The sequence below is a fragment of the Bradyrhizobium sp. 930_D9_N1_4 genome (assembly GCF_052076015.1).
GTDB lineage: Bacteria > Pseudomonadota > Alphaproteobacteria > Rhizobiales > Xanthobacteraceae > Bradyrhizobium.
On sequence record NZ_CP197236.1, the window covers coordinates 3,701,566 to 3,815,962 of the forward strand.

Sequence of the window (114,397 nt, forward strand, 5' to 3'; positions counted from 1 at the left end):
AAGGCGAGGGAGCGCGACATGGACGTGTGCTGGTATCTCGCCGAGATCGCAAAAGTGTTCTGGTACGACAGGCATCCGCGCTTGCGCAAAGGTAGGCCGTCGGTGCCGCAGGTACCGCCGCCCGCGCTCAAGTCCGACGAGGCGATGTGATCGTCCGTCGTGACGGCGTTCGTTTGCGTGCAAATGATTTGTTAAGAGATGCTCCGCGCCGATTTCTTCGAATCCGATTCGTTCTTCGAGAACGAAACGCAGGCGAAGCTGGAACAAAGAAGGTCGGCGATGCCCTGCGCAAACTCCTAACGAAAGTTTGCGCCGAACCCGATAACCCTATTCGGTTAGGTTAAAAGCCCAATCGCGTTGCGCTTGGTGCTGCGTGGAGTAGGTGTCTCGGCAAGCACAAGAACGACTTTGCCAAGAAGCAGCTTTCTCATGACACCTTTTTCAGAGCCGACCTTTTACCAGGGCGACCGCCACACCTACCGGCGCGTCGCCGTCGCCGGCACGCTGTTCTGTCTCGCCTTCGTGACGATCAGCTTCTCGCTGCGACCGCAACCCGAAGACACGCGCGTCGCGGTCAAGGCCGACAGGCTGGTGCGCACCGCAGGGCAGGCGCCGCGCGCGCATTAGTGCTCCTCACCGCAGATGCAGTCGGAATGGGCCGGGCCTGCGGCCCCGCGGCTCGCGAGCGCGACGAAGCCGGCATAGCCGGACAGATTGACCAGGATTTCGAGCCATACGGGCATGACGAACCTCTTGCCTTGCCTCTTCTCTCTTGAAGGCTAGGCAACGTGCGCACGCTGCGCATGTTCCCGCACCCGGCACATGCCACTCAGAGCGGCGAGGAGGGATCGATCCGCCGGCCGAGGGTCGCGACCGATTCCGTCGATGGCGTGTCCTTGAGAAACTCGGCGATAGCCCGCGCCAGCTCGCCGTCGCTCATCGGCGTCGGCGGCGTGCGCAGCGCGCCCACCCCGAAATTGCGGACAATCTCGTCGTAATGCCGGTCGCGCGATCTGGGGACGAGCTTCCTGATACGAGCCAGCAAAGCGGATAGCGGCACTGTCTCCTCCTCGATTGTCCGCCCCGTTGGCAGCCCTTGTTGTTTGCTGCCATTGACGCCCTGAAACCAAAAACCCCGCCAGCATCGCGGAGGATACTGACGGGGTCTTCGTGCTGTCGCCTCGACCGGATGGCGGAGGCTTCCGCACTTAGAGATGCAATTGGCGGAACGCGGTTTCGTTCCGTCGCCCACGGCTTTTTTTTGAGGCGTTCGGGTTCCGCGCTGCGCGCAACCATCGCATTCCCCCGGCGTTGTCATGGCGAGATGCGAAGGAGGAGAGTCATGAAGAAGACACTGGCAGTTCTGGCCACCGTTGCAGCAATCGGCGTGACCGCAATGGCAGCGCCCGCCGAGGCGCGCGGTCGCGGCATCGGCCCGGGCCTGGCATTCGGCCTCGCCGCGGGCGCGATCACCGCGGGTGCGGTCGCCGCGTCCCATCCCTACGGGTATGGCTACGGTCCCGGCTACGGTTACTATGGCCGCCCGGCCTATTATGGCGGCCCCGGCCCGTACGCCTATTACGGCGATGGACCGTACTACCCCCGTCGCCACCATTATTACCGTCACTGGTAATCGCCGACCAAACGAAAAGCCCGGAGCGATGCTCCGGGCTTTTTTCATGCGTGGCGATCAGGCGTATCTTATGGCCAGAGCGAGGGCCGTTCCACCTTGCGCGCATTGTCGAGTGTCGACACGAAATATTCGTCGCGCTCGCGCTTGAACTTTTCCTGCGTGGCACGGAAGGCGGCGACGCGGGCGGCAATCTCTTCGCGTTCGCGGATCTTGCGTTGTTCGTCTTCGGTCATGTCAAATCCCCTCTACCTGAGTATGTGTGCACATTTGAACTCAAGCACTGCCGCCGCAATCACGTTGAGTCGCGTCAACACATGCATTGGCGCTTCTGATTGGGGCGTCAATGGGGAGGCGGCATTGCAGGATTGTGATAAGCGGAGGTCGGAAAAAATTGCCGCCCTGACTCATCAGAGTCTTGCACGGTTCGCGCGCGGCGGTGGATAACAGCGTCAACAATCTTGTCGCTTGCGTGTGACGCAGCTAGCGCGACATTGAATCGGGAGGCCGCGATTGATTGCATCGGATCTTCGCAGCGGCGTTGAGCGGCTCGGCGACATGATCGCCGAAGCCAGGACGATCGTGCCGTTCACCGGCGCCGGCATCTCGACCGAATGCGGCATCCCCGACTTCCGCTCGCCGGGTGGAATTTGGACGCGCTACCGTCCGATCGAGTTCGGCGAGTTCGTCGCGAGCCAGGACGCGCGCGATGAATCCTGGCGCCGCCGCTTCGCGATGGACGAGGTGTTCGCGGCGGCAAGACCCGGTCGCGGCCATCGCGCGCTGGCCTCGCTCTACCGCGCCGGCAAGATCCCCGCGATCATCACCCAGAACATCGACAATCTGCACCAGGCCTCGGGCTTCGCGAGCGAGCACGTGATCGAACTTCACGGCAACACCACTTACGCGCGCTGCATCGGATGCGGGCAGGCCTTTCAACTCGACTGGGTGAAGCGCCGTTTCGACACGGACGGCGCGGCCCCCAATTGCACGAATTGCGACGAGCCGGTGAAGACGGCGACGATCTCGTTCGGCCAGATGATGCCCGAAGACGAAATGCAGCGGGCCACCGAGCTGTCGCAAGCGTGCGACCTCTTCATCGCGATTGGTTCCTCGCTCGTGGTCTGGCCGGCGGCGGGCTTTCCGATGATGGCGAAGAACGCGGGTGCATGTCTGGTGATCATCAATCGCGAGCCGACCGATCAGGACGACATCGCCGACCTCGTGATCCGCCACGACATCGGCGAGACTCTCGGTCCCTTTGTCGGAAATTGAGGCATCAATTTGATTCGCGGCTGTGCAAGCTGTTCATAGGTTCCGTCGAATCTCTTTTTTGTCTATGCGTCGCAACCGGGAGTGTTATCTTTTGAGTCGAAAGATTCGCGTCGCGTCGAGTTGAGAAGTTTCTCTTAAGACGCGTGATTCGAGCGCCGCCAATGTGGCGGGTTGCATGGGATGTGTGGGGTCCGGGGTTATGGGGTCGTCGGACGGATTTGAGTCCAAGAAGATGGGAGTTCCCGCGGCGGGCGAGCACGGCGGTGCCGGTCGCGACAGCGTGCTCAGCCCTTTCACCGGGTTAGGCGAGGCCAGCGCGAACCTCGTTGAGGTTCACGGCGTCATCAAATGGTTCGACGCCTCAAAGGGCTACGGCTTCATCGTTCCCGACAATGGCTGGCCCGACGTGCTCCTGCACGTTACCGTGCTTAGGCGCGACGGCTTCCAGACCGCCTACGAAGGCGCCCGCATCGTCGTCGAGTGCGTCCAGCGCGCCAAGGGCCACCAGGCCTTCCGGGTGGTCTCGATGGATGAGTCGACCGCGATCCATCCCGCGCAGATGCTGCCGCCGCGCACCCACGTCACGGTGACCGCGACCAGCGGGCTCGAGCGGGCCCAGGTCAAATGGTTCAACCGGCTGCGCGGCTTCGGCTTCCTGACCTGCGGTGAGGGCACGCCCGACATCTTCGTGCACATGGAGACGCTGCGCCGCTTCGGCATGACCGAACTGCGGCCCGGCCAGTATGTCCTGGTCCGCTTCGGGCCCGGCTCGAAGGGCATGATGGCGGCCGAGATCCATCCCGAGACGGGTTCGCCGGGATTGCAGTCGCACTAGCTTCCAGTTCCCGCAATCGTGAGCAGAGGCGCGCCGGGTGACCGGCGCGCCTCTGGCTTTTGCCACACGCGCCGCGTAAGGACTGGTCCAGTTCCACGCCCGGGTGCCATTCCATGAATTTTGATCGACAGGCCGTCTGGTCCATCGCGAAGGGCTGGCTGGCCGCCATCCTCGTCGCCACCTTCGCCGCCGCCGGCACACCGGCCGGCGCTGCCAGCTTCCAGCCGCTCGAGATCGTCACCAAGAACGGCGTACAGGTGTTCTCGGTGGAAATGGCGACGACCGAGGAGGAGAAGCAGACCGGCCTGATGTACCGCAAGGAACTGGCCGACGGCAAAGGCATGCTGTTCGACTTCAATCCCGAGCAGGAAATCTCGATGTGGATGAAGAACACCTATGTCTCGCTCGACATGATCTTCATCCGCGCCGACGGCCGCATCCTGCGCATCGCCGAAAACACCGAGCCGATGTCGACCAGGATCATCTCGTCCCGGGGGCCCGCCCGGGCGGTCCTTGAGGTTGTGGCGGGCACGGCCCAGAAATACGGCATCCGTCCCGGCGACCGCATCGGCCATCCGCTGTTCGGCACCAAATAGGGGGGCGAACGGGCAGGGCCAGCGCTCGCCTCATCGGCGGCCCTGGAAGCCTTGATGGAGCTCCGGGAAGCGTGTATCGACGGGGCTCGCCGGACATTCGGGGTATAGCGCAGCCTGGTAGCGCGGCAGTTTTGGGTACTGCAGGTCGTTGGTTCGAATCCAGCTGCCCCGACCAGTCCCGATGTTGATGCCTCAAGGCTGATACTAGAGGCCCTGGCGACCTAGCGTCGCATCAGAACAGCAGCCACTCTACAAGCCGCCAGGCGATCCAGGCGAGGGCGCAGATCCAGCCGAGCATGACGATCCCGGCGACGCCAAGTCCGCACAGCGCAAACAGCGAGCTTCCGGTTTCCGGCGCGCCCGAGAGCTTCTCGGTCGTATCAATCTGACTCACAGCATCCCCTTGAGCATCCCCGTGCCTTGCGGCCTGCTGTTCATTGGTCTCTGCTCGCTCGTGAAAATTCACCGGCCGCGCTCCAGCTCACACGGACGTGAGACAAGTGACTGTCCATTCACGAGAGGCGCGCAGGTACCTGCGACGTCCACCGGACAGGTGGGAAGAAGCTGCAACGCGTGGCGCGGGGATTGGTTGCTGATGCCGGTCCCGGGACCAGGCGCGCGGCTGCGATTTTCGCAAACGCTGCGCCTGCTTGGCGCCTCCGCCGCGTTGAAGGAGACAGCAGGGCGCGCCGTCGGCGCGGCACCCGAAATCTGCTTCAAGCTTTCCTTCAGGCGAGGTCTCCATGTCGATCAGTGCGATTGCTTCATCCGCCGTGACGGCCTCGACGTCCCAGTCGACTGCCGCGACGTCATCCTCCGCGGCCTCGGCGACGTCGTCGACCTCGGCCACGTCGGAGACATCAGCAACATCGTCGTCGCAATCGGCGGGCGGCAGCTCGGGCTCGGGAGGCGGCGGCGGTTCGGCCAAGTCCATCGTCAGCGAGGTCTCCACCACCATTGGCGGCATCACCACCACGACGATCACCTATTCCGACGGCACGACCGAAGTCTCGACCTCGGCGAGCGCGCAAGGCAGCCAAAGAGGCCAGGGCAATCAGGCGGGACAGACATACAACGCACAAGGCACGCTCAGCGCTAACGCCCAGAGCACGGCGAGCATGTGAGCCGGCGCGGTCGCGGGGCAGGCGGCCTATCGCGTCCACATGCGCGCGGATCGGGCCTGAACCTCTGTCGAATCCCGAACTGAACCCTTGGCGCTCATTCCTCGCCCAACGCGACTTCTGCGCGATTTTTCAAGGCATTGGAGCAGGGTCGTGGATGCAAATTCGAAAAATTGTATCGAACCTTTGGCTGTCGCCACAGACATAAGGGTGTTGGGGATTTCAGCGCCCAATACCTAAACGGACGCCGCCAAGCGATGATATTCCGCTTGCGCGGCGTTGCGCTTTTCCGGAGCGTTTTCGGGCGAAGCTCCAGCGTTCAGCTGGTCGCGTACCAGCCGAGCGGAAACGGGAGGTACGGCCAGATCAGCTGATTGTCGTTGGCGGCCTTCGGCGGCTCCGGGACAGATGTCTGGACGCGCGAAACAAGTGGCGTCGAGCGCAACGCCAGGCGCAGCCGAATGCATTGCAAATTCATTGTGGTCGCCCCCGGCCAGTCAATTCTCTTGAAAAATTCGCGTCAGTTCAAAATTGCAAGCGCGTGCCTAAAACGGCCCGCTCATTCTCAAATTGTGCACGTACTCTAGAAAAATTGGCGCCGGTTTTCAACCGGTCTGGCCCCCCATACATGAGAAGTAAGGTTGATCGGTTAGGTTAAGGGCGAGCGGTGGTTGCGGCCGCCTCGATGGCTGTGATCAGGTCCGCAAGGCGCGCAATGGGCTGCCTGCAATGGGTGCTCACACAGCAATCATGTTCATCGCGGCGCGCGTATCCTGCGAGTTTTGCGTCATGTCTTTCGATCGCAACGTCCGAACCGCTTATCCGCAGTCGAGCTGGACCGAAATCTGGCACCTCTGGACTGTGATCGTGCCGCGCCGCTCGATCAACGGGCAGCTCGTGCTCGGAAAGGTCTGGCGCCGCCACGACGGCCGCGACTGGATCTACAGGAAGTTCACCGAGTACGACAGCGAAGCGGCATGACGCCGCATCGCCGTCGTCCGTCTCAGGCGGCCTTTGCAGGCGGGGCGGCCGCGGGCTTGGCGGGCGGCTTCAGCGGCTTGTCCTGCTTCTTGGACCAGGAAATGTAATAGGCCACCGTCGTCATGATCGCGATGCCGGCGATGCTGACGAAGATCTGCGCGAACAGCGAGCCCGAGCTCATCGACAGCTCGAAATGGCCGACGAAGGACAGGAATACACCGACGCAGAACACCGCGAGCGACTGCTGGCCGCACACGATCAGCGGATCGAACACCTTCCACTCCAGGCCCGGCCATTCCTTCGGCACGAAGCGGATCACCAGGATCACGATCACGACGAAGTGGAGGAAGCGGTAGGGCGCGAGGTTGGTCTTGTCGTTGGGGTTGAAGGCCGAGAACAGCCATTCCGGGAACATGCCGCCCAGGGTCGGGAAGCGGCCGGCCATGGTCATGACCAGCGCGAACAGCATGTAACCGAGGCAGAGCCACAGCGTGATCGGCGAATTGATCAGCGTCATCGAGCGCCGGGCACCGCCCATCGCACACCAGGCGCCGAACACGAACAGCACCTGCCAGGCATACGGGTTGAAGTACCACTGGCCGGCCGGATAGGCGGTCAGGTTGAGGCCGTAATGGCGCGCGGCGAGCCATAGCACGATCGACAGCGCCATCGTCAGATCGGGCTTGCGCAGCATGAACCACAGCACCGGCGGAAACAGGCCCATCAGCACGATATAGAGCGGCAGCACGTCGAGATTGAGCGGCTTGAAGCGCAGGAATAGCCCTTGGCGCAGCGTCTCGGTGGCGTTGTCGACGAGACCGGCGACGTTGAATTCGTTGATCATCTCGGAATCGCCGAAGCGCAGCGCGAGATAGCTGATCGAGGCGATGTAGATCACGAACAGGATGATGTGGGCGACGTAAAGCTGCCAGACCCGCTTGGTCAACCGGGTGGCGCCGACGATGAAGCCGCGCTCCAGCATCATCCGCGCGTAGACGAAGGAGGCGGTGTAGCCGGAGATGAAGACGAACAGATCGGCGGCGTCGGAGAAGCCGTAATTGCGCGTCGTGATCCAGTTCACGACGTTGTCGGGGATGTGGTCGAGGAAGATCGCCCAGTTGGCGACGCCGCGGAACAGGTCGAGCCTGAGGTCGCGGCCTTTCTCGGGGAGCGTTGCGCTGACGTTCAGGAAGGCCATGCGAGGTGGGCTTTCGAAGTGGACGGACAGGCTGATGTTTGCGAGGCAGGGCCGGCGGGCGGGACCGCGGCGCGGAAGGCGGGTACGCAATTGTCACGGTGCAGCATAATGACTATACCCGTCAGCAGGGCACCCGGGCGGCCGGAATCACCGGCCAGTTCCCGAACGGTGTCTCTATACTATGCCCGCGGTTTGCACCAACTGCTACCGTGACGCATCGAAATCGAACGAAATGCCGCAAAGAGGCCCGGACCGACCATGACCGCACGCATTTTCAAGCCCGCCAAGAACGCGATGCAATCCGGCCGGTCGAAGACCAAGGAATGGCAGCTCGACTACGAGCCGGAGCAGCCGCGCGCGGTCGAGCCGCTGATGGGCTGGACCTCGTCCGGCGACATGAAGCAGCAGATCACCCTGCGCTTCCACAGCAAGGACGAGGCGGTCGCCTATTGCGAGCGCAAGGGCATCGCCTACCAGGTCATCGAGCCCCAGGATTCGATCCGCCGCCCGGTCGCGTATTCGGATAATTTCTCGTTCCGGCGCGGCGAGCCCTGGACGCACTAAAGGCCCTTGCCAACTGAAATGCCGTCATGCCCGGGCTCGTCCCGGGCATTTGCGTTCAGGAGCGGCGGGGTGACGGGACGAGCGCGGCCTCCATGGTTCGAGACGCCCGCCTCGCGGGCTCCTCACCATGAGGATTTGATATCTCGCTGCGAAAACGTGACCTCATCCTGAGGGCCCGCCGGAGGCGGGCGTCTCGAAGGATGGGCCGCGGGGCAAGTGCTCGCCACGCTTTTCTAACCCTCGGAAGCCCAAGGTGGTTGGCACCACTTCCCCCGCGTGCTTCGCTGCCTCGCATGACACGACCATGACGAGGGTGGGGGATGGCCGGGCGTGACCAGCTCGACGGCGTCGATCTGAAGATACTCTCCGAGCTGCAACAGGACGGGCGTATCCGCAACAACGAGCTGGCGCTGCGCGTCGGCGTGTCTGCGCCGAACTGTTTGCGCCGGCTGAAATCGCTGTTCAGCCGGGGGGTGATCCGGGCGGTGCGTGCCGTCATCGACGAGCGGCGGCTCGGCTATGAAGTGGTGTCGTTCGTCTCGATCCAGCTCGGCAGCCAGGCGCAGCCGGTGCTGGAGGCGTTCGAGAGTTCGATATCGGCGATCCCGCGGATCCAGCAATGCTGGCGGATTTCAGGCGATACCGACTATCTCCTGAAATGCGTCGCGCCGAGCGTCGAGAGCATGCGCCAGCAGTTGCTGCATTTCGCAGCGATGCCAAACGTGAAGAACGTTCGCAGCTTCCCGGTGCTGGGTGTTGCGAAGGACGTGCCGCTGCCGTTGCAGGAAGTGGTGGCGTCGGCAGGGTAGGCCATTTGCACTCGGTGACGGATCAGCACTCGCTCCGTCCGCGCCGTCATTGCGAGCGCAGCGAAGCAATCCAGAATCCCTCCGCGGACAGACTCTGGATTGCTTCGCTGCGCGCGCAATGACGGAGCCAGGCGCATGCTCGTCGTCCTCCGGCCCGCATCGTCAATCTCGGATACTTTACAAAAGCCGAATCGACAGGCGTCCTAAAAGCTTAGTAACTCACCTAACTGTGACATGTGATTTACGAAGCCCTGCAATGCGCGGCGCCGTGATTGCCGGCCTCCGTGCCCGGCCTACATGCGAGATGTGACCCTTGGCGTGCGTCGTATGCCGAGGCTGCTTTTGTGGGACCCTGAGCCAGGAAAAGACAACATGACCTCGACCTCGAAGACGTTCGTCGCCTCCGCCGCGACGCTGTTCGCCTCTGCGTTTCTCATGATGACCGCGCCGGCTGCGAAGGCCGACGATTTCTGCATCACCAACGGCGCCCAGGCCGCGCATGGCTGCGGTTATCCGACGATGGAAGCCTGCCGTCAGGCGGCCGGCGGCATCGGCGGCTCGTGCTCGCAGAGCGGCGGCGCGAAGACCAGCAACGATGCGTTGGCGTTCCAGCCGAAGCAGGCAAAACAGCCCAAGCTTCGTTCGGGCGCGCAGACCAATTCGAACTGACGCAAGAACACCAGCGCTCGCATTCGAGACCGGTTTCGAGATGTTGCGGCCTCCGAGAGTCATCTCGGGGGCCGTAAATTCGTGACGACCTGGTGACGGCGTTTCTCAGCGATACCGGCCGCGAAACTCGCGAGGGGAGGCGCCGGTCCAGGTGCGGAAGGCGCGCGAAAAGCTCTTCTCGTTGCGGAAGCCGGCGATCTCCGCGATCCGCTTGATCGGCGTGCGGCCGCGCATCAGCTCCTGTTTCGCCAGCTCGAACTTGGCCTCTTCCTTGAGATCGCGCAGCGAGGTCGCCTCCTCGCGCAGGCGGCGGTGCATGGTGCGGGTCGAAAGTGCCAGCTCGCTTGCGACATCCTCGGCGCCGAGACTGCGGCCGCGGGCATGGCGCAGCACGCGGCGGACGCGCTCGACCAGCAGCCGGTCGCGCCGGTAGGGCAGTACGGTCAGGCGCAGCGCGCCCTTGAGCATGTTGTCGAGATCGGCCGCGCTGCGGGTGAGCGGCAGCGAGAGATAGTGCTTGTCGAAGACGATACAGGCGTGGTCGGCCTCGAAGCGGATCGTCTTGCAAAAGATGGTCGGGTAGACCGAGAGATGGACGGGCTCGGGGTAAGGGAAGTCCGCCGTGCGGAGCGCGATCCTGGAATCGACCGCCCAGCAGGAGAAGCCGAGCGTGTAACGGAGCAGGGTGACCAGGCAGAATTCGCGTGACGGCCCGAGGTCGCGCAGTTCCCGGATCGACACGATCGCGGTCTCCTCTCCGACCTCGAGATCGAGCAGCACGTCCTCGGTGAGCAGGCGGTGATGCCGGCACCAGCGTTTGAGCGCGACTTCGAGCGTCGGCGCGGTGATCGAGGCGCGGCACAGCATGCCGTAGCTGCCGAAGGGCAGCCGGCGCGAGAACCAGCCGAGCGCCTCGTCGTCGAGCTCGCGCATGGCATGGCCCGCCAGGGCCTCGAACTGGGCGGCCGTGACCCGCCCGTCCGGAGAATTGACAAGGTCTGGCACTACCTGACCCCGGCCCAGCGCCTCAGTGGGATCGCGGCCGTATCGTTCATAGGCTGCAATGACACCGCGGACAAAGGCGGCGGGGGTCATTGCGCGGCGCGGGACAGCGGTTGCGGCTTGAAAAGGCATGGACATCCTCTGGGAAAATCCTCGCCAAGTTTGGCGGAAAATGCAACCTTTTCGACCGCAGAAGGGCCCTAATGCCGCTAGGTTCGGTCCCAAATTACGGAGGAATCGCCTTGAACATCCCGAGCATCGATTTCGATCTGGGCGAAGACATCAGCATGCTGCGCGACACCGTGCGCGCATTCGTGGAGGCGGAGATCGCCCCGCGCGCCGCCGAGGTCGAGAAGGCAAACCTTTTCCCGGCCGACCTCTGGAAGCGCTTCGGCGACCTCGGCCTGCTCGGCATGACCGCGCCGGAGCAATATGGCGGCTCCAACATGGGCTATCTCGCCCATGTCGTCGCCATGGAAGAGATTTCGCGCGGGTCCGCCGCTGTGGGGCTTTCCTACGGCGCCCATTCCAACCTCTGCGTCAACCAGATCCGCCGCAACGGCACCGATGCGCAGCGCGAGCGCTATCTGCCGAAGCTGATCTCCGGCGACTATGTCGGCGCGCTCGCGATGTCCGAGCCTGGCGCGGGATCGGACGTGGTCTCGATGAAGCTGCGCGCCGACAAGCGCGGCGACCGCTATGTGCTCAACGGCTCGAAAATGTGGATCACCAATGGCGGCGATGCCGACGTGCTGGTGGTCTATGCCAAGACCGATCCGGAGGCCGGCCCGCGCGGCATGACCGCGTTCCTGATCGAGAAGGACTTCAAGGGTTTCACCCACGGCCAGCATCTCGACAAGCTCGGCATGCGCGGCTCCAACACCTATCCGCTGTTCTTCGACGATTGCGAGGTGCCGGAGGAGAACGTGCTCGGCAAGGTGGGCGAGGGCGTCAAGGTGCTGATGTCCGGCCTCGACTATGAGCGCGCGGTGCTCTCGGGGGGCCCGCTCGGGATCATGGCGGCCTGCATGGACGCCGTGGTGCCCTACATGCACGAGCGCAAACAGTTCGGCCAGCCGATCGGCGACTTCCAGCTGATGCAGGGCAAGCTCGCCGATATGTATTCGACCTGGCAGGCCACGCGTGCCTATGTCTACGCCGTGGGGAAGGCCTGCGACCGCGCCGACCACGCGCGCAGCCTGCGCAAGGATTCGGCCGCCGCGATCCTCTATTCCGCGGAGAAGGCGACGTGGATGGCGGGCGAGGCGATCCAGGCGCTGGGCGGCGTCGGCTATACATCCGAGTTTCCGGTCGGCCGGCTCTGGCGCGACGCCAAGCTCTACGAGATCGGCGCGGGCACCTCGGAGGTGCGCCGCATGCTGATCGGCCGCGAGCTGATGTCCGAGACGGCTTAAAACCTTTCACCTCATTGGAATCAACATGCCGCTTCATTCCAGCATCGATACGTCTTCATCCGACTTTGCGCGCAATTCCGAGGCCATGCACGGGCTTGTCGCCGATCTGCGCGAAAAGCTCGCCCAGGTCGCCGGCGGCGGCGGCGAGGTCTCGCGCAACCGCCACACGTCGCGCGGCAAGATGCTGGCGCGCGAGCGCGTCGACCTGCTGGTCGATCCCGGCACCTCGTTCCTGGAGCTTTCGCCGCTGGCGGCCCACGGCCTCTATGGTGGCGACGTGCATTCGGCGAGCGTCGTCACCGGGGTCGGGCGCATCGCGGGCCGCGAATGTGTCATCGTCGCCAACGACGCCACCATCAAGGGCGGCACCTATTATCCGATGACGGTGAAGAAGCATCTGCGCGCGCAGGACGTGGCGCGGCAGAACAACCTGCCTTGCGTCTACATGGTCGATTCCGGCGGCGCCTTCCTGCCGCTGCAGGACGAGATCTTTCCGGACGAGCGGCATTTCGGCCGCATCTTCTACAACCAGGCGCAGATGTCCTCGCAGGGCATTCCGCAGATCGCGATCGTGATGGGCTCCTGCACCGCGGGCGGGGCCTATGTGCCCGCGATGTCGGACGAGAGCATCATCGTGCGCAACCAAGGCACCATCTTCCTCGGCGGACCACCGCTGGTGAAGGCCGCGACCGGCGAGGTCGTGACCGCCGAGGAGCTCGGCGGCGCCGACGTGCATTCCCGGCAGTCGGGCGTGACCGATCACTACGCCCAGAACGATGCGCACGCGATCGGCATCGCGCGCCGCATCGTCGGCACGCTGAAGCCGTCCACGCGGCCGAACCTCAACATGCATCCGCCGCGCGATCCGCTGTTTGCGGCGGAGGAGATTTACGGCGTGGTGCCGGTCGATGGCCGCAAGCCGTTCGACGTGCGCGACATCATCGCGCGCGTGGTGGACGGTTCCGAGTTCGACGAGTTCAAGAAACTCTACGGCACGACGCTGGTGTGCGGCTTTGCCCACATCTGGGGCTATCCTGTCGGCATCATCGCCAACAACGGCATCCTCTTCAGCGAAAGCTCGCTGAAGGGCGCGCATTTCATCGAGCTGTGCTGCCAGCGCGGCATTCCGCTGGTGTTCCTGCAGAACATCACGGGCTTCATGGTCGGCAAGAAATACGAGGCCGGCGGCATCGCGCGCGACGGCGCCAAGCTCGTGACCGCGGTTGCGACCGCCTCGGTGCCGAAATTCACCGTCGTGATCGGCGGCTCCTACGGCGCCGGCAATTACGGCATGTGCGGCCGCGCCTATTCACCGCGCTTCCTGTGGATGTGGCCGAATGCGCGCATCTCGGTGATGGGCGGCGAGCAGGCCTCGATGGTGCTGAGCCAGGTCCGGCGCGACAATATCGAAGCCAAGGGCGATAGCTGGTCGAAGGACGAGGAAGACAAGTTCCGCAAGCCGATCCGCGACCAATATGAGAGCCAGGGGCACCCGTACTACGCGACCGCGCGCTTGTGGGACGACGGCGTGATCGATCCGGCCGACACGCGCCTCGTGCTCGGCCTCGGCCTCTCGGCGGCGTCGAATGCGCCGATCGAGCCGACGAAATTCGGCCTGTTCAGGATGTGATGCGATGGACCGTTCAAAGCTCTACCGCCGTTTTCGCACGCTCCTGATCGCCAACCGCGGCGAGATCGCAGCCCGCGTCATCCGCACCGCCCGCGCCATGGGTCTGCGCACGGTTGCGGTCTATTCCGAGGCCGATCGCGACGCCATGCATGTTGCGCTCGCGGACGAGGCCGTGCTGCTTGGGCCCGCACGGGCCCGCGACAGCTATCTCAATGTCGAGCGGCTGATCGAAGCCGCACGCAAGACCGGCGCCGAGGCCGTGCACCCGGGCTACGGCTTCCTGTCGGAGAACGCCGAGTTCGCGCAGGCCTGTTACGACGCAGGGCTCGTCTTTGTCGGCCCGACCGCCGACATGATGAATGCGATGGGCTCGAAATCAGGTTCGAAGGCGCTGATGGAGAAAGCCGGCGTGCCCCTGGTGCCCGGCTATCACGGCGAGGCCCAGGACGATGCGACGCTGGCGAAGGCCGCGGACAAGGTCGGCTTTCCCATTCTGGTGAAAGCCTCGGCCGGCGGCGGCGGCCGCGGCATGCGTGTGGTGCGCTCCGCGGACGAACTTGGACCAGCGATCGTCAGTGCCAAGCGGGAAGCAAAAGCCGCGTTCGGCGACGACCGCATGCTGATCGAGAAATATGTCGACAATCCCCGGCATATCGAAGTGCAGATCGTCGGCGACAGCCACGGCAATCTGCTGTCGCTGTTCGAGCGCGAATGCACCTTGCAGCGCCGGCACCAGAAGGTGATCGAGGAAGCGCCGTCGCCGACGCTCAATCCTGCCCAGCGCGAGGCGGTTTGTGCTGCCGCGCGAAAGGCGGCGGGGGCGGTGAACTATGTCGGCGCCGGCACCATCGAGTTCGTCTCCGACGGCAAGGACGTGTTCTTCATCGAAATGAACACGCGCCTTCAGGTCGAGCACCCCGTGACCGAGTTGATCACCGGGATCGACCTGGTCGAATGGCAGCTCCGCGTCGCCTTCGGCGAGCTGCTGCCGCTGAAACAGGACGAGATCAAGCTCAACGGCCACGCCGTCGAGGCGCGCGTCTACGCCGAGAACCCGACCAAGAACTTCATGCCGTCGGTCGGCAGGATCTCGACCTGGCGGCTGCCGGCCGAGACCGGCGGCCTGCGCATCGACGCCGGTTATCGCGAGGGCGATACTGTTTCGCCGTACTACGACGCCATGCTGGCCAAGATGATCGCGTGGGCACCGACGCGGGATGTCGCGATCGAGCGGCTGAACCGCGGGCTGGAGGAGGCCGACGTTCGCGGCATCGTCACCAACATTCCGTTCCTGTCGGCGCTGATGACGCATCCGAAGGTGCGGACCAATGCGATCGACACCGGCTTCATCGAGCGCGAGCTGGCGGTGCTGACGCAGGCCTCGCCGGCGCCCGGCGAGCTCGAGCTCTGCGCAGCGGTCGCCGCTGTGATCCATGACGAGCGACAGGCCGCGCAAGGCGCTGCGAACTCGCCCTGGCAGACCTTCGGCTGGCAGCCGGTCGGCCGCCGCCAGCGCAGCTTTGCCTTCCGCGTCGGCCACGGGACGGAGCAGAAGGTCACGCTGAACTACGGCAGCGGACCGTCGACGCTTGTGATTGGCGACCGCGAGCTGGCGTTTGCGATCGTGCCGAAGGATGGTGGTTTCGATCTGACGCTGGACGGGGTCAAATCGTCCGTCGCGGCCGTGATCTCCGGCCATGAGCTTTACCTGCGCACGCGCAACGGACGCTTCGACCTGCATTGGGTCGATCCGTTCGGCGGCGAGAGCGAGGAGCAGACCGGCGCGGACAAGATCGCAGCCCCCTTGCCGGGTACGGTTGTCGCCGTGCTGGCCGAGGAAGGGGCAAAACTCGAGAAGGGCGCGCCGATCCTCACGCTGGAGGTGATGAAGATGGAGCAGACGCTGCGGGCACCTTATGCGGGCGTGCTGAAATCCATCAGGTGCAACGTCGGCGACATCGTGCAGGAGGGCGTCGAACTCGCCGTGGTCGAGGCTTCCGGAGAGTGATATGAGCGATCCCGTCCGCATCATCGAGATGGGGCCGCGCGACGGCCTCCAGAACGAGAAGACGCCCGTCACCGTCGAGGCCCGCATCGCCTTCATCGAGGCGCTGGTGGCGGCTGGCCTCGACACGGTCGAGGTCGGCGCCTTCGTCTCGCCCAAGGCGATCCCGCAGATGGCGAGCTCGGACGCCGTGCTGCGCGGCGTGAACCATATCAAGGGCGCCGAATTCCACGTGCTGGTGCCGAACGAGAAGGGCTACGATGCCGCGCGCGCGGCCGGCGCGAAAGTGGTCTCCGTGTTCGCGGCGGCCTCCGAAGGCTTCTCCCGCGCCAACATCAATTGCACGGTCGCGGAGTCCATCGAGCGGTTCAAGCCGGTGCTGGTGCGGGCCAAGGCCGACGGCATTCCGGTGCGCGGTTATATTTCCTGCGTGCTGGGTTGTCCGTTCGACGGCGAGATCAAGCCGAAGGCGGTCGCCGATCTCGCCAATACGCTATGGGAGCTCGGCTGCTACGAGATCTCGCTCGGCGACACCATCGGCGTCGGCACGCCTGACAAGGCGAAGGAGATGCTGCGCGCGGTCAGCGCCAACATCGCCCCCGCAAAACTCGCGATGCATTTCCACGACACCTACGGGCAGGCGCTCGCCAATCTCTATGCCGGCCTGGAGCAGGGCGTCCGCGTCATCGATGCCGCCGCGGGTGGGCTCGGCGGCTGTCCCTATGCCCCGGGCGCGACCGGCAATGTCGCGACCGAGGATGTCGTCTACATGCTCGAAGGCATGGGTGTCAGGACCGGGGTGGACATGGAAAAGCTGCTGGCTGCCACGAACGAGATGAGCGGCGTGCTGGGCAAGGCGCCCGTCAGTCGCGTGGCGTCCGCGTTGAATGCGAAGAAGAAGCGGGCGGGTTCGTCAACGTAGGGCGGGTTAGCGAAGCGTAACCCGCCACTGGCTTTGTCCGCGGCGACAGAAGAGGTGGATTACGCCTTCGGCTAATCCACCCTACGAGCCTTCGCTTAGGCCGCCTTCAGCCCGACGTCCGGCAGGCGCGGCCGGCTCTTCAGCGCCTTGGCCATCATGGCCTCGACCTCGGCCTTTTCTTGGGGCAGCAGCGCCAGGCGCGGCGGACGGGTCAGTGCGGTGCCGCGGCCCATGATGTGCTCGCACAGCTTGATGCACTGGACGAGGTCCGGGCGCGCGTCGAGGTGCAAGAGCGGCATGAACCATTCGTAAAGCGGCATGGCCTCGGCCAGGCGGCCGGCCTTGGCGAGGCGGAACAGCGTCTCGCCTTCGCGCGGGAACGCGTTCGACATGCCGGAGACCCAGCCGACGGCACCCATGGCGATGCTCTCGACGATGACGTCGTCGAGGCCCGCGAACAGCACGAAGCGGTCGCCGACCATGTTGCGGGTGTCGATGAAGCGTCTGGTGTCGCCTGAGGAGTCCTTGAAGCAGACCACGGTCTCGACGTCAGCCAGCGTGGCCAGGATATCAGGCGTCACGTCGTTCTTGTAGATCGGCGGATTGTTGTAGAGCATCACCGGCAGGTCGGTCGCGGTGGCAACCGCACGGAAATGCGCGGCGGTCTCGTGCGGCTTGGACGAATAGACCAGGGCCGGCATCACCATCACGCCGTCGATGCCGACGCGTGCGGCCTCCTTCGCCGTCTCGACCGCGAAGGCCGTGGTGAACTCGGCGATGCCGCACAGGACCGGCACGCGGCCTTTCGCGACGGACTTCGCCGTCTCCATGATCGCGACCTTCTCTTTGCGCTCGAGAGAGGTGTTCTCGCCGACCGAGCCGCAGACGATCAGGCCGGAGACGCCGTCGCGGATCAGTCCGTCCATGACTTTGGCGGTGGCGTCGATGTCGAGCGAGAGATCGTCGTGGAATTGCGTGGTGACGGCCGGGAAGACGCCTTCCCAGGAAACGCGGCGGCTCATGATGTGACTCCAAGTGAGATGGCCGGCGGGGGGCTGGATCCGCCGGTTGTTGTGAAGAGGATGGCGAAAGAGATCAGAGCGTCGCACCGACCTTGCGCAGCTCGGCGAGAACGGGTGCCTTGGGCAGCCAGATCTTGTCGAACTCGGCGATGACGGCTTCGGTGTCGCCGGCCGGGACCTGGCGGATCGGGATCGGTGCGTTCTTGAAGTTCTCGATCAGCGTGGGCTCGTTGGAGGCCAGCTCGTCGATCTGGGCGTCCAGCGTCGTCTTGATCGTCTTGGCGATCAGTTCGCGGTCGGCCGCGGGCAGCGTCTGCCAGACCCGGCCCGAGACCACCGCGGCCATCGGCATGAAGACGGCATTCATCTGGAGGATCACCTTCGACACCTTGTCGAAGCGCTGGTTCCAGGAGAATTCGAGATCGGCCTCGAGGCCGTCGACCTGGCCGTTGGCCATAGCGTCGAATACCTGCGGCGTCGGGATCGGCGTCGGCGCAGCACCCAGCGAGGAATAGAAATCGCGATAGACCGGCGTCGGATTGATGCGCAGCTTCATGCCCTTGATGTCGGCGAGGCTTGTCAGGTCCTTCGAAGAAAACACCGCGCGCATGCCGGTGATGCCCCAGCCGAGGCCGATGGTGCCGGTCTCCTGCGGCAGCACCTCGAACAGCTTCACCGCCGCCGGATGCCGCACGAACTTCGCGACCGCCGGCGTCGAGCGGACGATGTAGGGGGCGTTGATCGCGGCGATGTGCGGCACGCGCGAGCCGAGCTCGGCGGCCTGGATGAAGCCCATGTCGAGCGCGCCGGATTGCAATTGCTGCATCATCGCGGGCTCGTTGCCGAGCTGGCCGGAGTGGAACACGGTCAGGGTCAGGCGGCCGCTGGTAGCCGCCTTGAGGTCATCGCCGAACTTGATGGCGGCCTTGTTCCAGGAATGGCCGTTCGGCGTGATCAGACCGAGGCGGAATTCCTTGGCCTGGGCGAGCGCCAGCGACGGTGCGAACACCGAGGCGGCGGCACTGGCGGCGAGAAAGCGGCGGCGTGTAAGCGGCATGGTCGGGCTTCCTTCTGGATGGATCTATTTGATGAGGATCAGCGAGAGCGAGGGATAGAGCGAGAGCAGCACCAGCAGGACGCAGGAGATGACGAAGAAGGGCAGCGTCACCATGAACATCTTGCCGGGCTTGGCGCCGGTGACGGCGGCCGCGACGAAGAAGCAGAGCCCGACCGGCGGCGACAGCAGGCCGAGCACGAGGTTGATCACCACCACGACGCCGAAATGCCGGGGATCGATGTGATAGACCTCGGTCGCGATCGGCAGCAGGATCGGCACCGTCATGATCAGGCCGGGAATGCCGTCGATGACCGTGCCGATCACCAGCAGGATGACGTTGCAGATCAGCATGAAGCTGACCGGGTCCTTGGCGGCGGACTGGATCCAGCCGGCGGTTTCCTGCGGCACCTTGCCGAAGATCAAAACCCAGGAGAACACGGCTGCGGCCGCCACCAGGAAGAGCACGATCGCCGAATAGATCGCGCTGCGCAGCATCATCTGCGGCAGCTGCGAGAACTCGAATTCCCTGGTCCAGTACTTCCCGACGAGGGCCGCAGCGACGGCGCCGACGGCGGCGGACTCTGTCGCATTGGCAAGGCCGCTCAGAATCGTGCCGACGATGACGATCGGGATCAGCAGGGTTGGGGACGTCCGCAGGATCGTCATGACGCGCTGGCGCGGCGTCTGATAATCGGCGCGCGGATAATTGTAGACATAGCCCATCAGCGCGATGACGAGGCAGAACATCACGGTGAGGATGACGCCGGGCACGATGCCGGCGATCAGCATGTCGCTGACCGAGACCTGCGCCAGCACGCTGTAGACCACGAACATCACCGACGGCGGGATGATCGGGCCGAGCATGCCGCCATAGGCGGTGAGGCCCGCCGCAAAGGTCTTGTCGTAGCCCTTCTTCTCCATCTCCGGCACCATGATCTGGGCCATGATCGCGACCTGCGCGGTGGCTGATCCGAGGATCGAGGAGATGAACATGTTGGCGAGGATGTTGACGTAGGCGAGCCCGCCCCTGAGCGAGCCGACGAAGGCCATCGCCATATCGACGATGCGGCGCGTGATGCCGCCGCCGTTCATGATCTCGCCGATCAGGATGAAGAGCGGAATCGCGATCAGGCCGTAGCTGTCGACGCCGCCGAACAGCTGGAGCGGATAGGACTGGAACAGCACGGGATTGCCCGATGCCGCGATATAGACGAGGCCGGCGAGGCACAGGCAGAGGCCGATCGGCACGCCGACCAGCATGATCGCGACGAAGGCTGCCGACGTGATCATCAGTTGACCCCGTCGAGCTCGGAGAGCGCAAAGCCTTTCGGCGGCGTGCGCGGGACCAGTTCGAGATCTTCCAGCAGATTGGCGAGGCCGTGCACGGTCATCGACACAGCGAAGATCGGCAGCGTCAGATAGAGCACCCAGGTCGGCCAGTTCAGCGTCTGGGTGTGCTCGGTGTAGAGGAAGTTGAAGGTTTCGGCCGCGAGCTTGCGCCCGTCGAAGCCGGCGCGCGCAAGGCCAATCGGATCCATCCAGAGCACGCAGGTGATGATGAGCGCGACGCCGAACACGACGACGAGGCCGGTCGAGATCACCTTTGCGATCTTCTGGTGCCGTGCCGAAAGACGCTCGGTCAGCATGGTGACCGCGAAGTCGAGCCGCAGCCGCGTCATCGCGGACGCACCGACGAAGGTCAGCCAGACCACGCAATAGACCGCGGATTCATCGATCCAGTAGATGGGAAAGCGCGCGTAGCGGGTGACCACGTTCACCAGGATCAGGCCCGTGAGCAGGTACATCAGGCCCATCAGCGCGATGCGCTCGACGGCGAGCAGGGCGCTCGACGTGCGGATGACCAAGCGTCGGACGCTGAAAGTGCGCGTGGCCGGCATCGTCTGCTCGATCATGAAGGAGGCCCCACACCCCTGAAAATTGTCGTGCTATCGGCAAATGTATAATTTATACATTTTGGGTGTCAAACGGAGATTGCGGTCATTCCGGCGGCAGGACGCGCTTTTGCTGGGCACCGGCTTTGGCCGGGCCTCGCGCTTTTGCTGGCGCGCTCAACATGCAAGAGAGGGACCGCTCGGCCACATGAGTCGGGAAGGACAACAGAAGGTCAGATGAAACAGCCTCTGAAGCATCGCACGCTGTCGGCTGCGATCGTCGACCAGCTCCGGCAGGCGATCCTCGACGGCACCTATCCCGCAGGCTCGCAGTTGCGGCAGGATGCGCTCGGCGAGACTTATGGCGTCAGCCGTATTCCGGTGCGCGAGGCGCTATTCCAGCTTGAGGCCGAAGGGCTGGTGCGGATCGTGCCGCAGAAGGGCGCCATTGTTTCCGAACTGTCGCTGGACGAAATCAACGACGTGTTCGATCTGCGCCGCATCCTGGAGCCGCGGCTGCTGGTGCAATCGGCGCCGCGATTCACCGCCGACGATTTCGACGGGCTCGACGACATCCACAAGCAGTTCGAGAAGGCGATCAAGGCGCGCAATGTCAGCGAATGGGGCCAACTCAACGCCGATTTCCACATGGCGCTCTACGTCCACGCACCGCAGCCCCGCACCCGCGCGATCGTGCTGTCGTTGCTCCAGACCAGCGACCGCTACACGCGCTTGCAGCTCTCCAACACCAAGGCGATGGGGACCGCCGAGAAGGAGCATGCCCATCTGATCGCGCTGTGCCGCGCCGGGAAGGTCGAGGAGGCCTGCGGGTTTTTGGAGCGGCACATCGAGGCCGTGCGCAAGGATTTGTTGCAGGTCGTGGCAATTGCGCCGAAGAGGCGGCGGGAAAGCGAGCGGTAGCCGATGCGCTCGTAGGGTGGGCTAAGCGAAGCGTGCCCACGACTTTTACCTGGATCACGGAGAGATGGTGGGCACGGCGCTGCGCGCCTTTGCCCACCCTACGAGAGTTGCGCCAAGAGCGAAGGCGACGACGCTCAATATGGGAGCGGTGTGCTCTGCCAGAACCAGAACAGAAAAGCGCACTCGGACGAGAGAGCAATGACCGAGAGATAAACCACCGTCGAGTCTCTGAGCCACTTCCGGCGGTTCTTAAGATAGACGACGTAGATGTAGAAGACTGGGCCCATCAGCAGCCAGATCGGCCACGTGTAGAACAGGGCCAGCGCTAACCCGGCTAGGAACGTCAGCGGATGAGGGCCCAAGAACGCGAAGAAAACGGCGAACAGCAATGCTGGCGCGACGACGTAGGCCAGGGTCCCGAACATCACCGAGATCGGCAACACGGAAATCACCTGGGGCCGCCAGCCGCGACGCTTGATGAGCCGTGTAAACGCCGCGCCCGCCAATGACCCAGCGGCGAACGGCCCGAACAGGCCGACGGCGAGAATGAGACAGAGGCCGATCAGCGCCAACGGCTCCTCCCATCACCTGCTTCCGTCCGGCCCCATTACCAGATCCGGCAAGCCGGTCGAGATCTCCGGCACGAAGCACAGCAGCAGCACTGCGAGCATCATCAGCAGCACGAACGGCAGCGTGCCCCAGATCACCTCGCGCAGGGGAATGTCCGGCGCGACGTTGCGGATGACGAAGATGTTGAGGCCGACCGGCGGATGGATCAGGCCCATCTCCATCACGATGGTCATGACGACGCCGAACCAGATGATGTCGAAATTGGCGGCGCGGAGCGGCGGCAGGATGATCGGCGCGGTCATCAGGATGATCGAGACCGGCGGCAGGAAGAAGCCGAGCACGACGACCATGACGAGGATCGCGAACAGCAGCTCCCAGCGCGGCAGGTGCATCGCGACGATGGATTCGGCGACCGATTGCGAGATGTGCAGATAGCTCATCACGTAGGAATAGAGCAGCGACATGCCGATGATCATCATCAGCATGGTCGATTCCCGGATCGTCGATTTCATGATCGGCGCGAGGTCGCTCGGCCGCCACACGCTGTAGATCGCGGCGATCAGCGCCAGCGCCAGCAGGCCGCCGAGGCCGGCGGTTTCCGACGGCGTGGCGTAGCCGCCATAGAGTGCGATCATGACGCCGGTGAGCAGCAGCACGAAGGGGATCACGCGCGGCAGCACGCTGAAACGTTCGGCCAGCGTGTACTCGTCGCGGGCGAGGATCGCCGCTTCAGGTCCGCCGGCCTTGTAGACCGCTTCGGCTGCCGCATATTCCTGGCGGAAGCGGATCACGGCGTAGGCGCCGAACAGACTGACGAGAAGCAGGCCCGGCCCGATGCCTGCGAGGAACAAGCGGCCAAGGGATTTTTCCGCGGCGACCGCGAACAGGATCATGGTGATCGAGGGCGGCAGCAGGATGCCGAGCGTGCCGCCGGCGGCGATGATGCCGGCCGCGAAGCCGCCGGAATAGCCGCGCTTGCGCATCTCGGGGATGCCGGCCGAGCCGATCGCCGAGCAGGTCGCGGGCGAGGAGCCCGCCATCGCCGCGAACAGCGCGCAGGCGAAGACGTTGGCGACGCCCAAGCCGCCGGGCACGCGATGCAGCCAGGCGTGCAGGGCCGAATAGAGATCCTGGCCGGCGCGCGACTTGCCGATCGCAGCACCCTTCAGGATGAAGAGCGGGATCGACAGCAGCGTGATCGAGGCCATTTCCTCGTAGACATTCTGCGTCACCGTATCGAGCGAGGCTGAGGGCATGTAGATGCCCATGAACACGACCGCGACCGCGCCCAGCGCAAACGCGATGGGCATGCCCGAAAACATGATGACCAGCGTCGCGATGCCGTAGGCGATGCCGATACCGAGGACGCTCATGAACGCTTGGCTCCTGCAAAAGGCAGCGCAAGCTGCACGAGGATCTGGACGCAGAGCAGGCTCATCCCGAGCGCCATCAGCGAATAGGGAATGGTGAGCGGCGGCGACCACATCGAGTTCGAGACCTGGCCATCGACATAGGCCTCATGGGCCAATGTCCAGGACTTCCAGGTGAAGAAGGCGCAGAACAGGAACGTCACGGCGTCGACCAGCCAGAGCCGGATCCTGTTCGCGAGGGGCGAAAGCAGGCCGACGAAGGCTTCGATGCCGATATGGCCGCGGTTCTGCTGCACATAGGCCGCCGTCATGAAGGTGGCGCCGACCAGCAGGAACACGGCCGCCTCGTCCTGCCAGTAATTGGCGGCCTTGAACAAGGCCCGGCTGAGCACGCTGTAGCTCAGGATGGCGCAGGCCGCGATCAGCGCGATCGCGGCGAACACGACGATGATGCTGTTGATGATGGCGAGGCCGCGATCGATCGCCGCCGCAAGGCCGGTCCTTGCGGCAGCGTTCGTCTCGACATCACGATCCGGGAGTGGACCGTGGCTCATGCAGCGACGTCGGTCGCGAGCTTGAGCAGGTTTGCCGCGGTCGCGGTCTTGGCGCTGTAATCCTTCCACGCGGTGTCGCGGGCGATGTCGCGCCATTTGCCGACGGTCGCGGCGTCGAGCGCCGAGACCTTGGCGCCGGCCTTCTCGTAGACCTTGGCGACTTCGACGTCGTCGTCCTGCGCGCCCTTGCGGCCAAAGGCCTCGAGCTCGGTGCCGACCGAGAGCAGCACGTCCTGCTGGTTCTTCGGCAGCTTGTCGAAGATCGCCTTCGACATCATCAGCGGCTCGAGCATGAACCAGTAGGAGGCGCCGGCGCCTGATGTCAGCGACTTCGCGACCTCTTCGAGGCGGAACGAGATCAGGCTGGTCGAGGAGGTGATGCCGGCATCGCAGGCGCCGGTCTGCATCGCCGCGTAGATTTCGTTCGACGGCACCGACAGCACCGAAGCGCCGGCGGTCTGGAGCACCATGTCCATCTCGCGCGAGCCGCCGCGCACCTTCAAGCCCTTGGCGTCTTCCGGGGCGACGATCGCCTTGGAGCGGCTGGCGACGCCGCCGGCCTGCCAGACCCAGGTGAGCAGGATGATGCCCTTGTCGGCGAGGAAGTCCGTCAGCGCCTTGCCGACCGGCTCCTTCTTCCAGCGCATGCCCTGGTCGTAGGTGGTGACGAGGCCGGGCATCAGGCCGATATTGGTCTCCGGCAATTCGCCGCCGGCATAGGGCATCGGGTAGAGCGAGATGTCGAGCGCGCCCTTGCGCATCGCGGAGAACTGCGCGTTGGTCTTGATCAGCGAGGAGTTCGGATAGATCTCGGCGGCGATGTCGCCATTGCTGCGCTTGGCAACTTCAGCGGCGAACATGCGGCAAAGCCGGTCGCGGAAATCGCCCTTGTCGATGGTGCCGCCCGGAAATTGATGCGAGATCTTCAGCGTGGTTGCGGCATGCGCGGTGCCGGTGCCGAAGCGGAGGATGGCGGGTGCTGCGACGGCGGTCGCGATCAGGTGGCGGCGCGTAAGCATGGTGTGATCCCCTTGAACGGTTTCTTCGGACGGTTCTTGTTGGTGTGATCTGGATCGGGCCTTGGATCTAGCCTTGGAGGCCGGCGCTGTGGCCCATCCTAGCCGGTCTTTCAGCCAATGTTCTCTCATCTGATAGTTCGAGACCGAATGCCGCGGCAAGTGCTGATCATGCTGCGCTGCACACCGGAGATATCAGGCGCGGGCCTGAGACTCCTCCGAATGATCGATACCGGCCGGCCCGCCAAAATTTATCGGCGACGGCGTAACAACGTTCGCCTGCAATCCGTCGAGATCAGATAGCGGCGTCCGTCGCTGACAACATCATCTCGAAGGGAAGATTACCCATGACCATTCGCACCCGCATCGTGCTCGGCGTCTCGGCTGCCGCTCTCTCGCTCGGCCTCGCGCTGTCGCCGGCCGCCTTCGCCCAGGACAAGATGGGCAAGGACGACGGCATGATGAAGAAGGACACGATGTCCAAGGACGGCATGAAGAAAGACACCATGTCCAAGGACGACGGCATGAAGAAGGACTCGATGTCGAAGGACACCATGGCCAAGGACGGGATGAAGAAAGACGACGGAATGAAGAAGAACTGATCTTCTACGGTCATCACGTCGCGTTGGCGCAGGCGGGCGCAAATGTTCGGGGGCGGTCACGTGGACCGCCCCGGAAATGGCGCTTCAGCTCAAATTCAATTGAACGTTACTGGAGAACGCTACTTGCGCTTGGCCTTGCGGGCGGCGTAGCGGGCGTCGCGCTTGGCCTTTTGCTCGGCCTCCTGCTCAGCCAGCTTGGCAACCGACTCTTCCGCTTCGCGGGCGATCCGTGCGGCCTCGGCGGCTGCAGCTTCTTCCGCGAGACGCTTCTGCTCGGCCTTTTCGGCTTCGCGCGCAGCCTTGGCCTCGGTGCGCTTGGCCGCGAGGGCCTCGCGCTCGGCGCGACGCGCCGCCACCGCCGGATCGTCCAGACCCGGTTGCGACTTGAATTTGTTCAAAAGATTTTTGCGTGCTTCCTGCGCGGCTTTTTGCCGGTCGGAGAATCCTGGTTCCCTGAATCCACTCATCGAACGAACCTTGTCATCCTCGCTTTCAGTCCTACATAACTGCGTGTTGGTAAGTCGGCTGGGCATAGCGGGCACCACGCGACGCAGAAGCGTTTACATCGGCGCGCGTCGCGACGCCACCCAAATTGCAGCCGATCAGGTAGACGAAAATCGCCCCCCGACGATCTCTCGTAGGCCGGAAAAACTGCCGAATTGTGATGTCCCTCATAAGGGCGCACACGGAGCGGCGCCTAGCGTCCGCCCCGATACGAGACGGAGCACGGGCATGACAATCTCAAGATCGAGCCTGAAGCTGCTCGCCTTCGCCATCGCGGTGGCCGCCGTGACCGGCGTTGCGCTGCTGCTCGCCCGTCCTCAACCGATCGACAGCGCCGTTCTGGGCGCCGACTGGGAGTGCACCCAGACCGCGTTCGTGCTCACGACCTGCGCCCCGCGGGCGACGCCGGCGGTCGAGACGTCACGCAAGGATCTGCTCCGGCCGACCCGAGGGTGAACTTTCCGGGCGGGATGTGACGCCAGGTCGCAGAGGTGATAAAGCCGGCTCGCCTTTGTGATCGGTTCGTCATGTCCAAACCTGAGTTCAAGCCTGAATCCGAGCCCGCGCCGGGCAAGACGCTCAAATCCGCGCCAAAACCTCAATCGGGCGACAACCGCCGCGGCGCGGTCGCGGGGCTGATCATCGCTTTTCTGATCCTCGGCGTCGGCTGGTGGCTTGCCCGCGACCTCACCGCCGCCAGCAAGATGCAGGACTGCCTGATGTCGGGGCGGCGCAATTGCAACGTGATCGAGCCGGCCCGCTAGAACTGCTCCAGCGCGGTGCTCTTCCGCCTTTTGGAGCCGAAAAATTGCCGTGATCTTAAACATTTGTAACGCGACATAGCCGGCCGAAGCAGGTCTGTTATGTCAGCCGGCATCCACCGGGCGCGGTACGAATCGTCTATCGCGCAAGGCACCATGGCAAACGAGAGAGCAGGGGTTCAAGCACGCATGAGTGCGTCCAGCCGCATGAAGATCATCATTCCCTTGGTTTCGGCCGTGTCATTGCTCGCGCTGTCGGCGCAGGCGCAGGACTCACGGCCGCCAAGGCAGGACGGCCATCCGTCGCACGGGCAGGGCGCAGGCGCGCCGCCCCAGAACAATCAGAACATGCGCAAGGGCCCGCCGCCGCAGCAGGCGGCACGGCCGCAGGCTCAGCCGGGTGGTCCGCCTCAGGCGGGCGGTCCCGGCCGCGCCGGCCCCGGTTTCGATCGAGGTCCTCGCCCGCAAAATGCCGGCGGTCCGCCGCCCGGCCGTAACTATGCGCGCGGTCCTGCACCGGTGTCGCGCGATTGGGGCGGACACGCCTATCGCGGCAATCGTGCCTGGGACGGCGGGCGCTGGCGCCGCGAGGTCCGCAACGGCCGCTCCGGCTGGTGGTGGGACGTCGGCGGTGTCTGGTATTATTATCCGCAGCGGATGGCCGGCCCGCCCGCCTATATCTCGGACGACTATTACGACGACGTGCCGGTGGCCTATGCCCCGCCGGTTGCCTATGCACCGCCGCCCCCGCCGCCGGCTGATCCCGGCGCGAGCGCGCTTGGTGGCGCCATCGTCGGTGGCGTGCTCGGCGGCCTGATCTCGGGCAATGCCTCGGGTGCGGCCGCGGGCGCCGTGATCGGCGGCGCCACCGGCGCCATCGCCGGGGCTACCGCTGCCTCGCGTCCCGGCTACTATCTGGCCCAGGGCAATTGCTACTACCGCTATCCGAGCGGCCAATATGTGCAGGCCGATCCGCGCGCCTGCTACTGAGGTTAAGGCAAAATCCGAAGCTAAAAAGTGAAGCAAAGGGGCGGGCGCAGGTCCGCCTCTTTTTGTGGTGCAGGCCGATCGCCTCGCGCGTCACACCAGCCAGTTGAAGAACGCGATCGCGGCCCAGACCAGGCCTGCGATCCAGGCCAGCATCACGATACCGATCGTGACCAGAAACGTGGCGCTGAACAGGTCGGACCTTTCGCGTTGGGTCGGAACGTGAGCTGCTGCTTCCTGTGTCATGATGGACCACCTATGCCCTCTCGCATCGGTGCGAGCGGTTAAGGTGTTGTTTACCGGAGCCGCCAGGCGCTGGCTGTGACGCAATTCACAGATGGGGCCGGTGGGCGCGCGATCCGCATTAACCGAATTCGGCCCGCGATCACCCGTCGGAACGGCGCGAAAACCACCCCGCATTCATACGGGCGAAATTGCCATCCGCTTGTCCAGATCGACCGGCTAATGTTGGTCCCATGTGTACGAAGTACGACCCACAGCACGAGGCCGAGGCCGCGATGAAGCGGGCGGCGGCGTCCTCCGACGTCGACGACCGGCAAAGACTGATCCAACTGGCCCTGGCCTGGCATCAGCTCGCCCGCGACCGGCGCGACGAGCAGGCGGATTGATTTGTCACCGTGCGTCGCAATGCTTGCGGCGCTGCCGGGCATTGCCTGCCTCGCGCCTTTGCTTTTGCAGCGCGAGGGGGGCGCGGGCATGAGAAAGCCCCGTGCTCGGGGGACAAGCACGGGGCCCTTCAAAGCCGACCGGGGCTGACTGGTCGGCACCACTCTGTTTCGCTGCATCCAACGTGCGGACCGTGATCTCGTTCCGCGACGCTTTCGTATTTTGGTTTGTCTCTTGCGATCGACGACGCGGGTTGGGTTGGCGAAGTCCTGACGCAGGAACATTCGTTCCGCGCCGACGTTGGCCGGCCATGACAGACCCCCAGCTCCGCGCCCAGTCTTTCGAGATCGCCTGGACATATCTCGACCAGTCGGGCCTGCTCACGGGCGAGCACAGGGACTCCGCCCGCTTCATCCTCGGCAGGATCGACCGCATGATGCTGCGCGGCGAGCGGCGCAGGCTGTTGCTGTCGAACGCCGCGATCGATGCGTATCGCTTGCGGCCGGTGCTGGTGATGTTGAATGCGTGATGGATTCGGTTGAGCGAAACGCGTTGTTAAGAAGTGCGCTGCGTCGATTTTCGCGGTGACGATTCGTGCTTTGCGAACGAAGCGGAGTCGGAACGAGAACAAACGAAATGCAGGCTCGTCCGGCTAGACCCGCGCCAAAATCAGTCGATCGCCATGCAGTGTTCAACGGCCGGCTTCTCGTGGCTCCCTCGCGCCCACGCCTGAACCGCGAAAGCGAGTTGATGGTGGCTCGTCGCCGCGCCGACGATCGAGGCCTGCACCACCTCGATGCGCTTCGTGACTGCGTTGGTACTCACAAGCCCCGCGTCGACAGCTAGATACGACATCGCGACGATTGCCACCGCGGAAGCGATAGCCATTCTCGTCCACTCGGTTGGCAGCATGCGAGTCCTTGTCGGGCGCAATTCGCCCCGCGCTTAGATAAGGCGTCTCTGCGCGGTTCAAAGACCGGTGTATGGTTACCCACGCGTTCGTGATGGACGGTTGATTGGAGACTGAACGTCCGCCACGCTGATCAAGTTGGATCAAGAGCCTTGCGCAACTTCGAATCAGCTTGCCGTCATAATCATGAAGTCGCTCTCGCCCACGATTTTGATGTCTCGGCCCTTCGCGATGAGTTCTTCGGCCTTATGATGCTTCGTGCTCTTTTCCTGGTCTTTCGTCGCGCGAAGATCCTGATCTCCAACTACGGGAATCGTTGTGCGCTTGTTGACATGGTCGTCGACATCGGCGCCAGCAACGGAGGCTTGGGTTGCGGCCGGATTGACGAGGCATTGAGAGCCGCAATGATGCTTGGCGATCCCGGCAGGAATCGAACCTGCAACCCTCAGAGTAGAAATCTGATGCTCTATCCAGTTGAGCTACGGGACCGTCTTGGGCCATCCGATCGGGGAGGCTGGCCGTTCATCTACCATGCCAATATGAAAAATCTGGTGTTTAGCCAAGCCTGAAGCGAACCGTTTTCCCACCCGAAGCGACAAAGCGGAACGGTGGGGTGTCAGGGTGCCGGGTTGAGCGGCAGCGGACTGGACGATGGTTCACATCGCCGGGAACGCTGACCGGCTTCCGGGACATGGCCGCCGGTCGATTGGTCTGGTTTTGCTGCGCCCACGGACGGCGTGCGCGGCGATACCTTGATCGGTCTCCTCTGGGCTTGCCTTGTCATGGCGAATGCGACGATTTGCACCTTTGGTTCCATCGCCTTGAGTCCGTCACCTTTCCGCGCACTTCATGCGCCCGCGGCGTTCGCCGTGATTTCCGGGAGTCCCTCATGATCGGTCTGGTTCGCGCCGTCACAATCTGCGCCACGCTGGCGTTCGGCCTCAGTGCGGCGACCGCCGCCGACAAGGCGTTCAAGCGCGACGATCTCGCCGATTCCGCGATCAAGCTGGAGGCCCAGATCAAGAGCGAGGCGGGGCCGGTCGCCAAGACCAGCGCGACGCTGCGCACCGACGCCGACGCCGCCTTCCGCCGCAATGACTACCGCACCGGCCTGTCGGTGCTCGGCCAGATCGCGGCGACCACGCCTGAGGATACCGGCAACTGGCTGCGGCTCGCCAAGGTGATCTTCCAGATCTCTCCGAAGAGCTCAAGCGAGCAGACGTTCCTGCTGGAGCGCGCCTCGACCGCCGCCTACATCGCTTACCAGCGCGCCGGCAACCCGGGCGAGGAGGCGGATGCGCTCGCGGTGCTCGGCAAGTCGCTGTCCGAACGCAAGCTTTGGCGGCCGGCGCTCGATGCGCTGCGGCTGTCACTGGACATGCGCGAGGTCGCCGACGTCCGCGGGAGTTACGAGAAAATGCGCGACGAGCACGGCTTCCGGCTGCTCGACTACACCGTGGACTCGGATTCGGCGAGCCCGCGCGCCTGCTTCCAGTTCTCGGAGGAACTCGCCAAGCGCACTGACTTTGGCCCATTCCTCGCGCTGGCGGGGCAGGACAAGCCGGCGCTGTCGGCCGAGGGCAAGCAGCTCTGTGTCGACGGGCTGAAGCACGGCGAGCGCTACAACATCAATCTGCGCGCCGGCCTGCCATCAACCGTCAAGGAAGGCCTGCCGAAATCTGCCGAGTTCAACGTCTATGTGCGCGACCGCAAGCCGTTCGTGCGCTTCACCAGCCGCGCCTATGTGCTGCCAAAAACCGGCCAGCGCGGCATTCCCGTGGTCAGCGTCAACACGCCCGCGGTGAACGTCAACGTCTTCCGGATCGGCGACCGCAACCTGATCAACACGGTGGTGGACAGCGACTTCCAGAAGACGCTGTCGCGCTATCAGCTCTCCGATCTCGGCAGCGAGCGTGGCGTCAAGGTCTGGTCCGGCGAGCTTGCGACCGCGATGACGCTGAACCAGGACGTCACCACCGCATTCCCGGTCGACCAGGCGCTCGGCGAGCTCCAGCCGGGCGTCTACGTGATGACGGCCGCCGCGAAGGGCGCGGGCTCCGACGACGACAATCAGCTCGCCACGCAATGGTTCATCGTCTCCGATCTCGGGGTCACCGCCTATTCCGGCAATGACGGCATCCATGTCTTCGTGAACTCGCTTGCCTCGACCGATCCGGTCGGCAAGGCCGAAATCCGGCTCGTTGCCCGCAACAACGAGATTTTGGCGAGCCGCAAGACCGACGACAGCGGCCACGTGCTGTTCGAGGCGGGCCTTGCGCGCGGCGAGGGCGGCCTGTCGCCGGCCATGCTGACCGTGACCGGCGAGAAGGCCGACTATGCCTTCCTCAGCCTGAAGACCGGTGCATTCGATCTGTCCGATCGCGGTGTCGCGGGCCGCGTGGTGCCTGTCGGGGCCGACGCGTTCGTCTATGCCGAGCGCGGCGTCTACCGCTCCAGCGAGACCGTCTATCTCACCGCGCTGCTCCGTGACGGGCAGGGCAATGCCGTCACCGGCGGGCCGATGACGCTCGTGATCGAGCGCCCCGATGGCGTCGAATACCGCCGCGCCGTGCTGTCCGACCAGGGCGCTGGCGGCCGTACGCTCGCCGTGCCGCTCAACTCCGCCGTTCCGACCGGGACCTGGCGGGTGCGCGCCTTCACCGACCCGAAGGGCTCGTCGGTCGGCGAGACCTCTTTCCTGGTCGAGGACTACGTCCCCGATCGGATCGAATTCGACTTGTCCGCCAAGGACAAGCTGATCAAAGCTAACGCTCCAGTGGAGCTTAAGGCGGACGGTCATTTCCTCTACGGCGCGCCCGCGTCCGGCCTCCAGCTCGAAGGCGACATGCTGATCGCACCCGCGAGCGAGCGCCCGGGCTTCTCCGGATATCAGTTCGGCGTCGCCGACGAGGAGACCACCTCGAACGAGCGCACGCCGCTGGAGAATTTGCCGGAGGCCGACGCCAACGGCGTTGCGACCTTCCCGGTGACGCTGGACAAGCCGCCCACCTCGACGCGTCCGCAGGAGGCGCAGATCTTCGTCCGCATGGTCGAGACCGGCGGTCGCGCCGTCGAGCGCAAGCTCGTGCTGCCGGTCGCGCCCGCGACCGCGATGATCGGCATCAAGCCGCTGTTCGCGGACAAGAACCTGACCGAGGGCGACAAGGCAGAGTTCGAATTGGTGTTCGTCTCGCCCGAGGGCGAGAAGCTGCGCCGCGACGGCCTGCGCTACGAGCTGCTGAAGATGGAGTCGCGCTACCAGTGGTATCGTCAGAACAATTACTGGGAGTACGAGCCGGTCAAGTCGACCTCGCGCGTCGCCGACGGTGATGTGACCATTGCCGCCGACAAGCCGTCCCGGATCTCGCTGGCACCGCAGTCCGGCCGGTACCGTCTCGACGTGAAGTCGAACGACGCCGACGGCCCGGTCACGTCAGTGCAGTTCGACGTCGGCTGGTATTCCGACGGCAGCGCCGACACGCCGGACCTCCTGGAGACTTCGATCGACAAGCCGCAATATGCGTCGGGCGATACCATGACGGTGTCGGTCAACGTCCGCTCGGCCGGCAAGCTCACGGTCAACGTGCTCGGCGATCGCCTGCTGACGACGCAGACCATCGACGTCAAGGAAGGCACCGCGCAGGTCAAGCTTCCGGTCGGCAAGGATTGGGGCACCGGCGCCTATGTGGTGGCGACCTTGCGCCGTCCGCTCGATGCGGCCGCCCAGCGCATGCCGGGCCGTGCGATCGGACTGAAATGGTTCGGCATCGACAAGCAGGCCCGCACGCTCCAGGTCAAGCTGACGCCGCCGGCGCTGATCCGGCCGAATGCGACGCTGAAGATCCCGGTCAAGCTCGACGGGCTCAATCCGGGCGAGGACGCCAAAATTGTCATCGCCGCGGTCGATGTCGGTATCCTCAACCTCACCAATTACAAGCCGCCGGCGCCGGATGATTACTATCTCGGGCAGCGCCGCCTGAGCGCGGAGATCCGCGACCTCTATGGGCAACTGATCGACGGCATGTCGGGTACGCGCGGCCAGATCAAGTCCGGCGGCGACGCTGGAGCGGCCGACCTGCAGGGCTCACCGCCCGCGCAAAAGCCGCTGGCGCTCTATTCGGGCATCGTGACGGTTGCAGCTGACGGCACGGTGGAGGTGAGCTTCGATATTCCGGAGTTCGCCGGCACCGCCCGCGTGATGGCGGTGGCGTGGACCGCGACCAAGCTCGGCCGCGCCAATACCGACGTGGTGATCCGCGACCCCGTGGTGCTGACCACGACCCTGCCACGCTTCCTGCTCAATGGCGACCACGGCACGGTCAACCTCGAGATCGACAATGTCGAGGGCCAGGCTGGCGACTACGTCATCAACGTCAAGACCGGCGGGCCGGTGAAGATGACCGGCAATCCCGCCACCACGGTGAAGCTCGCCGCCAAGCAGCGCAACTCGTTCGTGCTCGCGATCGATGCGACCGCGGCGGGGCAGGCGACGCTCGACGTTGACATCAAGGGTCCGAACGGCCTGACGCTGGCGCGCCACTATGCGCTCGACGTTAAGGCGGCGACCCAGGTGCTGGCGCGGCGCTCGATCCGGACGCTGGCAAAGGGCGAGAGCCTGACGCTGACCTCGGACATGTTCGCCGATCTCGTGCCGGGCACCGGCAGCGTCTCGGTCTCGGCCAGCCTGTCGACCGCGCTCGATGCGGCGACGATCCTGAAAGCGCTGGATCGTTATCCCTATGGCTGCTCGGAACAGATCACGAGCCGTGCCATGCCGCTGCTCTATGTCAACGATCTCGCGGCCGGCGCGCATCTGGCCATGGACACTGAAGTCGACCAGCGCATTCGCGACGCCATCGAGCGGCTGTTGGCCCGTCAAGGCTCCAACGGCTCGTTCGGCCTGTGGTCGGCCGGCGGCGACGATGCCTGGCTCGACGCCTACGTGACGGACTTCCTCACCCGCGCCCGCGAGAAGGGCTTTGTGGTGCCTGATGTCCTGTTCAAGAACGCGCTGGATCGCATCCGCAACGCCGTCGTCAACGGCAATGAGCCGGAGAAAGACGGTGGGCGCGATCTCGCTTACGGCCTCTACGTGCTCGCCCGCAACGGCGCCGCCCCGATTGGCGACCTCCGCTATCTCGCCGACACCAAGCTCGCCAATCTCGCAACGCCGATCGCGAAGTCGCAGCTTGCGGCGGCGCTGGCGCTGGTCGGCGACCGCAACCGTGCGGAGCGCGTCTACGGTGCCGCGCTCGACAGCCTCGCGCCAAAGCCCGTGCTGGAGTTCGGCCGCACCGACTACGGCTCGCAGCTTCGCGATGCGGCGGCGCTCGTCTCGCTCGCGAGCGAGGGCAACGCGCCGAAGGCGACGCTGACGCAGGCGGTGTCACGGGTGGAAGTCGCGCGCGGGCTGACGCCCTACACCTCCACGCAGGAAAATGCGTGGCTGGTGCTGGCGGCACGCGCACTGGCCAAGGAAAACCTCTCGATCGAGGTCGACGGCCAGAGCGTCAAGACCGCGCTCTATCGCAGCTACAAGGCGGACACGCTGAGCGGCAAGCCGCTGAAGATCACTAACACCGGCGACGCGCCGATCCAGGCGGTGGTCTCGGTGTCGGGCTCGCCGGTGACGCCGGAGCCGCCCGCATCGAACGGCTTCAAGATCGAGCGCAGCTATTTCACGCTCGACGGCAAGCCCGCAGACATCAGCAAGGTCAAGCAGAACCAGCGTTTCGCGGTGGTGCTGAAGATCACCGAGGCCAAGCCGGAGTACGGCCACATCATGGTCTCCGACTATCTGCCGGCCGGCCTCGAGATCGACAATCCCAAGCTGGTGTCGTCGGGCGACAGCGGTACGCTGGACTGGATCGAGGACGGCGAGGAGCCCGAAGACACCGAGTTCCGCGACGACCGCTTCACGGCGGCCGTCGATCGGGCCTCGGATTCCAAGGCGGTGTTCACCGTCGCTTACGTCGTGCGCGCCGTCTCGCCCGGCAAATACGTGCTGCCGCAGGCCTATGTCGAGGATATGTACAATCCCTCGCGGTATGGGCGGACCGGGACCGGCAATGTCGAGGTGCGGGCGGCGAAGTGATGAGCGAAGTGGCGCCAAAAACTCAGTCGTCATGCCCGGGCTTGTCCCGGGCATCCACGGACTGTGGTGCTGCGAGCAAGAACGTGGATGGCCGGGACAAGCCCGGCCATGACGGAGCAAGGGGATACGCTGCTCGTATCCTCTCAATAGCCGCGTTCACACTCATCCTCGCCATCGCCGGCTTCGTCGGTTGGGTTTACGCCCTCGGCCCTCTTCCGCTCGACGAGTCGCGCGCGGTCTCCACCACCATCGTTGACCGCAACGGCAAGCTGCTGCGCGCGTATGCCATGACCGACGGCCGCTGGCGGCTGCCGGTCGATGCCAAGGCGAACGTCGATCCGACGTATCTCAAGCTGCTCCTCGCCTACGAAGACCAGCGCTTCTACGCCCATAACGGTCTCGACCCGCTCGCGCTCGGCCGCGCCGCGTTGCAGCTCACCACACGCGGCCACATCGTCTCGGGCGGCTCGACCATCTCGATGCAGCTTGCGCGGCTGATGGAGCCGCGGCGGCAGCGTTCGCTCTATGCAAAGCTGCGGCAGATCGTGCGGGCGATCGAGATCGAGCGCAGCATGACCAAGGAGCAGATTCTCGACCTCTATCTCGCGCTCGCGCCTTACGGCGGCAATCTCGAAGGCATCCGCTCGGCCTCGATCGCCTATCTCGGCAAGGAGCCGAAGCGGCTGTCGCTGGCGGAGGCTGCGCTGCTGGTGGCGCTGCCGCAATCGCCGGAGACGCGCCGGCTCGATCGCTATCCCGAGGCCGCGCGCAGGGCGCGCGACCGCGTGCTCGACCGCATGGTTTCGGAGCACGTCGTCAGCGCCGATGACGCCACGCAGGCCAAGGCGGTGCCGGTGCCGAAGCTGCGCAAGCCGATGCCGATCCTGGCGCCGCATGCCTCCGACACCGCGCTGTCGACGATCAAGGACACGCCGATCATCAAGCTGACGCTGGATGCGAATTTGCAGAAGGTGCTGGAGCCGCTGGCGCGCGACCGTGCCATTGCGCTGGGGCCGAACATCTCGGTCGGCATCATCGTGGTCGACAATGAGAGCGGCGACGTGCTCGCGCGTGTCGGGTCGGCCGATTATTTCGACGAGAGCCGGGCAGGGCAGGTCGATATGACCCGCGCCGTGCGCTCGCCGGGCTCGACGCTGAAGCCCTTCATCTATGGCCTCGCCTTCGAGGACGGGTTCGTTCATCCCGACAGCCTGATCGACGACCGCCCGGTCCGCTTCGGCTCCTATGCGCCGGAGAATTTCGACATGACGTTCCAGGGCACGGTGCCGGTGAAGAAGGCGTTGCAATTGTCCCTGAACGTGCCCGCCATCGTGCTGCTCGACCGCGTCGGCGCGAGCCGGCTGTCGTCGCGGCTGCGGCAGGCCGGCGGCAATCTGGTGCTGCCCAAGGACGAGGCGCCGGGTCTCGCCATGGGCCTCGGCGGTGTCGGCGTGACGCTTCAGGATCTTGCCCAGCTCTATACGGGGTTCGCCCGGCTCGGCACCACCAAACCGCTGCGCGAGATCATTGCTGACAAGGACGACCGCGAGCCGATGCGGTTGCTTGATCAGGCCGCGGCCTGGCAGGTCGGCAACGTGCTGCTGGGCACGCCGCCGCCGGAGAACGCCGCCCACAACCGCATCGCCTTCAAGACCGGGACGTCCTACGGCTATCGCGATGCCTGGTCGGTCGGGTTTGACGGCCGCATGACCATCGGCGTCTGGGTCGGCCGGCCCGACGGCGCGCCGGTTCCCGGCCTGATTGGGCGGGTCTCTGCCGCGCCGATTCTGTTCGACGCCTTCGCCCGGACCGGCAAGACGCTGACGCCGCTGCCGAAGCCGCCGAAGGGGACCCTGGTGGCCAGCAACGCGAAGTTGCCGTTGCCGCTCAAGCGCTTCCGCCCGGTCGGGGAACTGGTGCGGGCGGGTGGCGAGCAGGCGCTGCACATTCAGTTCCCGTTGAACGGCTCGCGGATCGATGTCGATCGGTCTGGCGGGGCGGAGGCCGCCGCCATGCCGGTGAAGGTCGCCGGCGGCGTCCTGCCCATGACCGTCATGGTTAACGGAACGTCGCTCGGCGAGATCGACGGGCGACGTCAGCGGCTGATCGATCCGCCGGGTCCGGGGTTTGCGCGGCTCACCGTGATCGATGCCACTGGCGCCGCGGACACAGTTGTCATTCGAATTCAATGACCTTGCCTTAACCGGTTGTCGGAATGACGGTTTCAGCGTAAGCGGAACCAATGGCCGAGACCTATCCAGCACCGCGTTTTGGAGCACCCCGCGAGCCGAAAGCGCCCGTGAATCCGGGCAGCCGGCTGGTGTCCATGCTCGACGTCGCCACGGCCAGCCACGCCCGTGCGGTCGGCTTCATCGTGCTGTGCGCGCTGCTGCTGTTCCTGCCGGGCTTCTTCACGATCCCGCCGGTCGACCGCGACGAGGCGCGCTTTGCGCAGGCCACCAAGCAGATGGTCGAGAGCGGCGACTATGTCGACATCCGCTTCCAGGAAGACGTCCGCTACAAGAAACCGGTCGGCATCTACTGGTTGCAATCGGCCGCGGTCGAAATCGCGTCCGCGCTCAAGCTGCCGAAGGCCGAGTTGCGGATCTGGGTCTACCGGCTGCCGTCGCTGATCGGCGCCATCGGCGCTGTGCTGATGACCTATTGGGCCGCGCTCGGCTTCGTCACGCGACGCGCCGCGGTGCTGGCTGCGCTCCTGATGTGCGCCTCGGTCTTGCTCGGCGTCGAGGCACGGCTCGCCAAGACCGATGCGATGCTGCTGTTCTGCGTGACCGCCGCCATGGGTGCGATGGCGCGCGCTTATCTCTCGTGGCAGCGCGCCGAGGACGAGACCCATCCGCCGTGGTCCTGGCCTGCGGTCTTCTGGACCGCGATCGCCGTCGGCATCCTCATCAAGGGCCCGCTGATCCTGATGTTTGCGGGGTTCACCATCGTCGTGCTCGCGGTCCAGGATCGCGATGCCTCCTGGTTATGGAAGCTGCGCCCGCTCTGGGGCCTGATGTGGACGCTGGTGCTGGTGCTGCCCTGGTTCATCGCGATCTTCTGGCGCGCGGGCGATGCCTTCTTCGCGGACTCCGTCGGCGGCGACATGCTGAGCAAGCTGGGCGCCCAGGAATCCCATGGCGCGCCGCCCGGCCTATATCTGGCGCTGTTCTGGATCACGTTCTGGCCGGGCGCGCCGCTCGCGGCGATGGCGGCGCCCGCGGTGTGGCGGGCGCGGCGCGAGCCCGGCGCGCAGTTCCTGCTGGCCTGGCTGATCCCGTCCTGGATCGTGTTCGAGGCGGTCCTGACCAAGCTGCCGCATTACGTGCTGCCGCTCTATCCCGCGATCGCGATCCTCACCGTTGGCGCGCTGGAGCGGAACGTGCTGTCGCGCTCGTGGCTCGCCCGCGGCTCGGCCTGGTGGTTCGCGATTCCTGCGGCCGGCTCGATCATTGCCGTGGTCGGCGCGGTGATGCTGACGCGGCAGCCGGCCTTCGTGGCCTGGCCGTTCATCGCGGCCTCGCTGATCTTCGGCCTGTTCGCCTGGTGGCTGTTCGATACCAACCGCGCCGAGAGGTCGGTGCTGAATGCGCTGGTCGCGGCCCTGATGCTGGCGGTCGTGGTCTGGGGCATCGTCGTGCCGTCGCTGACGCCGGTGTTTCCGAGCATCGAGATCGCGCGCGCGCTGCGCAATGTCACCTGCGTCGGACCGAAGGCGGCTGCTGCCGGCTACCACGAGCCGAGCCTCGTGTTCCTGACGGGTACGAAGACATTGCTCACCGACGGCTCGGGGGCGGCGGATTTCCTGTTGCAGGGAAGCTGCCGCTTCGCGCTGATCGAGCAGCGCTCCGAGCGCAGCTTCGCGCAGCGCGCCGAGGCGATCGGGCTGCGCTACAAGGTCGGCACGCGCATCGACGGCTACAATTTCTCGCAAGGACGCGCGATCTCGATCTCGATCTTCCGCTCGGAAGGCACGGAGTAGGATGCCGGTTACGACCGATATCACGCCGCGCCCGGGCTATCCGGCGCAGCTGCTCATTGTTGCGGGGCGCGCGCTGGCGCAGCTCGTGCGCTCGCCGTCGCACTCGCGCCGTGCGGAAGCCGCGCGAAAGCTGGCGCGGCATTCGCTATGGCTGAGCGCTGCGGGCGCGGCCCTGGTCATCGTGCTGATGGTCGCGTTCGACCAGACCGAGATCCAGCTGATGCCGGCGCGCGGCACGCCGGGCCTGTGGCCGATCCGCATCCTCACCGACTTCGGCAAGGACGAGTACGTGCTCTCGGTGCTGGGGATTGCGCTGGTGACCGTGGCGCTCGTGGCGGCAGGGCTGCACGGCACCCGTCGCGCGCTGTTGCTCGGTCTCGGCACGCGGCTCCAATTCCTGTTTCTGTCCGTTGCTGCGTCCGTGTTCGTCACCGAGATCCTGAAATATCTGATCGGTCGCGGACGTCCGTTCGTCGGCGGCAAGGCCAATCCGTTCAACTTCGTGCCGCTGGAGGGAACGGGGGCCTATGCCAGCCTGCCGTCGGGCCATGCGGTGACGGCGTTTGCGCTGGCTTTTGCGGTCTCGGCGCTGTGGCCGCGGCTGCGGGTATTCATGTTCACTTACGCAATTGTGATCCTGCTGACGCGCCTCGTGTTGCTGGCGCATCATCCGAGTGATGTCGTGGCCGGCGCCCTGGTGGGCATGGTCGGCGCCATGGCCGTCCGCTACTGGTTTGCGGCCCGCCGGCTCGGCTTTGCCATCCGCGCCGACGGCACCATTGTGCCTCTCGCAGGGCCGGTCTCGGGCCGCCTCAAAAGGGTTGCCCACGGGGCATCCGCCCCATAAAAGCGGCTGCTTGCCGGGGCCGCCGGTTCCACATGCCGCCGCCCATTCCAACCACGAGCTTTCGATTTGTCGTCGCCCCAGCCTTCGGTTTCCATCGTCGTTCCCGTGCGCAACGAAGCCGACAACATCGCGCCTCTGATCGCCGAGATCGGTGCGGCGCTGGATGGCCGCTGGGCCTATGAGATCATCTACGTCAACGACGGTTCGACGGATGCGACCGGCGAGCGGCTCGCCGCCATCATGCAGCAGCGGGACAATCTGCGGCAGCTTCGCCATACAAAATCGAGCGGCCAGTCGGCGGCGGTGCGCAGCGGGGTGCGTGCGGCGCGCGGCGCGATCGTGGCGACGCTCGACGGCGACGGCCAGAACAATCCGGCGTTCCTGCCGGACCTGATCGCGGCGGTCGAGAAGAGCCCGCGGGTCGGGCTCGCAGCCGGCCAGCGGGTCGGACGCAAGGACACCGGCTTCAAGAAGTTTCAGTCGCGCATTGCCAACGGCGTGCGCGGCGCGATCCTGAACGACGGCACGCGCGATACCGGCTGCGGGCTCAAGGCGTTTCGCCGCGATGTGTTCCTGATGCTGCCCTATTTCGATGGCCTGCATCGCTTCCTGCCGGCGCTGGTGCGCCGGGAGGGGTACGACATCGCCTATGTCGACGTGATCGACCGGCCGCGCCATTCCGGCGTGTCAAATTATGGTTTCTTCGACCGGCTGTGGATCGGCATCATGGATCTCGCCGGCGTATGGTGGCTGATCCGTCGCAAGAAGCCGACACCAGACGTGACTGAGGTGAAGGCATGATCATTCAATACGGCCAGGCGCTGAGCAACTATTTCTACGACGTCTTCGTCGCCAAGTTCGACTTCTGGCTCGCCTTCGGCCTGATCGCGCAGCTGTTCTTCACCGCACGCTTTCTGGTGCAGTGGATCGCGAGCGAGCGGGCCGGCAACAGCGTGGTGCCGATCGCGTTCTGGTTCTGCTCGATGGGCGGCGGTCTGATGACCCTGGTCTACGGCGTCGTGAAGCGCGAGCCGGTCATCATCATCGGACAGCTGTTTGCGACCATCATCTACATCCGCAACATCATGCTGATCTGGAAGAACCACGGCACCGCGTCGAAGACGCTGGATAACTAACCTCGAATGCTACCGCGGCAACGCCGTCGCGCCCGACGCGGGCAGGACGGCCGTATCCGCCTCGCTCCTGCGATAGGGCTCGCCGGCCGCATCGAGCACGGGGTAGGCGACCGAGCAGATGTGCGAGTGAATGCGCCTGAGATCGCGCAACACGTCGAGATGCAGCGAGGTGGTCTCGATGGTCTCGGGGCGGCCCTCGCGCAGGCGGTCGAGATGGCGCTCGATGGCGGCAAGCTCGGTGTTCTTGAGCGCGGTCTTCTCCACCAGCAGCTTGCGCGCCTCGTTGGGGTCACCGGACATGAAGACGCCGAAGGCGATCCGCAGCGATTCCATCGTGCGTTTGTGGAAGGCGGCGAGCTCCTCGGCGCCCTCGGCCGAGAACTGGAAGCGGCGCTTGATCTTCTTGGTGGCGAGCTCGCTCAAATTCTTGTCGATGATGTCGCCGATATGCTCGAGATTGATGGCGAACGAAATGATCTCCATCGCGCGCCGGCCCTCGTTCTCGTCGAGGCTGCCGCGCGTCAGCTTGGTCACGTAGAGCTTGATGGCCTCGTCGAGGCCGTCGACGATGTTGTCCATCTTGGTGACCTGGTCGACCAGCGTACGGTCGCCCGTCATCATGGCCGCCATCACCTTGCGCAGCATGACCTCGACGAGGTCGCCCATACGCAAGGCCTCGCGGGCGGCGTCGGCGAGCGCCAGTGAGGGCGTCTCCAGCGCGCTCTCGTCGAGATAGCGCGGCCGGGCCGGGTCGGTCTCCTCGACACGATTGGGCAGGAAGCGGGTCAACAGGCGCGACATGGTGTCGAGCAGGCCGATGAAGAGGACGGCCGTGCCGACGTTGAAGGCGATGTGGAACGCCGCCGTCATCCTGGCGAGATCCGGCTGCCAGGCATGCATGTGCTCGGAGATCACGCCCAGGAACGGCAGCACCAGCGCAATTCCGATGACGCGATTGACGAGATTGCCGACCGGCAGGCGATAGCTCGCGGGATCGTCGCGCTTCGCCCCTTCGAACACGGGATTGATGGCACTGCCGAGATTGGCCCCTAACACCAGCGCGAGAGCCGCGTAGGGCGTGATGAACTGCGAATAGGCCAGCGACATGATCAGCAGCACGCTGGCGACGCTCGAATGCACGGCCCAGGTGACGAGCGCGGCGATGACGATGCACAGGATGGGATCGCCCGTGATCGACGCCATCATGACGCGGACGCCGGGCGCGTTCTCGGCCGGCGCCAGCGTATCCAGCAGGATGTGCAGCGACAGCAGCATCAGGCCGAGGCCGATGCAGACGCGGCCGATATCCTTGATCCGCGAACGCGGGCCAGTGCGGAAGGCGACGAGGCCGAGCACGAACAGTACGGGTGCAACGGCCGCGATGTTGAACGACAGCACCTGCACGATCAGCGTCGTGCCGACATTGGCGCCCAGCATGATGGCGAGCGCGGCGGCCACGCTGACGAGGCCTTCGGCAGCGAAGGAGCTGGTGATCAGCGCGGTCGCCGTGCTGCTCTGGAGCAGCGCGGTCAGGCCGAGGCCGGCGGCAAAAGCGTTGAAGCGGTTGCTGAGAGCCTTGCCGAGCAGCCGTCGCAGGTCAGGGCCGAACGCGCGCAGAATCCCGCTGTGGACCATATGCAGGCCCCACAACAACAGCGCAACGCCGCCCATCAGATCGAGCAGAACCAACGTTCCCATGCTCCGTGTCCGGATTAGAGTCGATTGATGAGGCTAGTGCCAAATGCCTGGGGTTCAAACCTTTTGTTGGCGCATCGGTGTTAACGTTTGCGGCAGCTGCGCGTTCCCGCGGCGCGCGCTGGCGCGTCCGCAGGCGTTGTGCCTCGTGAGCAAGCTCACATTGCTGCCTTCAGGGCAGCGAAGCCGCGATCGAGATCGGCCTTGAGATCGTCGGTGCTTTCGAGGCCGATATGCAGACGCAGGGTCGGGCCGCCCGGCGCCCACTTGGTCGCGGTGCGATAGTCGTTGCAGTCGAAGGGAATCGCGAGGCTCTCGAAGCCGCCCCAGGAAAAGCCCATGCCGAACAGTTTGAGCGTGTTGAGCATCGTGTCGACGGCGCTCTGCGGCGCCGGCTTCAGCACGATGCTGAACAGGCCCGAGGCGCCGGTGAAGTCGCGCTTCCAGATCGCGTGACCCGGATCGGTCTCGAGCCCCGGATGCAGCACGCGCGCGACCTCGGGACGGCTCGCGAGCCAGCGCGCCATGTCGAGGCCGGAGCGATGATGCTGCGCCAATCGCACCGACAGCGTGCGCAGGCCGCGCAGCGCGAGGAAGACGTCGTCGGGGCCGGCGCAGACGCCGAGCAGGCGGATGCCTTCCGCGATCTGCGGCCAGGTCTTGGCGTTGGCCGAGATGGTGCCGAACATGATGTCGGAATGGCCGCCGATATATTTGGTGGCGGCCTGCATGCTGATGTCGACGCCCTGCTCGAGCGAGCGGTGATAGAGCGGCGTCGCCCAGGTGTTGTCGTCGATGACGAGCGCGCCGCGCGCATGCGCGACCTCGGCGATGGCGCGGATGTCGGGCATCTCGAACGACTGCGAGCCCGGCGCCTCCACCAGCACGGCGCGTGTGTTCGGCTTGAACAGTGTCTCGATGCCGGCGCCGATCATCGGATCGAAATAGGTGGTCTCGATGCCGAGGCGGGCGAGCATGCCGTTGCAGAAATTGCGCGTCGGCCGGTAGACGTTGTCGCAGACCAGAATGTGGTCGCCGGTCTTCAGCACCGCGAGCAGGGTGGTGGAGATCGCCGACAGTCCCGACGGCACGATGCCGACGCCGGCGCATTGCGGCCCCTCCAGCGCCATCAGCGTGTCCTGGAACGCCCTGGTGGTGGGGGAACCGTGGCGGCCATAGGTGAACTCGCCGCGATGGGCGTGCAGATCCTCGGCCGTCGGATAGAGCACGGTCGAGCCGTGGAACACCGGCGGATTGACGAACCCCTTCTGCGCCTTGGTGTCGCGGCCGGAGGTGACCAGCCGGGTCTCGGCCTGCTGCGGGGAGGAGTGCGAGGAATCCATGCGTCTGCTTTCAAAAAACGCGTTTCCGCTCGGCGTTTGGCGCCTGACCGGCCGGCCGAAAGGCCCACTCACGTTAATAACAGAACACAGAAGAGTCCCGTCAACCCCTTGACCCGGCTCGCCGGCCGCCCTCCAATGGGTAGGTGCTATTCAGTCGCCGCATGTTGAGGGGCAGCCGCGACCTTCGATCCATCGTCTGACCGGACCTTGCGCCACAGCCATAAGTGCGGGCGCCTGCGGCGGGGATTAGGGTATGGCCTCTCGGGATGGGCGGGTGTTCGGCAAGGTTTTGCAGCATGACTCTTGCAGGGGTCACCCCGGCAGAGACGATCCCAAAGACAACATTCCTGACCTTGAGACGACCTTGAAAGGCCTTTTGCCCATGACACGCGTAACCCTGGCTCTCACTCTCGCTCTCGCCGCCGGCCTGACTGCCCAAGCCGCTGATGCGCAAACGCTCAAGACCGTCAAGGACCGGGGCACGCTGTCCTGCGGCGTCAGCCAGGGTCTGCCGGGCTTCTCCTCGCCCGACGACAAGGGCAACTGGACCGGCCTCGACGTCGACGTCTGCCGCGCCGTCGCCGCTGCTGTCTTCAACGATCCGACCAAGGTCAAGTTCGTGCCGCTGTCCGCCAAGGACCGCTTCACGGCGCTGCAATCCGGCGAAGTCGACGTGCTCTCGCGCAACACCACCTGGACGATCTCGCGCGACACCTCGCTCGGCGCCAACTTCACCGGCGTGACCTATTACGACGGGCAGGGCTTCATGGTGAAGAAGTCGCTCAAGGTGAATTCGGCGCTCGAGCTCAACAGCGCCTCGGTCTGCGTCCAGACCGGCACCACCACCGAGCAGAATCTCGCCGACTACTTCAAGGCCAACAACATGAAGTACGAGGTGATCGCGTTCGGCACCAACGACGAAACCGTCAAGGCCTATGAAGCCGGCCGCTGCGACGTCTTCACCACCGACCAGTCGGGCCTGTACGCCAACCGCCTCAAGCTTGCCAATCCCGGCGATCACATGGTGCTTCCGGAAATCATCTCGAAGGAGCCGCTCGGACCGATGGTGCGCCACGGCGACGACCAGTGGTTCGACATCGTGAAATGGACGCTGTTCGCGCTGATCACCACCGAAGAGCTTGGCGTGACCTCGAAGAACGTCGACGAGAAGGCGAAACTGGAAAATCCGGAGATGAAGCGCGTCCTCGGCACCGACGGCAATTTCGGTGAACAGCTCGGCCTGACCAAGGATTGGGTGGTCCGGATCACGAAGGCCGTCGGCAATTACGGCGAGGTGTTCGATCGCAACGTCGGCGCCGGCTCGCCGCTCGCCATCAACCGCGGTCTCAACAATCTCTGGAACAAGGGTGGTCTTCAGTACGCGCCGCCGATCCGCTGATCTCGCCTGAACCGGCGAAGCGGCGATGAGCACCGAGGCTCGAAAACCGCCGGCCCAGATTGCGCTGAAGATCAGGCGCATTCTGGGCGGCAAGACTGGCTGGAACGGCGTTGCCGTCCAGTTTGCCTTCGCGGCGGTCCTGGGGTGGATTGCTTATGAAATCATCTCCAACACCCGCGCCAACCTCGAGAACCAGCACATCGCCGCCGGCTTCGGCTTCCTGCGCAACAATGCCGGATTCGACGTCAACCAGACCCTGATCTCCTACACCGGCTCGGACACGTTCCTGCGCGTGTTCGTCGTTGGACTCCTCAACACGCTCGTGGTCTCGGTGGTGGGCATCGTGTTCGCCACCGTGATCGGCTTCATCATCGCGCTGTGCCGGCTGTCGCCGAACTGGCTGCTATCGCGGGTGGGTGAAATCTATGTCGAGATCGGCCGCAATCTGCCGGTGCTGTTCCAGATCCTGTTCTGGTACCTGGCGGTGCTCGCGGCCCTGCCCAATCCGCGACAAAGCATTTCGTTGTTCGGCCTGGCCTTTGTCAGCAATCGCGGTCTGGTCATTCCGCGCCCGATCGGCGAGAACGGCTTCGAGGCGTTTCTGGCAGTGTTGGCCTTGGGCATCGTGGCCTCGCTCGCCTTGCGCTTCTATGCGCGGCGCGCGCTGTTTCAACGCGGCCAAATGATCCGGATCTGGCCCTATGTGCTGGGTCTGCTGTTCGGATTGCCGCTCGCGACCGTGCTGGTGTTCGGGCTGCCCTTCACCTTCGAGCTGCCGCAGCTCAAGGGATTCAATTTCGCCGGCGGCTCGCGCATCATTCCGGAATTCGTGGCGCTGACCTTGGCGCTGTCGACCTATACCGCCGCCTTCATCGCCGAGATCGTGCGCGCCGGCATCCTGTCCGTTCACAGCGGGCAGATGGAGGCGGGGTCCTCGCTGGGATTGAGCCGCGGCACCACGCTCCGGCTGATCGTCGTGCCGCAGGCGATGCGCGTGATCGTGCCGCCGCTGACCAACCAGTATCTCAACCTCACCAAGAACTCCTCGCTCGCGGTCGCGATCGGCTATCCCGACCTCGTCTCGGTGTTCGCCGGCACGTCGCTGAGCCAGACCGGGCAGGCGATCGAGATCATCGCCATGACGATGAGCGTCTATCTCCTGATCTCGTTGCTCACCAGCGCGATCATGAGCGTCTACGGTTGGCGCGTCAGCCGGAGCCTGGGCGCATGAGCGATATCACCTCGTCCGCCTATGTTCGCCAGGACCTGCTCACCGAGCGTCCCGCGCCGGTGAAGACAACGGGCTTCATCGGCCTCGTTCGCACGCGCCTGTTCAACTCGCCGACCAACATCCTGCTCACGATCGTCGGCGCGTTGCTGCTCTGGTTCACGATCATTCCAGCAGCGAAGTTCCTGATGGTCGATGCGGTCTGGACCGGCAAGGACCGCACCGCGTGCCTGACCGAGAACGCCGGATTCGTCGTCGGCGCCTGCTGGCCCTACATCCAGGCCAAGCTGCCGCAATTGATCTACGGCTTCTATCCCGAGGCCGAGCGCTGGCGGGTCAACCTCACGCTCGCGCTGTCGGTGGCTCTGTTGATCCCGCTGCTGGTTCCGCGCCTGCCGGCGAAGGGCCTCAACGCCGGCCTGTTCTTCTTTGCCTTTCCCGTCGTCGCGTTCTTCCTGCTGCATGGCGGCGGCATCAAGGGCTTTGGCCTGACCTGGACCGCTGACCTGCTGCAACTGTTCGACGACAGCATCATCGGCGCCGGGCAGGTCCTGCTCGGCCTCAGCAAGGATTCGGCGATCGCACCGCTGCTGTGGGCCATCGGTAGTCTCATCGTGTTGGTCGGCACGGCGATCCAGTGGCTGATCTGGCCGCTGACCTGGCTGCGCGGCACCGTCCAGGGCTCGGGTCAATCGGTCTGGGCCGATTTTGCCGTCACGGCCGTCGTGGTCTCCCTGATCGCATTCTTTCTCGGCGGTGGCCTGCGTACAGGCTGGCGCGCGCTCGTGTCGAGCATCGTCGCCTTCGCGGCGATTGCGATCGTGATCATGCTGATGGGGCTCGACCGCGGCGGACTGCCAGTCGTGACGACCAATCTCTGGGGCGGATTGCTGGTGACGCTGGTGGTCTCGGTCACGGGCATCGTCACCTCACTGCCGATCGGCATTGCACTCGCGCTCGGGCGCCGCTCCACCATTCCGCTGATACGGATTTTCTCGATCGCCTTCATCGAGTTCTGGCGCGGCGTGCCGCTGATCACCGTGCTGTTCTTCGCCACCTACATGCTGCCGCTGTTCCTGCCGGGCAATTTCACCGTCGACGGTCTCGTCCGCGCGCTGATCGGCATCGCGCTGTTCACGGGCGCTTATCAGGCCGAGAACGTCCGCGGCGGCCTGGCCGCGATCCCGCGCGGGCAGGGCGAGGCGGCGGCAGCCCTCGGGCTGTCGTGGTGGAAGACGACGTCGCTGATCGTGCTGCCGCAGGCGCTGCGCCACGTCATCCCGAATCTCGTCAACAGCTTCATCTCGCTGTTCAAGGACACCTCGCTGGTCTCGATCGTCGCGTTGTTCGACCTGCTGGGTTCGCTGCGGGCTTCGTTCTCCGATCCGAAATGGTCGACGCCCTCCACGGCGTTCACGGGCTTTGCCTTCGCCGGGATCATCTACTTCATTTTCTGCTTTGGAATGTCGCGCTACTCGCTGTTCGTCGAGCGCCGCCTCAACGCCCACCGTCGCAACTGATCGAGGTCATCATGTCCGACCCCATCGTCAAGATTTCCGGCCTCAACAAATGGTATGGCGAGTTTCACGTGCTGCGTGACATCGACCTCGAGGTGAGGAAGGGCGAGCGCATCGTGATCTGCGGCCCCTCGGGCTCCGGCAAGTCGACCCTGATCCGCTGCATCAATGCGCTCGAGGAATTCCAGGAGGGCGAGATCGTCGTCGACGGCATCGAGCTCGGGCCGAATCTGAAGCACGTCGACGCCGTGCGCCGCGAGGTCGGCATGGTGTTCCAGAGTTTTAATCTGTTCCCGCACCTCACGGTCCTCGATAACTGCACGCTGGCGCCGATCTGGGTGCGCAACATCCCCAAGAAGGACGCCGAGGCGACCGCGATGAAATTCCTGGAGCGGGTCAAGATTCCGCATCAGGCCAGCAAGTTTCCGGGCCAGATGTCCGGCGGCCAGCAGCAGCGCGTCGCGATTGCGCGCGCGCTGACGATGAATCCGAAGGTGATGCTGTTCGACGAGCCGACCTCGGCGCTCGATCCCGAGATGGTCAAGGAGGTGCTCGACACCATGGTCGATCTCGCCGAGGAGGGCATGACCATGCTGGTCGTGACCCACGAGATGGGCTTTGCCCGCGAGGTCGCCAACCGCGTCGTGTTCATGGACGCCGGCCAGATCATCGAGGCGAACACGCCGAACGAGTTTTTTGCGGCTCCCCAGCACGCGCGGACGAAGCTGTTTCTGAGCCAGATCTTGCGTTGAGACCCTCATGGTGAGGAGGCGCGTAAGCGCCGTCTCGAACCATGCAGGCCCCATTGTGCCCGCGGCCATCCTTCGAGACGCTTGCTCCGCAAGCTCCTCAGAGCCTGACTCAAAATAAGTCATTGAGATATCAAGCTCTGGCCAGTCGACGAGAGAGCAGACGGATGCTTGCGATGAGGACCCATGCCTCCGCGCTGGCGATGGTTGCCTCGAAGTCCTTGGCAAGCCGTCGATTGCGACCGAACCAGGCGAACGTACGCTCAACGACCCATCGTCGGGGTTCGGCTTTGAACGTTCCAACGCTTTGCGAGCGGGTGACGATTTCAATGGTCCATTTGCCCAGGTCAGCGATGGCATCGAGCAGCTTTGGACCACGATAGACGCGATCGGCGAAGATGTGGCGCAGGCCGGGGAACAGGCGGCCGATGATTCGCAGCAGCGGAACTGCGCCGTGATTGTCTTGAAGATTGGCGGGATGCACCTGCACAGCTAGCAAGGAGCCCTCGGTATCGGTGACGATATGACGCTTGCGTCCTTTGACGCGCTTGGCCATGTCAAACCCGCTTGGACCGCCACTTTCCGTGGTCTTCACACTCTGGCTGTCGATAATCCCAGCCGTTGGCGTAGGTTCGCGTCCTTGCCGTTGCCGAACGCGTTGGACCAGCGTGTCATTGATCGTGCGCCACAAGCCAGACCCGCGCCACTTGTAAAAATAATACTGAACCGTCGAGCACGCCGGGAAGTCCTTGGGCAGTGCTCGCCACTGGCAGCCGCTAGCGCCAATGTAGAGAATTGCATTCATGATCACGCGGAGACTGATCTTTCGCGGACGGCCGAGCCGACAGCAGACAGGCATCAACGGCTCAAGCAAACTCCACTCCGCATCCGTCATGTCACTTGCGTAACGAAGTCCATCGCGCCGATATTGTTCGCGGGTGATTTCGGTCCAACACATGTTGTGCTCCCTCGAGTCTTCGCAAACACGAGAGAATCACAACGGGCTGAAATCACTCAATTTTCTTTTCCGGTCAGGCTCTCAGGATGAGGTCGGAGCGCCGGGTTTCTTACTGATCAACTTGAGCCACGCCTCGTAATCTCTCCGAAACCATATCTGCGGCTGCTCATCCGCGATTTCACGCGGCCGAAAGCTCTTTCTGCGCCTATGGCCCGAAAACGGAGGCGCTCGTGCTCGACCTCGTATTCGGCCTCAATACCCGCCTGGGACGCCTGCAGTTCTTCCTCGCCACGCTCGTGCTGGCGGTCGTGATGACCGGGATCTGCTTCATGGTGGCGATGTCGGTGCTGCGCAGCGTTGCGCCCGCCGACATCCGCCCTGAAATTCTCCTGAAGAGCGGGGCCATGATCGCGGCGATCGCGTTCTTCGCGATTGCGACCGTCACGCTGTACTCGATGCGCTTCCGCGACATCGGCTGGGACCCGGTCTGCGTGGTGCCGGCCTGGATTGCGCTGATGATCGTCGATTACGTCGTCGCTCTGAAATTTCCGGGCTATGCGATGGGCCAGGAGCACACCGGGACGATCGTCGGCGGCATCGCCAATTTCGTGCTGACGCTGGCGCTGCTGTTCTGGCCGGGCCGCGAGCGCTACAGCTAGCACCACGGCCGCGCCATTCCGGCCCTAGACGAGCGGCAGCTTGATGTTGCTGCGCTTCTCAAGCCATTCCGGCACCGGCAAGTTCTTCGCGCGCATGAAATCCGCGTTGAACAGCTTCGACTGGTAGCGGCTGCCGGAATCGCAGAGCACGGTGACGATGGTCTTGCCGGGCCCGAGCTGCTTGGCCAGCCGCATCGCACCCACGATGTTGATGCCGGTGGAGCCGCCGAGGCACAGGCCTTCGTGCTGGAGCAGCTCGTAGATCACCGTGACCGCTTCGGCATCGGGAATGAGATAGGCGTCATCGACCTTCGCACTCTCGACGATCGCGGTCGCGCGGCCGAGTCCAATGCCTTCCGTGATGGAGTCGCCGGGGCTCGCCTTGGCGGCGCCGGTTCTGAAATATTCAAACATGCCGGCGCCGTGCGGATCGGCACATGCGATCCGGATGTCCTTGTTCTTCTCTTTCAGATAGCGGCTGATGCCAGCGAGCGTGCCGCCGCTGCCGACCGAGCAGACGAAGCCGTCGACCTTGCCGCCGGTCTGCTCCCAGATTTCGGGGCCGGTCGACTCGTAATGCGCCTTCGCATTGTCGAGGTTGTTCCACTGGTCGGCGAACAGCACGCCATTCGGCTCGGTCTTGCGCAGCTCGTCCGCAAGCCGGCGCCCGACATGCTGGTAATTGTTGGGGTTGGAGTAGGGAAGTGCCGGCGATTCCAGCAGCTCGGCGCCGCACAGCTTCAGGAAATCCTTCTTCTCCTGACTCTGCGTCTCCGGGATCACGATCAGCGTGCGATAGCCGCGCGCACTTGCAACGACCGCAAGGCCGATTCCGGTGTTGCCAGCGGTGGCCTCCACCACGAGACCGCCCGGCTTGAGCTCGCCGCGCTTCTCGGCCTCGAGGATCATCCATTTGCCGGCGCGGTCCTTGACCGACTGGCCGGGATTCATGAACTCGGCCTTGCCCAGAATGGTGCATCCGGTCAGTTCGGAGGCGCGCTTGAGCTTGATGAGCGGGGTGTTGCCGATGGCTTCGACAACGTCGTTTTTGATGGTCATGTCAGGCAATTACCGGCTGGTTCACAAGATGGGCGCGACCCTAAAGTAGGGGGGCTGGCCTTACAAGCGACCGTTGCAAGGCGATCCCGCAAACTCTTATTGCTGCTTTGCGAAGATGACCTGCCGGACGTCGATATTCCCGGACAGGAATCCGGCTTCGCAATAAGACAGATAATATTCCCAGAGCCGCCGGAACCGGTCGTCGAAGCCGAGCGGCACGAGGCCCGGCCAGGCGGCGCGGAAGTTATTCCGCCAGGCGGCCAGCGTCTTGGCATAATCTTGCCCGAAAATGTGCTCGCGGATGACGGGCACGCCGAACCTGTCGCCGAGCGACTTGAGCACGGCGGGCGAGGGCAGCATGCCGCCAGGAAAGACGTAGCGCTGGATGAAGTCCACCTCGCGCCGGTAGCCCTGGAACAGCCTGTCCTGGATGGTGATCGCCTGGATGCCGGCGAGTCCGCCGGGCAGCAAGCGGTCGCGTAGCTGCGCGAAATATCGGGGCCAGAACTGCTCACCGACCGCCTCGATCATCTCGATCGAGGCGATGCGGTCGTAGCGGTCGCTCTCGTCGCGATAGTCCTGAAGACGGATCTCGACCTTCTCGCCGAGGCCTGCGTCGCGAATTCGCTTCTGCGCGAAATCGCGCTGCTCCGTCGAGAGGGTGAGGCCGACCACGCGCGTGCCGAAGGTCTTCGCGGCGAACTCGGCAAAGCCGCCCCAGCCGCAGCCGATCTCGAGCAGCGTCTGGCCCGGCCGCAGGTCGAGCGCCTCGGCGAGCCGGCGGTATTTGTTGGTCTGGGCTGTCGCGAGATCAGAGGTGCTCTCCTCGAAGAGCGCCGAGGAATAGGTCATGCCGGGATCGAGCCATGCCGAATAGAACGCGTTGCCGATGTCGTAATGGGCCTGGATGTTGCGCTGGGCCTGGCGGCGGGTGTTGCGGTTGAACCAGTGCTGCACCATCTGGGCGAAGCGCATCAGCGGCTTGTCGTTCAGCAGGGCCTGGATCAGATCGTGGTTGACGCAGAACAGGTAGAGGAATTGCGTCAGGTCGGGCGTGTCCCAGTCGCCGGCGAGATAGGCCTCCGCCATGCCGATGTCGCCGCTGTTGATCAGGCGCGACGCGAAGCCGTAATTGTGCAGCCGCATCGCGGCGTCCGGGCCCGGCTCCTGGCCGCCGAGGCGGATCACGCGCCCGTCAGGCAGCGTGACATGGAGCGTTCCGCGCCGCAGCCGCGATCCGAAGCCGAGCGCAAGGCGAACGATGCGCGGCAGCTCGGCGAGCACGGTGTCGATGTTGTCAGGCGTCACCGGGATGGCACGCGACATCGGCGGACCCATCACTTGAATGGATATTGTCCGGCCGCGAGCCAGGCACGCCCATGCCGCCTCGTATCGCTTCACCCGAGCGCGCCTCGCCAACGGTCGGCGTCGAATCATATAGGTGCACGTGGCGGCCGCCGCCAAGGTGTCTCGCTGGCTGGACCGTGCGGCAATCCATCGCCGCGTGCGCAGCGTGAGCGCAGCTGTTACCCGGGTCCGGGCAAGCCTTCGTGCGCCGCGGCGCAGGTTTCGGTGGAGCGCTTGCCGAAGCCGGTGGTCCTGGCCTCGGCATGACGGCAATATCACATGAAATCTTGGTAAGCTTGAATGTGCCTTAGACTGGCGCAAGAATACAAAAAAACCTTGTGAGACAGGTACATTTTGTATTTGTAGATGGCGCCAGGCCGACGCATTGGGGCTGCGCTTCGCACCTGCGGGACTGTCCCGCTGTTCCGCGCCCGGCTAGGATGGATGCCAGGTTCCGCAGAAAGCATCACCTGTGAACGAGTTGCCCAAAGCCCGCCGACTGTTCCGCCGCGAATCGGTTAATCCGTTCGTGCGGCGGCGGCTGAATCTGCCCGGCAGGGGGTGGATGTGACACAGGATGGTCCGGCGGTCGCCATGCGGCGATCTCTAGGTCTTTCGTCCCGGACGCTGCGAGCGGCGCGCTGGATTGCCGTCGCGTGCCTTGCCGCGAGTTCGGGCGCCTGCGTGCTGACCCAGGATCTGCCTGATCCCGCACTCGATGTTCCCACGAGCTACAAATACGCCGGCAAGGCGGACGCGCCGCCGACGCTGGACTGGTGGCGCAGCTTCCGTTCCTCAGAGCTCACGCAACTGATGGAGGAGGCGCACACCGTCAATCTCGACATCGCCGCCGCCGTGGCGCGCATCGTCCAGGCCGACGCGCAGGCGCGGCAGGCGGGCGCGGCGCTGCTGCCCAGCCTGTCGGGGACGGGACAGGAGACCTATTCGCGCACCTCCGGCTCCTCGGCCTCCGGACTTACCAATGGCGGCCGTGAGGTCGTCAACTACCAGGCGTCGCTGAGCGCGAGCTACCAGCTCGACTTCTGGGGCCAAAACCGCGACGCCCTGCAGACCGCGGAAGAGACCGCCAACGCCAACCGCTTCGACCGGGACGTCGTCGCGCTGACGACGCTGTCCGCCGTTGCCAACGCCTATTTCCAGGTGCTGGCTTCGCAGGACCGCATCAGGACATCACAGCGCAACATCGCGAGCGCGCAACGCATTCTCGATGCGGTCAGAGAGCGCCGCAAGGCCGGTACCGGCACCGATCTCGACGTCGCGCAGCAGGAGAGCGTGCTCGCCAACCAGAAGGCGCTGGTGCCGCCGCTGCGCCAGACGCTCGACCAGAACAGAAATGCGCTCGCCGTGCTGGTGTCGCGTCCGCCGGAAAGCGTGCGCATCGGCGGCGGCTCCCTGAACAGCATCGCGATCCCGCGCGTCACGCCCGGCCTGCCGTCGGAGATATTGACGCAACGGCCGGATATTCGCCGGCAGGAAGCGCAGCTCGCCTCCGCCACGGCCAATATCGGCAACGCGCGCGCGCAGTTCTTTCCGACGATCCAGTTGACCGGCAATGGCGGCTACCAGAGCTCGGCGCTGGTGTCGCTGTTCCAGCCGCATGCGGCGTTCTTCCAGCTGGTCGGCAGCGCGACGCAGCCGATCTTCGACGGCGGCAAGATCCTCGGCAATTTCGAGTTCGCCAAGGCGCGCCAGGACGAGTTGCTCCAGACCTACCGCAAGACCATCATCCAGTCGTTCACCGACGTCGACAACGCGCTGTTCTCGATCAGGCAGACCACGATCAAGCTGCAATTGCAGCGCGATGTGCTCAACGCCTCCCGGCGCGCCTTCGACCTGTCGGAGCAGCAATTGCGCGCCGGGACCGCCGACATCGTGACCGTGCTCAACACCCAACTCACCCTGTTCACGGCGGAAGACGCGCTGTCGCAGGCCCAACTCGCTCGGCTTCTCGCCATCGTCAGCCTGTACCAGGCGCTCGGCGGCGGCTGGGAGCCGCGCATGGAGAAACCGGTCAATGCTCTTTAAGCCGGACAGCAAGCAAGGCGCGAAAGAGGGGACGGCGAAAAAGTCGCGCGGTCGCGGCTTCGTCATGACCCTGATCACGCTCGCGATCCTCGGTGGCCTCGGCTATTTCGGATGGACCGTCTGGCATCAGCAGCCGCAACAGGCGAACGGCCGCAATCAGCGCCCCGATCTGCCGGTGCCGGTGCTGGCGGCAACCCCGCGCGTCCAGGACGTTCCGGTCTATCTCGACGGCGTCGGTGCGATCCGCGCGCTCAACACCGTGACGGTGCGCTCACAAGTCGACGGCAAGCTGATTGCGGTCAAATTCACCGAAGGTCAGGACGTCACGAAGGGCGACGTGCTCGGCGAAATCGATCCGGCGCTCTACCAGGCGACGTATGACCAGGCTGTCGCCAAGAAGGCGCAGGACGAGGCCCAGCTCGCCAACCAGCGCATCGATCTCACGCGCTACGAGCAGCTCGCCGCGTCCAATGCCGGCTCCAAGCAGCAGGCCGACACCCAGCGCGCGCTGGTAGCGCAGACCGAAGCACTGGTGAAGGCCGACCAGGCTTCGATCGACAATGCGGCGGCGACGCTGAGCTACACCAAGATCGTGGCGCCGATCTCGGGCCGCGCCGGCCTGCGCCAGGTCGACCAGGGCAACATCATCCACGCTTCCGACACCACGGGCCTCGTGGTGATCACGCAATTGCAGCCGATCGCGGTGTGGTTCAGCCTGCCGCAGCAGCAGATCATGCGCGTCAACGCGGCGGCGTCGAAGGGCACGCTCGCGGTCGACGTGTTCGGCAATGACGGCATCACCGTGATCGACACCGGCAAACTCACCGGCATCGACAACCAGGTCGACCAGACCACGGGCACGCTCAAGCTCAAGGCCGAATTCCCCAACGCCAATTACCAGCTCTGGCCGGGCCAGTTCGTCAACGTCCGCCTCAAGGTCGAGACGCTGATGCAGGCGCTGGTGGTGCCGACATCGGCCGTGCAGCGTGGCCCGATCGGAACTTTCAGCTACGTCATCGGCGAAGACAACGTCGTCACCGCCAAGCCGGTGACGGTGACGCAGCAAAACGAGCACGACGCGGTCATTGCGAGCGGCGTGTCGGCGACCGACAAGGTCGTCACCACGGGTTTTGCCAATCTCTCCGACGGCTCCAAGGTGATGATCGGCCGCGATGATCAGACCCCGTCGGCCGACCTCGCGCCACGCAAGCGCACGCGCGGGCCGGATGGCCAGAAGAAGGACGGTCAGGCCAAGGAAGGTCAAAAGGACGGACAAGCCAAGGATGGCGAGCACCGCGCGAAGCGGAGCAGCCCCGAGGGCGACCAGAAGGGGCAGACCGGGCCGGCACCGGGGCCGGGCGCATCGGGAAGTGGAGCCAAGCAGCCATGATCCCGACAACAGCCGCCTGAGCGGCAGGCGCATCCCATGGGTGTTTCCGAACCCTTCATCCGACGGCCGATCGCGACCTCGCTGCTTGGCATCGCGCTGCTGATTGGCGGGCTGCTGGGCTATTTCTCGCTGCCGGTCTCGGCACTGCCGCAGGTCGACTTCCCGACCGTGCAGGTGACGACGCAGCTGCCGGGCGCTAGCCCTGACGTGATCGCCTCGCTGATCACCGCGCCGCTGGAGCGCCAGCTCGGACAGATCCCGTCGCTGTCGGCGATGAACTCGACGAGCTCGTTCGGCGTCAGCCAGATCTCGCTTCAGTTCGATCTCAACCGCGACATCGACGGCGCCACCCAGGACGTACAGGCCGCGATCAACGCGGCGGCCGGCGTGCTGCCGAAGACGCTGCCTTATCCGCCGATCTACGCCAAGGTGAACCCGGCGGACGCGCCTGTCATGACGCTGGCGCTGCGCTCCGACACGATCTCGCTGCGCGCGATGAGCGACATCGCCGACACGCTGCTGGCGCAACGGCTGAGTCAGATCTCCGGGGTGGGGCGCGTCTCCGTGCTCGGCGGGCTGAAGCCGGCCGTGCGCATCCAGGCGGACCTCGCGCGCCTGGCGGCCTACGGCATCGCCATGGAGGATTTGCGCGCCGCGATCGCCAACGCCAATGTGTCAGGGCCAAAGGGCTCGCTCGACGGTGCGCAGCAATCCTACATCATCGCCGCCAACGACCAGATCGCGGCCGCCGACGCCTACAAGCCCATCATCATCGCTTACCGCAACGGCTCGCCGGTCACGATCGCCGACGTCGCGCAGATCGTGGACGGGCTGGAGAACGACCGTACCGGCGGCTGGTACCAGGGCACGCCGGCCGTCATCCTCGACATCCAGCGCCAGCCCGGCGCCAACGTCATCGACGTCGTCAGCCAGATCCGCGCGGAAATCCCCAAGGTGCAGCGCGCCATTCCGGCCGGTGTGAACCTCACCATCGTGTCCGACCGCACCGTCACCATCCGTGCCTCGGTGCGCGACGTGCAATTCACGCTGATCCTCAGCGTCGTGCTGGTGACGCTGGTGGTGCTGCTGTTCCTGCGCTCGCTGCGGGCCACGCTGATCGCGGGCGTCGCGCTGCCGCTGTCGCTGATCACCAGCTTCGGCATCATGTATTTCGCCGGCTTCAGCCTCGACAATCTGTCGCTGATGGCGCTCACCATCGGCACCGGCTTCGTCGTCGACGACGCCATCGTCATGATCGAGAACATCGTCCGTCACATGGAGGACGGCGACAGCGCGATGGAAGCCTCGCTGAAGGGCGCCAGCGAAATCGGCTTCACCGTGATCTCGCTGACGGTGTCGCTGATCGCGGTTTTCATCCCGCTGCTGTTCATGTCGGGCCTGGTCGGGCGCATGTTCCGCGAATTCGCGCTGACGCTTACGATCGCGGTCGTGACCTCGGCCGTGGTTTCGCTGACACTGACGCCGATGATGTGCTCGCGTCTGCTCAAGCACGCCCATGAGGAGCTGGCGGTGCCGGGGCTGGCCGCGGTCAGCCGCTTCATCGACCGCACCGTCGAGTTCTATCATCGGACGCTCTTGTGGGTGCTGGAGCGCCAGCGCGCCACGCTGCTCGTGACCTTTGCGACGCTGGTTGCGACCCTGGTCCTCTACGTTGTCGCCCCGAAGGGCTTTTTGCCACTTCAGGACACCGCCTCGATTACGGCAGTGACGGAGGCGGGACCGGATGTCTCGTTCGCGGAGATGCAGAAGCGGCAGGCCGAGGTTGCCGATGCCATCAAGGCCGATCCCGACGTGGTCGGCGTGGTCTCGGTGATCGGCGCGGGCTCGGTCAATCCGACCACCAATGTCGGGCGCCTGGTCATGAACCTGAAACCGCGCGGCGAGCGGCGCGACGATGTCAGCATGGTGATCACGCGGCTGAAGGAGCGGGTCTCGGGCATTCCCGGCATGACCGTCTATTTTCAGCCGGTCCAGGACGTGCAGATCTCGACCCAGTCGAGCCGCTCGCAATACCAGTACACGCTCACGGGAACGGATGCGGCGCTGGTGTCGGAATGGGCGCGCAAGCTGGTTGCCGAGATGCGGCGCGATCCGCTGTTCCGCGACGTCTCCTCGGAGGCGCAGGAGGGCGGCCTGCGGGCGCAGCTCGACGTGGACCGGACAAGGGCCGGACAGCTCGGCGTGAGTCTGCAGGGAATCACCGACACGCTCAACGACGCGTTTGCGCAGCGGCAGATCTCGACCATCTACGGCCAGGCCAACCAGTACCGCGTGGTGCTGGAGGCGCTGCCGATGTACCAGCGCGATCCCTCGATCCTGTCGAAGCTGTATCTGCCGGGCGGCGCCAGTAGCTCCGTCGTCGGCGCGCCGAACGCCCAGGTGCCGCTCTCCGCCGTCGCGACCTTGAAGCGCACCACGGCGCCGCTCGCGATCTCGCACCAGGCGCAATTTCCGTCGATCTCGCTCAGCTTCAACCTCGCGCCGGGTGCAGCGCTCGGCGATGCTGTCGAAGCGGTGAAAACGATCGAGACCCGCATCGAGATGCCCAACAGCATCGTCGGCGTCTACGCGGGCGATGCGGCTGAATTCGCCAAGGCGCTTGCGGGACAGCCCTGGCTGCTGCTCGCCGCCGTGATCACGATCTACATCGTGCTCGGCGTGCTCTACGAGAGCTACATCCACCCCATCACCATCCTGTCGACGCTGCCCTCGGCCGGCGTCGGCGCGATCCTGGCGCTGATGCTGTGCGGTCAGGACCTCTCGGTGATCGGCCTGATCGGCATCATCCTGCTGATGGGCATCGTCAAGAAGAACGCGATCATGATGATCGACTTCGCGCTGGAGGCAGAGCGCAACCAGGGCATGCCGCCGCATGAAGCGATCGTGCAGGCCTGCCTGCTGCGCTTCCGCCCGATCATGATGACGACGCTGGCCGCGCTGTTCGGCGCGCTGCCGCTGGCGATCGAAAGCGGCACCGGTGCCGAGCTGCGATTCCCGCTCGGCATCTCCATCATCGGCGGCCTGCTGCTGAGCCAGCTCCTGACGCTCTACACCACGCCGGTGATCTACCTCGCGCTCGACCGCATCAACCGCCGTTTTGAGCAGGCGCTGCCGCCCGCCGAATCCGGCGGGCCGCCGGTCGCGGGCGCGACCGAGGGGATGCAGTAATGGTCTCGATCTCGGAGCCCTTCATCCGGCGCCCGGTTGCGACCACGCTGCTGTCGATCGGGTTGTTCCTGCTGGGTGTCGTGGCCTACGCGTTCCTGCCCGTCGCCTCGGTCCCCAACGTCGATTTCCCCGCCATCTTCGTCTCCGCCAGCCGGCCGGGCGCCGATCCGTCGGTGATGGCGGCGACCGTGGCTTCGCCGCTGGAGCGGCGGCTCGGTGAGATCTCCGGCATCAACCAGATCACGTCCACGAGTTCGCTCGGCACGACCAGCATCCAGCTCCAGTTCGACATCGGCCGCAACATCGACAAGGCCGCGCGCGACGTGCAGGCGGCGATCAATGCCGCCCTCGTCGACCTGCCGAGCGACCTGCCGACGCTGCCGCGCTTCCGCAAGGCCAACACCGCCGGCGCGCCGGTCTTCGTGCTGGCCCTGACCTCGAAGACGCTGTCCGCGAGCGCGATCTACGACGTCGCCGATACCGTGCTCGCACAGCGCATCTCGCAGGTGCCGGGCGTCGGCGACGTCACGGTCAGCGGCGCCGATCAGCCGGCGGTGCGCGTGCAGCTCAATCCCGTCGCGCTGTCGAATGCCGGCATCGCCACCGACGACGTCCGGACCGCGATCATCAACGCCAACCCGCTCGGCCCCGTCGGAATCTTTAACGGCGAGCGCCAGAGCGAGACGCTGTCGCTCAACAAGCAGATGCGCACGGCGAAAGAGTTCCGCGACATCGTCATCAAGAGCTCGAACGGCAACTTCGTCCGCCTCGCCGACGTCGCCGACATCGAGGATTCCGTCCGCAACGCCCGCTCCATCGCCTGGTTCAACAAGCAGCCGGCGGTGCTGATCCAGATCACCAAGCAGGGCGATGCCAACGTCATCGACACCGTCGACAGGGTGAAGGCCCTGATCCCCGAGCTAAAGCAGTGGATTCCGGCCGGCGTCGATATTTCCACCCTGGTCGACCGCACCAGCACGATCCGCGCCAGCGTGCTCGACATGCAATGGACGCTGCTGGCGACCGCGGTTCTCGTGATGGTCGTGGTGTTCGTGTTCCTGCGGCGGCTGACGCCGACGATCGCCGCCGGCATCTCCGTGCCGCTGGCGCTGGCCGGGACCTGCGCCGGAATGTGGGTCGCAGGCTTCTCGATCGACAATCTGTCGCTGATGGCGCTGGCGATCTCGGTCGGCTTCGTGGTCGACGACGCCATCGTCATGATCGAGAACATGTACCGCAATCTCGAGCACGGCATGCGGCCGATGCAGGCAGCGCTGGAGGGCGCGAAACAGATCGGCTTCACCGTGGTGTCGATCAGCCTGTCGCTGATCGCGGCCTTCACGCCGCTGATCTTCATGGACGGCATCGTCGGCCGCCTGTTGCGCGAATTCTCGCTGACGCTGACCTTCGCGATCCTGGTCTCGACCCTGGTGTCGCTGACGGTGACGCCGATGATCTGCGCCCACTACATCCGACAGACCACCTCAGGCACGGCCACGCTGTTCGACCGGGTGATCGAGGGCTCGCTGTCGCGCATCGTCGCCTTCTACGCCCGCAGCCTGCGCACCGTGCTGCAATATCCGCTGCTGACGCTGCTGGTGTTCTTCGCCACCATCGGCCTGACGGTGACGCTCTACATCAAGGTCCCCAAGGGCTATTTCCCGACCGACGATTCCGGCTTCGTCATCGGCGCGACGCGTGGCTCGGCGGACATCTCGTTCCAGTCCATGCTCGGCCTCCAGCAGCGGCTCGCCGACATCGTGATGCAGGACCCGGCCGTGGCCGGCATCGGCTCGACCGTTGGCAGCGGAGGCGGGGGCCCGGGGGGCGCGACCTCGAACCGCGGCACCATGTTCATCAGCCTGAAGCCGCCGGAGGAACGCGACCACGTTTCGACGCAGGTGGTGATCGACCGCCTGCGGCGGGCTCTGTTCCCGGTGCCTGGCATCCGCCTGTTCATGTTTGCCGCCCAGGACGTGCGCGCCGGCGGGCGGCAGAGCGATTCCGACTATCAGTTCACGTTGACCAGCACCGACCTCGGCCTGCTCCAGAAGTGGGCGCCGATCGTGGCCAAGCGGCTGGAGAGCGTCGAAGGCATCACCGACATCTCCAGCGACCGCGATCCCGGCGGACTCCAGCTCACGCTCGCGATCGATCGCCAGAAAGCCTCGGCCCTCGGCGTCAGGGTTCAGGACATCGACAATGCGCTCAACAACGCGTTCTCGCAGCGGCAGATCGGGATCATCTACACCCAACGTAACCAGTACATGACCGTGCTGGAGATCGACCCGAAATTCCAGGTCGACCCGTCCAACCTCGAGCGCATCTACGTCGCCGGTGCCAACGACGTGCAGGTGCCGCTCTCGGCCGTGGTGCGCGCGACGCGCGGGCTCGCGGCGCTCGCGGTCTATCATTCGCAATCGTTCCCCTCGACCACGGTGTCGTTCAATCTGTTGCCGGACGTGCCGCTCCAGACCGCGACCCAGAACGTCCAGCGCGCCGTCGAGGAGCTGCACATGCCCGAGGGTATCCGCGGCAGTTTCGACGGCAATGCGGGCGATTTCGCCAAGACCGCTGGCCGCCAGCCGCTCTTGATCCTCGGCGCGCTGGTCGCGATGTATATCGTGCTCGGCGTGCTCTATGAGAGCCTCGCCCATCCGCTGACGATCATCTCGACGCTGCCCTCGGCCGGGCTTGGCGCTCTTCTTGCGCTCCAGCTGACGAATACGCCGCTGACGGTGATCGCCTTCGTCGGCATCATCCTGCTGATCGGCATCGTCAAGAAGAACGGCATCATGATGGTCGACTTCGCGCTCGATGCCGAGCGCCAGCGCGGCCTGTCCTCGGCGGAAGCGATCTTCGAGGCCTGCCAGGCGCGCTTTCGTCCGATCCTGATGACGACCATGGCGGCCTTGTTCGCCGGCATCCCGCTGGTGATTGCGACCGGCCCCGGCACCGAGCTGCGGCGGCCGCTCGGCATCACCATCATCGGCGGCCTGTTCGTCTCGCAGATCCTGACGCTGTACACCACGCCGGTGATCTACTTGCTGATCGACCGCCTGCGCCGCCGCTCCGAGCCGCGCCCGCTGGCGGCTCCTGCCGAATAGGCGGGTTGTTGAACGGCCGCGCGAAGCGTATAGCGGCAGCCATGTCGAACCCCACCGCCGCCGCGCCGGCCGATCCGATCCCCGAATGCCCGCACTGCCAGAAGCCGATGCCGCTGTGCATCTGCGACAGCGTCACGCCGGTTGAAAACCGTCTTGGCCTCCTGATCCTCCAGCATCCGCAGGAGCAGGACAGGGCGCTCGGCACCGCGCGGCTGCTGGCAAAGCACTTTGCCGACGCCACGCTGCGGGTTGGCCTGTCCTGGCCAAGCCTGTCCAAGGCGCTGGGCCATCACGTCGAGAACGCCTCGCACTGGGCCGTGCTCTATCTCGGCTCGGCCAAGGCGGCCGATCTCGAAGCCGAGGGCGAAATCCTGGCGCTGAACCGCAAGGGCGAGATCGCGGACAAGCAGCGCGAGCGCCTCGGCAAGCTCGAGGGCGTCGTGCTGCTGGACGGCACCTGGAGCCAGGCCAAGGCGCTGTGGTGGCGCAATCCCTGGATGCTCAAATGCCAGCGCGTCATCCTCAACCCGGCGCATCCGTCCCGCTACGGCCGCCTGCGCAAGGAGCCGCGCAAGGACGGGCTGTCGACCATCGAGGCCGCGGCGACGATGCTGGGCAGTCTGGAGAAACGCCCTGACATCGCCGAGATGCTGAACGCCAGTTTTGAACGGATGTTAACACGCTACCGCGAGGTGCAGGCCGAGATGCCGGAACTGGCGCCCAAACCGGCGGCTAAGGATCGCCGCCGGGGTGTGCGGCGCGGCAAACGCGCCTGAGCCGATCCGACCTCCTCCATACGGTTGATTGCCCGAAGGCAGGCGGCCGGATAGAGACCACCGGCCGATAAGCGGCTATCCTGTCGCAGCATCGGAAGGCGGTAGGGGCAGTCGAATTCAGCTCGCAACGAAGGAAATCCTGGCACAGGCGGCGCGGCCCGATCGGTGGGGCACGCTTGCGCTGATGGACATTTCGCTGCGCTACCGGCGCACCGTGATCGGCCCGCTCTGGATCACCCTGACGCTGGCCGCGACCATCGCCAGCGTGGGCACGGTCTATGCGGCGCTGTTCAAGCAGGACATTGCAGCCTTCCTGCCGCCTTTTGCCGTCGGCCTGATCGTCTGGACCCTGATCGCGACGACGCTCCAGGAAGGCTCCAACATCTTCGTGGCCTCCGGTCACCTGATCAAGGCGGTGCCGGCGCCGTTGATCGTGCACGTGCTCCAGATGATCGCGCGCAACGTCCTGATCTTCGCGCATCATCTGGTGATCGTCGTGCTGCTTTATGTCGTGATGCCCTGGCCACTGCATGCGAGCATACTGCTTGCGCTGCCCGGCTTTGTGATCCTGCTCGTGGTTCTGCTCGGCGGCTCGGTCGCGCTCGGCATGCTCTGCGCGCGCTTTCGCGACATCGGCTCGGCGATCGTCAGCGGCCTGCAATTCGTCTTCTTCCTGACGCCGATCATCTGGACCGAGGACACCGTGCGCGGCACGGCGTTCCATTGGCTGGTTCGCGTCAATCCGTTTGCGACGCTGCTCGATCTCGTGCGCAGGCCGCTTCTGTCGCAGCCGATCGATGCGGAGCAATGGCTGCTGGGGATCGTTTATGCGGCCGTCGTCGCAGCCACCGGCCTGTTCTGCTACGCGCGCTATCGCCACCGCGTGGCATATTGGCTGTGAGATGCGCATGAGCAGCCCGGCCCGCATCGTCCTGCGCAACGTTTCGGTCAAGTTTCCGGTGCTGTCGTTTCGCGACCGCTCGCTGCGCAGCCGCTTCGTCAGCGCCGTGACGCTGCGGCGGACGGCGGCAGTCCCGCACATCGTGACCGCGCTCGACGATGTCAGCCTCGACATCCGCGCCGGCGACCGTCTCGCCATCATCGGCGCCAATGGTGCCGGCAAGACCACGTTGCTGCGGGTTCTGGCGGGGATCTACCATCCGACCGCGGGCGGCGTGGAGGTCGATGGCCGCTGCCTGTCGCTGTTCGACCTGTCGGCCGGCTTTGACGAGGAGGCGACCGGCTACGAGAACATCATGCGGCGCGGGCTCGTGATCGGCGCGCGCCGCTCGGAGATCGACGCGCGGCGCGCGGAGATCGCCGAATTCACCGAGCTCGGCGATCGGCTCGACCTGCCGCTGCGCACCTATTCGAGCGGCATGATGCTGCGCCTGATCTTTGCGGTCGCGACCGCTGTCGAGGGCGAGATCGTGCTGCTCGACGAATGGATCGGCGTCGGCGACCAGCAATTCCGGAAAAAGGCACGGCAGCGGCTCGATGAGATCGTCGCCCGCGCCGGCATCCTGGTGCTGGCCTCGCACGACATCGAGCTGATCCAGAGCACCTGCAACCGCGCCATCCTGCTGGAGGAGGGCCGGATCACGGCCGCCGGTGCGACCGATGCTATCCTTGCGAAATATCTCGCAGGCCCCGGCGGAGCCAAGGCGTAAACATCCGGCCGGGGTTGCCTAACCCATTGATCCCCTATATTGGTCCGGCCTTACGGGGCCACGTGGCGGAGTGGTTACGCAACGGTCTGCAAAACCGTGTACACCAGTTCAATTCTGGTCGTGGCCTCCATTTAAGCATCTGAAATTAAATCGAAATTTATATTCTGCTGGTGCTGACGAACGGCATCATGGGTTACGTCCTGGGTCACCTTTGAGCGGCGCTCACTGCGATGGCAAATCACGTGAGCTGAACAGCCCGAATCCGTGGAGCAATTTGATCGGGAGCAAGCTCCAACGCTTGTGGTCCCGGAGGTCTCCTGACGTTTTTTCACCGGAGCGCTCGGACGGCACATGGCTGTCGATGCCATGCAACCGCACGTCACACCGAATAATCCCATCCGGGTGTCGTCAGATGTCTTCTTCTGTTCGGAATTGAACGTGGAGCGATCTTGACGGACACAACCTTTGGTAGGATTCAAACTGGTTACCAACGGAGGAATTCTCGTGGCGACCTCAAAGACGGAAAACGGCGTGACGATCACTTATCCGGACACCGTTCGTCTGGAGGTTCTGACGGCGGACGTGGGAGGTGGGGCGCTTCGACGCATGCGGGCAAGCCCGGGAGTTTCGTCGGCGTTACCGTCGGGTCTGGCCGACTCCGGTCTTACCGTGGCCCTCGATGCGATGCTGGTGCCGCCCCGCGGCACGCTCAAGCCGATGCGGGCTTTGCCAGGGGAGGTCCCGCATGTGGAGGTCGACGTCGAGCCGGGCGAGGGCGCCGTGGTGTTGGTCGAGGCCAACGGCGTATTCACTTGGGTCAAGCCGGATGATCCAGCCAGCCCGCGCGTCATGCGCGGAGGGCCGCGTAAGCTTTCGTTCACTCTGATAAGTCCACCGGCTGCCGCAGCGGTCCCGGTCGGGTCGGCGCCGAAACAGCGGGGCTTCTTCACCGACTGGCTGGTCGACGCAGTGCTCGATCAGGTGCGCGTCGTCGTATTCAAATATGTCGGTCGCTGGGCGGCAGCTACGCTCGCCGCGCGCCTCGAAGGCTCGATCCAGCCTGGACCGGTCGCGATGCCGAGCCTGGACATCGATTCCTGGGGACCACTCGCAATCCAGGCGACACCGGCCGGACCGGCGCAGAAGGTGCTGTTGTTCGTCCATGGCACGTTTTCTACCACGCGGGGCAGCTTCGGCCATCTGGTGTCCCATTCGGCAGGCCGCACGTTCCTTTCAGGCGCGCTGAAAACATACGACCTCGTTCTCGGCTTCGATCACCGCACATTGACCGAGGACCCCCTGACGAATGCGCGGCAGATATTGACCGCACTCGGTGGATTGGCCCTGCCGGAAGGCTCTACGATCGATGCAATCGCCTATAGCCGCGGCGGGCTCGTGCTCCGGAGCCTGATGGAGGGATTGCTTGCCGGCCATGAGAGCGTTCTTCCCGGCGTAGCGTTCAAACGCGCGGTGTTCGTCGGCTGCACCAATGGGGGAACGCATCTGGCCGAGCCGGAGAACGTCAAGGATCTCCTGGACACATACACGAATTTGTTCGCGCGCGGCGCGACCGCACTCGGCGCGTTTGGCGGACCGACCGGCGTCGCGATCGGGAAGGCGTTTTCGACCAGCGTCAGCTTATTGGGACGGTTCGCACAGGCGCTCGCGGATGCCGCCATCGAGGACAATGCCGTACCAGGTCTGGCGGCGATGCGGCCTGGCGGGGACGTCGTCACCAAGTTGAACCAGGAGAAAAATCCGGGCTCGCCTGACGCAGTCTATTTCGCGGTGTCGGCGAATTTCGAGCCGACATTCAAGGTCGCGGAAGGAATTGCAAAGGAGACCGCGGAACTGCTGATCGACCGCATTGCAGATCGGCTGTTCAAGGACCAGGCCAACGATCTGGTGGTCGACACCGCGGCGATGACCGCATTCGGCACGCTCGCCGCCCGCTTGGTCAGCGATCGCGAGTTTCCGTTCGGCGAGACCGACAGGGTCTACCACATCACGTATTTTGCGCAGCCCGAGGTCGCCACCAAGTTGGCGAACTGGCTGGGATTGCCGGCAGCAGCGGAGCCGATCAGCCCGCCCCCTCCAACCGCTACGGCAGCGGTGGTGCCAAAGCGGTCCCCGGTCGCGCACCCGGTGCCCCCCATGAGAGTCCCTCCGGCACCGGCAGGAGCACCGCCCGCCATGAGAGGATCGCGCTCCGGCAATGTTCTTTTGGCCGAGGAAGGTCCCAAGGAGGCCGCGCCAGCTCCCGGAGGGGCAGATGCGGAATGCCATTTTGCCGCGCGTATGCCGCCCAATCCGCCGCTCGGCAAGCGGACGAGACTGGAAGTGATCGTATCGCGTGTCGCCATCGATCTGGCTGTCTCGGCCGTGGCCGCCAAGAGCGGCCCTGTGGCCGTGTCGTCGAGCCAGCCGCTGACGATCGAGGTCATCGGATTGAAAAATGCGCGCGTGGTCGATCCGGTCCCCGCCGAGGTCGTTACCGAAGTCCCACGCGACGACAAGCCGGTGACGTTCGTTTTCCGGGTCGACGGTGTGGCATTCGGGGCGGCCGAGTTCCTGGTCGAGATCCGCCAGTCTGCCCGCGTCCTCACGTCCTTTACGCTGCGTCCGGTCTTCATCGACGACGAAAGCGAGATGCTCACGGTGACGGCGTCCGCCACCGTCAATCCGCCCGTGAACCGCAATGCGGTCCTGCGCATCTACGAGATCCAGCCTGTTCCCGGGCGCATCTCGCTCAGGTTCGACCTCGAATGTTCGGATCCAAACATCAACATCAACGAGACGGTGTCGCTGCGCGACAGCTTCAATCGCGAGAGCTACGTCACCGAGTTGCTCAAGAACGTCGAGACCACCTGGTTCAACGACGCGGACTCGCGCGAGCGCGTCATGATCGGGCTGCGCGCAATCGGTGAAGAGATGGCTGATCAGCTGCTCCCCGAGCGCCTGCGGCGCGCCTTGTGGACCAATCGCAAGCGTATTGGCGCCATCCAGGTCTTGTCGGAAGACACCAGCTTCCCATGGGAAATGATGTTCTTGGCCGACCCCGATCGCCGAGACGTCGACGGTGAAGGCTTCCTTGCCGAATATGGTCTGATCCGCTGGCTGCACGATACGCAATGGCCGCCGCGGCAATTGCCGGTGCGGCCGGACCGTGTCCGCTACATCGTGCCGACCTATCCGGTGGAGGAATACGTGCTGCCAGAAGCGCAGCAGGAGCGGGAGGTCCTGATCAGGATGTTCCCGGGGGCTGTGCAGCTTCCGGCCGACACCGTGCTGTTGTATTCGCAATTGCGACGGCCGGGGCCGATCGACATTCTCCACGTCAGCGGTCATGGACTGTCGACTGTGGGGAACGTCATTCAAGCGAGCCTGCTGATGGACGGGCGAGTGGGACCGGATGGACGCTATCAGCGGGATGAACTGACGGCTTCGAAAGTGAATACGGCATTGGCGTTCGACGGCGACAGTCAGCCGATTGTCTTCCTCAACGCCTGCCAGGCCGGCCGCTCCGGCAATTCGATGGTGGGAGTCGGTGGATTCGCGGCGGCATTCCTGAAACCGGGGTCGAAGCGCGGGGCCGGCGTGTTCATCGGTGCGCAATGGTCGGTCGGCGATTCCACAGCACTGACCTTTGCGACCAGGTTCTACGAAAGCCTGCTGGACGGCCAGACCTTGGTGGAAGCAACCCGTAAGGCCCGCAACGCAGCAAAGGATGCGGGCGAGCTGTCGTGGCTTTCCTACACGGTGTATGGCGATCCGTCCGCGACCGTCCTGCGCCCTTAGCCGAAACGCAAACGCGTCTCAGTTGGCCTGCTTTGGCCGCAGCTGCTGCTGTTGTTGCTGTACATTCGGAGGCGGCAATTTGTCTGGCGTGTTGGATGTCGTCCCGCTCGGCGGGGCCTTCGGTGCGGCCTGATTAGGGACCGCAGACGGCAGCTTCGTTTGTGTTGGCGGCGGCGCAGCGGATTGCAGTCGCTGCATGTCGATGCAGACGGCGACACCCGTGAGCACGGCCACCAGCAGAACGACGCCGGCAACGCCGAAGATCGACAACGCGAGACTTCGCTCCGTCGCCTCGGCTGGTGTCTCGTCGAAGACCTCGCCGAACAGACGCGGGCCGAGTTTCCGGACCTCCGCCTTGGGCAGATCGGCCAGTTCTTCCGCACGGTTCGTCCCGAAGGTCAGGCGGAGGACCGCCTCGTAGGCGAACGCTGTCGTGCCGCCATCGGCACGGAGGGCAGCGAGCGCGTCGCGCAGAGACGAATAGGCCCGCCGCGGCGACGCTTCCGGGGGAGATGAGGGGGCCATCGTTGCGCTCATTTTTTCCTCAGCTCGCTTGCTGCACCCGTCCCCTGGGATGACGAAAGCTGCGCTTCGCCATCCTCGGATAGCGTGCTCGGTTGCGAAGCGCGCCAGTCAGGATCGGAATCAACGGTTTCGTCCCGTCGCGATGCGGTACGCAACCGGGCCGCGTTCTTGGAAACGTAACGAGATACTCTCGACATCGCGGAGGTTGCCGCAGCCTGAACGCTGGAAGCCGTCAAATACCGCCAGCGGCCCTCGGCAAATGCGCGCAGTGCAAATCCCATGAACGAGAAGGTCAAATAGGCGGCGAAAAGCATCGCCGCCAGTCCCTCTACCTTGCCCGGATTTGCGAATGGTGTCCAAAATCTGGTCATCAGCCAGGGAACGCCCGCGAGGAAAAATGCCGCGAAGAGATGGTTCAACAGATCGCGGAAGCGATTCAAGCTGAGGCCAAGCATCAGGCCCGTGAAGGCGATGACCGGACTGCGGCTGACAGCTACTTCGAGAGGAACGAAAACAAGCTCCTTCGCATAGAGAGCATATCCTTCAAACCAGATCAGCTGCGCCCACATGAACAGGACGAAGGGGGTCTTGGGCGAGAAAATGACGCCAGAAATCATCGTCAGGTATGATTGCGAACTCCGTGCGAACGCATCTTCGATCAGCATCGCCCTTCGTAGATGCACGCGAGCCAGCAAGGTGACGACGGCCGCGGCCGAGGCCGTCGTCCACGGCAATCCGTAGAGAAGGAGAGGCTCGGAGCCCTTCGGCGGCAGGGTGACGCCGAGACTCGCCAGCGTTCCGTCGAGTTCCTTCGGCCCAAGAGACGTGAGATCGAACCCGATCCGGACACCTGCCAGCAATCCGAGCAGCAGCAGGAATTTCCAGACCGGCATCCGCGACAAGCCAACGACAAAAGCGGTCGTGAGCACGAGCCAATCAGGATCGTAGCTGAGGACGGAATGGCCGCCGTCCGGGGGGTAGATGGCCATGCTGGCGGCAAACGCCGTGGCTAAGATCAACAAGTCGGAGGGCGATAGCGTCTCGCGCGAAAGTAGCTGGGCACGCAGCTTCGCGTCCGCCACAAAGCGCATCCAGAATAGCATCGCAACGATGAGCGCAGGTTCGCCGTAATGCCAGCCGTACTGCGACAGATTTCCGACGGCAGCGGGAAGCAGCGCGAGCCCAATCGGCCACAACGCGCCGGTCCCGTAACGAACGCTGGCCGCAATGCATATGGGAGGCACCATCAGCGTGAACCATCCGGGACGGCTCGCGACGACAAAGAGGGCGGTCCATATCCAGGGAGCGAAAGAGAACGCTAAAATCGGAAATGCCATCCACCATGGCGTATCCAGATACGACCACTGGAAGAGCGGTTTCTTGATCCGCATGCGGCCGGGCTGCAGTGCCTTCAGGTCTTCGATGAACGGCAGTGCGCTGAAAACCCGAAGCATGGGCCAAAGTGCAAGCAGCAGGGCCAGCCACACCAGTTCTGACAGGCTGCTCCAATACGCCGCTGAAAGTGCCGCAGGCGGCAAGATCATCATGAAGGCCGCCTGGACAGTGAGTCCTGGCTGCGTCCGGATCTGACTCATGGCCAAGACCAATCTCTCGCGCTGCGAAAACGAAATGCCCGACACGGGCACCAGGGAGATCGAAGCAATGAATTGTACGACGAGGATGCCGATGATCGTCGGCACGAGCGATAGCGTGGAAGAGATGTTCGTCGCCGCGACTGCCGCAGCGATCGCGGCAATGGGCGCTGTTACGAGCGTGATCGCGATGTTGGCTCTAATACGATTGTCCTGCATCTTTGGCTTGACGAACGGCCGAAAGCCGAGGGCGGAGAAGAGTAGATAGATGCCGGCAAGCCCTCCGCAGACTGCCGCTGGCGCACCCAAAATGCCCCTTGGAGGAGAGGATATGATCTGCTGCGCGGTAACCCCGAACGATTCAAGTGCAATTGCGCTGAGCTGGAAAGCGATCGCCGCGATTGAGATTGCCATGGCGCACGAGAAGAAATCGCTGACGAGGTGACGTCGCGCCCCGCCGGGCGCAGCGAGCCACCACGTTCCCAATATGCTTCGTCGCAGGATGGCCGCGAAGATGATCCAGATCAACGGAGCCGCCAGCATCACCGACGTCGCGACCATTGGCATCTTGCCGAGTTCACTTGACGGCAGAATGGAAGCGACGAGAACGATGTAACCGCCGACCAGAAGCAAGCTTGTTGCAGCGACGCTGGGTCTAAAGACGAGCTGTGCTGCAATGGCGTCTCCGAGCGCGTATTTCGATGGGGGGCCCACGTCGCAGACGGTCAGCTCGTCGACATCCGGAATCGTCCAAAGATTGCCGTTCCAGCCCGGATGCCGATCGAGCGCAATCCTTACAGTCGTAATCAGGGCAAGAAAGAAGACTGGCAGCGGCAGTGAAATAGGATCGACGAAGTCGGCCTTGAGGCCGAGCACTCCGAATATGATGCCGGCTTTGCCCATCGTCAGTCGAAGCGGCCATGGCGCGCTCAGCAATCGCGCCCAAATGGACGACGACGACACGGTCGCCGCGGAATAGTCCGCTTGTCTCTGCCAAAACAGGGTTATGAGCGAGCAGGCGATCGACAGGCTCAAAGCTACGATCGCGACTGTGCCGCCGGGGAGAAACGGGTAGCCGACCGATTGCGTCCAGTGTCTTGCCGTGGCCAGCGCCGGGAGCACCAGCTGATCCTTGAAGAGGAAGCACAGTGCAGCAAGCGCGAAAAATCCGCCGCCTGTGATCCTCGGTGCGAGCTTGCGCTGTTGACCAAGGCGTTCCGTCATGGCCGCGCCGGCCTTCGGGCGCAACAGATCGGCCTTCGGAGGTTCGCCGAACAGCATGGCGAGGAACAGCCGCTCTGCGAACGGGTGCTCGGGATCCATGTTGGCCCGGAGGCTCTTTCGAGCGATCTCGAGGCTTGCCTGCGCGACGATGTTTCCGTGTGCCACGACCATGGGGGCCACAAGCTTGATGTGTGCGCGCGCCATCGTCTCGCGTTCGGCCTCAGTCAAACGCCTGACGAGGGCGAGGCGAAGCCAATCGGGAAAGCGGCCGTCGCGGAGCCAGGGCAGGCGGGCAAGCCGGGCATAGAGCTCTTCATCGAGCTTTTCATTGGACGTATTGGACTCCCGGTTGCGCGGCTGCTGGTTCTGCGCCTCCTGGTTCAGAGCCTCGGCGATTGCGAATGTGTAGGCAGGTTTGACACTCGGGAAAACGGCGACGGCAACCAGCAGCCGGAAGGCGAAGCGCGAGCCCATCCAGGCCTGGAGCGCCGACACGAGGGCTCTGATCTGGAGCGCACTCAGGCCGCTCGTCGCGATCGGCCCGTCCGGCGCGCCCTCCTTGGGCAGGAGAAGCGGATAATCCGCAGCATAGCGGTGATACTCGGTATCGAGATGCGCCAGGAATGGATCGGCCTCGCCGGGAATGTTCCTGATCGCGGTGGCCAGCGGCTCCGTCCAGTCCACGAGCGTCGAAATGCGTGCCGTGTCCTCGATGCCCTGCCGGTCGCAATAAGCCACGTTGAAGCCGGATTGCAGCAGCCGGCGCTCGTGGTGTTCCCAGAAATCTTCGGGTGTCGGGGTCAGGACATGAACCTGCGCAAATTCCCCGAGCAGCCGGCGAAGCCGCAACTCGTCGTCGATGTCTCGCCCATCGACCAGGCCGTGACCGTCGCCGATGAGGATCAGGCGCTGGCCGACATGGCGGGCCACGATGCGTTCGACGTTCTCGACGGCGGCGCCCTCCGGGCGACCGCTCACCTGGGTCAGCCGGGTTGGCGTGAGGCGGAAGTCATAACGCGTGACGGTCGCGCCGGCACTCCGCAGGCGATCTTCGAGCAACTGCGCGAGGAAAGCGAGGTGATCGGCTGCGCCTTCACGGTCCACGAACAGAACCACTTCCAGGCTGTTGCGGTGGGTCGCCCGCCGAATGGTGGGCCAGCCGGCAGCGCGCACCGTGGCGCGCAGCGAGGAAGACACGTCGATCCGCGAGGATTCCGTTCGTACCGCACGGCGTAGCGTATCGAAAGCGAGACGCACAGTGGTGCCGCGAAAGAGGGTATTGGAGTCGGGGCGCGTGAAGCGCTCCAGGCGTTCCGCCGCACCCTGTTCGCGCGAAATCAGGGAGGTCACCGGACGCCACCACGTCCACGCCAGCCAGCCGGCGATCAAAGCGGGCAGGGCAACCGCTACGCGCTGGGCCAGGTCGACGACTGCCTGCTCGAGCAGATTGCTCCCTACGTTCGGGAGCGCGCCCGAGCCGAGATTCGATGTCTCGTTCGGCGGAGATGGTTGCGCGGCAAGGTACCAGATGGCCAGTCCCACGATCGCGATGGACGCGATGATCAAGGCCGCGATCAGCATGGGTTTTGTCGATAGCAGCGCGAGCTTTTGTACGATCCCCATTGGGGGAGCCTCGGCGGAAGCTCCCTTTGCGGTGGTGTCGTTCTCCGGCACGGCGTCAAGCTTCCGCCCCGCGCTCCGTCGTGACCACATCCGGTCGAGCTGCTGCTCGAACACGACCTGGTCTTCTGCTGTTGCGCACAAGACCGAGCCGAGGGTGGCCGCAGCATCCTTGGCGTCGTGGAAGGTGATGCCGGCCTGGGCAAGGCGCCATGCCAGGAAGTAGACTCGCTGGCGGCGATCCTGCGTGATGAGCAAGCCGGCTTTTATCGCGGCCTCCAGCAGTTCGTCGAGCGTGCCGTTGAGCGGCCTGAGGAGGCGCGTCAGTGCCGCGTCGATGTCGAGAGCATCCCTGCGCGGGCCCTTCATTGCTACGACGCGCGCCGGGCGAGATATTGCGAGATGAGTTCGATATCGGCCTGGATCTTGCCGAGCACGCCGGCCAAGGCCTTTCGCAGATTGTCATCCTTCATATCGGCCGCGCCACCGTTGCGGCGCGGCCAGGCACGGAGCAGGGCTGCGGCGCCGACCAGTTCAGCCGTGCTCGGCGGCTTCTGAAGGGTGAGCTTGGTTCGGATCTCGTTGAAAATGTCTATGAGCTCCGCGACGGCCTTGTCATTCTTCGTGTCGGGCAATTGCAGAAGCACGATCTTGGACAGTGAATCCAGGTCGAGCTTGAGATGGTGGAACACACAGCGCCGCAGAAACGGATCGGGGAGGCTGCGTTCGGAGTTTGAGGTCACGATCAGGATCGGCCAATGGCTCTCATCAGCCTCAACCTGGAGGTCGCCGAGCTCGGGAATGCGCAGGCGCATCTCTTCGAACTCGACCAGCAGATCGTTCGGCGTGTCCCGCGGTGCCTTGTCGAGCTCGTCGATCAGAACCAGACTCTGGGCCTGAGACTGTTTCGCGAAGACGCCCGGGAACAGTTGCTTCAGCGTCAGCGAGCCATCGTCGCTCGCATTCTCGCCCAGCAATGCCTTGCGCGAGAGATTGCTGGGCACCGCCTTGTCGGCACCGGCCGAGAGCACGATCGCGCGCCCGAGCGGGGACAACTCGACATATTTGGCCAGGCCGCCGGCGGCAGCAGACGTCTCGCCCAAGCGGGCCATGGCGGCGTCGCGAAAGCGCGCCACGTCGTCAAAGCTGTAGAGCAGATCGCGACCGGTTGTCGTCGATTTGACGTCGAAGCGCTCGTAGCGCAGCCCCAATGCATGTGCGAGCGCTCGGCCCGACTGTGTCTTGCCGACACCGGGTTCGCCGGTCAGCAACAATGGCTGCCGAAGCAGGAGCGCGACCTGGATGGCCCGCTTATGCTCCGGCGAGAAACTGTAGGTCGGCGGAGTTTCGTCGGATTTCTCGCGCGAGCGTTTCGCTCCGATCGGGTGAGGCAAGAGCGGCAGTATCTGCGGCGACAGCCATGGTTCGAGTTCGCCAGTCTTTCTTGCGGGCTCGCCCAACAGCTTGCGAAGGTCGTCGATGCGATCGTCAGGCATGAGGTTGGCCCGTCAGTTGAGCGCTTCGTGAATGATGCGCAGCCTAAAAGTGTCTCCCGAGCCGACCCGCTCGCGGAATCGTTTCGAGAGAGGATCCCAATGAGGGCCGAGACGAGCCTTCAACCTGGCCTCAGCCCAATCCTCCAGTTCCTTCAATGTACATCGGCTAAGCGGCTGGAGAATCTGCTCGAAGTCGTCAAACGGCGCGGGGCCGCTAAAGAGGGATCCGGCGAGCTGGTAAACGGCCTTGGCTTTCTGGCATTCCTCGCCATCGCCCCGTCGGTCGACGATCCGGAGGAGCAGAACGGCAGGCCCGCCCTCGCAATTGGCCCTCGCGAACCACCACACGAACAGATCCTTCAGCGTGTCCAAAGTCGGTGACTCGACGTCCTCGGAGGCGATCCTGACGGCGAAGAAGCGCTTGGCCTGACCGTCGGCCAGAGCCTTATCGAACTCCGTTTCGTCGGCGGCGGAGACGTCGCCCATGATGTCCCGTTTCAGGATCACGACTGCACGCTGTGGCTGGAAGTCCTGGGCCCAGCTCAAATCACTGGGCTTCCAATAGCATTGTCGCCGATCCTTGAACTTTTCCATCAAATGATCGGACACGGTCCGGACGAAGATATCCGGGCAGTCCTGCTCTTTCATGCGCGAGACCAGCACGATGGGGCGGTAAGTGGCAGCCGTTGCCCCCTTCAAGACCCTGCCGATCTGCCTGATCTGGTTCACGCGATCCAGCTGATGAAGGACGTCGCGCGCCTGACCGAACAGTTCTCGGGGAATTTCCGTGCTCGATACGTGCGCGTCGGTCACACGATCAAGGGTAATGACGCTCTGAAATTCCTTCGTCTTCGCGAAATCCGCCAACGTCTCGAGCATCAGCGGGCGCGAGATGTCGCTCCTGACGTCCTCGTAGCCGCGGTGGTCTGCATGGACGAGGATTCCGACGAGAGCTTCGGCCTTGGCGTCCAGAAGCACGGCGCCCGAGGCACCTTTCCATTCATCCGGATTGGGATATTTCTGATTGTCGAGCGTCAACTTGAGCAGGGAAGTTCTTTCAAGGCGATTGGCGATGCGACCGCTGAAATCCTGGAAGCCGGCGCTGTTCGGATCGATCATCCTCGCCAAAGCGGGCATTCCGATACCAACTACGTCGCGAGCGGCTCGGCTGTCGAGGACGGGAAGCGCTGCGCATTCTCTCATGCTGTCGGTCCACTGCTGCTCATTGACCACCACGAGCGCAGCGTCGCCTGCATTGTCGATCGAAGCGCCGGGGGCAGGCCACTTCACCTCGGCATCACAAAATGGCGCCGCCTCGGGACCAAACTTGCTGATGTCGCCAAGAATCCTGATTCGACATGTGACGGGATTGGGCGGCAATGGGCCATCCCCCGCCACGACATGGAGGGCGGTCAGGACCACGCCGGGAGCGATCATGTATCCCGAGCCCCGCCTCGGGCTCTTGTCGAGGGGCTGGACCTTGATTTCGGCGGCCCGCTCAAACCAGCACTTGTCACCGTAAAACATGGCGGCCCGCCACTATCGAAATAAAGCCGTGCTCAATAACTTCGCGTCGAAATATCTCTGCCCCCACTATACCTTGGACGATTGAGGCGAACAACCTCAGCGAGCGGGCCGAGGGGGCGTCGAGGCTTCTGCTGGTCCCGTCACCACGTTTGCCATAGGAGCGGTCAAATGACCGCCCACCGGGTTTGCCCGGGGCCCCTTGGAAACCAGCGATTCAGGCCCGATGGCATAAACTTCGCATCTGCGAAGCGATGTATGTCCCATCAACGAGCGCTGGAGAGCACGTGGGCGAAATCGTCCGACTGGTCCCGAAATCCGAGCTGGAGCGGGCTCGCCTCATTGCCGAGGCGCGCGCGATCTATGACAGCATCTTTCCGCCGGCCGCCCCCGACCGGGCGTCGCAGGACGGCGAGGAGCGTGTGAAGAGCTGATCGCTGCCGCGCCCATCAGGCGCAAGACCAAGGTAGGTCTGGCCGACAGCAAAACGCCCGCAGGACGCGGGCGCATCGATCGACATTAGAAAGTGGCCTCAGCAGGCCGCGTACCAGCCGTCGGGAAACGGCAGCATGGGCCAGGCGCCCTCATTGTCGTTGGCGGCTTTGGGCGTTGCGGCGTACGACCACGAACGGGGCACGAATTCCTCCTCCGGCGCAGGCGCGAAATCTTCGTTGATCATGGCGTCCCGGACGGCATCCAGCAGCAAGTTGAATTCGGCTTCTCTCATCACACCCTCGCAGAACGCGGATGGCGCAATGTCGCAAAGCCGGTTTGTTACCCGATTGAGCGGATCGTTCGCATTTTAACGATCCGGCGATCAGGTCTTGTTTGGTTAGCGATTTCTAAAAATCCCCTTGGGAACCCTAAATTCCCTAGGTGCGCGGCCAGTGTGAAAGAGATCACATTCTCGGCGATTTATTTCTCCTACCCCTTGGTCACACCGGCCGATGCAGGCCGTGGGCGGGCAGGGCAGAACGGGAGACTGGTCATGAAGGCGAGGTTCTTGCGGTTTGCGGGAGTGAAGAGCCGGGCGCGCCGCGCCTCGACGGTCGGGCTGTTCCTGACCTTGTTCGCCTCCGCCGCCCATGCGCAGCAGGGAACGCCCGAGCAGCGCCGCGCCTGCACCCCCGACGTCTACCGGCTCTGCGCCGGCGAGATCCCCAACGTCCGCGCCATCACGGCGTGCCTGCGCCGTAACCGCTCAAGCTTGAGCGAGGCTTGCCGCACCGTGTTCGATCAGGCCGGCGGCTGACATGGCTGGCCTGTGGGTTTGTGCGCAGCAAGTGGCCCACGCGGGCTCGCGAATCCGGCATGGTCGGCCTGTGGATATGCTGCGGACAGCCTGTGGATTGCTGTGGATTTCCAGCGCGGATATGTCCGCCCGACGTCGCATCTCCGCCCGATCGCGTCATATCTCTGTCAAATAGCCTTATCAGATGATTCTCGGGTCGAGCCCTTGCTGCGCCATTGCGGATGATTTGGTTCTCCCGAATTCGGAGACGCCGGCGTTCGCCTGGCAAAGCGAAACCGGGGGCGGTGTGTCCGCGAAGGGAATCCTGGATTACGCTGCGCTCCATCCATTCGGGGGACAAGGTCTCGCGTTGCCCGACGGGCAAAACACGCCACCCGTAGCGCAAGGCTCACAAGCGAAAATATTCGCCTTTACAGAAATTCTGGTTTACCGCACTCTCCCGCCACCTCACCCCTTGTCAGAGGGGCGTATCGCGATCGTCACGAACGCGGGGTGAGCTGCGGTGGACGCGAACCACACCGGCGCGAGGCGCATTGCAGGGCGGGCAACCGTGAGCGATGGGCCAACGCGCACACGACCGGTGCAGCTTGCGTACGGCAAAACCGTGTCGTCCTGGCGCCCGGGGTCTGTGCGTCAAGTCTTGCGGTGATGTGGCGGCCCAACCGGGCACGCGCATCGGAAAGCTGCAAGGCGACGGGGGCAATAGTGCATCGCTCCCCGGGGAGAGCTCGGCATAAGCCGTCAAACCATTGCGCAGGGAAGGCCGGATGTTTGGCTCCACCTGTATGCCGCTGTGCAGCCTCTTGTAGCGCAACCTTCGCACAGTGGACCGTGGGTGCCCGGCCGGCACCCGGTCTTCCCTGCGCCCTCTGACAGAGGGTGTCGAGATGAAGCAAAGCTCGGGCAGAGTGAGCCGCGAGGATGCGAAGGCGTGTCTGCAATGAAGATGCGAGCTAGCTAGTGGAGCGACAGCGTTCCCACACACTCCGTCATTGCGAGCGTAGCGAAGCAATCCAGAATCTCTCCGCGGAAAGATTCTGGATTGCTTCGTCGCAAGAGCTCCTCGCAATGACGTGGAGAGGGCGGTGCGTCGTAATCGGCTTTGCGAGATCGCTCGCAATTTCGTCTCAAATTGCAACTCGCACGTGCAAGAAGTCTTGATCGGAGGTGATCTAGAGGTGATCGCCGTCCTTGAACGCAGGCCTCGGCCGCTGCGACCAATCCAGAGAGTGCCCAAGGGATCAGTGGAACGTGATCACATCTCCTCTTCCTAAAGCACTAAAATGGTGCTTTAGTGCTTTCCATGAGCCCGTCGTCCAAAAACGCTCCGTCCGCGCTGCGTTACAGGCTTGCCCCTGACCCGGCCGCGAAGGCCGCCATGGAGGCGACGTTCAGGGCCTATGACCGCATGATGGAAATCCTGGATGAGGTCGCGCGGAGCCACAATGTCGGCTCCAACGTCGTCCTGCTTCACGCCCATGCTTATGAGCCGATCCGCAAACAGACCGCGCTGCCATCGCGGCTGGTGACGCTGGGCCTGCGCGATCGCGCCGACTATCGCGCAGCGCAGGGGCGCCGCCTGCCGCTCGACGACAAGCTCGCCAAGATCAAGGGGCCGGCCACCATTTCGATTGCGACCGTCGAGGGACGCTTCAGCGTACCCTTCGACTACGTCGGCTATGCCGAGGGCTGGGGACAGAGCGTGCCCGCGCACCTCATCCGCACCGACGACGGTTTCGAAGTTCACTACGGCGTCACGCCGAACAGTCTGCCAGAGGAGGAGAACGCTATGGACACCATCGCTGCCGCTCCCGAAAATTTCCTGTCCCGGGTCGGACGTCTGATCGCCGGCATCGCCTATGATGCGATCGAGCAGGCGGAAGGCAAGAACAAGCTCAAGGTGGTCGGCCAGGCCGTCCGCGAGATCGAGCGCGCCGAGAGCGAGGCACGCGACGCGCTCGCAGCCGCGCGCGCCGAGGAATATCGCCTCAACGCGCGCCGCACCGAGATCGAACGCGAGATGAGCGATCTCGCGCCGAAGATCGAGGGGGCCATCACCGACGGGCGCGACGATCTCGCGCGCGCCGGCATCGCCCGGCAGATGGATCTGGAAGCGCAGTTCGAGGTGCTCTCCCGCGCCATCGACGAGAACAACGAGAAGATCGAGCAATGCGTGACCTCGCTGCGCGCCGTGCTGTCGGCACTCCAGGATGCCGAGCAGCGTCGCGCCGATCTCGAAAAGAGCGAGGCTCAGGCAAGCCATCAGGCTTCCACGTCACCCCGAAAGCCCGGCGGCGGTTCAGCGGCTGCAAAGGCGCTGCGTGCGGGCAGGGCGGTGGCGCGCGCCACAGGCGTGCCGCAGGGCATTCCGTATTCGAGCGACATCGACGAGCTCAGCACGTTGCATCGCGACAAGGAGATTGCAGCGAGGCTGGCGCGGCTGAAGTCACGCTCCTGAGTGCCGTGTCATGAGCGCTCTGCTCGAACACGTCATGTCGCCCGAGGTCAGGCCGTTCGCGATCGCGGCCGCCATGATCCTCATCGTCGGCTCGATCGAGGTGGTCTCCATGCTGGTCGGAGCCTCCTTGAGCGAGATGCTCGGCACCAACATCGATTTCGGTCACCCCAGCGACAATGGGGTGATCAATGCGATCTCCTGGATCAATGTCGGCGGCGTGCCGCTGCTGATCTTCCTGCTGCTGGTGCTCGGCGCGTTCTCCATCACCGGCTTCCTGATCCAGGACATTGCACGGATGGTGGCCGGCCCCTTGCCGGCGACGCTTGCCTCGGTCGGGGCGGTGGCGGTGTCGGTCCCGCTGGTCCGCGCCACCAGCCGTGCCATCGCGCGGGTCATTCCCAAGGATGAAAGCTACGCCGTCGGCCTCGGTGATCTCGTCGGCCGGGTCGGCGAGGTCGTCATCGGTCCGCTCGATCAGGGGCCGCCCGGCCGCGTCAGTGTCGCCGACATCCACGGCAATCGCCATTTCGTCTGGGCGGTTGCCGCACCTTCGTCATCGCCGCTGGTGCAGGGAACCATGGTCCTGCTGGTCGATCGCGACGGCACCCGCTTCGTCGCCGTAAAGGCCGACGATGAACTCAAGCCGACCAAACCGACTCTAAGCAACAGCTAAGTCATTATCGGAGAAAGTCATGTTCGACATCGCAGTCCCGGCCATGATCGGCGTCGCGCTGATCGTCGTCCTCGGGATCGTCTTTACCATCCTCTACAAGCGCGCCACCCGCGACGAGGCCTTCGTGCGCACCGGCCTCGGCGGCAAGAAGGTCGTGCTCGACGGCGGGGCCATGATCCTGCCGATCTTCCACTCCTATGCCAGCGTCAACCTGAAGACGCTGCGGCTCACCGTCGAGCGCAAGGAACGGGAATCCCTGATCACCAGGGATCGCCTGCGCGTCGACATCGTCGCCGAGTTCTACGTGCGCGTCCGCCCCGACGACGAGAGCATCGCCCTGGCGAGCCAGACGCTGGGTGCGCTGACCAACGACGCCGAAGCCCTGCGCAACCAGGTCGAGGCCAAATTCGTCGACGGTCTGCGCTCGGTGGCGGCGACCATGAGCATCCTCGAGCTCCAGGAGAAGCGCTCGGACTTCGTCAAGCACGTGCAGGCGACCGTCGAGTCCGACGTGAAATCGAACGGGCTCGAGCTGGAATCGGTGTCGCTGACCAAGCTGGACCAGACCGACGTCAAATTCTTCAACCCGGAGAATTTCTTCGACGCCGAGGGTCTGACCCAGCTCAAGACCGTCACGGAGACCCGCCGGCGCGACCGCAACGCCATCGTGCGCGATAATGAAGTCGCGATCGCGCAGAAAGACCTCGAGGCACGCCAGCAGACCTTGACCATCGAGCGCACAAAGAAGGAGGCGGAGCTGTCGCAGGAGCGCGATATCGCCAACAAGACCGCGAGCACCCGGGCGGAGGTCGCAACCGCCACGCAGACCGCACGCCTGACCGAGGAGAACGCCCGCATCGATACGGACAGGGCGGTCGCAGAGAAGGAGGCGGGCGCCAAGCAGGTCAAGGAAACCGCTGTCATCGAGTCGGATCTGGCGATCAACAAGCGCAAGACCGACGCGCAGCGCGAAATCCAGATTGCGACCCAGGAGAACGAGATCCAGATCGCAGCCAAAAGCAAGACGACTTCGGAAGCCGTCGCCGAAGCCAAGACAGCCGAAGCGATCGCGGTCTCTGCGGAGGAAAAGGTCGTCACCGCCCGTGCCGTCGAAGTCGCCGACCGTGCCCGTCTCACCCAGGTGCTGGCCGCGCGCACCGAGGCCGAGCGAAAATCGACCGAGGTGATTGTCGCTGCCGAAGCCGAGAAGAAGGCCTCGCTCGACCGCGCCGAGGCCGTCACAACGCTGGCCACCGCGGAAGCCGAGTCGAACAAGATCAAGGCCGTCGGCGTCCGCAATATCGGTGAGGCCGAAGCTGCCGTCATCACCATGAAGAACGAGGCGCAGAACAAGCTCGGCAGCAACGTCATCGACTTCGAGATTGCCAAGAAGCGGATCGAGATCATGCCCTCGGCGCTGGCCGAGATGGTCAAGCCGATCGCCAACCTCAAGGACGTCCGTATCCTCCATACCGGCGGCGCATTCGGCGGCAATGGTGCGGGGGGAGGCAATGTCGGCTTTGGCGAAGGGCTCGCCGGCGAACTCCTCAAGGTGCACGCGCTGCGTCCGATGATCGACGAGATCCTGCGCCAGGGTGGCTTTGCGCCCGGCGACGATCCCGTGAAGTCGTTGGTGAATGCGGTTGCCGGAAAGAGCAACGGCGCCGCAGTGCCGGCGCCCGCGCCGGAGACAACAAACTCCGCCGATCTATGAATGCCGGTTCATTGCTGCGGAGAATTCGAAACGATATGAACTGGCTCGTTGCGCGTCTCGCGTCGCGCAACGAACCGGAGTGCGGGTCGTTGGCGTGTTGAACCTCTCGGTCGCGCTCCGGACGAATCCTTCGAGGCAACGCCATTTGTTGCCGCGGCGCCTGCGCCGATCGACGTCAGGCGCTTAAAGCCTGTTTCGATCCGGAGATTTTCACATGAAGTATTTTCTGTCTGGGCTGATCGCAATTGGTCTTGCGATCGCCGCCGCACCGTCCTTCGCTGCCGACGCCCGCAACGTCACCGTCGTCAACGAGACCGGCTATGCCATCAAATTCCTCGGCTTCAACGCGCCGGACGATGGCCTCGACGAATGGGACAACGAGCTCGACAAGGTTTTGCAGAACCAGGCGAGCACTTATGTCGAGTTCGACGAGGACGACGACGGCTGCGTCTGGAACATCCGCGTCGACTGGCAGAACTATGACGAGTCCGTGCTCTGGAAGAACGTCAATCTCTGCAAGATGACCGCGCTGCGGCTGCGCTACGACCCCGGCACCAAGACCACGTCCTTCACCGCCGAGTAAGCCGGCTGACCTGCCCCTGAGGAGGGGCCTCCGGGCCCTTTCTCCACCCATTGTGCAAGATCGCGAATTCGTCCTTTGCAAGCGCAACCGGCTTTGTTATACGCAGCCGCGCGCGAACGACTGGTTCGCCCTTTCCTCGGTAGCTCAGCGGTAGAGCATCCGACTGTTAATCGGATGGTCGCTGGTTCGAATCCAGCCCGGGGAGCCAAAATCCAGCAAATTCAATGAGTTGGGCGTGTTGCACTCACGCAACGCCGCTCCCGCCTACGCCTTTGAGGCATTTCGTGCGGCGTCTGGCCGTTCCAGGGGCCGGCTGAGAGGGAATCGATCCGACCATTCCCCAGGAAATAATTGGCACTGAACAGGGCGCCTAGAGTTCATGCTCGGAGGGCTCCAGCCTCGGGGCGGGAAGGCTTGTTCCCAGCGTCTGTGACGGCCGCTCCCCGAACATCGCAAGATAATATTGTGAGAACCGCCCGAGCTCGTAGAAGCCTTGTTGCATGGCGACGGCAGCCACCGTCGTCGAGCCCGGCGCACTCTCATGCAGAATCGAATGCACGGCGCAGAGCCGCTTGTGCCGGAGGAAGCTGACCGGGCCGAGGCCGAACACCTCCTGAAAGGCACGATGCAAGGTGCGTCGCGATACGCCCAGTGCTGCGCAGATCTCCGAAACATGCACCGGCCGCGTGCGGGCCTCGACGAGATAGTCCTCGACCCGGCGGATCAACCGCCTTGCAGACGGCAGCCAGCCGATGTCGTCGGGCGGCAGTGATGACATCACGTTGGCAGCCATGCATTCGGCGATCGACCGCCTCCAGAAATCGGCGGTCGACGGCGTCAGGCCGCCCTTGTGGGTGCCCAGATGCGACATGATCCGAACGAGACGGCGTGAGGCGATCGCGCCGGTATCGAGGTCCGCGCGGAAATGGCCGCGGCTACGCCACGTGTCAGGATCGCTCAGCCTCGCCTCGCCGCCAAACAGGGACGCGACCTCGTTGAGGTCGAAGCGCATGGCCGCGTAAGCGGATGCGCCGTGAAAGACTCCGTCATGTTCGAGCAGCGGCGGGATCACGAGCACGTCGTTGAGCTGCATGTCGAATGACCAGTGGGCGACGCGCTCTTCGGCCGCCAGCAGCATCCCGATGATCAGCTTGTCATCGCTGGAGACACGCTGCGTGCGCATGCCGACGTTGAAGGTGCCGATGCTGAGCGAGAAATCGCCGATGCCGACATGTGACAGCGTCCCGCGCAGCCGCCCGCGTCCGAGTTGCATCACGTCGACATGCGAGCCGTGGACGGCTTGGTGAAGGCCTTCGAAACCGTCCAGCTTTCGCGAATCAACCAGAAGGAATTGCCCCATGGCTGTACCCTGTTACTCAAGCACGACAATTCTGCGGCAACCCGCAGCAAAATACCACCACAACGCGAGGTGGGTGTGACAGTCCGAGTTCGCGTTTTGAGGCAAATAAGCGCCGAATTTGACGCGAGCTATGCGCGACATAACCCTGTGGATTGAGGAATTTGCGAGATGTGTCGTTAAGCCTCACCAATCGGCGCCGCATGCTGGCACAAACTGCACATCACAGCCGACCAATCTTCGGATACCGTTTGCAACCTAAGCGAGATCGAACGGACGCGCTCTGCGGATGGCGGAGCGCACGCGGCACATGTTTGCCGCGTGCTTGAGAAAGTGCGCGCGAAGGGAAAGCGATGTTGACGCAACGAGCGCTTCATCGCCGCCCCCAAGCGCCAAAAAGAGGGGACCAGACAATGTGTCCAACATGCCGGGCAATATGCCGTCGTCGACATCTGCTGAAGTTCGCATCGTAGCGCCGGGTGGAATGCGCGTATCGGAGTTTCCACCATGCTGCGGGCGGACCCGGGTCATTGCGAGTGGTTACCGGACGACATGAAGACCGGCGATATGGTCTTCATTCCCGGCGGGACCTTCCGCATGGGATCCGATCACCATTATCCCGAGGAGGCGCCGAGCCATCGCGTCTCCGTCGACGGCTTCTGGATCGACCGCACCCCTGTGACCAACAGGCAGTTCAAGCAGTTCGTCAACGCGACCGGCCACGTCACCGAGGCGCAGATCGTCCCCGATCCAAGAGACTATCCCGGCGCGCTCAAGGAGATGCTGTACGCGGGCTCGCTGGTGTTCTCGCCGCTGCCGCGCATCACCGATCTCACCGACTGGAGCCAATGGTGGTCTTTCATGCGCGGCGCCAATTGGCGTCATCCTTATGGCCCCGGCAGCAACATCAAGGACCTCGACGACCATCCGGTTGTGCACGTCTCCCATAGCGATGCCGCCGCCTATGCCCGCTGGGCCGGCAAGGAGCTGCCGACCGAAGCGGAATGGGAGTTCGCCGCGCGCGGCGGCCTCGACGGCGAGGAGTTCGCCTGGGGCGATGCGCTGATGCCCGGCGGCAGGTACATGGCCAACATCTGGCAGGGTAATTTTCCTGTCCAGAATCTCGGCGAGGATGGGTTCGCGCGCACCTCGCCGGTCATGGCTTTCCCCGCGAATGGCTATGGCCTTCACGACATGATCGGCAATGTCTGGGAATGGACCTCCGACTGGTGGTCGTCCAGGCACACCGCGGACGCCGCGAAGCCCTGCTGCATTCCGAACAATCCGCGCGGCGGACGGGAAGATGCGAGCTTTGATCCATGTCAACCCGACATCCGCATCCCGCGCAAAGTCTTGAAGGGCGGCTCGCATCTCTGCGCGCCGAACTATTGCCGCCGCTACCGCCCCGCCGCGCGCCATGCCGAGCCGGTCGATACCTCGACCAGCCATGTCGGTTTCAGGTGCGTGACGCGCGGATCTCTCACCATTCGGCACGACCAAAAAGGAACTGTTGCAACATAGGGAGTATCGCATGAGCGGCGAGTCGAAGAACAACAATCAGTCCGACAGGAATAGCCAGCCGGGAGCCGACCAGCCGATCAATCGCCGAAATCTCTTGTTGGGAACTTCCTCCATCGTCGCCGCGGCAACGCTCACCTCCGAAGCTTTGGCGCAAGCCCAGAAGGCCGCGCCGTCTGCTGCGCCGGCGACCAGCCCAACGCCCGCGGGCGGCAAGCCAAACATCCTCGTCATTTGGGGCGACGATGTCGGCATCGCGAACATCAGCGCCTATTCCGGCGGGCTGATGGGCTACGAGACGCCCAACATCGACCGCATCGCCCGTGAGGGCGTCAAGATGCAGCACTATTACGGTGAACAGTCTTGCACCGCTGGTCGCGCTGCGTTCCTCACCGGTCAGCACGGCATTCGCACCGGGCTGACCAAGGTCGGTTATCCCGGTGCCCCCATGGGCATGAGCCAGCTGGATCCGTCCGTGGGCGGTCTGCTCAAGAATCTGGGCTACGCCACCGGCCAGTTCGGAAAGAACCATGTCGGCGATCGGAATGAGTCGCTGCCAACCGTGAACGGCTTTGATGAGTTCTTCGGCAATCTCTACCACCTCAACGCCGAGGAAGAACCGGAGCTTCCGGACTATCCGAAAGACCCGGCCTATAAGGCCAAGTTCGGTCCACGCGGTGTTCTCCGGTGCAAGGCGACTGATGTCGAAGACGCAACGGTCGATCCGCGGTTCGGCAAGATCGGCAAGCAGACCATCGAGGACACTGGCGCACTGACAAAGAAGCGCATGGAAACGATCGACGACGAAACCTCCGCGGCGGCGATCGACTACATGAAACGGCAGAAGGCGGCGGGGAAGCCGTTCTTCGTCTGGTTCAACGGCACCCGCATGCACCTGCGTACACATGTTCGCGCCGAGCATCGCGGCCGCTATACCCATGGCGACAGCGAATATATCGACGGCATGCAGGAGCACGACGACACCGTCGGCAGCCTTTTGAAGGCTCTCGACGACCTTGGCGTCGCGGACAACACCATTGTCGTCTACTCGAGCGACAACGGCCCGCACATGAACACTTGGCCGGACGGCGCCATGACCTGGTTTCGCTCCGAGAAGAATACCAACTGGGAAGGTGCTTTTCGCGTGCCGTGCCTGGTTCGCTGGTCAAGCACCATCAAGCCCGGCACTATCAGCAATGAGCTGATGAGCCATAACGACTGGATACCAACGCTGTGTTCGATCGCCGGCGAACCCGACATCGTCAACAAGCTCAAGGCCGGCTACACCGCCAACGGCATCAACTACAAGGTCCACCTCGACGGTTACGACCAGTCGGCATTCCTGCGCAACGTCAGCGGCAGCGCGGCGATCAACAACGGCACCAAGAGCGCGCGCAGCAAGTTCTTCTACGCCGACGATGACGGCTTGTTGGTGGGCTTCAGATCAGGCGACTACAAGTACATTTTTTCCGAGCAGCGTCTGCAGGGCACCATGGGTGTGTGGGCCGAGCCTCTTACGACGTTGCGCATGCAGAAAATCTTCAACCTGATGCAGGACCCGTTCGAGCGGGCCGATATCACCTCGAACACTTTCTGGGATTACTTCATGAATCACGCCGGTCAGGTGTATGGGATGATCGATGAAGTCTCCGAGTTCATCGTGACGTTCAAGGATTTCCCGCCGCGCTCGTTCCCGCCAAGCTTCAATCCCGCGAATATCCTGGAAAGCATGATGGATGACATCAAGACGAAGCAGTCGCTCAAGGGGAGCCTCGATATTGACCGAATTCGTGGCGGGCTGAACAGGATGATCGAACAGCGGCTTCAGCAGCGCTGATCTCAACAGTCTTCACGCCGGCCGGTGGCGCGACGGCGTGAAGACTATCCCACACCTCTCGTCAGAGATTTGGCATGGTCTCGTTGTCCATTGGTCGCCAATCGGTTGTCGTGACGCTGCTGGTGGCCTGCATGGCAGCAATGGCGTACGCCCCTGCCTTCGCCCAGACCGATCCGCTGCCGTCCTGGAACGACGGCGCGACGAAGGCGTCCATCACGGATTTCGTTGCGAGGGTTACGAAGGAGGGCGGGACGGATTTCGTAGCACACTCCGAGCGCATCGCCGTGTTCGACAATGACGGCACGCTGTGGTGCGAGCAGCCGGTCTATTTCCAGCTCGCGTTCGCATTCGATCAGATCAAGACGATGGCGCCGAAGCACCCGGAATGGTCATCGCAGCAGCCCTTCAAGGCATTGCTGACGAAGGACAGGCAGGCGCTGGCAGCGGCCGGCGAAAAGGGGCTGCTTCAGGTCATGGCAGCGACCCACACCGGCATGACCACCGAGGATTTCTCCAGGTCCGTGCTGGACTGGCTTTCGACGGCGCGGCATCCGCGGTTCAACCGTCCCTATAACGAGATGATCTACCTGCCGATGGGGGAGCTGCTCGCTTATTTGCGCGCGAACGGCTTCAAGACCTTCGTCGTGTCGGGCGGCGGCGTGGAATTCATGCGGCCCTGGATGGAGAAGGCTTACGGCATTCCGCCGGAGCAGGTGGTCGGCTCGTCCGGCGTGACGCAGTTCAAGACCGGCGCCGACGGCCGGCCGGTGCTGATGAAGCAGCCCAAGGTCGAGTTCATCGACGACGGGCCCGGCAAGGCATCGGGTATCAACCGTTTCATCGGGCGCCGCCCGATCCTCGCCTTCGGCAATTCGGACGGTGATCAGCAGATGCTGCAATGGACCGCGGCCGGGCCCGGCGCGCGCTTCCTCGGCATCGTCCACCACACCGATGCGACGCGCGAATATGCCTACGACCGCCCGTCCAAAATCGGCCAGCTCGACAAGGCCTGGGATGAAGCCGTGCAACGCGGCTGGACCGTCGTCGACATGGCGAAGGACTGGAAGACCGTCTTTGCGTTCGAGCGTGGCAGCACGGGAGCGGCGCAATGACGAAGGGCCGCGTACGAATTCGGTGACGGAGCTGATGGGCAATACGCAGAAGCGCAAGAAGAGGTGCGACAATGTCCGATCATATTCATCTGACCCGACTGGCAAGCTGCGTTCTGATGCTGGCGACGGGCATGACCGTTCCGCTTACAGGCGTATCGGCTGCTCCACTTCAACCCGCCGCGATCCAGCATGATACCGCGACGCCACCTGACCTCATCGAGGTCCGTGCCGCCGGGCGCCGTGGCGGAGCGGCCGTCGGCCCCCGTGGCGGTGCCGTCGTTCATCGCGGCGGTGCTGCCGTCGGTCCGCGTGGGGCAGCCTATCGCGGCACCACGGCCGTCAGGGGACCACGCGGCAACGTCGCTGTTCGCCACACGACTGCGGTCGCCGGACGCGGCGGCTGGGCGCGGCCGGGGAATTACCACTGGCCGAGGGGCGGCGCGATCGCTGCCGGCGCGGCGATCGGTTTCGTAACGGCGGCGACGGCAGCCGCCTGGGCAGGCGCTGCGCCCGCACCGGGCATGTGCTGGTACTACACCGATCCGACCCGGACCCAGGGCTTCTGGGACTACTGCCAGTGATGGCGGACGGAGTTCGCCAAGGCTTGAAGCACCCGGCCACGGCAGAGGCCGGCGCGAGAGGTGGATCATGGTGAAGCCAAAGCTGATGATTGCAACGGTGATTGCGGCCGTCGTTGCCATTAACGCGGCCCAGGCACAATCGCCGTCGAAGCCTCAGATCGGAGGCCTCGTGCCCGTCACCGTCGACAACTTCATCCGCGCGGAGTCCGATCTTTATCTTGGCGCCGTCGCGGTCAGGGAGGGCGGTTTTGGCAGGTTCGAGCACCACCGCGAACTGTCGCCGATCGATGCTCAAACGGTCGTCCGGATGAACCGCGACACGCTCTACTCCGCAGCGGTGTTCGATCTCGATGCCGGTCCCGTGACGGTGACACTCCCGGATGCCGGCAAGCGCTTCATGTCGATGCAATTGATCAGCCAGGACGAATATTCGCAGCCGGCGTCCTACGGTGCCGGCAAGCACACCATCACGAGGCAACAGATCGGAACACGTTACGTGCTGGTCGGCATCAGAACGCTGCTCGACCCCAATGACCCCACTGACGTGAAGAAGGTTCATGCACTTCAGGATGCCATCAAGGTTGACCAGCCAGGAGGTCCAGGGACGTTCGATGTCCCGAAATGGGATCCGGTCAGCCAGAAAAAGATCCGAGACGCGCTCATCGTGCTGGGGACCACGGTGACGGACACCAGCCGCTCCTTCGGCACCAAGGAACAGGTCGATCCCATCCAGCGCTTTATCTCGGCGGCAACGACATGGGGTGGCAATCCCCGGAGGGATGCCGTCTATCTCAACTACACGCCGCCAAGAAACGATGGCAGCACGATCTACAAGCTCGACGTCAGGGACGTGCCCGTCGATGGCTTCTGGTCGGTCAGCCTCTACAACGCCGATGGCTACTACCAGAAGAACCCCTACGACGCGTATTCGCTCAACAACGTCACGTCGAAGAAGAATGCCGACGGATCCGTCTCCGTTCAATTCGGCGGCTGCGACGGCAAGATTCCCAATTGCCTGCCGATCATGAACGGCTGGAGTTACACGGTGCGGCTCTATCGCGCCCGCCCCGAAATCCTGAACGGAAAATGGAAATTCCCTGAGCCCCGACCGGCTAGCTAGAGGCTTGCGATGAGCGGATACGACGTCTTCGCCTGGATCGTGCTGGTGATCCTGCTCGCCAGCGCGATCGGCGTGGTCTGCATCGCCGGATGGCTGCCCGGACACATCGCGACATCGCGCAACCATCCGCATGCGCAAGCCGTGACGGTCGCCGGCTGGGTCACGCTGTTCTTCGGCTTCGCGCTGTGGCCGATCGCCTTCATCTGGGCCTATCTCGACGTGCCCGCGCGCAAGGCGGGAGATGCGTGATGGGCGTCGCGATCTTCAACACCTACCTCGTGCTGCTCTTCCTGCTGGTGCACTTCAACATCGTGCGCTTCAACCTGTTCTGGAAGGCATCGCCCGCAATTGTCATGGTGCTCCTGCTGTTCGGCCTGCTGATCCCGATGGGGTGGGGCGCGCCGCAGGGCAACGCGCTGGTCGTGCGCAATGCGGTCTCAATTGTGCCCGACGTGGCAGGCGAGGTGACGGATGTTCCTGTTGTCGCCAACGCGCCGCTGAGGTCCGGCGATGTGCTGTTCAAAATTGATCCCACGCCCTATGCCGCGCAGGTCAAGGCGATCGACGCCCAGTTCAAGCTGGCGAAAACGCGTCTCGGCCAGATGACGCAGCTCTACGAACGCGACGCCGGCCGCGGCTTCGATGTCGAGCAGCGCCAGTCCGAAGCCGATCAGCTCGCAGGCCAGCTCGAGTCCGCCCAGTGGAATCTCGACAAGACGATCGTGCGCGCGCCGACCGACGGCTACGTTACCAACCTCGCGCTGCGCAAGGGCGCTCGCGTCGCCAACCTGCCGCTGTCGCCAGTGATGGCGTTCATCGATACCTCCGGCACCATCATCGGCGTCGAGATCAACCAGATCGACGCGCGCTATGTCGCGCCGGGGCAGGAGGTCGAAGCGACCTTCAAGTTCGCGCCGGGGCAGATCTTCGCCGGCAAGGTCGAGAGCGTGCTTCAGGCGATCGCGCCGGGGCAGGTGCAGATTTCGGGAGCGGCTGTGATGCCGAAGGCGATCGAAGCCACGCCTTTCGTCGTGCGCGTCAGGCTCGACGATGCCGAGTTCGTCAAGCGGCTGCCGGCTGGCAGCGCCGGGACAGCGGCGATCTACACCGACCGAGTCACGCCGACCCACGTCGTGCGCCGCGTGATCCTGCGACAGGTCGCGATCCTGAACTACGTCAATCCGTTCTAGGTGAGGGAACACATGAAAAGAGCAGCGCTGACGGCTTCGTTCCTTCTCCTGATGTCGAGCGCGCACGCGCAATCGCCCGTTCCGGTCACAGTCGACAATTTTGCCCGGGCGGAGTCCGATCTCTATTTCAGCAACGGCCTCAAAGACGCCGGCGGCACGGGCAAGCTGTTTCACCATCGCGAGCCAATGGCGATGGACAAGCAGGGCGTCATCCGGTCCAATCGCGACACGCTGTATTCCATGGCCGTCGTCGATCTCGATGCGGGGCCGGTCACGATCAAGCTGCCGGACGCAGGCAAGCGATTCCGGTCGTTGATGGTGGTCAACGAGGATCACTACATCGTCGGCGACATCGAGTATGGCGCTGGAAGCTACACTTATGATCGGAAGAAGGTCGGAACGCGCTATGGCTTAATCGGACTGCGGACATTGGTCGATCCTAACGATCCCAAGGATGTCGAGAAGGTTCACACGGTCCAGGATGCCGTCACGATCAGCCAGAAGGCCCCCGGCAAGTTCGAAATCCCGAACTGGGATCCGGTCAGTCAGAAGAAGGTGCGGGACGCCCTCCTGGTGCTGGCGTCAACCGCAGGCGGTTTCAAAAATACGTTCGGCGCCAAGGGGCAGGTCGATCCAGTCCGGCATCTGATCGGAACGGCCGCCGGATGGGGCGGCAATCCCGACAAGGACGCCACTTATCTTAGTTTCAATCCCGAGAAGAACGACGGCAGTACCGTTTACAGATTGACCGTTCCCGCCAACGTCCCGGTCGACGGCTTCTGGTCGATCAGCCTCTACAACGCCGAGGGCTATTTCGAGAAGAACCCGTACAACGCCTACGCGCTCAACAATCTGACGGCGACGAAGTCGGCCGACGGCGCGACCGTGGTTCAGTTCGGCGGTTGTGACGGCAAGATCTCGAACTGCCTGCCGATCATGAAGGGTTGGAATTACACCGTCCGGCTCTATCGCCCGCGTTCCGAGATTCTGAACGGCAAGTGGAAATTCCCGGAGCCGAAGCCGGTGGGCTGAAGGCGGAACAGATGGAGTCTGTCATGAGACATGTAATCGCCGGGCTCGTGGCCACGATACTGATGGCCGCAAACGTGCACGCGCAAAACCTGTCGCCGGATGAACTTGCCGCGCGAAACATCCAGCGCCGCGCGGTCGAGGCGATGATCTGGGGCATGCCGGCGGTCAACACCGACCTGATGCTCCAGACGATGCTCAAGACGACCAAGGCGAAGCCGAACGAGATCATCTACTGGTCGAAGCCAGTGAACTGGAAGAACCAGACGCTGACGCCCAATCCGGATTCGATCTATCTGATGTCGTTCTGGAACGTGAAGGACGGTCCGGTCGTGATCGAAATTCCACCGGCGCAAGGCGGTTCGATCGCGGGCAACATCGTCACGGTGTGGCAGACGCCGCTGGAGGACGCCGGGCCCGAGGGGGCCGACAAGGGGCAGGGCGGCAAGTACCTGATCCTGCCGCCTGGCTATAAGGGCGACACTCCCGCCGGCTATATCGCGCTCCAGTCCGACACGTTCAGCGGCTTCGCGCTGCTGCGCTCCAATCTTGCCAGTCACGGCGATGCCGACGTGGCCAAATCGGTCGCCTATGGCAAGCAGGTCAAGGTCTATCCACTCGCGCAAGCAAAGGATCCGTCAACGACCAACTTCACAGACGCTTATGATCTCCTGTTCGATTCCACGATTCCGTTCGATGCGAGCTTCTACCGGGGCCTCGACCGTGTCGTACAGAACGAGCCGTGGCTAGATCGCGACCGCGTCATGATCGATCAGCTCGCGACCATCGGTATCGCCAAGGGCAAGACCTTCAATCCGGATCAGAAAACGACCGCACTGCTCGATCAGGCCGCACGCGAGGCCCATGCAATACTCGAACAGGGCTACGATTCCGGATTCCCCGTGATCAATCCGGGAATCCGTTGGTTCCCGGCTGCCGTGCCGCAGATGGTCAAGGCGGCAAGCACCGGATATGCCGATCCAAATGAATACCCGGTCGATTTGCGCGGGGTCAGCTACACGCTCGGCTTCACCGGCATCAAACGGCTCGGCACAGCGCAATTCTATCTGATGGCCAACAAGGACAAGGACGGCCAGCCCTTCGAGGGCGCCGCCACCTATCGCCTGACCGTGCCGGCAAATGTGCCGGTCAAGCAGTACTGGTCGGCAACGGTCTACGATCGCGAGACGCATGCACTGGTGCGGAACATGCCGAGCGCAAGCCGTGCCTCGATCAGCCCGGGCATCGCGAAGAATGCTGATGGTTCGGTCGACGTCTATTTCGGTCCGAAGGCGCCGGAGGGCAAGGAGGCGAATTGGGTGCCGACCGATCCCGCGCGGAAGTTCGAGTTGCTGTTCCGTCTCTATGGGCCCGAGCAGCCGCTGTTCGATCACAGCTGGAAGCTGCCCGACGTCGAGCGCGTCGCCACGACGATCGGAGGTGCCACGAAGTAGTGCGGTTGGACGAGCGTGATGCGTTCGGGTGGATGACGTGACGACAATGGGGAGACACGACATGACGGGACATCTTCGGAAGGCAAAGCTTGCTATGGTGCTGGCGCTGGCGAGCTTCACGGCTCAACCTGCCTTCGCCGCCTCGGGCGGCGTCAGCTTCTGGCTTCCGGGCATCTTCGGCAGCCTCGCCGCCGTGCCGGTCGCGCCGGGATGGGCCTATTCGACGATCTACATTCACCTCAACGAAAAGGCCGGTGGCGGACAGAACTTCGTCACGAGCGGCGGAATTCCGGGATCGGTGACCGCCGGACTCAACGCACATGCCGATGCGGTGGTCCAGGGCATCACCTATACCTCGGCGATGCCAGTGCTCGGCGGCCAGGCCGCCTTCACGCTGCTCACCGCGCCCGGCAATATCGGCGTCGGCATCGATGCGACATTGACCGGCCCGCGCGGCAACACCATTTCGGGCGGCGTCAACGACAACCGCACAACGCTGACCGACGTGTTCTACCAGGGCACGCTGAAATGGAATCAAGGCGTCCACAACGAGCTGGTCTACATCACCGGCAACATCCCGAGCGGCACCTACGATTCCAGCCGGCTCGCGAATTTGAGTTTTGGTTTTCCCGCGATCGACGCAGGCGTCGGCTACACCTATCTCGACCCGAAGAGCGGCCACGAGTTCTCGATCGTCGGCGGCCTCACCTACAGTTTCATGAACGGCGCATTGCAATACCAGAACGGCATGGACTTTCACGTCGACTGGGCCGCCTCGCAATTCGTGAGCAAGACCATCCATGTCGGCATCGCCGGCTATTACCTCCAGCAGATCACCGATGACAGCGGCCCGGGCGCCAAGCTCGGCGGATTCAGGGGGCAGTCGGTCGGCATCGGTCCGCAGATCGGGTTCATGATCCCGATGTCCGACGGCTATCAGGGCTACCTCAATATCCGCGGCTACAAGGACCTAGAGGTCGAGAACCGGCCGAGCAGTTGGTCGACCTGGGTGACCTTCTCGCTCTCCCAGGCCGCGTCGCCACCAGCCACGACAAAGCCCATCGCTCGAAAGTACTGACGGAGGCGTCACAGAGCTCCGATGACCGGGGAGAAGACAAAGCGCGTATTTCGCATCGGCTTCCAGACATCGATCATCACGGTGTTCGTAGGCGTGGTGCTGCTTGTCGGTCTGACGCTGGTCTATCTCAGCTTCGAGCGCGTGACCGTCATCACGCGGACCGCGGCCTCCGGCTTCATCGAGAAGGTGGCGCAGTTAGGGGCCGATCACGTCGACGAGCAATTCAAGAACGTTCGCGACAATCTCGACATTCTCGCCGGCCTGCCGCCGATCCAGGAGGCCGACATCGCGGACAATTCGCGGCTCTATGGCCTGATGGCCGCCATGCTGCGCAACAATCCGCAACTCTACAATCTCTATGTCGGCTACGAGGATGGTTCGTTCATCGAGATGGACGTGATTGATCGCGCCAAGCCAGCTTTCCGGAAGAGCTTGAACATCGACGAGGACGCGGCCTTCCGGCTGGTCGTGATCTCGCGCACGGCGGGGGCCGCACCGGTCACGCAATATCTCTCCGAGAATCTCATCCAGGTCGCGGAGGTCGCGGGCCCGCGGAGTTACGACCCGCGGCAACGGCCCTGGTATGTGGAGGCGTTCAGGAACGACAAGACGCTGCTGACGGGACCCTACATCTTCTACGCTCCTGGCGAGCCCGGCTACACGCTGCGGACACCGCTGAAGGAGGGACGCCGTGGCGTCGTCGCCGGAGATGTGCTCCTCAACCGGTTCGAGGACATGCTGGCGCAGCAGAAACTGGGGCCGTCCGGGCTCGCCTTCCTGTTCGACGATTTCGGGCGCATTGTCGGCCATCCCGAGATGAGCCGTCTGATGGCGGAGATTCCGGAGCGCCAGGACGACCTGCCGCAGATCGGCGCGCTCAAGCTTCCTGCGCTGGTGCCGATCATCCGCTCCTGGCGGGACGGTGGGGCGGCCCAGCAATTCTTTGCCGACGCGTCGGGCCGAACCTATGTCGCGGCGGTTCATCGGCTCGACACGGCCGGCTCGGCCAATGTGCGCATGGCGATGGTCGCCCCGCTCGACGAGTTCTACGCCCAGATCATCAACGAGCGCCGCACGCTGTTTGCGCTCGCACTGGCCTTTGTCGGAGCGACGCTTCCGTTCGCGTTCTGGCTGGGATCGCTGATGGCGCAGCCGCTTCGCAACATCGTCCAACAGACCGACGAGATCCAGCGGTTCGAGATCGCCGAGCGGCCGCGCATCCATTCGACCATCGCCGAGATCGAGGAACTCGGCCGCTCGGTGTTCACGATGCGCAGCGTGGTGCGCAGCTTTGCCAGCTTCATCCCGCGGCAAATCGTGCGACAGCTGATCGAGACCGGCTCGTCCCTCAGTCTCGGCGGTTCGCGGCGCGAGGTGACGGTGTTGTTCACGGATGTCGCCGACTTCACCGCCAAGACCGAGCGCGCCGACCCGTCGCAGGTGATGATTTACACCTCGCGCTATTTCGCCGCTCTGTCGGACGAGATCATGCGGCACCAGGGCACGGTGGACAAATATATCGGCGATGCCGTGATGGCATTCTGGAACGCGCCGGCGGACGATCCCGACCACACCGTCAACGCCTGCCGCGCCATCCTGGCCTGTCTTGCCGCCAACGAAACGCTCAACAAGGAGTTTCGGCGCGAGGGCTGGCCTGCTTACGACACACGCTTCGGCCTGCATGTCGGCGATGCCGTGGTCGGCAATATCGGCTCGAGCGACCGGATGAACTACACGGCGCTCGGCGCCACCATCAACCTTGCGTCGCGGCTGGAGGGATTGAACAAGAATTACGGCACGCGGGTGCTGGTCAGTTCAGCCGTTCGCGCACGGGTGGACAATGCGTTCCTGTTCCGGAGCGTTGACAGCATCAGGCCCAAGGGATTTGCCGACCCGATCGAGGTCAGCGAGCTCCGCGGGGAGATCGCGCAAGCCGACGAATCCGACATTGCGATGTGTCGTCGCTGGGACGAGGTGTTTGCGGCGATCGTGCAGGACGGCGCGGCGGAGACGACCCTCGTCCGGCTGTCGGGCTTCCTGCACGACTACCCCAGGGATGGCATTGCGCTGTTTCATGCCCAGCAATTTCGGTCTGCGACCCGGAATCCGGGGGCGGCGGCATGAGCGGAGGTGCTATCAATCGGCGGCAGCTGCTGCGCCGGGGCGGAGCCTTCGCCGCTCTGTCGGTCGTCGCCGCACCCGCCATCGCGCAGGCCCGCACCAAAGTCCGGCTTGGCTATCTCCACGTGGTCGCCGTGGACGGACACATCTGGACCGGACTCGAGCGCGGCTCGTTCGACCGCGAGGGGATCGATTTCGAGTTGCACGAGTTCAACACCGGCCCCGAGGTCTTCGAGGCCATGGCGCGGGGCGATCTCGATGTCCTCTCGGCCGGCGGTGTCATCTCCAATTATCTGGCGCTTGGCCGTGGCCGGGGCTTCCTCATCAACGACATTGAGGTTGCAACCGCGCAGCTCTGGGTCCGGCCGACACTCGGCGTGACGGGGATCGCCGATCTCAGGGGCAAGCGGATCGCGACGACGCTGAAGACCACCGCGCACATCTTTCTCGATCGCGCGCTACGCGCCAACAACGTCAATCCGTCCGACGTCGAGATCGTCAACGGCAGCATGGCCGCCGCCGTCAAGGCGTTCATTGCCGGCGAGGTGCCGGCCGTGGCGCTGTGGGTGCCCTTCAATATTGCGGTCCGCGAGGCATTGCCGGATGCGGTCAAGCTGGTGGACGCCTCCGCCTTCTATCCGCAATCCGCCGTGCTCGGCGGCTGGGCCGCGCGGATGGAGTTTTATGCGGGGCATAGGGAGGTGCTGGCCCGGATCGTCCGCGCATGGGCCGACGCGAACGATTACATGGTGCGCAACCCGGCCGCAGCGGCGGAGGCGCTCCAGGCGCACTACAAGCAGTCGCGCCCCGCGGACATCGCGGAAGCCTTCAAGGCGCAGAGGCTCTACTCGGCGCGCGAATGGAAGCGGCTGTATTCCGACGGCACCGTCGTGAAATGGCTCCAGCAAGTCAGCGACTTCTTCATGACGGATGCCGGCGTCACCGCACCGGTGCGCGCCGCGGACTATTTCGACACGCAGCTCTATCTTTCAACGATTGCCTGAGTAGAGGAATATATTCTTTCGTATTTTCAATGCGTTGAAGCTGCGTTCTGATGCAGTTTCCGATGTCGCTTCAGGCATGTCTTAGCGGGAATCGAGCGTTCAAGCAGTTGTGTGCGTAGGGGCGCGGTCGTGTCGTACGGGCGACGCCAATTCGACTTAATTCAAATCGAGCTTGGCGGACGCCGGATTTTTACGGAGCTGAATCCCATGCCAGACATCCAGGTCGACCGTTCCCAGATGGCCCCCTCGATTATGCCGGCAGACGTTCCCGAACTCAGCGATGATGAGTGCCTGGCCTGTCTCGCGCGTGCCGTCGAGGAACACGATTCGACGCGGCTCGACGAGGTCGCCGCTCTGATCAGCCGTCTGGCGGTCACGATCGAATAGCCATCTCGCGCGCGATGCCCTGAGTTGCGCAGCGCTGGTCCGACCGGGCCAACGGACGTGTTGCGTTTTCGCGGAGCCTGTTCCAAAGATGCCGCCAACTTTCCGCGGCGTCGTCCGCATTTCAGGGTCCGCAAATGTCCGGTTTCTCGACCGCGCGCCTCAAAATGGTCGATGGCCAGGTGCGCACCAACGACGTCACTGATCGCCGCGTTCTCGACGCCATGCTCACGGTTCCGCGCGAGGCCTTCGTGCCTGCGGCCAAGCAGGCGCTGGCCTATCTAGACCTTGATCTCGACGTGAGCGAAGGGGGCGCCAAGCGCTTCCTGATCAAGCCGCAGCTGACCGGCAAGCTGCTCCAGGCTGCCGAGATCGGCGAGGGGGACAACGTACTGGTGGTCGGCTGTGCCACGGGCTATCTCGCGGCGTTGACGGCAAAGCTCGCCCGTCAGGTCACTGCGACCGAATGCGATTCGACGCTGGCTGCGAAGGCCAAGGATGCATTTGCCGCCCTTGGGCTCGCCAACGTCACGTGCAAGGCCGCGGCCTGCACCGAGGGCGACTCTTCGGCTGCTCCCTATGATGTGATCATCCTCAACGGCGCCACCGAGGTGACGCCGGAAGGATTGCTGGCGCAACTCAAGGAGGGGGGACGTCTGGTAGGGGTGTCGGCCGAATCCCGGCCGCCGCGCGCCATGATCGTGGCCCATACCCACGGGGAATTCGGGCATCGGGCGCTGTTCGATGCCGCGGCTCCGGTCCTGCCGGGGCTGGAACGGGCCGCCGCCTTCGTCTTCTGACGGCCCAAACCCTGTTAAAATCCCGTTCTGAATCAGAAGTGTGGCCGGGATGCTGCACGTGAAGAGTTTCCACCGGGAACTACCTTGAGGTAGTTCCGTCGCGCCATTCCGCGTCCTATGTTGCGGCGGGGCAACGACTCCACTCGGTAGACGGTAACCCAGCTCGCGGGCACGAGCCGGGCGTTAGAATGAACGGAATTTCAGGGATGCATGGGGTGAAGCTCTTCACCGGAGCTGCTGTTTCGGTCCTGTTGCTGACGCTTGCCGGGCCGGCGCCTGCCTTGGCGGACACGATCGAGGCGGCGCTGGTGCGCGCCTATCAGAACAATCCGCAGCTCAACGCGCAGCGCGCGCAGGTGCGCTCGACCGACGAGAACGTGCCGCAGGCTCTGTCGGGCTATCGGCCCAAGGTCAATTTGAGCCTCAGCAGCGGCTATCAATATCAGGATATCCAGCAGACGCAGAAGGGCACGTCGATCTATAGCACTCCCCCTCTTCAGCCCAACAGCGCGAGCCTGACCGTCAACCAGACGCTCTACAACGGCAATCAGACTGCCAACAGGACGCGCGCGGCTGAGAGCCAGGTTTCGGGGTCCCGCGAGGCGTTGCGTGTGCTCGAGCAGACGGTCTTGCTGCAGGCTGCCACAGCCTACATGGACTACCTCCGCGATGCTGCAAACCTCGAAGTCCAGCGCAGCAACGTGCGCGTGCTCGAACAGACGCTCAAGCAAACGCGCGATCGGTTCAACGTCGGCGAGGTGACGCGCACGGACGTCGCGCAATCCGAGGCGCAGCTGGCTGCCGGCAGAACGCAAGCCCTGACCGCCGAATCGAATCTCACGACGACACGCGCGAACTTCCGCCGGATCATCGGAAACGAGCCGGCGGCTCTTGCTCCGGGCTCGCCGGTCGATCGCTTCCTGCCCTCGACGATCGCATCCGCGGTCAATCTCAGCCTGGTGGAAAACCCCAACGTTACGGCTTCGATGTTCGGCATCGACGTCAATTACCTCCAGGTCAAGATCAACGAAGGCGCACTGCTGCCGACGCTCACGGTCCAGGCTGGCGTCACCCAGTCGACCGAGCAGACCCTGACGGTCTTCAAAACGACGACTGCGTCTGCCATCGCGACGGCATCCGTGCCGATCTTTCAGGGCGGCGCAGAATATGCGCTGATCCGCCAATCGAAAGAGAACCTGGCGCAGCAGCGCCTGAATCTCGAGACCACCCGCGACCAGACCCGCGCCAACGTTGTGCAGGCCTGGGGTCAGCTGGAAGCCGGCAAGGCGCAGGTGAAGTCCGCGCAGGCGCAGGTGACGGCGTCCGAGATCGCCCTGAACGGTGTGCGCGAGGAAGCCAAGGCCGGTCAGCGCACCACGCTCGACGTGCTCAACGCACAGCAGGCGCTGGTGAACGCGCGCGTTGCGCTCGTTACTGCCCAGCATGACCGCGTGGTGGCGTCCTATTCGGTGCTCAACGCGGTCGGTCGTCTCGCACCTCAGGTGCTCGGTCTCAACACCACTGTCTACGACCCCAGCGTTCACTACCATCAGGTCCGCGACAGCTGGTCCGGCGTGCGCACGCCTGACGGGCGCTAAGTCCCCGTAGTCATCCGGTCGGCCTCCCAAACAGCCGGGGCCGACCGGTGCTTTGCTTGCAATCATCAAAATCCCTGACATAGCCTTGCCATGACGATGCGGGTCGATTCGCCCCGCATCCGATGTCGTGTGCGTAAAGCTTGAGTGCCGAGGGCAGGGGCGCACCGCTGCACGTTGAGCCGTGAACTGGGGACAAGTCGGGCCGCCGCGACGAAAATGTCAGGGCGTCCGTTGCGGAACCGGCCAATCCTGCCGTGCTTGGTGTAAAACAACGCATGCGAGGGCGTTGATGATGTGGAGTCGGAGATGACGCAGCCTGCAAAGGTCACAGAACCCTCGATGGAGGAGATTCTGGCCTCGATCCGGCGCATCATTGCCGACGATGAGGCCAAGCCGCCGCCGGCCGAAGCTGCGAAGCCCGCGCCTGCGCCCGCACCGAAGCCGCAGGCGACGAACGACGTTCCGCCCCCCAAGGTCGCTCCCGCCGCCAAGCCAGCTGCCGAGAAGCCCGCACCGCCGGCCGCCAAGCCGGCTCCAGCGCCGCCACCGCCTGCGCCCGCGGCGGATGCGTCCAACAACCAGGACGATATCGATGCGCTGCTGGCAGGGCTCGACTCAGCCACGACGGCGCCAGAGGTCCGCGCTCCGGAACCCGAGCCCGAGCCCGAGCCTGAGCCGGAGCCCGATGTGCTCGAATTGACCGACGAGATGGCGATGGCGATGGAGCCGACACCGTCTCCACCGCCGCCCAGCTTCCGCAAGGTCGAGCCACGCGACGATCTGGAATTTGCCGAATCGCCGCCGCCGCGCCCGACGCCGGCAGCGTCCTACGCGCCGGTGGATTTCGATGCGCCGCCGATGCCGCCGCAGCAGCCGATCCTGGCGCAATCGACCGTCTCGGCGGTCGAATCGGCCTTCAACTCGCTGGCCCACACGGTGCTCAGCAGCAATGCGCGGACGCTCGAGGATCTGGTCAAGGAGATGCTGCGTCCGATGCTGAAATCCTGGCTCGACGACAATCTGCCGGGCCTGGTTGAACGCATCGTGAAGGCTGAAATCGAGCGGGTCTCGCGCGGCGGCCGGTAAGAGCGGCCGCAAAGCCCTCATAAAGCCCCGCTCAGGCGTCATCATTGGCCTTCCAGCCGGGCTGGGAAGCCGTTTTGCCGCCGGGCTTTCCCGTTGACTTGCCCCTCGCGCGCGGCTTTCTAGCAGCCCATGATCGAGAAAAATTACCAGCCCGCCGATATCGAAGCCCGCATGTCCGTCGTGTGGGAGGACAGCCTTGCTTTCAAGGCCGGTCGCCCCGACCGCAAGGACGCCGTGCCCTTTACCATCGTGATCCCGCCGCCGAACGTGACGGGCTCGCTGCACATGGGCCACGCCCTCAACAACACGCTCCAGGACATCCTGTGCCGGTTCGAGCGCATGCGCGGCCGCGACGTGCTGTGGCAGCCCGGGACGGACCATGCCGGCATCGCCACCCAGATGGTGGTCGAGCGGCAGCTGATGGAGCGCCAGCAGCCTGGCCGCCGCGAGATGGGCCGCGAGAAGTTTCTGGAGCGGGTCTGGCAGTGGAAGGCCGAGAGCGGCGACACCATCATCAACCAGCTCAAGCGGCTTGGTGCGTCCTGCGACTGGTCGCGCGAGCGCTTCACCATGGACGAGGGTCTGTCCAAGGCCGTCGTCAAGGTGTTCGTCGAGCTGCACCGCGACGGCCTGATCTACAAGGACAAGCGGCTGGTGAACTGGGACACCAAGCTGCTCACTGCGATCTCCGATCTCGAAGTGCAGCAGACCGAGGTGAAGGGTCACCTCTGGTATCTGCGCTATCCGATCGAGGGCAAGACGTTCAACCCCGAGGATCCCTCGACCTTTATCGTCGTCGCCACCACGCGCCCCGAGACCATGCTTGGGGATACCGGCGTGGCCGTGCATCCCGAGGACGAGCGCTACCAGAAGCTGGTCGGCAAGCACATCATCCTGCCGCTGGTCGGCCGCAAGGTGCAGATCGTCGCCGACGACTATTCCGATCCGGAAAAGGGCTCGGGCGCGGTGAAGGTGACGCCGGCGCACGACTTCAACGACTTCGAGGTCGGCAATCGCCACGGCCTGCGCCGCATCAGCGTGCTCGACAAGGAAGGCTGCCTCGATCTCCTCGACAACGAGGATTATCTGCGCGACCTGCCGGAAGGCGCGTCGCAATTCGCAGAAGAGTTTCACAAGGTCGATCGCTTCGCTGCGCGCAAGCGCATTGTGGAGCGGCTGGAAAGTTTCGGCTTCGTCGAGCGCATCGAGCCGCACACCAACATGGTGCCGCATGGCGATCGCTCCGGCACTGTGATCGAGCCTTATCTCACGGACCAGTGGTACGTCGACGCCAAGACGCTGGCAAAGCCGGCGATCTCCGCGGTGCGTTCGGGCGAAACGACGTTCGTGCCGAAGAACTGGGAAAAGACCTATTTCGAGTGGATGGAGAACATCCAGCCCTGGTGCATCTCGCGCCAGTTGTGGTGGGGCCATCAGATCCCGGCCTGGTACGGCCCGGACGGCAAGGTGTTCGTCGCCGAGACCGAGGAGGAGGCGATCGGCCATGCGCTCGGCTATTACGTCGAGCAGGAGGTCATCACGGTCGAACAGGGCCGCGAGATGGCGCTCGACCGCAACAAGCGCGAAGGCTTCATCACGCGTGACGAGGACGTGCTCGACACATGGTTCTCCTCGGCGCTGTGGCCGTTCTCGACGCTCGGCTGGCCGGAAGACGCACCCGAGGTGCAGCGCTATTACCCGACCAATGTGCTGGTCACGGGTTGGGACATCATCTTCTTCTGGGTCGCCCGGATGATGATGATGGGCATTCACTTCATGAAGGAGCCGCCGTTCTCGACCGTCTACATCCATCGTCTCGTCCGTGACGAGAAGGGCGCGAAGATGTCGAAGTCGAAAGGCAACGTCATCGACCCGCTCAACCTGATCGACGAGTACGGCGCTGACGCTCTCCGCTTCGCGCTGGCACGCGAGGCGGCCCACACGCATGACATCAAGCTGTCGTCGCAGCTCGTCGAAATCAATCGCAATTTTGCGACCAAACTCTGGAACGCTTGCCGTTTCGCGGAGATGAACGAGTGCGTCGTGCCGGAAGGCTTTGAGCCGGCGAAGGCGAAGGAGCCGCTGAATCGCTGGATCGCACATGAGACGGCGCACGCCACGCGCGAAGTGACGGAGGCTCTCGAAGCCCACAGCTTCAATGATGCCGCGAGCGCAATGTACCGGTTCGTCCTGAACGTCTATTGCGACTGGTACGTCGAACTTGCAAAACCTGCGCTGCTCGGCGCGGACGGCCCGCTGCGGGCCGAGACCCGCGCCATGGTCGCCTGGGCGCGCGACGAGATCCTGAAACTGCTGCACCCCTTCATGCCCTTCATCACCGAAGAGCTGTGGGAGGTGACGACCAAGCGCGACGGCCTGCTCGCGCTGGCGGATTGGCCGCTGAAGCCGGCTGATCCGTCGCCCGAGCAACTGGCGATCCTGGCGGCGGCGGCAGGTCCCACCGACCCGCTGATCTCGGCGGCCTTGATCATGCCGATGTTCGATCATGCCGACTTCACCGATCCCAAGGCGGAAGCCGAGATCGGCTGGGTGATCGACCTCGTGACGCAGATCCGCTCGGTGCGCGCCGAGATGAACATCGCGCCGGCAACGCTGACGGCGCTGGTGCTCGCGGGCGCCTCGGCCGAGACGAAGGAGCGTGCGCCGCGCTGGACCGACGTCATCAAGCGCATGGCCCGACTGTCGGACATCTCCTTCGCCGACAAAGCGCCCGACGGCGCCGTCCAGCTTCTCGTACGCGGCGAGGTGGCCGCGTTGCCGATCAAGGGCGTCGTCGACGTCGCCGCCGAACGCACGCGCCTCGACAAGGAAATCGGCAAGGCCGACGCCGACATCAAGCGCGCCGAGTCCAAATTGGCGAACGAGAAATTCGTCGCCAACGCGGCCGAGGAGGTCGTCGAGGAGGAGCGCGAAAAGCGCGAGGCCGCGCTGGCCCGCAAGGCCAAGCTGCTGGAGGCGCTGGAGCGGCTGAAGCAGGCCACCTAGGCCTCTTGGGCCTATTTCGGGAACGGCTTGCTGAGAAACTTCGAGCCCCTGACGCCATAGCGCCAGGGCAGCTCGACCGCCTTGGTGATGCCGATCCGGATGCCGGCCACCACATCCACATCCTCCGTCCGCGCATGCAGGGAGATCGGCGGCCGGTCCAACGGCAGGGTGTTGTGGGCGATCGTGATGCCGAGCGCCTCCGTCAACTTGCCCGGGCCCGAGCACAGCGCATGGACATCGACCGCATGGCGGCGTCGGCGCATCGCGGCCAGGCCATGCGTCGGCTCCAGTGCGCGGATCAGCACGGCGGCGGCCGATCCTGCCTCCTCGCAGACGAAGTTCACGCACCAGTGGATACCGTAGGAGCGGTAGACATAGGCAAAGCCGGGCGGGCCGAACATGATCTGGTTCCGCGGCGTCGGGCCGTTGTACGAGTGCGCCGCCGGCTCGGTATGATGATAGGCCTCGACGTCGACAATGATCCCGCCGACGCCGTCGACCAGCATCGTTGCGCCGATCAGATCGGGCGCGACCTCCCGGACGTCGCGGTCGAAAAAACCGCGCTTCAGGGCCTTGCCGAGCCGCGGTGTGGAGGCTTTCGAGACTGGAGCCATTCGAGGTGAGAATCGCCTGAGAACAGAGCAGGATAATGCCCATATCTGCCATGTTCCCTGAAGCGGCGCGAGCCGGGTTGCGGCAGGCAGGCAGACCGACTAGGTAGGACCTGAACAGACCGGACAGATCATGGTCGTTATTGTCGACACTATCTCGAACCCGTTGCGCCCGCGTCACCCCGAAAAGGTGAATCGCCCCGATTCCGCTTCGCCGCCGAAGCCGGACTGGATCCGCGTACGCGCGCCCAATACCCGCGGCTATTCCGACACCCGCAACATCGTGCGCGCCAACGGCCTGCACACGGTATGCGAGGAGGCGGGCTGCCCGAACATCGGCGAGTGCTGGGACAAAAAGCACGCGACGTTCATGATCATGGGTGACACCTGCACCCGTGCCTGCGCCTTCTGCAACGTCAAGACCGGCATGCCCAATGCGCTGGATGCGGCCGAGCCTGAGAATGTCGCCGAAGCCGTGGCCAAGCTGGGCCTCGCGCATGTCGTCATCACCTCGGTCGATCGCGATGACCTTGCCGACGGCGGCGCCGAGCATTTCGCCCGGACCATCCGGGCGATCCGGGCCGCATGCCCCACCACCACGATCGAGATCCTGACGCCGGACTTCCTGCGCAAGGAAGGCGCGCTCGAAATCGTCGTCGCGGCGCGGCCGGACGTGTTCAACCACAATCTCGAGACCGTGCCGTCGCGCTATCTCACGGTGCGGCCCGGCGCGCGCTATTTCCACTCAATCCGGCTGCTCCAGCGGGTCAAGGAGCTCGATCCCAGCATCTTCACCAAGTCCGGCATCATGGTCGGCCTCGGCGAGGAGCGCCACGAGGTGCAGCAGGTCATGGATGACCTGCGCTCGGGCGACGTCGACTTCCTGACCATCGGGCAATATCTCCAGCCGACCCGCAAGCACCACGCCGTGATGCGCTATGTGCCGCCGGACGAGTTCAGTTCTTACGAGAAGGTCGCCTACACCAAGGGCTTCCTGATGGTGTCGGCGAGCCCGCTCACCCGCTCGTCGCATCATGCCGGCGAGGACTTTGCGAGACTGAAGGCCGCGCGGGCCGCGACCGCCCGCTGAACCGCCATGCCCAAATTTTCGAGCAAGCGCCGTGTCAACCACAGCGCGTCCGAGATGTACGATCTGGTCGCCGACGTCGAGCGCTATCCGGAATTCGTGCCGCTGTGCAGCGCGCTGAAGGTGCGCCAGCGCATGGCGAAGCCCGACGGTACCGAGGTGCTGGTTGCCGACATGACGGTGTCGTTCAAGCTGGTGAAGGAGTCCTTCACCAGCCGCGTGACGCTCGACCGCGCCAATCTGAAGATTCTGGTCGAATATCTGCAAGGTCCGTTCAGCAACCTCGAAAATCGTTGGACGTTCGAGCCCAAAGGTCAGGAGCAGGGCAATGGCGTCTGCGACGTCGGCTTCTTCCTCGCCTATGAATTCAAGAGCCGCATGCTGGCGATGCTGATGGGCTCGATGTTCGACGCCGCCTTCGCGCGCTTCTCCATCGCGTTCGAAAAGCGGGCGGACGCGATTTACGGCCGGCCGAAGCTGGCGTCGTCGTAGTTTCTACGGGGCACACTCTCTCCGCCGTCATTGCGAGAAGCGAAGCGACGAAGCAATCCAGACTCTCTCCGTGGAGGGATTCTGGATTGCTTCGCTTCGCTCGCAATGACAGCAAGGCTCAATCCACCGCCTTCACCACATCCGGCGGCTGCGATGCGTAGTATGCCGCGGCCTGCTCGATCTCCTGCGGCGTCATCGCGCGCGCGATGTTGCGCATCTGCTGGCTGATGTCGTTGCGGCGCTCGCCGGACGCGAAGGCGTGGAGCTGGGCCTTCATATAGGCCTCCGACTGTCCCTCCAGCCACGGGCTGCCGGTCTTGTTGTCGAGGCTGCCATGGCAGGCGCCGCAGGGCGCGATGCCGCGCATCGGCGCGCCGTAGATGACGATGTTGGGTTTCGGCAGTTGCGGCGTCGGGTGATAGGCCGGAAGCCGCGGCAGATAGGCGTAATAGTTCGAGAGGTCGGCGATCTCCTGATCCGTCAGATTGACGGCGAACGGCGACATCACGGCATTGGTGCGCGCGCCGGTGCGGAAATCGTGCAGCTCCTTGTAGATCACGGCCGCATACTGACCCGCGAGATTGGGCGAGTCCGCGCGGCTGATGCCGGTGGGGCCGTGGCAGATCGCACAGCGCTGCGCGAGCGTGGCGCCGCGGCCGATCGCCTCCTGGCTCGGACGCGACAGCGTGCGCGAGGTCAGCACGACCTCCGACAGGCGTTTCGTCTGCTCCGGCGCGGTGACGTCAGGCGCGCGCTGCACGACGCCGGCGGCACTGCAGATCGCATCCCATACGTTGGCGAACTGGACCCATGGCTGCGCGAAGGGCAGCACGATGAAACCGGCGATCGTCGTCACGACCAGCACCCCGGCGATGACGCCGACTCCGGTCGTGAAATGGCGGTTGCTGAAGGTGAAGAGGTCGCGCGTGCTCATCACTGCGCTCCCACATAGACGGCCGGCACCGACGTGCCTGAGCTCAATGCCAGATTCAGGATGGGATAGCCGTAATTGGTGAGGGTGAGGGCGATCATCAGCGCCACCCACAGGGCGTGCGTATTGAGTGCGACCGGAACGGTCCGGGGTTCATGCACGGCGAGCGCAAAGCGATAAGGGCCGGCGTCGACCTGAGGTGCCCGCATGCCGCGCGCCAGGATGACGATGAACATGATGCCCGAGGCCAGCAGGATGAAGCCGCCGATCGCCGAGAAGGTGACCGAGAGCGCCTGCGGGGCGATGGCGGGATCGCCGAAGTCGAAATAGGCCATGCGGCGCGGCATGCCCAAAATGCCGACCCAGTGCCACGGGAAGGTCGTGACGATCATGCCGATGAACCACAGCCAGAGCTGGGTGCGGATCAGGCGGAGGTCGATCAGCTCGCGCCCGGTCAGATGCGGCCACAGATCATAGGCGATCGCAAAATACATGATCACGATCGCGCCACCGAAGATCAGGTGGAAATGGCCGGTGATCCACTGCGTGTTGTGAATGGACGCATCGAGCTGATAGCTCATGTTGATGAGCCCTCCGGCGCCGCCGAAGCCGAGCATGACGAACGAGAACGCCAGCGCCAGCATCATCGGATTGTCCCAGGGCAGGGCCTTGATCCAGCCGAACATGCCGCGGCCGCCGCGCAGGCGCGCTGCGATTTCCACCGAGGCGCAGATCGTGAACACCGTCAGCAGCGTCGGCAGCGCGACCAGCGCGGTGAAGGCCGAATGGATGAATTTGAAGCCGGCGCCGACCTGGGGGTCGGCGAAGGTGTGGTGCATGCCGATCGGCATCGCCACCACCAGGAACAGGATGAAGGAGATCCGGGCCATGCTGTCGGAATAGACCCGGCCGCCGATCGCGCGCGGCACGATGGTGTAATAGGCGATGTAGGTCGGCATCAGCCAGAAATAGACGATGGCGTGCAGCGTCCAGGAGAAGAAGATGCGGGCAAGACCGGCGTCGATGGTGGCCTTCAGACCTGCCGCAACCGGGATGATCTGGAGCAGCAGCTCAAGCGCGGCGCCGACCGCGGTCCAGGCCCAGAGATAGGAGCCCGCGACATTGGCATACATCGCCAGCGGTACCGGAGCGCCGGGATGGGCCTTTCGCCAGACGCGCAGATTGATCGACATCAGCGCGACCCAGATCCAGGACCCGACCACGACGAGGACGACGCCGAGATAGTAGAACACGTTGCCGATCAGCGGCGGATAGAACGTGTAGAGCACCGAGGCGCGGCCCAGCGCGACCGGGACCATCGCCATGATTGCGCCGATCACGATCAGCCAGAACCCGGCCCAGGCCCAGCGCACCCCGACCAGGCGCTGCTCCAGCGCGGACTCGCTGATGGCGTAGCCAAAGCCCATCGCGACCAGGGTCGGGAAGACGTAACCCATCACCGTGCCGTGTGCGGTCAGCGAACGGTAATACAGCTCGGGATTGGACAGCCATGTGCCGATCGGGCTGCGGATGAACATCTGCCAGGCGCCGAGCGTGAGCGCGAAGCCGAACACGGCGAAGGCCAGCCAGAAATGGGCGAGGATGAGCTTCCTATTGACCAACACAGCTCAGCCTCCCGCCGCCCTTCGCGCGCTCGGCGAAGTCGGCCTTGTCGATCACCTTGACCTTGCCCCACATGCCCTCGTGACCGAAGGAGCAAAACTCCTGGCACGGCATCAGATAGTCGCCGGTCCTCGTAAAGCGCATCAGTTGCTCGGAGATGTAGCCCGGCACCAGCATCGTGTTGACGTTGGTGCCCTGGACCAGGATGCCGTGCACGACGTCGGCGCTCGTGGCGCGCATGGTGATGGGCGTGTCGACGGGCACCACGATGCAGGCCGGCGTGAAGGAATATTGCTGGCCGATCGCACGCACGGTCACATTGCCGTTGGCCTCCAGCACGCTGCCGAGATTGCTCTCGACGAACTCGCCGGACAGGTGAATCCGCGATGGATCGATGGTCTCGACGCGCGGCTGCGGCATGGTCGCGCGATGGATGCCGGCGAAGGCCGCCAGCAGCGCCATCATCACGATGATGGCCACGGCAATGGTCGCCCAGCGACGCTCGACGCGGGCCGCGACTTCGGCGCTGGCGCTGGCGCTGCCGTTGCTGTGGGCTTGCCCTGTGCTCATTGCAGCGGTCCGCGCGGCAGGAAGACGAACAGATAGAAAGCGAGCCACATCGCGACGACGCAGGCCGTGGCGATGCCGGCGACCACGATCGCGCCTGATGGCCCTGCGGCGACGACGTCCTCGACGGCCTGATCGGCAGCAGCTGGGCTGGTCGGCGGATCGGAATTGAACATGACGGACCTCTGGCGCCTCTCAGTTCAGCGGTGCGGAGCGCAGCTCGTTGGCCTCGCGCGCCGAAACCGGCGTGCCACGATTGCCCCAGGCGGTGCGGATGTAGGAGACGACGGCGGCGACCTCGTTGTCGGAGAGCAGGCCGGCGAAGGGCGGCATGCCGTAGGGCATCGGATTGCCCTTGGTGCCCGGCGGATAACCGCCATTGAGCACCATGCGGATCGGGTTGACCGCCGACTGCATCTCGATCGACTGGTTGTTGGCGAGTGGCGGCCAGTGCGGCGGCTTGCCTTCGCCCTGCGTGCCGTGACAGCTCGCGCAATTCTTGTCGTAGACGGTCTTGCCGAGGCTGATCAGCAGGCTGCTCTCGGTGGTCGGCAACCTCGAGCTTGCCGGTGGCGGAGGCGAGGGCTCCGCGATGCCCTTGAGGTACACCGCCATGGCGCGTGTGTCCTCGTCGTTGAGATATTGCAGGCTGTTGTGCACGACCTCGGCCATCGGGCCATAGACCACGCCGCGCATTGAGACGCCGGTCTGGAGCAGGTCCGCGATGTCCTTGATGCTCCAGTCGCCGAGCCCCGCTTCACGGTTGGAGGTCAGCGAGGGGGCGTACCAGTTCTGCATCGGGATCAGGCCGCCCTTGAAGGCATCCGATTGCGCGGTGCCGCCGAGCGCGTTGATCGGCGAATGACACATGCCGCAGTGGCCGAGGCCCTCGACCAGATACGCGCCGCGATTCCATTCCGCCGATTTGGCCGGGTCGGGCTTGAACTCGCCCTCGCGGAAGTACAGCGTGCGCCAGCCTAGGATGAGCTGGCGGTTGTCATAGGGGAAACGCAGCTCGTGCGGCTTGTTCTTCTGGTTCACAGGCTGAATCGAGCGCAGATAGGCGAAGATCGCGTCGCTGTCGGCGCGCGTGACTTTGGTGTAGGACGCAAACGGCATCGCCGGATAGATCAGCCCGCCGTCGGGGAAGCGACCATTGTGCATGGTCCTGTAGAAATCGTCCGCGCTCCATTTGCCGATGCCGGTCTCCGGATCGGACGTGATGTTGGAGGTGTAGATCGTTCCGAACGGCGTCGGCATCGGGCGGCCGCCGGCGAACAGGCGGCCCTCCGCTGCGGTATGGCAGGCGGTGCAATCGCCGGCGCGGGCGAGATATTCGCCACGCGCAATGATGTCGCCGGCTTTGTCCTGGGCCTGCGCAGCCGTGGTGAGCGCGGCGAGAGCCAGGAGCTTGATGGATAAGAGCGTGATCGACAGTTTCGAGCCCATCATCCGCCTCGTCAGTTGGGCTGGCTGCCGCAGCCGAACGGCAGTGCGTAGGTGCCTTTCGGGACGGGAGCCGGGTTGGCGGGTGCCGGCCGCGTCGCGAGCCACGCTGCGACCGCGGTAACATCGGCCTCGGTCAGATGTCCGGCGACGAGCTGCATGCAGTCGGGCGATTTCGCCGTGCGCGTGCCGTAGCGCCAGGCGCCGAGCTGCGCGCTGACATAGGCGGCGCGGAGGCCCAGCAGTCCGGGGATGCCGGGCTGCATGCCCGTGAGCGCCGGGCCGTGGCAGCTCACGCAGGCTGGAATGCCACGGCCCGCGTCGCCGCTGGTGGCGAGCGCCTCGCCCTGCGCCAGCACGTCCTTGCTGACTTCGCTCGGTGAGGGCTGCGGCAGAGGCGGGTGCTCGCCGGCAAAATACTCGGCCATCGCCTCCAGATAGGGATCGGGCAGGAATTCGAGCAGATAGTTCATCGGCGGATATTTGCGCCGGCCGCTGCGGAAGGCGAGGAGCTGATTGTAGAGATAGCCTGAAGGCTTGCCGGCAAGCCGCGGGAAATAGACGTCGCTGGTGCCTTCGCCCCTATTGCCGTGACAGGGCGTGCACGCTTCCACCCGCGCCGCCATGGTATCCGGCGGCTGGTTGGCGGTTTGTGCGGCCGCACCATCAAAGGCGGCCAAGCTGATCATCACGGCGGCCGAGGCCGCGGCGCGAGCGAACACTTTCGTCGCCCTCCACAATGCTGGTCCAGTTGATTCCGGATCACAACGTAGGGCCGCATTATTGCGCCAATATTTTCCCACGCAAGATCGGACGCGAACGATGACGTTTGGTCGCGCCTGCACATTTGCGATCCCGATCGCTTTCGACAAAATTTGCGTGCTTTTTGAAAACCGGACATAAATCTGCGCCCTCGCGACAGTTCCTGTCCGAGCTTTGCCTCGTCATGTCGCCCTCGATGTCAGAGGGCGCAGGGAAGACCGGGTGCCGGCCGGGCACCCACGGTCCACTGTGCGAAGATTGCGCTACGAAGAGCTGCACAGCGGCATACAGGTGAAGCCAAACATCCGGCCTTCCCTGCGCAATGGTTTTACGGCTTATGCCGAGCTCTCCCCGGGGAGCGATGCACTATTGCCCCCGTCGCCCTGCGGATGGCTGATGCACGTGCCCGGTTGGGCCGCCACATCACCGCAAGACTTGGCGTACAGACCCCGGACGCCAGGACGACACGGTTTTACCGTACGCAAGCTGCACCGGTCGTGTGCGC

101 protein-coding genes and 4 tRNA genes are annotated in these 114,397 nt (G+C 64.2%); 69 read left to right on the forward strand and 36 right to left on the reverse strand.

Annotation, left to right across the window (positions count from 1 at the left end; genetic code table 11):
* Nucleotides 1–18: 18 nt before the first annotated feature.
* Together AB7532_RS17430 and AB7532_RS17435 are read left to right on the forward strand one after the other, a co-directional pair.
* Nucleotides 19–150: a hypothetical protein gene (locus AB7532_RS17430; protein ID WP_441236000.1), complete on the forward strand. Its 132-nt coding sequence runs from the start codon at nt 19–21 to the stop codon at nt 148–150.
* Nucleotides 151–429: 279 nt separating this feature from the next.
* On the forward strand, nt 430–627 hold the full coding sequence (locus tag AB7532_RS17435) for a hypothetical protein (protein ID WP_441236001.1): 198 nt from the start codon (nt 430–432) through the stop codon (nt 625–627).
* A 202-nt stretch (nt 628–829) separates the two neighbouring features.
* On the opposite strand, the gene AB7532_RS17440 is transcribed toward AB7532_RS17435, so the two are convergent.
* Nucleotides 830–1,060: a hypothetical protein gene (locus AB7532_RS17440; RefSeq protein ID WP_441236002.1), complete on the reverse strand. Its 231-nt coding sequence runs from the start codon at nt 1,058–1,060 to the stop codon at nt 830–832.
* A 282-nt stretch (nt 1,061–1,342) separates the two neighbouring features.
* Between AB7532_RS17440 and AB7532_RS17445 the strand changes: the two genes are divergently transcribed.
* Nucleotides 1,343–1,633, forward strand: a complete 291-nt coding sequence (locus tag AB7532_RS17445; RefSeq protein ID WP_441236003.1) for a hypothetical protein — start codon at nt 1,343–1,345, stop codon at nt 1,631–1,633.
* Nucleotides 1,634–1,701: 68 nt separating this feature from the next.
* Here the strand turns inward: AB7532_RS17445 and AB7532_RS17450 are convergent, their stop codons facing one another.
* A complete protein-coding gene (locus AB7532_RS17450) occupies nt 1,702–1,866 on the reverse strand; it encodes a hypothetical protein (RefSeq protein WP_007610153.1) in 165 nt (54 codons plus the stop codon).
* A gap of 277 nt (nt 1,867–2,143) precedes the next feature.
* On the opposite strand from AB7532_RS17450, the gene AB7532_RS17455 reads away from it, so the two are divergent.
* The 4 genes from AB7532_RS17455 to AB7532_RS17470 all read left to right on the forward strand — a co-directional run bounded on the left by AB7532_RS17455 (nt 2,144) and on the right by AB7532_RS17470 (nt 4,511).
* Nucleotides 2,144–2,905: an SIR2 family NAD-dependent protein deacylase gene (locus AB7532_RS17455; protein ID WP_441236004.1), complete on the forward strand. Its 762-nt coding sequence runs from the start codon at nt 2,144–2,146 to the stop codon at nt 2,903–2,905.
* Nucleotides 2,906–3,104: 199 nt separating this feature from the next.
* Nucleotides 3,105–3,740 (forward strand): cold-shock protein, encoded by a 636-nt coding sequence (locus tag AB7532_RS17460; protein ID WP_441236005.1) that lies wholly within the window; start codon nt 3,105–3,107, stop codon nt 3,738–3,740.
* A 113-nt stretch (nt 3,741–3,853) separates the two neighbouring features.
* A complete protein-coding gene (locus tag AB7532_RS17465; protein WP_441236006.1) occupies nt 3,854–4,336 on the forward strand; it encodes a DUF192 domain-containing protein in 483 nt (160 codons plus the stop codon).
* A gap of 98 nt (nt 4,337–4,434) precedes the next feature.
* A tRNA-Pro gene (locus tag AB7532_RS17470) sits at nt 4,435–4,511 on the forward strand.
* Nucleotides 4,512–4,568: 57 nt separating this feature from the next.
* Here the strand turns inward: AB7532_RS17470 and AB7532_RS17475 are convergent.
* Nucleotides 4,569–4,730, reverse strand: coding sequence for an RNA-binding protein (locus tag AB7532_RS17475; RefSeq protein ID WP_441236007.1), 162 nt, complete (start codon nt 4,728–4,730; stop codon nt 4,569–4,571).
* A gap of 349 nt (nt 4,731–5,079) precedes the next feature.
* Between AB7532_RS17475 and AB7532_RS17480 the strand changes: the two genes are divergently transcribed.
* Complete coding sequence (locus tag AB7532_RS17480) at nt 5,080–5,460, forward strand: hypothetical protein (protein ID WP_441236008.1); 381 nt, start codon at nt 5,080–5,082, stop codon at nt 5,458–5,460.
* Between the two features lie 316 nt (nt 5,461–5,776).
* Here the strand turns inward: AB7532_RS17480 and AB7532_RS17485 are convergent, their stop codons facing one another.
* Nucleotides 5,777–5,935, reverse strand: a complete 159-nt coding sequence (locus AB7532_RS17485; RefSeq protein ID WP_441236009.1) for a hypothetical protein — start codon at nt 5,933–5,935, stop codon at nt 5,777–5,779.
* A gap of 311 nt (nt 5,936–6,246) precedes the next feature.
* Between AB7532_RS17485 and AB7532_RS17490 the strand changes: the two genes are divergently transcribed.
* The gene (locus AB7532_RS17490; protein ID WP_441236010.1) at nt 6,247–6,438 is read left to right on the forward strand and encodes a hypothetical protein; all 192 of its coding nucleotides are present in this window, start codon (nt 6,247–6,249) and stop codon (nt 6,436–6,438) included.
* A 22-nt stretch (nt 6,439–6,460) separates the two neighbouring features.
* Here AB7532_RS17490 and AB7532_RS17495 read toward each other — a convergent pair whose 3' ends face one another.
* Nucleotides 6,461–7,636 (reverse strand): OpgC domain-containing protein, encoded by a 1,176-nt coding sequence (locus tag AB7532_RS17495; RefSeq protein ID WP_441236011.1) that lies wholly within the window; start codon nt 7,634–7,636, stop codon nt 6,461–6,463.
* Nucleotides 7,637–7,894: 258 nt separating this feature from the next.
* Here AB7532_RS17495 and AB7532_RS17500 point away from each other — a divergent pair, with 258 nt between their 5' ends.
* From AB7532_RS17500 to AB7532_RS17510, 3 genes are all read left to right on the forward strand, one after another.
* Nucleotides 7,895–8,200: an ETC complex I subunit gene (locus AB7532_RS17500; RefSeq protein ID WP_441236012.1), complete on the forward strand. Its 306-nt coding sequence runs from the start codon at nt 7,895–7,897 to the stop codon at nt 8,198–8,200.
* Nucleotides 8,201–8,520: 320 nt separating this feature from the next.
* A complete protein-coding gene (locus AB7532_RS17505; protein WP_441236013.1) occupies nt 8,521–9,009 on the forward strand; it encodes an Lrp/AsnC family transcriptional regulator in 489 nt (162 codons plus the stop codon).
* A 372-nt stretch (nt 9,010–9,381) separates the two neighbouring features.
* Nucleotides 9,382–9,678, forward strand: a complete 297-nt coding sequence (locus AB7532_RS17510; protein ID WP_441236014.1) for a DUF3551 domain-containing protein — start codon at nt 9,382–9,384, stop codon at nt 9,676–9,678.
* A gap of 105 nt (nt 9,679–9,783) precedes the next feature.
* Here the strand turns inward: AB7532_RS17510 and AB7532_RS17515 are convergent, their stop codons facing one another.
* On the reverse strand, nt 9,784–10,812 hold the full coding sequence (locus AB7532_RS17515; RefSeq protein ID WP_441236015.1) for an AraC family transcriptional regulator: 1,029 nt from the start codon (nt 10,810–10,812) through the stop codon (nt 9,784–9,786).
* 71 nt (nt 10,813–10,883) lie between these two features.
* On the opposite strand from AB7532_RS17515, the gene AB7532_RS17520 reads away from it, so the two are divergent.
* Genes AB7532_RS17520 through AB7532_RS17535 form a run of 4 tightly spaced genes read left to right on the forward strand, consistent with a single transcriptional unit; the run spans nt 10,884 to nt 16,652 of the window.
* Nucleotides 10,884–12,095 carry an isovaleryl-CoA dehydrogenase gene (locus tag AB7532_RS17520; protein ID WP_441236016.1) on the forward strand — a complete coding sequence of 404 codons (1,212 nt, stop codon included), beginning with the start codon at nt 10,884–10,886 and terminating at the stop codon, nt 12,093–12,095.
* Nucleotides 12,096–12,120: 25 nt separating this feature from the next.
* Nucleotides 12,121–13,725 (forward strand): carboxyl transferase domain-containing protein, encoded by a 1,605-nt coding sequence (locus AB7532_RS17525; protein WP_441236017.1) that lies wholly within the window; start codon nt 12,121–12,123, stop codon nt 13,723–13,725.
* 4 nt (nt 13,726–13,729) lie between these two features.
* The gene (locus tag AB7532_RS17530) at nt 13,730–15,733 is read left to right on the forward strand and encodes an acetyl/propionyl/methylcrotonyl-CoA carboxylase subunit alpha (RefSeq protein ID WP_441236018.1); all 2,004 of its coding nucleotides are present in this window, start codon (nt 13,730–13,732) and stop codon (nt 15,731–15,733) included.
* Between the two features lies 1 nt (nt 15,734).
* Nucleotides 15,735–16,652, forward strand: a complete 918-nt coding sequence (locus AB7532_RS17535; RefSeq protein WP_441236019.1) for a hydroxymethylglutaryl-CoA lyase — start codon at nt 15,735–15,737, stop codon at nt 16,650–16,652.
* 95 nt (nt 16,653–16,747) lie between these two features.
* Here AB7532_RS17535 and AB7532_RS17540 read toward each other — a convergent pair whose 3' ends face one another.
* The 4 genes from AB7532_RS17540 to AB7532_RS17555 all read right to left on the reverse strand — a co-directional run bounded on the left by AB7532_RS17540 (nt 16,748) and on the right by AB7532_RS17555 (nt 20,629).
* Nucleotides 16,748–17,674 carry a dihydrodipicolinate synthase family protein gene (locus tag AB7532_RS17540; protein ID WP_441236020.1) on the reverse strand — a complete coding sequence of 309 codons (927 nt, stop codon included), beginning with the start codon at nt 17,672–17,674 and terminating at the stop codon, nt 16,748–16,750.
* Nucleotides 17,675–17,747: 73 nt separating this feature from the next.
* Nucleotides 17,748–18,731, reverse strand: a complete 984-nt coding sequence (locus tag AB7532_RS17545) for a TRAP transporter substrate-binding protein (protein WP_441236021.1) — start codon at nt 18,729–18,731, stop codon at nt 17,748–17,750.
* A gap of 24 nt (nt 18,732–18,755) precedes the next feature.
* Nucleotides 18,756–20,021, reverse strand: coding sequence for a TRAP transporter large permease (locus tag AB7532_RS17550; protein WP_441236022.1), 1,266 nt, complete (start codon nt 20,019–20,021; stop codon nt 18,756–18,758).
* Nucleotides 20,021–20,629, reverse strand: coding sequence for a TRAP transporter small permease (locus tag AB7532_RS17555; protein WP_441239299.1), 609 nt, complete (start codon nt 20,627–20,629; stop codon nt 20,021–20,023). The genes AB7532_RS17550 and AB7532_RS17555 overlap by 1 nt, the downstream gene beginning before the upstream one ends.
* 231 nt (nt 20,630–20,860) lie before the next feature.
* Here AB7532_RS17555 and AB7532_RS17560 point away from each other — a divergent pair, with 231 nt between their 5' ends.
* On the forward strand, nt 20,861–21,544 hold the full coding sequence (locus AB7532_RS17560) for a GntR family transcriptional regulator (protein WP_441236023.1): 684 nt from the start codon (nt 20,861–20,863) through the stop codon (nt 21,542–21,544).
* 134 nt (nt 21,545–21,678) lie between these two features.
* Here AB7532_RS17560 and AB7532_RS17565 read toward each other — a convergent pair whose 3' ends face one another.
* From AB7532_RS17565 to AB7532_RS17580, 4 genes are read right to left on the reverse strand one after another with little or no spacing between them, the layout of a single operon-like run.
* Nucleotides 21,679–22,116, reverse strand: a complete 438-nt coding sequence (locus AB7532_RS17565) for a hypothetical protein (RefSeq protein WP_441236024.1) — start codon at nt 22,114–22,116, stop codon at nt 21,679–21,681.
* A 12-nt stretch (nt 22,117–22,128) separates the two neighbouring features.
* Entirely contained in the window at nt 22,129–23,487 is a 1,359-nt protein-coding gene (locus AB7532_RS17570) for a TRAP transporter large permease (protein WP_441236025.1), read from the reverse strand.
* Complete coding sequence (locus AB7532_RS17575) at nt 23,484–24,038, reverse strand: TRAP transporter small permease (RefSeq protein WP_441236026.1); 555 nt, start codon at nt 24,036–24,038, stop codon at nt 23,484–23,486. Before AB7532_RS17575 ends, AB7532_RS17570 begins: the two co-directional genes overlap by 4 nt.
* A complete protein-coding gene (locus AB7532_RS17580) occupies nt 24,035–25,057 on the reverse strand; it encodes a TRAP transporter substrate-binding protein (RefSeq protein WP_441236027.1) in 1,023 nt (340 codons plus the stop codon). Before AB7532_RS17580 ends, AB7532_RS17575 begins: the two co-directional genes overlap by 4 nt.
* Nucleotides 25,058–25,401: 344 nt before the next feature.
* Here AB7532_RS17580 and AB7532_RS17585 point away from each other — a divergent pair, with 344 nt between their 5' ends.
* Entirely contained in the window at nt 25,402–25,656 is a 255-nt protein-coding gene (locus AB7532_RS17585; RefSeq protein WP_441236028.1) for a pentapeptide MXKDX repeat protein, read from the forward strand.
* A gap of 119 nt (nt 25,657–25,775) precedes the next feature.
* On the opposite strand, the gene AB7532_RS17590 is transcribed toward AB7532_RS17585, so the two are convergent.
* Complete coding sequence (locus tag AB7532_RS17590; RefSeq protein ID WP_441239300.1) at nt 25,776–26,123, reverse strand: DUF6481 family protein; 348 nt, start codon at nt 26,121–26,123, stop codon at nt 25,776–25,778.
* 265 nt (nt 26,124–26,388) lie between these two features.
* Here AB7532_RS17590 and AB7532_RS17595 point away from each other — a divergent pair, with 265 nt between their 5' ends.
* The 3 genes from AB7532_RS17595 (at nt 26,389) to AB7532_RS17605 (ending at nt 27,911) form a co-directional block, all read left to right on the forward strand.
* Nucleotides 26,389–26,616, forward strand: a complete 228-nt coding sequence (locus AB7532_RS17595) for a hypothetical protein (protein WP_441236029.1) — start codon at nt 26,389–26,391, stop codon at nt 26,614–26,616.
* Nucleotides 26,617–26,687: 71 nt separating this feature from the next.
* The gene (locus tag AB7532_RS17600; RefSeq protein ID WP_441236030.1) at nt 26,688–26,924 is read left to right on the forward strand and encodes a hypothetical protein; all 237 of its coding nucleotides are present in this window, start codon (nt 26,688–26,690) and stop codon (nt 26,922–26,924) included.
* Between the two features lie 186 nt (nt 26,925–27,110).
* A complete protein-coding gene (locus tag AB7532_RS17605; protein WP_441236031.1) occupies nt 27,111–27,911 on the forward strand; it encodes a hypothetical protein in 801 nt (266 codons plus the stop codon).
* Between the two features lie 90 nt (nt 27,912–28,001).
* Here the strand turns inward: AB7532_RS17605 and AB7532_RS17610 are convergent, their stop codons facing one another.
* On the reverse strand, nt 28,002–28,154 hold the full coding sequence (locus AB7532_RS17610; protein ID WP_441236032.1) for a hypothetical protein: 153 nt from the start codon (nt 28,152–28,154) through the stop codon (nt 28,002–28,004).
* A gap of 230 nt (nt 28,155–28,384) precedes the next feature.
* On the opposite strand from AB7532_RS17610, the gene AB7532_RS17615 reads away from it, so the two are divergent.
* Complete coding sequence (locus tag AB7532_RS17615; RefSeq protein WP_441236033.1) at nt 28,385–28,537, forward strand: hypothetical protein; 153 nt, start codon at nt 28,385–28,387, stop codon at nt 28,535–28,537.
* Nucleotides 28,538–28,845: 308 nt separating this feature from the next.
* Nucleotides 28,846–29,064 carry a hypothetical protein gene (locus AB7532_RS17620; RefSeq protein WP_441236034.1) on the forward strand — a complete coding sequence of 73 codons (219 nt, stop codon included), beginning with the start codon at nt 28,846–28,848 and terminating at the stop codon, nt 29,062–29,064.
* 140 nt (nt 29,065–29,204) lie between these two features.
* Here the strand turns inward: AB7532_RS17620 and AB7532_RS17625 are convergent, their stop codons facing one another.
* Together AB7532_RS17625 and AB7532_RS17630 are read right to left on the reverse strand one after the other, a co-directional pair.
* Nucleotides 29,205–29,423: a hypothetical protein gene (locus AB7532_RS17625; protein ID WP_441236035.1), complete on the reverse strand. Its 219-nt coding sequence runs from the start codon at nt 29,421–29,423 to the stop codon at nt 29,205–29,207.
* Nucleotides 29,424–29,857: 434 nt separating this feature from the next.
* Nucleotides 29,858–29,934: transfer RNA gene (locus AB7532_RS17630), tRNA-Arg, on the reverse strand.
* Between the two features lie 400 nt (nt 29,935–30,334).
* Between AB7532_RS17630 and AB7532_RS17635 the strand changes: the two genes are divergently transcribed.
* The 6 genes from AB7532_RS17635 to AB7532_RS17660 all read left to right on the forward strand — a co-directional run bounded on the left by AB7532_RS17635 (nt 30,335) and on the right by AB7532_RS17660 (nt 41,507).
* Entirely contained in the window at nt 30,335–35,539 is a 5,205-nt protein-coding gene (locus AB7532_RS17635) for an alpha-2-macroglobulin family protein (RefSeq protein ID WP_441236036.1), read from the forward strand.
* A gap of 83 nt (nt 35,540–35,622) precedes the next feature.
* Nucleotides 35,623–37,731, forward strand: coding sequence for a penicillin-binding protein 1C (gene pbpC / locus AB7532_RS17640; RefSeq protein ID WP_441236037.1), 2,109 nt, complete (start codon nt 35,623–35,625; stop codon nt 37,729–37,731).
* Between the two features lie 50 nt (nt 37,732–37,781).
* A complete protein-coding gene (locus AB7532_RS17645) occupies nt 37,782–39,524 on the forward strand; it encodes an ArnT family glycosyltransferase (RefSeq protein ID WP_441236038.1) in 1,743 nt (580 codons plus the stop codon).
* Nucleotide 39,525: 1 nt separating this feature from the next.
* Nucleotides 39,526–40,371 carry a phosphatase PAP2 family protein gene (locus AB7532_RS17650; protein ID WP_441236039.1) on the forward strand — a complete coding sequence of 282 codons (846 nt, stop codon included), beginning with the start codon at nt 39,526–39,528 and terminating at the stop codon, nt 40,369–40,371.
* A 66-nt stretch (nt 40,372–40,437) separates the two neighbouring features.
* Nucleotides 40,438–41,172, forward strand: coding sequence for a glycosyltransferase family 2 protein (locus tag AB7532_RS17655; protein WP_441236040.1), 735 nt, complete (start codon nt 40,438–40,440; stop codon nt 41,170–41,172).
* Nucleotides 41,169–41,507 (forward strand): lipid-A-disaccharide synthase N-terminal domain-containing protein, encoded by a 339-nt coding sequence (locus AB7532_RS17660; RefSeq protein ID WP_441236041.1) that lies wholly within the window; start codon nt 41,169–41,171, stop codon nt 41,505–41,507. Before AB7532_RS17655 ends, AB7532_RS17660 begins: the two co-directional genes overlap by 4 nt.
* Nucleotides 41,508–41,516: 9 nt before the next feature.
* On the opposite strand, the gene AB7532_RS17665 is transcribed toward AB7532_RS17660, so the two are convergent.
* On the reverse strand, nt 41,517–43,205 hold the full coding sequence (locus AB7532_RS17665; protein ID WP_441236042.1) for a Na/Pi cotransporter family protein: 1,689 nt from the start codon (nt 43,203–43,205) through the stop codon (nt 41,517–41,519).
* Between the two features lie 155 nt (nt 43,206–43,360).
* Nucleotides 43,361–44,545, reverse strand: a complete 1,185-nt coding sequence (gene metC / locus AB7532_RS17670) for a cystathionine beta-lyase (RefSeq protein ID WP_441236043.1) — start codon at nt 44,543–44,545, stop codon at nt 43,361–43,363.
* 382 nt (nt 44,546–44,927) lie between these two features.
* On the opposite strand from metC, the gene AB7532_RS17675 reads away from it, so the two are divergent.
* The 4 genes from AB7532_RS17675 to AB7532_RS17690 are packed head-to-tail and all read left to right on the forward strand — an operon-like array spanning nt 44,928 to nt 49,441.
* A complete protein-coding gene (locus AB7532_RS17675; protein WP_441236044.1) occupies nt 44,928–45,944 on the forward strand; it encodes an amino acid ABC transporter substrate-binding protein in 1,017 nt (338 codons plus the stop codon).
* Between the two features lie 25 nt (nt 45,945–45,969).
* Complete coding sequence (locus AB7532_RS17680; RefSeq protein ID WP_441236045.1) at nt 45,970–47,175, forward strand: amino acid ABC transporter permease; 1,206 nt, start codon at nt 45,970–45,972, stop codon at nt 47,173–47,175.
* Nucleotides 47,172–48,692 (forward strand): amino acid ABC transporter permease, encoded by a 1,521-nt coding sequence (locus AB7532_RS17685; protein WP_441236046.1) that lies wholly within the window; start codon nt 47,172–47,174, stop codon nt 48,690–48,692. Before AB7532_RS17680 ends, AB7532_RS17685 begins: the two co-directional genes overlap by 4 nt.
* Nucleotides 48,693–48,703: 11 nt before the next feature.
* Nucleotides 48,704–49,441: an amino acid ABC transporter ATP-binding protein gene (locus tag AB7532_RS17690; RefSeq protein ID WP_441236047.1), complete on the forward strand. Its 738-nt coding sequence runs from the start codon at nt 48,704–48,706 to the stop codon at nt 49,439–49,441.
* Nucleotides 49,442–49,571: 130 nt separating this feature from the next.
* Here the strand turns inward: AB7532_RS17690 and AB7532_RS17695 are convergent, their stop codons facing one another.
* Nucleotides 49,572–50,396: an IS5 family transposase gene (locus AB7532_RS17695; protein WP_441233133.1), complete on the reverse strand. Its 825-nt coding sequence runs from the start codon at nt 50,394–50,396 to the stop codon at nt 49,572–49,574.
* 230 nt (nt 50,397–50,626) lie between these two features.
* Between AB7532_RS17695 and AB7532_RS17700 the strand changes: the two genes are divergently transcribed.
* A complete protein-coding gene (locus AB7532_RS17700) occupies nt 50,627–51,055 on the forward strand; it encodes a DUF805 domain-containing protein (RefSeq protein WP_441236048.1) in 429 nt (142 codons plus the stop codon).
* Nucleotides 51,056–51,079: 24 nt separating this feature from the next.
* Here AB7532_RS17700 and AB7532_RS17705 read toward each other — a convergent pair whose 3' ends face one another.
* Both AB7532_RS17705 and AB7532_RS17710 read right to left on the reverse strand, forming a co-directional pair.
* Nucleotides 51,080–52,114 (reverse strand): cysteine synthase A, encoded by a 1,035-nt coding sequence (locus AB7532_RS17705; protein ID WP_441236049.1) that lies wholly within the window; start codon nt 52,112–52,114, stop codon nt 51,080–51,082.
* Between the two features lie 96 nt (nt 52,115–52,210).
* On the reverse strand, nt 52,211–53,440 hold the full coding sequence (locus AB7532_RS17710; RefSeq protein ID WP_441236050.1) for a class I SAM-dependent methyltransferase: 1,230 nt from the start codon (nt 53,438–53,440) through the stop codon (nt 52,211–52,213).
* Nucleotides 53,441–54,055: 615 nt separating this feature from the next.
* Here AB7532_RS17710 and AB7532_RS17715 point away from each other — a divergent pair.
* The 9 genes from AB7532_RS17715 (at nt 54,056) to AB7532_RS17755 (ending at nt 69,437) form a co-directional block, all read left to right on the forward strand.
* The gene (locus AB7532_RS17715) at nt 54,056–55,507 is read left to right on the forward strand and encodes an efflux transporter outer membrane subunit (protein ID WP_441236051.1); all 1,452 of its coding nucleotides are present in this window, start codon (nt 54,056–54,058) and stop codon (nt 55,505–55,507) included.
* Nucleotides 55,497–56,897, forward strand: a complete 1,401-nt coding sequence (locus AB7532_RS17720; RefSeq protein WP_441236052.1) for an efflux RND transporter periplasmic adaptor subunit — start codon at nt 55,497–55,499, stop codon at nt 56,895–56,897. Before AB7532_RS17715 ends, AB7532_RS17720 begins: the two co-directional genes overlap by 11 nt.
* 36 nt (nt 56,898–56,933) lie before the next feature.
* Nucleotides 56,934–60,086: an efflux RND transporter permease subunit gene (locus AB7532_RS17725; protein WP_441236053.1), complete on the forward strand. Its 3,153-nt coding sequence runs from the start codon at nt 56,934–56,936 to the stop codon at nt 60,084–60,086.
* A complete protein-coding gene (locus AB7532_RS17730; protein WP_441236054.1) occupies nt 60,086–63,193 on the forward strand; it encodes an efflux RND transporter permease subunit in 3,108 nt (1,035 codons plus the stop codon). The genes AB7532_RS17725 and AB7532_RS17730 overlap by 1 nt, the downstream gene beginning before the upstream one ends.
* Nucleotides 63,194–63,234: 41 nt before the next feature.
* The gene (locus AB7532_RS17735; RefSeq protein ID WP_441236055.1) at nt 63,235–63,969 is read left to right on the forward strand and encodes a tRNA-uridine aminocarboxypropyltransferase; all 735 of its coding nucleotides are present in this window, start codon (nt 63,235–63,237) and stop codon (nt 63,967–63,969) included.
* Between the two features lie 184 nt (nt 63,970–64,153).
* Nucleotides 64,154–64,870, forward strand: a complete 717-nt coding sequence (locus AB7532_RS17740; protein WP_441236056.1) for an ABC transporter permease — start codon at nt 64,154–64,156, stop codon at nt 64,868–64,870.
* Between the two features lie 7 nt (nt 64,871–64,877).
* Nucleotides 64,878–65,639 carry an ABC transporter ATP-binding protein gene (locus tag AB7532_RS17745; RefSeq protein ID WP_441236057.1) on the forward strand — a complete coding sequence of 254 codons (762 nt, stop codon included), beginning with the start codon at nt 64,878–64,880 and terminating at the stop codon, nt 65,637–65,639.
* Between the two features lie 56 nt (nt 65,640–65,695).
* Nucleotides 65,696–65,769: transfer RNA gene (locus AB7532_RS17750), tRNA-Cys, on the forward strand.
* 374 nt (nt 65,770–66,143) lie between these two features.
* Nucleotides 66,144–69,437, forward strand: coding sequence for a DUF7379 domain-containing protein (locus AB7532_RS17755; RefSeq protein ID WP_441236058.1), 3,294 nt, complete (start codon nt 66,144–66,146; stop codon nt 69,435–69,437).
* A gap of 18 nt (nt 69,438–69,455) precedes the next feature.
* Here the strand turns inward: AB7532_RS17755 and AB7532_RS17760 are convergent, their stop codons facing one another.
* From AB7532_RS17760 to AB7532_RS17775, 4 genes are read right to left on the reverse strand one after another with little or no spacing between them, the layout of a single operon-like run.
* The gene (locus tag AB7532_RS17760; protein WP_441236059.1) at nt 69,456–69,974 is read right to left on the reverse strand and encodes a hypothetical protein; all 519 of its coding nucleotides are present in this window, start codon (nt 69,972–69,974) and stop codon (nt 69,456–69,458) included.
* On the reverse strand, nt 69,971–74,767 hold the full coding sequence (locus AB7532_RS17765; protein WP_441236060.1) for a hypothetical protein: 4,797 nt from the start codon (nt 74,765–74,767) through the stop codon (nt 69,971–69,973). The genes AB7532_RS17760 and AB7532_RS17765 overlap by 4 nt, the downstream gene beginning before the upstream one ends.
* Nucleotides 74,768–74,769: 2 nt before the next feature.
* Nucleotides 74,770–75,858 (reverse strand): AAA family ATPase, encoded by a 1,089-nt coding sequence (locus AB7532_RS17770; protein ID WP_441236061.1) that lies wholly within the window; start codon nt 75,856–75,858, stop codon nt 74,770–74,772.
* Between the two features lie 48 nt (nt 75,859–75,906).
* The gene (locus tag AB7532_RS17775; protein WP_441236062.1) at nt 75,907–77,421 is read right to left on the reverse strand and encodes a hypothetical protein; all 1,515 of its coding nucleotides are present in this window, start codon (nt 77,419–77,421) and stop codon (nt 75,907–75,909) included.
* Nucleotides 77,422–77,705: 284 nt separating this feature from the next.
* On the opposite strand from AB7532_RS17775, the gene AB7532_RS17780 reads away from it, so the two are divergent.
* A complete protein-coding gene (locus tag AB7532_RS17780; RefSeq protein ID WP_441236063.1) occupies nt 77,706–77,852 on the forward strand; it encodes a hypothetical protein in 147 nt (48 codons plus the stop codon).
* Nucleotides 77,853–77,950: 98 nt separating this feature from the next.
* On the opposite strand, the gene AB7532_RS17785 is transcribed toward AB7532_RS17780, so the two are convergent.
* On the reverse strand, nt 77,951–78,145 hold the full coding sequence (locus AB7532_RS17785) for a hypothetical protein (protein WP_441236064.1): 195 nt from the start codon (nt 78,143–78,145) through the stop codon (nt 77,951–77,953).
* Between the two features lie 261 nt (nt 78,146–78,406).
* Between AB7532_RS17785 and AB7532_RS17790 the strand changes: the two genes are divergently transcribed.
* From AB7532_RS17790 to AB7532_RS17815, 6 genes are all read left to right on the forward strand, one after another.
* Entirely contained in the window at nt 78,407–78,670 is a 264-nt protein-coding gene (locus tag AB7532_RS17790; RefSeq protein ID WP_426608876.1) for a hypothetical protein, read from the forward strand.
* A gap of 1,294 nt (nt 78,671–79,964) precedes the next feature.
* Entirely contained in the window at nt 79,965–81,128 is a 1,164-nt protein-coding gene (locus AB7532_RS17795; protein WP_441236065.1) for a PspA/IM30 family protein, read from the forward strand.
* 10 nt (nt 81,129–81,138) lie between these two features.
* Nucleotides 81,139–81,801: an OB-fold-containig protein gene (locus AB7532_RS17800; RefSeq protein ID WP_441236066.1), complete on the forward strand. Its 663-nt coding sequence runs from the start codon at nt 81,139–81,141 to the stop codon at nt 81,799–81,801.
* A 19-nt stretch (nt 81,802–81,820) separates the two neighbouring features.
* The gene (locus tag AB7532_RS17805) at nt 81,821–83,515 is read left to right on the forward strand and encodes a flotillin family protein (protein ID WP_441236067.1); all 1,695 of its coding nucleotides are present in this window, start codon (nt 81,821–81,823) and stop codon (nt 83,513–83,515) included.
* 214 nt (nt 83,516–83,729) lie between these two features.
* Entirely contained in the window at nt 83,730–84,098 is a 369-nt protein-coding gene (locus AB7532_RS17810) for a hypothetical protein (RefSeq protein ID WP_441236068.1), read from the forward strand.
* A 133-nt stretch (nt 84,099–84,231) separates the two neighbouring features.
* Nucleotides 84,232–84,306 (forward strand) — tRNA-Asn (locus tag AB7532_RS17815).
* A 162-nt stretch (nt 84,307–84,468) separates the two neighbouring features.
* Here AB7532_RS17815 and AB7532_RS17820 read toward each other — a convergent pair.
* Nucleotides 84,469–85,458 carry a helix-turn-helix domain-containing protein gene (locus AB7532_RS17820; protein WP_441236069.1) on the reverse strand — a complete coding sequence of 330 codons (990 nt, stop codon included), beginning with the start codon at nt 85,456–85,458 and terminating at the stop codon, nt 84,469–84,471.
* A 504-nt stretch (nt 85,459–85,962) separates the two neighbouring features.
* On the opposite strand from AB7532_RS17820, the gene AB7532_RS17825 reads away from it, so the two are divergent.
* The 17 genes from AB7532_RS17825 to AB7532_RS17905 all read left to right on the forward strand — a co-directional run bounded on the left by AB7532_RS17825 (nt 85,963) and on the right by AB7532_RS17905 (nt 106,373).
* The gene (locus tag AB7532_RS17825; RefSeq protein WP_441236070.1) at nt 85,963–86,976 is read left to right on the forward strand and encodes a formylglycine-generating enzyme family protein; all 1,014 of its coding nucleotides are present in this window, start codon (nt 85,963–85,965) and stop codon (nt 86,974–86,976) included.
* A gap of 10 nt (nt 86,977–86,986) precedes the next feature.
* Nucleotides 86,987–88,810, forward strand: coding sequence for an arylsulfatase (locus AB7532_RS17830; protein WP_441236071.1), 1,824 nt, complete (start codon nt 86,987–86,989; stop codon nt 88,808–88,810).
* 131 nt (nt 88,811–88,941) lie between these two features.
* Complete coding sequence (locus tag AB7532_RS17835; protein WP_441239301.1) at nt 88,942–89,922, forward strand: HAD family hydrolase; 981 nt, start codon at nt 88,942–88,944, stop codon at nt 89,920–89,922.
* A gap of 71 nt (nt 89,923–89,993) precedes the next feature.
* Nucleotides 89,994–90,503: a hypothetical protein gene (locus tag AB7532_RS17840; RefSeq protein WP_441236072.1), complete on the forward strand. Its 510-nt coding sequence runs from the start codon at nt 89,994–89,996 to the stop codon at nt 90,501–90,503.
* Between the two features lie 67 nt (nt 90,504–90,570).
* Nucleotides 90,571–91,623 carry a DUF1254 domain-containing protein gene (locus AB7532_RS17845; protein WP_441236073.1) on the forward strand — a complete coding sequence of 351 codons (1,053 nt, stop codon included), beginning with the start codon at nt 90,571–90,573 and terminating at the stop codon, nt 91,621–91,623.
* 9 nt (nt 91,624–91,632) lie between these two features.
* Nucleotides 91,633–91,872, forward strand: coding sequence for a DUF3302 domain-containing protein (locus tag AB7532_RS17850; protein WP_441236074.1), 240 nt, complete (start codon nt 91,633–91,635; stop codon nt 91,870–91,872).
* The gene (locus tag AB7532_RS17855) at nt 91,872–92,813 is read left to right on the forward strand and encodes an HlyD family secretion protein (RefSeq protein WP_441236075.1); all 942 of its coding nucleotides are present in this window, start codon (nt 91,872–91,874) and stop codon (nt 92,811–92,813) included. Before AB7532_RS17850 ends, AB7532_RS17855 begins: the two co-directional genes overlap by 1 nt.
* Nucleotides 92,814–92,825: 12 nt before the next feature.
* Complete coding sequence (locus AB7532_RS17860; RefSeq protein WP_441236076.1) at nt 92,826–93,845, forward strand: DUF1214 domain-containing protein; 1,020 nt, start codon at nt 92,826–92,828, stop codon at nt 93,843–93,845.
* A gap of 23 nt (nt 93,846–93,868) precedes the next feature.
* Nucleotides 93,869–95,296: a DUF1254 domain-containing protein gene (locus AB7532_RS17865; protein ID WP_441236077.1), complete on the forward strand. Its 1,428-nt coding sequence runs from the start codon at nt 93,869–93,871 to the stop codon at nt 95,294–95,296.
* Nucleotides 95,297–95,357: 61 nt separating this feature from the next.
* On the forward strand, nt 95,358–96,374 hold the full coding sequence (locus AB7532_RS17870) for a SphA family protein (protein WP_441236078.1): 1,017 nt from the start codon (nt 95,358–95,360) through the stop codon (nt 96,372–96,374).
* 21 nt (nt 96,375–96,395) lie between these two features.
* Entirely contained in the window at nt 96,396–98,498 is a 2,103-nt protein-coding gene (locus AB7532_RS17875; protein WP_441236079.1) for an adenylate/guanylate cyclase domain-containing protein, read from the forward strand.
* Nucleotides 98,495–99,499 (forward strand): ABC transporter substrate-binding protein, encoded by a 1,005-nt coding sequence (locus AB7532_RS17880; protein ID WP_441236080.1) that lies wholly within the window; start codon nt 98,495–98,497, stop codon nt 99,497–99,499. Before AB7532_RS17875 ends, AB7532_RS17880 begins: the two co-directional genes overlap by 4 nt.
* 207 nt (nt 99,500–99,706) lie before the next feature.
* Nucleotides 99,707–99,886 (forward strand): hypothetical protein, encoded by a 180-nt coding sequence (locus AB7532_RS17885; protein WP_441236081.1) that lies wholly within the window; start codon nt 99,707–99,709, stop codon nt 99,884–99,886.
* 134 nt (nt 99,887–100,020) lie between these two features.
* Nucleotides 100,021–100,683 carry a protein-L-isoaspartate O-methyltransferase family protein gene (locus AB7532_RS17890; protein ID WP_441236082.1) on the forward strand — a complete coding sequence of 221 codons (663 nt, stop codon included), beginning with the start codon at nt 100,021–100,023 and terminating at the stop codon, nt 100,681–100,683.
* Between the two features lie 206 nt (nt 100,684–100,889).
* Nucleotides 100,890–102,281, forward strand: coding sequence for a TolC family outer membrane protein (locus AB7532_RS17895; protein WP_441236083.1), 1,392 nt, complete (start codon nt 100,890–100,892; stop codon nt 102,279–102,281).
* A gap of 306 nt (nt 102,282–102,587) precedes the next feature.
* Nucleotides 102,588–103,367: a PopZ family protein gene (locus AB7532_RS17900; protein WP_441236084.1), complete on the forward strand. Its 780-nt coding sequence runs from the start codon at nt 102,588–102,590 to the stop codon at nt 103,365–103,367.
* A gap of 129 nt (nt 103,368–103,496) precedes the next feature.
* Nucleotides 103,497–106,373 carry a valine--tRNA ligase gene (locus AB7532_RS17905; RefSeq protein ID WP_441236085.1) on the forward strand — a complete coding sequence of 959 codons (2,877 nt, stop codon included), beginning with the start codon at nt 103,497–103,499 and terminating at the stop codon, nt 106,371–106,373.
* 11 nt (nt 106,374–106,384) lie between these two features.
* Here the strand turns inward: AB7532_RS17905 and AB7532_RS17910 are convergent, their stop codons facing one another.
* Entirely contained in the window at nt 106,385–106,987 is a 603-nt protein-coding gene (locus tag AB7532_RS17910; protein WP_441236086.1) for a DNA-3-methyladenine glycosylase, read from the reverse strand.
* Between the two features lie 130 nt (nt 106,988–107,117).
* On the opposite strand from AB7532_RS17910, the gene lipA reads away from it, so the two are divergent.
* Nucleotides 107,118–108,074 carry a lipoyl synthase gene (gene lipA, locus AB7532_RS17915; protein WP_441236087.1) on the forward strand — a complete coding sequence of 319 codons (957 nt, stop codon included), beginning with the start codon at nt 107,118–107,120 and terminating at the stop codon, nt 108,072–108,074.
* Nucleotides 108,075–108,080: 6 nt separating this feature from the next.
* The gene (locus AB7532_RS17920) at nt 108,081–108,563 is read left to right on the forward strand and encodes a type II toxin-antitoxin system RatA family toxin (protein WP_441236088.1); all 483 of its coding nucleotides are present in this window, start codon (nt 108,081–108,083) and stop codon (nt 108,561–108,563) included.
* Between the two features lie 118 nt (nt 108,564–108,681).
* Here AB7532_RS17920 and AB7532_RS17925 read toward each other — a convergent pair whose 3' ends face one another.
* Genes AB7532_RS17925 through AB7532_RS17950 form a run of 6 tightly spaced genes read right to left on the reverse strand, consistent with a single transcriptional unit; the run spans nt 108,682 to nt 113,852 of the window.
* On the reverse strand, nt 108,682–109,497 hold the full coding sequence (locus tag AB7532_RS17925; RefSeq protein WP_441236089.1) for a c-type cytochrome: 816 nt from the start codon (nt 109,495–109,497) through the stop codon (nt 108,682–108,684).
* The gene (locus AB7532_RS17930; protein ID WP_441236090.1) at nt 109,497–111,119 is read right to left on the reverse strand and encodes a b(o/a)3-type cytochrome-c oxidase subunit 1; all 1,623 of its coding nucleotides are present in this window, start codon (nt 111,117–111,119) and stop codon (nt 109,497–109,499) included. The genes AB7532_RS17925 and AB7532_RS17930 overlap by 1 nt, the downstream gene beginning before the upstream one ends.
* Entirely contained in the window at nt 111,106–111,687 is a 582-nt protein-coding gene (locus tag AB7532_RS17935; protein WP_441236091.1) for a cytochrome C oxidase subunit II, read from the reverse strand. The genes AB7532_RS17930 and AB7532_RS17935 overlap by 14 nt, the downstream gene beginning before the upstream one ends.
* On the reverse strand, nt 111,684–111,860 hold the full coding sequence (locus AB7532_RS17940; RefSeq protein WP_441236092.1) for a hypothetical protein: 177 nt from the start codon (nt 111,858–111,860) through the stop codon (nt 111,684–111,686). The genes AB7532_RS17935 and AB7532_RS17940 overlap by 4 nt, the downstream gene beginning before the upstream one ends.
* A gap of 19 nt (nt 111,861–111,879) precedes the next feature.
* Nucleotides 111,880–113,136 carry a cytochrome c gene (locus AB7532_RS17945; RefSeq protein ID WP_441236093.1) on the reverse strand — a complete coding sequence of 419 codons (1,257 nt, stop codon included), beginning with the start codon at nt 113,134–113,136 and terminating at the stop codon, nt 111,880–111,882.
* A gap of 8 nt (nt 113,137–113,144) precedes the next feature.
* The gene (locus tag AB7532_RS17950; RefSeq protein ID WP_441236094.1) at nt 113,145–113,852 is read right to left on the reverse strand and encodes a c-type cytochrome; all 708 of its coding nucleotides are present in this window, start codon (nt 113,850–113,852) and stop codon (nt 113,145–113,147) included.
* Between the last annotated feature and the right edge of the window lie 545 nt (nt 113,853–114,397).

Bases quoted from the DNA above. Each gene is read 5' to 3' on its own strand.
- AB7532_RS17935 (WP_441236091.1), bottom strand. From the start codon at position 111,687: ATGAGCACAGGGCAAGCCCACAGCAACGGCAGCGCCAGCGCCAGCGCC.
- AB7532_RS17900 (WP_441236084.1), top strand. From the start codon at position 102,588: ATGACGCAGCCTGCAAAGGTCACAGAACCCTCGATGGAGGAGATTCTG.
- AB7532_RS17860 (WP_441236076.1), top strand. From the start codon at position 92,826: ATGAAAAGAGCAGCGCTGACGGCTTCGTTCCTTCTCCTGATGTCGAGC.
- AB7532_RS17870 (WP_441236078.1), top strand. From the start codon at position 95,358: ATGACGGGACATCTTCGGAAGGCAAAGCTTGCTATGGTGCTGGCGCTG.
- AB7532_RS17760 (WP_441236059.1), bottom strand. From the start codon at position 69,974: ATGAGCGCAACGATGGCCCCCTCATCTCCCCCGGAAGCGTCGCCGCGG.
- AB7532_RS17875 (WP_441236079.1), top strand. From the start codon at position 96,396: ATGACCGGGGAGAAGACAAAGCGCGTATTTCGCATCGGCTTCCAGACA.
- AB7532_RS17580 (WP_441236027.1), bottom strand. From the start codon at position 25,057: ATGCTTACGCGCCGCCACCTGATCGCGACCGCCGTCGCAGCACCCGCC.
- AB7532_RS17765 (WP_441236060.1), bottom strand. From the start codon at position 74,767: ATGAAGGGCCCGCGCAGGGATGCTCTCGACATCGACGCGGCACTGACG.
- AB7532_RS17905 (WP_441236085.1), top strand. From the start codon at position 103,497: ATGATCGAGAAAAATTACCAGCCCGCCGATATCGAAGCCCGCATGTCC.
- AB7532_RS17450 (WP_007610153.1), bottom strand. From the start codon at position 1,866: ATGACCGAAGACGAACAACGCAAGATCCGCGAACGCGAAGAGATTGCC.
- AB7532_RS17505 (WP_441236013.1), top strand. From the start codon at position 8,521: ATGGCCGGGCGTGACCAGCTCGACGGCGTCGATCTGAAGATACTCTCC.
- AB7532_RS17895 (WP_441236083.1), top strand. From the start codon at position 100,890: ATGCATGGGGTGAAGCTCTTCACCGGAGCTGCTGTTTCGGTCCTGTTG.
- AB7532_RS17910 (WP_441236086.1), bottom strand. From the start codon at position 106,987: ATGGCTCCAGTCTCGAAAGCCTCCACACCGCGGCTCGGCAAGGCCCTG.
- AB7532_RS17940 (WP_441236092.1), bottom strand. From the start codon at position 111,860: ATGTTCAATTCCGATCCGCCGACCAGCCCAGCTGCTGCCGATCAGGCC.
- AB7532_RS17845 (WP_441236073.1), top strand. From the start codon at position 90,571: ATGGTGAAGCCAAAGCTGATGATTGCAACGGTGATTGCGGCCGTCGTT.
- AB7532_RS17675 (WP_441236044.1), top strand. From the start codon at position 44,928: ATGACACGCGTAACCCTGGCTCTCACTCTCGCTCTCGCCGCCGGCCTG.
- AB7532_RS17615 (WP_441236033.1), top strand. From the start codon at position 28,385: ATGTGTACGAAGTACGACCCACAGCACGAGGCCGAGGCCGCGATGAAG.
- AB7532_RS17465 (WP_441236006.1), top strand. From the start codon at position 3,854: ATGAATTTTGATCGACAGGCCGTCTGGTCCATCGCGAAGGGCTGGCTG.
- AB7532_RS17460 (WP_441236005.1), top strand. From the start codon at position 3,105: ATGGGGTCGTCGGACGGATTTGAGTCCAAGAAGATGGGAGTTCCCGCG.
- AB7532_RS17855 (WP_441236075.1), top strand. From the start codon at position 91,872: ATGGGCGTCGCGATCTTCAACACCTACCTCGTGCTGCTCTTCCTGCTG.
- AB7532_RS17480 (WP_441236008.1), top strand. From the start codon at position 5,080: ATGTCGATCAGTGCGATTGCTTCATCCGCCGTGACGGCCTCGACGTCC.
- AB7532_RS17920 (WP_441236088.1), top strand. From the start codon at position 108,081: ATGCCCAAATTTTCGAGCAAGCGCCGTGTCAACCACAGCGCGTCCGAG.
- AB7532_RS17550 (WP_441236022.1), bottom strand. From the start codon at position 20,021: ATGATCACGTCGGCAGCCTTCGTCGCGATCATGCTGGTCGGCGTGCCG.
- AB7532_RS17625 (WP_441236035.1), bottom strand. From the start codon at position 29,423: ATGGCTATCGCTTCCGCGGTGGCAATCGTCGCGATGTCGTATCTAGCT.
- AB7532_RS17835 (WP_441239301.1), top strand. From the start codon at position 88,942: ATGGCAGCAATGGCGTACGCCCCTGCCTTCGCCCAGACCGATCCGCTG.
- AB7532_RS17685 (WP_441236046.1), top strand. From the start codon at position 47,172: ATGAGCGATATCACCTCGTCCGCCTATGTTCGCCAGGACCTGCTCACC.
- AB7532_RS17585 (WP_441236028.1), top strand. From the start codon at position 25,402: ATGACCATTCGCACCCGCATCGTGCTCGGCGTCTCGGCTGCCGCTCTC.
- AB7532_RS17555 (WP_441239299.1), bottom strand. From the start codon at position 20,629: ATGCCGGCCACGCGCACTTTCAGCGTCCGACGCTTGGTCATCCGCACG.
- AB7532_RS17520 (WP_441236016.1), top strand. From the start codon at position 10,884: ATGCCGCTAGGTTCGGTCCCAAATTACGGAGGAATCGCCTTGAACATC.
- AB7532_RS17545 (WP_441236021.1), bottom strand. From the start codon at position 18,731: ATGCCGCTTACACGCCGCCGCTTTCTCGCCGCCAGTGCCGCCGCCTCG.
- AB7532_RS17830 (WP_441236071.1), top strand. From the start codon at position 86,987: ATGAGCGGCGAGTCGAAGAACAACAATCAGTCCGACAGGAATAGCCAG.
- AB7532_RS17735 (WP_441236055.1), top strand. From the start codon at position 63,235: ATGTCGAACCCCACCGCCGCCGCGCCGGCCGATCCGATCCCCGAATGC.
- lipA (WP_441236087.1), top strand. From the start codon at position 107,118: ATGGTCGTTATTGTCGACACTATCTCGAACCCGTTGCGCCCGCGTCAC.
- AB7532_RS17805 (WP_441236067.1), top strand. From the start codon at position 81,821: ATGTTCGACATCGCAGTCCCGGCCATGATCGGCGTCGCGCTGATCGTC.
- AB7532_RS17515 (WP_441236015.1), bottom strand. From the start codon at position 10,812: ATGCCTTTTCAAGCCGCAACCGCTGTCCCGCGCCGCGCAATGACCCCC.
- AB7532_RS17430 (WP_441236000.1), top strand. From the start codon at position 19: ATGGACGTGTGCTGGTATCTCGCCGAGATCGCAAAAGTGTTCTGGTAC.
- AB7532_RS17825 (WP_441236070.1), top strand. From the start codon at position 85,963: ATGCTGCGGGCGGACCCGGGTCATTGCGAGTGGTTACCGGACGACATG.
- AB7532_RS17880 (WP_441236080.1), top strand. From the start codon at position 98,495: ATGAGCGGAGGTGCTATCAATCGGCGGCAGCTGCTGCGCCGGGGCGGA.
- AB7532_RS17690 (WP_441236047.1), top strand. From the start codon at position 48,704: ATGTCCGACCCCATCGTCAAGATTTCCGGCCTCAACAAATGGTATGGC.
- AB7532_RS17885 (WP_441236081.1), top strand. From the start codon at position 99,707: ATGCCAGACATCCAGGTCGACCGTTCCCAGATGGCCCCCTCGATTATG.
- AB7532_RS17705 (WP_441236049.1), bottom strand. From the start codon at position 52,114: ATGACCATCAAAAACGACGTTGTCGAAGCCATCGGCAACACCCCGCTC.
- AB7532_RS17495 (WP_441236011.1), bottom strand. From the start codon at position 7,636: ATGGCCTTCCTGAACGTCAGCGCAACGCTCCCCGAGAAAGGCCGCGAC.
- AB7532_RS17800 (WP_441236066.1), top strand. From the start codon at position 81,139: ATGAGCGCTCTGCTCGAACACGTCATGTCGCCCGAGGTCAGGCCGTTC.
- AB7532_RS17820 (WP_441236069.1), bottom strand. From the start codon at position 85,458: ATGGGGCAATTCCTTCTGGTTGATTCGCGAAAGCTGGACGGTTTCGAA.
- AB7532_RS17535 (WP_441236019.1), top strand. From the start codon at position 15,735: ATGAGCGATCCCGTCCGCATCATCGAGATGGGGCCGCGCGACGGCCTC.
- AB7532_RS17840 (WP_441236072.1), top strand. From the start codon at position 89,994: ATGTCCGATCATATTCATCTGACCCGACTGGCAAGCTGCGTTCTGATG.
- AB7532_RS17610 (WP_441236032.1), bottom strand. From the start codon at position 28,154: ATGACACAGGAAGCAGCAGCTCACGTTCCGACCCAACGCGAAAGGTCC.
- AB7532_RS17790 (WP_426608876.1), top strand. From the start codon at position 78,407: ATGAAGGCGAGGTTCTTGCGGTTTGCGGGAGTGAAGAGCCGGGCGCGC.
- AB7532_RS17485 (WP_441236009.1), bottom strand. From the start codon at position 5,935: ATGAATTTGCAATGCATTCGGCTGCGCCTGGCGTTGCGCTCGACGCCA.
- AB7532_RS17720 (WP_441236052.1), top strand. From the start codon at position 55,497: ATGCTCTTTAAGCCGGACAGCAAGCAAGGCGCGAAAGAGGGGACGGCG.
- AB7532_RS17710 (WP_441236050.1), bottom strand. From the start codon at position 53,440: ATGTCGCGTGCCATCCCGGTGACGCCTGACAACATCGACACCGTGCTC.
- AB7532_RS17665 (WP_441236042.1), bottom strand. From the start codon at position 43,205: ATGGGAACGTTGGTTCTGCTCGATCTGATGGGCGGCGTTGCGCTGTTG.
- AB7532_RS17600 (WP_441236030.1), top strand. From the start codon at position 26,688: ATGTCCAAACCTGAGTTCAAGCCTGAATCCGAGCCCGCGCCGGGCAAG.
- AB7532_RS17695 (WP_441233133.1), bottom strand. From the start codon at position 50,396: ATGTGTTGGACCGAAATCACCCGCGAACAATATCGGCGCGATGGACTT.
- AB7532_RS17620 (WP_441236034.1), top strand. From the start codon at position 28,846: ATGACAGACCCCCAGCTCCGCGCCCAGTCTTTCGAGATCGCCTGGACA.
- AB7532_RS17650 (WP_441236039.1), top strand. From the start codon at position 39,526: ATGCCGGTTACGACCGATATCACGCCGCGCCCGGGCTATCCGGCGCAG.
- AB7532_RS17745 (WP_441236057.1), top strand. From the start codon at position 64,878: ATGAGCAGCCCGGCCCGCATCGTCCTGCGCAACGTTTCGGTCAAGTTT.
- AB7532_RS17500 (WP_441236012.1), top strand. From the start codon at position 7,895: ATGACCGCACGCATTTTCAAGCCCGCCAAGAACGCGATGCAATCCGGC.
- AB7532_RS17530 (WP_441236018.1), top strand. From the start codon at position 13,730: ATGGACCGTTCAAAGCTCTACCGCCGTTTTCGCACGCTCCTGATCGCC.
- AB7532_RS17925 (WP_441236089.1), bottom strand. From the start codon at position 109,497: ATGAGCACGCGCGACCTCTTCACCTTCAGCAACCGCCATTTCACGACC.
- metC (WP_441236043.1), bottom strand. From the start codon at position 44,545: ATGGATTCCTCGCACTCCTCCCCGCAGCAGGCCGAGACCCGGCTGGTC.
- AB7532_RS17785 (WP_441236064.1), bottom strand. From the start codon at position 78,145: ATGAGAGAAGCCGAATTCAACTTGCTGCTGGATGCCGTCCGGGACGCC.
- AB7532_RS17660 (WP_441236041.1), top strand. From the start codon at position 41,169: ATGATCATTCAATACGGCCAGGCGCTGAGCAACTATTTCTACGACGTC.
- AB7532_RS17810 (WP_441236068.1), top strand. From the start codon at position 83,730: ATGAAGTATTTTCTGTCTGGGCTGATCGCAATTGGTCTTGCGATCGCC.
- AB7532_RS17645 (WP_441236038.1), top strand. From the start codon at position 37,782: ATGGCCGAGACCTATCCAGCACCGCGTTTTGGAGCACCCCGCGAGCCG.
- AB7532_RS17605 (WP_441236031.1), top strand. From the start codon at position 27,111: ATGAGTGCGTCCAGCCGCATGAAGATCATCATTCCCTTGGTTTCGGCC.
- AB7532_RS17635 (WP_441236036.1), top strand. From the start codon at position 30,335: ATGATCGGTCTGGTTCGCGCCGTCACAATCTGCGCCACGCTGGCGTTC.
- AB7532_RS17540 (WP_441236020.1), bottom strand. From the start codon at position 17,674: ATGAGCCGCCGCGTTTCCTGGGAAGGCGTCTTCCCGGCCGTCACCACG.
- AB7532_RS17570 (WP_441236025.1), bottom strand. From the start codon at position 23,487: ATGAGCGTCCTCGGTATCGGCATCGCCTACGGCATCGCGACGCTGGTC.
- AB7532_RS17730 (WP_441236054.1), top strand. From the start codon at position 60,086: ATGGTCTCGATCTCGGAGCCCTTCATCCGGCGCCCGGTTGCGACCACG.
- AB7532_RS17435 (WP_441236001.1), top strand. From the start codon at position 430: ATGACACCTTTTTCAGAGCCGACCTTTTACCAGGGCGACCGCCACACC.
- AB7532_RS17775 (WP_441236062.1), bottom strand. From the start codon at position 77,421: ATGTTTTACGGTGACAAGTGCTGGTTTGAGCGGGCCGCCGAAATCAAG.
- AB7532_RS17595 (WP_441236029.1), top strand. From the start codon at position 26,389: ATGACAATCTCAAGATCGAGCCTGAAGCTGCTCGCCTTCGCCATCGCG.
- AB7532_RS17490 (WP_441236010.1), top strand. From the start codon at position 6,247: ATGTCTTTCGATCGCAACGTCCGAACCGCTTATCCGCAGTCGAGCTGG.
- AB7532_RS17590 (WP_441239300.1), bottom strand. From the start codon at position 26,123: ATGAGTGGATTCAGGGAACCAGGATTCTCCGACCGGCAAAAAGCCGCG.
- AB7532_RS17890 (WP_441236082.1), top strand. From the start codon at position 100,021: ATGTCCGGTTTCTCGACCGCGCGCCTCAAAATGGTCGATGGCCAGGTG.
- AB7532_RS17725 (WP_441236053.1), top strand. From the start codon at position 56,934: ATGGGTGTTTCCGAACCCTTCATCCGACGGCCGATCGCGACCTCGCTG.
- AB7532_RS17740 (WP_441236056.1), top strand. From the start codon at position 64,154: ATGGACATTTCGCTGCGCTACCGGCGCACCGTGATCGGCCCGCTCTGG.
- AB7532_RS17525 (WP_441236017.1), top strand. From the start codon at position 12,121: ATGCCGCTTCATTCCAGCATCGATACGTCTTCATCCGACTTTGCGCGC.
- AB7532_RS17850 (WP_441236074.1), top strand. From the start codon at position 91,633: ATGAGCGGATACGACGTCTTCGCCTGGATCGTGCTGGTGATCCTGCTC.
- AB7532_RS17575 (WP_441236026.1), bottom strand. From the start codon at position 24,038: ATGAGCCACGGTCCACTCCCGGATCGTGATGTCGAGACGAACGCTGCC.
- AB7532_RS17445 (WP_441236003.1), top strand. From the start codon at position 1,343: ATGAAGAAGACACTGGCAGTTCTGGCCACCGTTGCAGCAATCGGCGTG.
- AB7532_RS17680 (WP_441236045.1), top strand. From the start codon at position 45,970: ATGAGCACCGAGGCTCGAAAACCGCCGGCCCAGATTGCGCTGAAGATC.
- AB7532_RS17715 (WP_441236051.1), top strand. From the start codon at position 54,056: ATGCGGCGATCTCTAGGTCTTTCGTCCCGGACGCTGCGAGCGGCGCGC.
- AB7532_RS17510 (WP_441236014.1), top strand. From the start codon at position 9,382: ATGACCTCGACCTCGAAGACGTTCGTCGCCTCCGCCGCGACGCTGTTC.
- AB7532_RS17865 (WP_441236077.1), top strand. From the start codon at position 93,869: ATGAGACATGTAATCGCCGGGCTCGTGGCCACGATACTGATGGCCGCA.
- AB7532_RS17945 (WP_441236093.1), bottom strand. From the start codon at position 113,136: ATGATGGGCTCGAAACTGTCGATCACGCTCTTATCCATCAAGCTCCTG.
- AB7532_RS17560 (WP_441236023.1), top strand. From the start codon at position 20,861: ATGAAACAGCCTCTGAAGCATCGCACGCTGTCGGCTGCGATCGTCGAC.